Source organism: Rhizobium sp. T1470, from assembly GCF_042140505.1.
Lineage (GTDB): Bacteria > Pseudomonadota > Alphaproteobacteria > Rhizobiales > Rhizobiaceae > Rhizobium > Rhizobium favelukesii.
In genome coordinates, this window is sequence record NZ_CP148091.1 from 282,501 (window position 1) to 395,100 (window position 112,600).

Genomic DNA, 112,600 nt, shown 5'->3' on the forward strand with positions numbered 1-112,600 from the left:
TATGATCCAACGTTACGGCGAACGGTCGCCGACGGACTAACGTCCTGTATGGGAAGTTCCTGTACAGCGCGGTAGCGCGTCGCGGTTGTCCGGCGTTAGAACCCGAGTGGTTTCTAAGCATTGTGATAAGGTATCTGCACCTGAATAAAATAGGGTGTAAGAAGCGAACGCAGGGAACTGAAACATCTAAGTACCTGCAGGAAAGGACATCAACCGAGACTCCGCAAGTAGTGGCGAGCGAACGCGGACCAGGCCAGTGGCAATCAAAGTTAAAGCGGAATGATCTGGAAAGTTTGGCCGTAGCGGGTGACAGCCCCGTACGCGTAGATGCTTTGATTGTCCTAGAGTAGGGCGGGACACGAGAAATCCTGTCTGAACATGGGGAGACCACTCTCCAAGCCTAAGTACTCGTGCATGACCGATAGCGAACAAGTACCGTGAGGGAAAGGTGAAAAGCACCCCGACAAGGGGAGTGAAATAGAACCTGAAACCGGATGCCTACAAACAGTCGGAGCCCGCAAGGGTGACGGCGTACCTTTTGTATAATGGGTCAACGACTTAGTGTAACAAGCAAGCTTAAGCCGGTAGGTGTAGGCGAAGCGAAAGCGAGTCTGAATAGGGCGATTTAGTTTGTTGCATTAGACCCGAAACCGAGTGATCTAGCCATGAGCAGGTTGAAGGTTGGGTAACACCAACTGGAGGACCGAACCCGCATCTGTTGCAATAGATTGGGATGACTTGTGGCTAGGGGTGAAAGGCCAATCAAACTCGGAAATAGCTGGTTCTCCGCGAAATCTATTTAGGTAGAGCGTCGACCGAATACCCCCGGGGGTAGAGCACTGGATGGGCTATGGGGACTCACCGTCTTACTGATCCTAACCAAACTCCGAATACCGGGGAGTACTAGTCGGCAGACACACGGCGGGTGCTAACGTCCGTCGTGAAAAGGGCAACAACCCTAACCTCCAGCTAAGGTCCCCAAGTCATGGCTAAGTGGGAAAGGATGTGAGGATCCCAAAACAACCAGGATGTTGGCTTAGAAGCAGCCATCATTTAAAGAAAGCGTAACAGCTCACTGGTCTAAATAAGGGTCTTTGCGCCGAAAATGTAACGGGGCTGAAGCCATGCACCGAAGCTGAGGATGTGTAGCAATACACGTGGTAGCGGAGCGTTCCGTAAGCCTGTGAAGGGATACCTGTGAGGGGTCCTGGAGGTATCGGAAGTGCGAATGTTGACATGAGTAACGATAAAGAGGGTGAGAGACCCTCTCGCCGAAAGACCAAGGGTTCCTGCTTAAAGTTAAGCTGAGCAGGGTTAGCCGGCCCCTAAGGCGAGGCAGAAATGCGTAGTCGATGGGAACCACGTTAATATTCGTGGGCCTGGTGGTAGTGACGGATTGCTCAACTTGTTCAGACTTATTGGATTGTCTGGGCAGGGACGCGGTTCCAGGAAATAGCTCCACCGTATAGACCGTACCCGAAACCGACACAGGTGGTCAGGTAGAGTATACCAAGGCGCTTGAGAGAACTATGTTGAAGGAACTCGGCAAATTGCACGCGTAACTTCGGAAGAAGCGTGACCCCATGATACGCAAGTATGGTGGGGTGGCACAGACCAGGGGGTAGCGACTGTTTATCAAAAACACAGGGCTCTGCGAAGTCGCAAGACGACGTATAGGGTCTGACGCCTGCCCGGTGCTGGAAGGTTAAGAGGAGAGGTGCAAGCTTTGAATCGAAGCCCCAGTAAACGGCGGCCGTAACTATAACGGTCCTAAGGTAGCGAAATTCCTTGTCGGGTAAGTTCCGACCTGCACGAATGGCGTAACGACTTCCCCGCTGTCTCCAACATAGACTCAGTGAAATTGAATTCCCCGTGAAGATGCGGGGTTCCTGCGGTCAGACGGAAAGACCCCGTGCACCTTTACTATAGCTTTACACTGGCATTCGTGTCGGCATGTGTAGGATAGGTGGTAGGCTTTGAAGCGGGGACGCCAGTTTCCGTGGAGCCATCCTTGAAATACCACCCTTATCGTCATGGATGTCTAACCGCGGTCCGTTATCCGGATCCGGGACAGTGTATGGTGGGTAGTTTGACTGGGGCGGTCGCCTCCGAAAGAGTAACGGAGGCGCGCGATGGTGGGCTCAGACCGGTCGGAAATCGGTCGTCGAGTGCAATGGCATAAGCCCGCCTGACTGCGAGACTGACAAGTCGAGCAGAGACGAAAGTCGGTCATAGTGATCCGGTGGTCCCGCGTGGAAGGGCCATCGCTCAACGGATAAAAGGTACGCCGGGGATAACAGGCTGATGACCCCCAAGAGTCCATATCGACGGGGTTGTTTGGCACCTCGATGTCGGCTCATCGCATCCTGGGGCTGGAGCAGGTCCCAAGGGTTTGGCTGTTCGCCAATTAAAGCGGTACGTGAGCTGGGTTCAGAACGTCGTGAGACAGTTCGGTCCCTATCTGCCGTGGGTGTAGGAATATTGACAGGATCTGTCCCTAGTACGAGAGGACCGGGATGGACATATCTCTGGTGGACCTGTTGTCCTGCCAAGGGCATAGCAGGGTAGCTACATATGGAATGGATAACCGCTGAAGGCATCTAAGCGGGAAACCAACCTGAAAACGAGTATTCCCTATCAGAGCCGTGGAAGACGACCACGTTGATAGGCCGGGTGTGGAAGCGCAGCAATGTGTGAAGCTTACCGGTACTAATAGCTCGATTGGCTTGATCGTTCTCATTGACCATGCTCATCACAGGGCGAATGCAAAGCATTCGTCCCGACCCCGGCAAGCGCAAGGCGCTTGTCCGCTCAAGGTGATGTTAAGACGTGTTCACCCGGCGAACATCAAATGTTCGCCCGGAAAAAAGAGGTCGCAAGACCTCTGCCAGCTTCTCAATTGTTGCGCTTCGCTGACCTGGTGGTCATGGCGGGGCGGCTGCACCCGTTCCCATTCCGAACACGGCCGTGAAACGCCCCAGCGCCTATGGTACTTCGTCTTAAGACGCGGGAGAGTCGGTCGCTGCCAGGTCTGCTAAACGCAACATACAATCTTCTCATCACAACAAACGGCCCAAGCCGAAAACAAAGGGCCGCCCAAAGCGGTCCTTTCCGCTTTGAACACCATAACGCAGAGCGTATACTTCCGGGGACAACGTCCCCTTGGCGCGGGGTGGAGCAGCCCGGTAGCTCGTCAGGCTCATAACCTGAAGGCCGCAGGTTCAAATCCTGCCCCCGCAACCAAATCTTCCCAACCAACCAAAATAACCAGACCCAGATGCGCTGGCGATCCTGGCGCATCCGTCGTGCTCGATTCCGACTTCACGACTTCACGGCAGATGACCGTATCGAGGAATTTACGCGGCTGGGGATCAATGTTCCGGCAGACTTCGCCGTCCTCGGCTGCGGCAATGCAGAGGAAGGACTTTACTGCCAGCCACGCCTTTCGACCATCCGACCATCCGACCAGTGTGGCTCGCCTTGGAAGAGGTTGGGCGTTACTTGATCGAAGGGATTGCCTCTACGAAGCCACCCTTCCCAAGCGATTTTACGGAATTATGGATCGGACGGAGACATTTTCCGCTTGCGTCAAGAACGGACGTTCAGGTAATCAACGACCATAGCGGTTCGGTACGCTAGTAGCACTATCCAAATAGAGCATTTAACCCGAACGGGCAGGCAAACCACATAAGTCTGCCGTGTACGCAAAGCTATATTTTATCGGTAGCAAATGCGCCTTTCTCTGCTTTTATCCCTCTGCTTGATAGCTTGGCGATATGCACGATCAAAGGCTCCCCTTGGTTCCGACAAGCCAAATTATACTAGACGTAGCCATTAGAAGCAGAGCGCTGAGGCAAAGAAAAATAGAGAATTCTAGCCGCGGGCAAACGCCGCCAGCGTCTCTCCCGCCATCCGATAGCGGATCCATTCCTTCTGCGGCTCCGCGCCGATCGCCTCATAGACACGGATCGAAGATTCGTTCCAGTCGAGCACACTCCATTCAAAGCGGCCGCAGCTCTTCTCTAGCGCGATCTGTGCAAGACGCCGCAGCAGTGCCTTGCCGGCCCCCGAGCCGCGCGCGTCCGGTGTTACGTAGAGATCTTCCAGATAAAGGCCGTTCTTCGCCTGCCAAGTCGAATAGCTGAAGAAATAGACCGCCATGCCGATCGCTTGGCCTTCGCGTTCGCAGATCAGCGCATGCGTGACAGAACCGTCGCCGAAGATCGCCGCGCGTGTGCTCTCCTCGGTCGCCTCGACCTCGTGGATCGCCTTTTCATAGTCGGCCAATTCGCGGACGAATCGCAGGATCGTTGCCGCGTCTAAAGGCGTCGCGGGGCGTACGGTAACGGTCATGTGAGAAGGCTCCTGATCTGGCGCTCCAGATGAAAGAAACGTCCCGGCCTGTCAACTGCATGAAGTGCAGAGTGCATCTGTAGGCCTGCAGTTTTGTTCCCGCACTGCTCCACGGCAGCTCTGCGGTTCGATTCACGTCGAGGCGGTGTAGCATTCGATTGAAATGCCTTGGCTGGGTTCTCAAGCCACCGGCCAAAAATCGACGACTTCCTGTTCCGTCTTGCCCGCCTCAATGCCACGTACTCGTGCCCACTATCGAGGTTGCGATCAAGTCCCGAACGGCGTGAAGGTCCGTCAAAACGCAATCGCAGCGGCCAAGAACATCTGGAGTAGGCTAAACCAGATCAGGCACCATGATGATCATCGCTCCTGCGCTTGATGCCGAGAGAACCCCATTTCGGGAGTCCTCAAGGCAACGCATTCGGCAATGGGCAGATTGAGCCTGGGGGGCGGGATGATTTCGGAATGCGGGGGCGGATTGCCTCGGAACCTGCATGATGACCTCCCGTGCACTTGGGAGGGCGTGATAGATTGCGCGCTCAGGGTAGGAAATCACCTCTCAAGGAGACGCATAGATAAACCGATTTCTGGCATTTCTAGCGGCTGGAGCGCTGATCGGTCTTTCTACCATCATTTCGGCCTGCACAACGCCTGCAAACCGTGGTCATCAGGGTTTTACTGCAGCATATCAACAGAGATTATCCGCTAAACCCAGCCTGCGCGGATGGATTCAGACCCAGTAACGGCCGCTCCTGCAGCTATTAAGGGCGCTCACCGAGAATTCCGCACGTGAGCGTTCAAGCCGATTTTGGTAACCTCGGACTTTCTGAGAGAACTCGTGCTTGGGCTATGGAAACGCCATAAGATGCTATCAGCCACAGGCTGAGTGCGACCGCACGGGGCACCGGCTGTTCACCCGACGCCCACCGGCGGCTCGTGAGTTCATCGACGCCAAAAAGCTCTGCGGCGACGCTTGCTGTCAGCCCAGTGACAGCAAGCGCCGCCCTGTATTCGGACGGAGTCATTTGATGCGTTCCCGGCGCGATTTGCGCGCGTTTTATTTCGTTACGCCGCACCTTAACTTTCATTTAATTTCGTGATATCTAATAGACGACATTTATTTGTCTTTTTACGACGCGCCGCCTTTAGCTCTGGTTTCGCGCGTCGAGACCCGGAAGACGCAAGAGGAAACGAGCCCGGTCACTAGACATCGATTGCCGCGCGGTTTGAAGGAGACAACCTTCTGCTTCGACATTGATAGTAAGTCATCCACGGATGACCGAAGCGTAATCGACAGGCTACTTTACACAAGTTGGATCCGAAACGAATTTCAGGGGAGCGCGCCATGCGCGCCGGTCCCATAGGAGACCTTTATCACTGTCACCACCACGGCGTGCCCGTCAGCAGACGGCGATTTTCGTCATAAGGCGACCCTGCATTAGGATATTCTTAAATTTTGCCACGCAGGCTAATCGTGTCGCAGAAGTAATAGGTCGCGACAGGCAACATCGACTAGGCTGAAATTGGTCCGTCTCTTTGGAGGCGGACCTTTTGCTTTGACAAGAGATCAAAAAGCCACAAGAGCCATGCCTCCCTCTGCCCAACGTTTCAGACCTATTCCCGCAGGCATAAGTCCCGCTTCCTGGCGGTCTGGGCAAGTTTCCGCAGGAAGCCGGCGTTACCCGCTGCCCGCTGGATGACCGTCCGGCGCTGCGCATGGATGATGGCGAAGTTAACTCGATCTGGCAAAGGTGAGGGCCAGCGACATCATCCCCGATCGCGCTGCCGGGCTCCGCTCTCCAGCGGCGGAGTCCCCAAAGTCAACGATGCTTGCGACCAAATGCGTTTACGTTAGGGGGCGCAGTCCGGCCAAGTCCCATCCCGGAAGCGAGATCTTGCTGCAAGTATGATTTGAGCGAAACGCGGCAGTGAACGCAAGCTGTCCAAGTCGTTGTCGTTTTCCATCCACACTAGCAATTCAGGGCTCATCTTCGGCGCAATGCGCTCGAGTGCATCCAGCGCCGATGCGGCATCACCACTTATTGCCCATGCACAAGCAAGATTTGACTGGAGCTGAATGTTGTCGGGCTCAAGGAGGCTGGCGCGTGACGCCCATTCGCGGGCTCGCTCGCGATCGCCGAGGAGCGCAAGGATACCGGCCCCATGCCCGATTGCGCCGCTATGGTCGGGTTCAGCAGCGACGATGCGCTCGATGCGCACTAGCGCACGGCGACAGGCGTCAAGCGCCGCCTGCTCGTCGCCCTCGCCCTGGTAGCATTGGATGACCATCGCGGCGGCGTTGTAGTCTGCGGGCGCCAGCGCCGCAGCCCGCTCAAAATAGCGAATGGCGTCGTTGAACCGGCGCTGCATGACAAAGGTCCGCCCAGCGGCCAGATTGGCGGCGTAGTCGTCCGGCTCGAGTTGCAGGGCGATCGCACATTGGCGCTCCGCCTCCTCAAACTGTCCCCTGTATAGAAACAGCAGCGCCTTTCCGGCGTGGGCGCTGGCGAGGCCGGCATCGAGTTCGAGGGCGCGGTCGATTTCCGCTTCGCCCGTCTCGGTGCCACCGATGCTGCGCCTGAGGCGATTGAGCGTTTCGCCAAGAAGTGCCCAGGCACGCGCGTTGCCCGGTTCCAAGTCGGTCACGCGGCGGCAGAGCCGGATGATCAGCGGCAAGTGCCGCTCCGATCCCGTGATATTGTATTGCCGTGCCAGAAGAAACAGCTTGTACGCCTCGGGGTCGGTCGGGGCATAACGCTCGAGCGCCTGGCGTTCTGCGGGCAGCAGGCGAAGCCGGAGCGCCTCAACGACGGCCTTTGCGAGGTCTGACTGCAGCGCCAGGACGTCCTTGATATCCCGGTCGAAGCGCTCGGCCCAGACGGTCGCATCGTTTGTCCCGTCGACCAACTGCGCGGAAAGGCGGATTCGTTCACCTGCCTTGCGTACCTTGCCTTCGAGCACATAGGCTACATTCAGCTGCTGCGCGATCGCTCGCGCGCTCTGAGCCTTCATGCTGAAGGACGTCGCGCGGGAGATCACCGTGAGAGACGAGCTGTAACTGGCGACATCGATGCAGAGAACAGCAGCCAGTTTGCGCATGCAACCATTCCTGTGAAGGTGAACGCTTGCGACGAAAGCTCGGATTTGCGTCTGGCCAGACCATCACATTCTGACATCGGAAACAAGCGAGTGAACTTGATTGTCGGCCTGGCCTAGTGCGTGATGAATCCGGCGCTGATCGGTACCTATGATCAGCGAGATCGACCGCCTGCTGGTCAAGCCGATTGAGATCGGGCACGGAGATTTATAAACGGTCAAGTAGTAGATTCCGCTCATATACAGTGCTACGTTCCTGGTTGTATTCCAGGGGCCGCTGGTTCGGAGGACGCCATGTTCCGATTGGGCAAGGATGGGAAGCGCTGCCAATGCCGATGATGTGGGAGAATTGAAGCGACTGTTCTCTCCCGCGTTGACGCCCCGCCAGAACACCATTCTGACCCATCTGGCCAACTGGTACACCAATACCGAGGCATTGTGCATGGCGACGTCGGGCAATGCGGATCTTCTCGAGCTTTCAAGCCTGCGCACGCCGTATGCCGGAAAACTCGGCGTCATCGAAGAAGGCGCGTTCGCCGATATGCTAGTCTGGGACGGCAATCCGCTTGATTACCTTAGGACGATTGAAATCCGCAATGGAAGCTGAGTGTCGTCATCAAGGATGGACGGATCTTCAAGAATACACTCTAGGCGACGAGGAAACGATGCTGGCACGGAGAACGGTTCCTGCAACCCCGGTTCTGATTGCGGTGCTTCTCCTCGTTGCCATGCTCTCTATGGCAAAGACCGTTCTTGCTCCGTTGACATTTGCCCTCCTGGTGATTGCTCTTCTGTGGCCTATGCAGCGGCGCATGCAGAGGATTGTTCCGCGATATGTCGCGCTCCTCGTTAGCCTGTTCGTCGTCGTGATGGCCTTCGTGGTTTTCGCATGGATCGTGGCCTGGTCCTTCGGGCAGGTGGGGCGGTGGGTCATTGCCGACGCGTCGCGCTTCCAGCAGCATTACGAGGAAATCCGTCTATGGCTTGAGGACCACGGCATCGTCGTTGCGGTGCTTTCGGCCGACAGCTTCTCAACGGCTTCCATCCTGCGCGCCGTTCAGACCGTCAGCAGCCGCGTCAACAGCGCCTTCAGCTTCTGGCTGATCGCACTGACATACGTTCTGCTTGGAATAATGGAGGTCGAGGATTTCGAGCGCAGGATTGCCGGAATGCGAAGTCAGGTCGCGAGAAAACTCCTCCTGGACGGCCGCCGCCAAACGGCGCAGAAACTTCGACGCTATATGGCTATCAGGACGGTGATGAGCATCGCAACCGGGCTGCTTGTATGGCTTTTCGCACGCGCGGTCGGTCTGCCCCTCGCCGAGGAATGGGGTGCCATAGCATTCGCCCTGAACTATATCCCGTTTATTGGACCGCTGGTAGCAACGCTGTTCCCCACGATGTTTGCCCTCATTCAGTTCGACAGCTGGCAGTCGGTACTGGCGATCTTCCTGGGACTGAATCTCATACAATTTACGATCGGCAGCTACATCGAGCCACGTGTCTCGGGCAACGCGCTGTCCCTTTCGCCCGTCATCGTGCTGTTTTCCGTATTCGCCTGGGGTTACCTTTGGGGAATATTCGGTGCATTCATCGGCGTCCCGATCTCGATCGCCTTGCTGACGTTTTGCCGTCATCATCCATCCAGCCAATGGGTCGTTGAGCTGTTTGGAGCCGGTGGCGAGGGCGACGCGGCACCACCACCGCCCTAGATCTGCGGCGCGATTCGGGCAGCCTCGACTGCCTTCAGCCTTCCGGAGTTTCCCCCGGGGCTGATAGTTGGGAAGTCGACCGGCCGGCAGCATTGCCAAGAGACCTCGATTTCGTGTTGATACGTAGCGCCTCTGCCCTCCCCTCGGGGTGGCATTTGTGTTCCCGATTACCGTCGCAAGTCGATCATTGCTTCTGACAAAGGTGATGCTATCGAGATTCACCTCGGACTGGATCTCGATCGGCAATGTCGTTTTCTGGCAATTGGCGCACGACTGCCGAACTGAGGAGGCCCACCAGCAACGCCCTGCAACGGCAGTGCCGACATAGGAAATTTTGCAGTCACGAAAAGGGTCTGGAAGTTCCGTACACACTTCTCCCTTACAATCTCGGCAAGCCTGACAGCATTCAACGAATGTTTCTTGTCCTGGTTGTGGGACGATAGTCTCTTAGAGTAGAGTATCCTTTACAACAGGTAAGTGAAATGCCGGAAGGCGGTTCCTCGGTATGGGCAAGCAATCCTGTCTGGGAATGTCGGGATCGCCACATGTTGATCGGGAAAATTAAACCAGGTCGCTTCGCCGATAAGAGGCGGACGCACATTCCGACCCGGGACGAGTAGAGTGGTTCTGCCCCCAACGGAGCTCGACCGATGCCAAACCTGATTGATAATCACCTGTCCCTTTTGCCGACATCGCCCGGCAGGGTTAGTGCGACAAGGCGGCCGCGGCTTTTCCACTACACAACGCTTCAAGGGTTTCTGGGTATTGTCGGCTCGAAAGTGATATGGGCGACAAATATCCATTATCTGAATGATTCAGAGGAGTTCGCCTACGGCCTCGGCTATCTAAGGACAGAAGCGGAAGCCCGCGCAAAAAACGCATCCTCAGGACATCAGGCCATATTGCTTCGGGTTGCCTCTCTCGTTGATTACTTCAAGCAGGGATATGTCTACACAGCGTCGTTTGCGGAGGACGATGACCTCCTGAGCCAGTGGAGGGGCTATGGTGCCGGAGGGGGTGTATGCCTGGGGTTTGTTGTCGGTGACCTGCAAAGGATTGCGAATAGGTCGGGTTTCCGCCTGATTAAGTGCATCTATGAGCAAAGCCAAAAAGCAGCACTCGCTAAGGAATTCATAGTTCATTCTTTGACGACGATCGATGCCACCACCACGTTGGACGATGAGCGGGTCGAGGAGTTTGCAAACCAGATCGTCACCCGCTACCAGCAACTGGCATGTGCCTTTAAGGATCCGTCCTTTCGCGAGGAATGCGAATGGCGCATCATTTCGAAGTTTGTGCCGCTTGACCATCCGTCTGTAAAAGTCCGTGGGACGGTAACGATGCTGGTGCCGTACTTCGAGGTCGACCTCGATCTGGGTCAAGATAGCCAGGGACGGACGAACATTGGGATTGATACCCTGGTCATCGGCCCCAGCCTGCAGAAGGAGCGAATTCTCCAGGCAGCTTCGATCGCCACTAAGCACTTGACCATTGAAGCTTCAAGGCCATCCGAGATCCCATACCGATCGCTATAGCAGCGCCTTTCGGACGGGCGCGAAGCTTGGCGACGAACTGCCGACTTAATGTCCGCCGCGCTGCAGCGGATGGTTTCATTAGGAGACACTCGCGCTCCAAGCACCCGCTGAACGTCCCCTTTTTATGACGGCGGCGACAGGCTCGTTGAGGTTCGCGATGTGGGAGGGCGCGGTTTCGCGATGATTTCAGTAACGAGGAAATTGGTTACACCTGAAATCTGGCGCGCCGGGCAAGCAGTATCGCAGGCTGAGTCGGCCTCAAGGTCTTGCGCTCTGGCATCGGGCTTGCAGCAGCGGTGCCGCCTTCAGTGGAAGGCGGAGGTGTGTGCTTGCCGCAGCGGACGCCGTGAAGGCCTACCCGGCAAGGCGGTGATTGGGTGATCCGTCGGACCCGTCGACGAGAGTAATGTTTCTGCCCTCCGATTTCGCCCGAAGCAGGGCAGCGTCTGCTCTTTGCAGCAGAGTGGCGGCCGGCTTGCCATCTTCCGTCGAGGCAATCCCGATTGACACGGTCACAGTCCCCAGCGGCCGCCCCTGATAGGTGACGGGCGCGGCCTCGACTGCGCTACGAAGCTTCTCTGCAATATCGATGGCAGACCTCCCCGTTGCCTCGGGCAGAACAATCGTGAACTCCTCGCCGCCGAAGCGGTAGACCGAACCTGACTTGCCGGCCGTGTCGGCCATGAGTGTCGCGACCTGCCGCATCACATGATCGCCGGCATCGTGTCCGAACTCGTCATTGAAGCGCTTGAAGTGATCGATGTCGACCATCAAGCAGGCCGTCGGGCGATCCACGGTGTCTCGGCGTAGCCGGTTCATTTCGTCGTCCAGCGAGCGGCGGTTCAGAAGACTTGTGAGGGGATCTCTTATGGCAAGATGTGTCAGTCGGTCTCTAAGCTGCAGATTAGCGATCGCCAGTCCGATATTCTCCGCGATGATTTCGATGTAGAGCCTTGCAGTCACCATGGCCTTGCCGCCATCCGTTCCCTCGAAATAGAGGAGCCCGACCGTATCGCCGTGGGCGGACAGCGGTATGCAGATGCACGCATCGTCCCCCTCCTCCAGATGCTGGCAGGGTACATCGTCGCGAGAATGGTCGCTGACATGGGGTCTGCCGCGTCTCAATCCCCAGCATTCCGCCGGCGCCAACACGTCGTGCGACCGGCTGGGCTGAAGCCAACGGCTGGCGGAGGTCAGTGCCGACCGACCGCCGTTCATGAGGTACAAGTGTCCGGCGAGGTGCGGAAAGATCTGGGGCGCGAAAAGGGAAACGACCTCGGCAAGTTCTTCCTGCTGCTGGCAGGCCTGAAGCCGATGCATCAAGTGAAGGATGTGATCCTTCGTCTTCTGGTCACGCCGCCGCTCGGCATCCAGGCGCTCTCGTTCCAGGCCATTGTCTCGGAAGATCTGGATCGCCTCGTTCATCTCGCCGATTTCGTCGCGGCGACTGTCGGGAAGCACCTCGACGTCGTAATCCTGTTTCGCCAGTCGATTGACGATCCCGGTCATTCGGAGCAGTGGCGTTGCCACCCGACGCTTCAAGACAAAATACAGGACGCCGATGAAGACGGCGGCGGTCAGCCCTAACATGGACTTGGCTATGGTATCCCAGAGATCGGTTCGCGCTCTTGCGCCAGCGAACTCGCCGTCGGCGCGGGTCGCGACAAGATCGATAAAATGCTGAACACTGGCGAGGAGGTCGGTCTGCAAGCGTTCGTGCTCCGGTCCAAAAAGGGTTTGCCGCGCACCGTCGCGATTGCCGTTTGCGTAGTCGGCAATCGCTTTTTCCTCGATCTGGTCCAGTGCTTCCGCATCACTTTCCAGCCGGCGTAGCGCAACGAGCTCCTGTGGCGACAGGTCGGTCGACTTCAAGCCCTTGATTGCGTGTTCGCGAGCGCGTTCCTCTCCTTCAGCGCTGCGAAATGCCTGAAGATGGCGCTCCTCTCCTCGCATCACGAACAAACGAGCGTCTTCGGTGGTCTGTTCGGCTGCTACGGCCAGCTCATCAACAAGCTCGTCGAGCTGCCGGCGGGTCTCGACCGCGGTTCGTTCGCGAACGGCGCTATGGGCGGACAAAATGAACGCTCTGCCTGAGAGAATGGTGAGCATAACCGTGACGGCGTATGCCCAGTTGGTGATCGTACTGATCCGCATCCTGTCTCTACTCCGCGACACATGGTTCGCCTGAGTGGGCGTCCTGCGATGCTAAACTAGGGCGATAAATGAGCACTTAAATCAGACTATCCAGCCGAAACGCAAGGCTGGCACCAACGAAAGCGTCGCTGGCAGTCTATCACGTTGTCAATGGGTGCCGCGGCCCCTTTTGTCTATTTCCCGTGACGTCGTGCCCATTCACTCGCCGGGGTTGCCGGCGCTATTGATCCCGCGCGCGAGAAAAAGTATTCCTTTTGTCGACAAGAGGATTCTAGGATGACTGATACCGACACGAATTCCACTCCCGAACGCAAGCGCGGCTCCGGCGTCAAGATGGTCTACGACCTCTTGCGTGATGAGATCCTTGACTTGGTTTTGCCGCCCGGCAGCCCGATCGATGAGGTGCAACTGGCCGAGCGGTTCAAGATGTCGCGCACGCCGATCCGTGAGGCGCTGGTGCGACTGGCGGGCGAAGGGCTGATCGACACGCTGCCCAATCGTTCGACCATGGTCTCGAGCATTGATTTCCTCAACATGCACACCTTCTTCGATGCCTTGGTACTAATGTATCGCGTGACCACACGCCTGGCCGCCCAGTATCACCGCGCCGAGGATTTGCAGGTGATCCGCGCGCATCAGGCCGACTTCGCCGCCGCCGTGGCGGCGCAGGATGCTTTGGCGATGATTGCCACCAACGCCGCCTTCCATTCGGCCATCGCCGAGGCCGGACGCAACGCCTATTTCACCGGCCTCTTCAATCGCCTTCTCGATGAGGGGCGGCGCATCCTGCGGCTCTACTACCAATCCTATGAGGATCGCCTGCCACAGCGTTTTGTTGATGAGCATGAGGACATTATCGCCGTCATCGCCGCGCGCGACAGCGAAGCCGCCGATCGCTTGGCAACGATCCATGCCGAGCAGATCGTACAGCAAATACAGAAGCTTTTTGCCCGCGGCGGAAAGCTGGATATCACCCTTTGACAGGCTGCATAATTTTTGTCGACAAATAATATGCAAGTGCTATAACGGCTCTCGAAGACGCGGGGACCGGCGCCAGTGGCGCGTCGATCCCTGTCCGTCCGCCAGGCAACAGGAGTTTCGCAATGAAGGCCAAGATTTTCTCCGGTGTGATTCCGGCTCTGATGACCCCCTGCAAGGAGGATCGTACCCCCGACTTCGATGCCCTCGTCCGCAAGGGACAAGAGCTGATTGCGCAGGGTATGTCGGCCGTCGTTTACTGCGGCTCCATGGGTGACTGGCCGCTCCTGACCGACGCGCAGCGCATGGAAGGCGTCGAGCGCCTGGTAAAGGCCGGCATCCCGGTCATCGTTGGTACCGGCGCCGTCAACAGCGCCTCTGCTGTTGCGCACGCGGCCCATGCCCAGAAGGTTGGGGCGCAGGGCCTGATGGTCATCCCACGCGTCCTGTCGCGTGGCTCGGTGATTGCGGCCCAGAAGGCGCATTTCAAGGCGATCCTGTCGGCTGCGCCTGATCTTCCGGCGGTCATCTACAACAGCCCTTACTATGGCTTCGCCACGCGCGCGGATCTGTTTTTCGCGCTGCGTGCCGAGCATCCGAACCTCGTCGGCTTCAAGGAATTCGGCGGCGCCGCTGACATGCGTTATGCCGCAGAAAACATCACCAGCCGAGATGATGGCGTTTCGTTGATGATCGGCGTCGACACGGCCGTCTTCCACGGCTCCGTAAACTGCGGTGCGACGGGTGCCATCACTGGCATCGGCAACGTCCTGCCGAAGGAAGTGCTGCATCTCTGCAACCTCGCCAAAGCCGCCGCTGCCGGCAATGCCGATGCCCGCCAGCGGGCGCTGGAGCTCGAGCAAGCGCTTGCCGTTCTCTCCTCGTTTGACGAAGGTCCGGACCTCGTGCTGTTCTTCAAACACATGATGGTGCTGAAGGGAGACAAGGAATACACACTGCACTTCAACGAAACCGACGTCCTGACGGACAGCCAGCGTGGCTACGTCGAGGCGCAACTCAAGCTCTTCAACACCTGGTATGCTGAATGGAGCAAGCTTTCCGGTGCTGTTGAGAAATACAAGGCCTGATTTCAAAGGCTCTAAACTGAAAGGCCCCGCTTACGCAGTACTGCAGTTCACTTAGGTTTGCTTACGGCTCTTATCGGGTATCTGGCAGGCAGTTTTTTGACGACACGGGGCATGATCGCCCCCGTTTTTCTGTCAGCAGCAAGTCTGCCAATCTGTTTCTCAATCTGGTGAGGTGGGCGGGGATTTTGCCGGGTGCTTCGATCGCCATCCATCCCCATTCGTGACGCAGGTAATGCAGGGCTGTGATAAAGCTTAGTCGGGTTGGCTCGACTTGGGCTTCGGTCGCGACCTCTGCCATTTCGAGCCGCACCAGATTGTAGGCCAGCAACGCGCCCCAGACCTCCTGATAGACAGTCTCCGGCGTGCCGCTTCGCAGGGTCAGTTCGCTACCGAGAAGCTCCTGCTTGAGTTCGCGATAACTTGTCTCGATGCGCCATCGCTCTTCATACTGATGGACCGATTTCGCTTGCCGGATAAGTTTGTCTGTCCATCAGCGATGTCAACAATATGCGCTTTTTGCCATGGCTGGTGGTCGTCTCGATGGCCCTGACCTCCCAGAAGGCCGGCAAGTCCGGTTCTGCCTGCCGCGCCTGGGGCGAGACCTTCATGCGCACCCGATAATCGGTGGGGTGCGGATCCAGTCGTTCCCATGTGCTGTTGGCTTTGGCCGGAATCAGCCAGTGACGCTCATGTCCCTTCGTCTGCAATTGCAAGAGAAGGCTGGCACTGAAGAAGCCCTTGTCGAAGACCGTCAGCGAATGGTCCGGAACCCGGTCGAGCAGGCTTTTGGCATAGAGCATCTCGTTTGTGCCATAGGCTCCGAACACCGCATCACGCACCAGATGCGTCGCCAGCGCCGTCAGCGTCAGCAGCCGCAATTGCGGATAGCTTGCGACAACACCAGACGCGTAGGCCTGCGCTCCAAAATGCGCCCGGTTCTCCGGGCTGTCGGACGTCCGCAGCGTGCTGCCGTCCACGGCATAACGACAAAGACCCCGCCAGGCACGCCCGGATTGGTGGCGTTCATCCCAGCATGATGCACTCATTGCAAACAACTGCGCCAACGGTGCCTGACCCAAGCGCTGCCGTGCCTGTGTCAACGCGCTCTTGGCAATATCCGCGTTGACCTCATCGGGCAAAACCAGATCAAGATGGGCCACCACCTCCGGGATCGACTGATGACGATAAAGGGCCAACGCAATCACCAGCCAGACGACCTGCTCGGCTGGCAGCTTGCGCTTGCGGATGCTCGCCTTGCCTGTCGTGGCGAGAGCCTGAGCGATCCAGTCCGGGTCGATCGCCTGCGAAAGAGCCGATAATTCGGCCGAATGTCCAAGGGTGCGTGACATCACAAACAAAAACAGGATGGGAAAACGAATCCCCATCCTGAACCATCAAACTTGCCCGCAGCTCACTAAGTGAACTGCATTACTCCGTTTGGAGGGCCTTTTTGCATCGTCGGCAGTGTGAAGCCGTGGCTCAGGCCACCGCCTCCAAGCCGAGTGCGAACAACCGCTCGAGCTGCTTGATTTCGGCGTCGGTGAGCGTAATGCCATCGGCTTCGGATTTTGCGCGCGCCACATAGCGGCGCTGCGAGGGCAGGCGGGCGCCCTGGCCGACGATCGCCTCGAACAGTGTCTCTGCCCGCGCAAATGGATTGCCTGGCCGGCCGGCGGCGAAGGCTTCGGGGGAGAAGGCGATGATCAACTCGCCGTGGAAAGGGGCAAGCGTCGTCGTGCCGAGATAGTCGAGCACCTCGGGGCTTGTCAGGTCGCCGATCATGATGCCGGCCAGCAGCTCGATCATCGTGCCGATGGCTGACCCCTTGTGTCCGCCGAAGGGGAGCATGGCGCCGGCCAGTGCGGCTTCCGGATCGGTCGTCGGATTGCCGTCGGCATCGATCGCCCAGCCCTCAGGCAACGGCTTGCCGGCCCGCCGGTGCAGTTCGATCTCCCCGCGTGCGGCGACCGAGGTTGCAAAATCGAAGACATAGGGCGACTGGCCGACGCGCGGCCAGGCAAAGGCGAAGGGGTTGGTGCCAAGCAGCGGTTTGTTGCCGCCGGTCGGTGCAACGGTTGCATAGCTCGGGCACATGACCAGGCCGGCAAGTCCCTGTTCGGTCAGTCCTTCAGCTTCCGACCAGAGCGCGGAGAAATGCGTGCAGTCGTTGATGACGAGTGCTGCAAGTCCGCAGGAGCCGGCACGCTCCACGAGTGCCGGCAGGCCGAGTTCGAAGGCCGGATTGGCAAAGCCGCCCTTAGCATTGACCTTCACAATCGCCGAGCCTTCCTGCAGCAGCAGTTCCGGCACCGCATCCGGCTTCACCTTGCCCGCCTTCACGGTGCGCAGCGCACCCTCGATCCGGTAGATGCCATGCGATTTGCAGGCATCCCGTTCGCCGGCCACGATCACGCGAGCGAGTGCGCCGGCTTGGATCTCGTTGAGGCCGGCCTTGCGGAAGATCGCATCGACCCGCTCCTGCAGTGCCGCGACGGTCAGGGTGGTGTTATCGCTCATCTTGTGTCTCTCATGGATGGCCCGGCCGCCAAAGGCGATCGAGTGTTGATGTTATAAATACATAGAGTATACAAAGATCCGACGCGTGCAATTCGCCTGCGGATGGATTTTCGCGTAAAGCACCCCGGGCTCTCAAGAAAGGAATCGCAGATGGTCTTCACTCCCAATGGAAAACACCTCGTCGCTGGCGAATGGCTCGACGGAGTTGGTACTTTTGCATCCGCGCCGGCGCATGGTCCAGTGCATCGGTTCGCCGTCGGCACGGTAGACCTGGTGAATCGCGCATGTGAAGCTGCCGAAGATGCATTCTGGAGCTACGGCTACTCCACTCGTGCGGAGCGAGCGGCGTTCCTGCGTGCCATTGCTGACGAGATCGAGGCTCGCGCCGAGGCGATCACAGAGATCGGTAGCCAGGAAACCGGTCTGCCGGAAGCGCGCCTGCAGGGCGAACGGGGTCGCACAACCGGCCAGTTACGGCTTTTCGCCGATCATATTGAAAAGGGCGAATATCTCGATCGCCGTCTCGATGCCGCGCTGCCCGACCGACAACCCGCGCCGCGGCCGGAGATCCGGCTCATCCAGCGCCCGATCGGCCCGGTTGGCGTCTTCGGCGCCTCGAACTTCCCGCTCGCCTTTTCAACTGCTGGTGGCGATACCGCGGCCGCGCTGGCGGCAGGTTGCCCTGTCGTCGTCAAGGGCCATTCGGCGCATCCAGGGACCGGTGAGATTGTCGCGCAGGCCATCGAGGTGGCCATCCGCAAGACGGGTGTCCATCCGGGCGTATTCTCGCTGATCCAGGGCGGCAGCCGCGAAGTTGGCCATGCGCTGGTGCAGCACCCACGGATCAAGGCGGTCGGCTTCACCGGCTCACTCGCCGGCGGCCGCGCCCTCTTCAATCTCTGCGCCACGCGACCGGAACCGATCCCGTTCTTTGGCGAGCTCGGTTCTGTCAATCCAATGTTTCTGCTGCCCGAAGCGTTGAGGGCGCGTGCCGAGACGCTCGGCCAGGGCTGGGCGGCGTCGCTGACGATGGGCGCCGGTCAGTTCTGCACCAACCCTGGGATCGCTGTAGTGACCGAGAGTGCCGACGCCGATCGCTTCGTAGCCGCGACGGTCGAGGCACTCGGCAAGGTGGCGCCGCAGACGATGCTGACGGATGGGATCGCGAAGGCCTATCAGGATGGGAAGGCGCGCTTTGCAACCCGCAATACGGTCAAGCCGCTGTTCGTCGGCGAAACCTCCAACCGTTCTGCCGCCCCGAACCTATTCGAGACGACGGGCGCGCAGTTCCTCGCCGATCACGCTCTGGGCGAAGAGGTCTTCGGACCGCTCGGTCTCGTGGTGCGCGTGGAGACAATCGATGAGATGGAGCAGCTTGCGCGCGGCTTCGAAGGCCAGTTGACGGCCACGATCCATATGGATGCGGGCGATCTTGCTGACGCGCGCCGCCTGCGTCCCGTGCTGGAGCGCAAGGCCGGACGCGTGCTGGTTAACGGGTTCCCCACTGGGGTCGAGGTGGTCGATTCCATGGTCCATGGCGGGCCCTATCCGGCGTCGACCAACTTTGGGGCCACCAGCGTCGGCACGATGTCGATCCGGCGTTTCCTGCGACCGGTCTCGTACCAGAACATGTCCGAAGAGCTTCTGCCGGAAGATTTTCTCGGCTGATCCCTACTGCCGATAGAAATAGCAAGGGCGGCCACGATTTGGCCGCCCTTTTTTGTCGACATGAATATCGATAATCTTATACTTTTTGTATACTGCATGTATTTTGATATTGATTTGCGCGCGCTGACGGGGAATAGTGCGCCTCATCCGCCAATGGACAATCCAACTCTGGGAGAGAGAAAAAGATGAAATCCTCGGTCCTCGCCTTCGGCCTTCTGGCCGCCACCACCCTTCTGACCAGCCCGGCCAAGGCTGACAAGTTGGACGATATCATCGGTTCGGGCACGCTGCGTTGCGCTGTCGTGTTGGACTTCCCGCCGATGGGTTCGCGCGACGAGAACAACAATCCGATCGGCTTCGACGTGGACTACTGCAACGATCTGGCCAAGGCGCTGGGCGTAACTGCCGAAATCGTTGAGACCCCGTTCCCTGAACGTATTCCGGCGTTGATGTCCGGCCGCGTCGACGTGGGCGTTGCCTCCACGTCCGACACCCTCGAACGCGCCAAGACCGTCGGCATGACGGTTCCCTACTTTGCTTTCGAGATGGCTGTTACCGCCAATGAGAAGTCGGGCGTGAAGTCCTTCGAAGACATGAAGGGCAAGGTCGTCGGCGCCACGGCCGGCACCTATGAAGCGATCGCACTCGAGCAGCAGGTCAAGGCTTGGGGTACCGGCGAGTTCCGTCCTTACCAGACCCAGGCCGACGTATTCCTGGCGCTGAGCCAAGGTCAGCTCGATGCCACCGTTTCCACCTCGACCGTGGCGCAAGCGAACGTCAAGACCGGCAAGTTCGCGGGTATCTCAGTGGTCGGCAAGGCGCCCTTCGACATCGACTACGTCGCGCTCTTCACCAACCGTGAGGAATACGGCCTCATCAACTACCTGAACCTGTTCGTCAACCAGCAGGTTCGCACCGGCCGCTACGACGAACTCTACAAGAAGTGGGTCGGCGGCGAGGTACCGTCTCTCGCGGTCAATGGCGTATACCGCTGATCTGACCGTTTCTCCCGCGGCGCGAGGCGATCCCTCGCGCCGCAGCTTTACAAAAAGGTGAGACGGTCATGTTCAACTACACCTTCCACTGGAACCAAGCCCTCAAAGCATTGCCGCAGATGCTTGATGGTGCGCTGGTCACGCTGCAGATTGCGCTCTTGTCCATGGTCATCGGACTGGCTTGCGCGATCGCGCTGACCTTGTTCCGGCTATCCGGCAACCGCATCCTTGGCGGCTTCACCATGGCCTGGGTCGAGATCGCCCGAAATACGCCTGCGCTGTTCCAGATTTACATGGCCCATTTTGGCCTTGGCAATTTCGGCATTCACCTCACTCCATCGACCGCGCTCTTGGTGGGCATTGCCTTCAACAACGGCGGCTACCTGGCTGAAAATTTTCGCGGCGCACTGAAGGCGATCCCAGACACGCAGACCCGGGCCGGGCGCTCGCTTGGCATGACGTCGATGCAGACCTTTCGCCTGATCGTCTTGCCACAGATGCTGCGCGTGGCCTTTCTGCCGGCGACCAACCAAATGGTCTGGGCAGTTCTAATGACGTCGCTCGGCGTGACCGTCGGCATGAACACCGACCTTGCCGGCGTGACCCAGGAACTGAATGCGCGCTCCTTCCGCACCTTTGAATTCTTCGCCTTGGCTGCCGTGATCTATTACGTCATCGCCAAGGTTCTGACCCTTGCTACCCGGGCGCTCGCCTGGCGTATGTTTCGCTACTGAGAGAGGTGAGAGATGTTCAATACTGCCCTCACCTGGGGTGATCTGGCCTTCCTGGCGCAAGGCGCGGGGATGACGCTTGCGGTCACAGCCGTTTCGGTCGCTGCCGGCACCCTCCTCGGAATCCTTTTCGGAATGATCCGCGTCGAACTCGGGCCCTACTGGTCCGCACCGCTGACCTTCGCGCTCGACGTCTTCCGCTCGGTGCCTTTGTTGATCCAGCTTGTGCTTGGCAATGCACTCCAGTCGATCATGCGGCTTGGCTGGCCTCCGTTCACGACCTCCTGCGTGGTGCTGTCGCTCTATACCGCCGCCTATTGCACGGAGATCGTGCGCGGCGGCATTTCCTCGGTGCCACCAACCACGCGTCGTGCGGCTCGCTCGCTCGGCATGACCTGGTGGCAGGATATGCGCTATATCGTTACGCCTCTTGCCACCCGCGTTTCGCTGCCGTCCTGGATTGGTCTGACGCTCGGCGTCATGAAGGATTCCGCGCTGGTGCTCTGGCTTGGCCTTATCGAGTTGCTGCGCGCCTCGCAGATTCTCGTTACCCGGCTGCAGGAGCCGCTGTTCATCTTGATGATCTGCGGCGCCGTCTACTTCATCATCAGCTTCCCCATCGCCCGGATTGGCGGGTATCTCGAAAAACGGTGGTCCCCCAATGATTGAGATTGAAAACGTTCGCAAATCCTTTGGCCCGTTGGAGGTTCTGAAAGGCATCGACCTCATCGTCCAAAAAGGCGAAGTGGTCACCGTCATCGGCGGTTCCGGTTCGGGCAAGTCGACGCTGCTCACCTGCATCAACGGGCTGGAGCCTATCGATTCGGGGCGCGTCGTAATCGACGGCACCGAGGTTCATGCCAAGAGCACCGACCTCAACAAGCTTCGTCGCAAGGTCGGGATCGTCTTCCAGCAGTGGAACGCCTTCCCGCATCTGACCGTACTGGAAAACGTCATGCTGGCGCCCCGCAAGGTTCTCGGCCTGTCGAAGGACAAAGCCGAGGAGATTGCCGTCAAGCAGTTGACGCATGTTGGCCTCGGCGAGAAGCTGGAGGTCTATCCGAACCGCATGTCGGGCGGCCAGCAGCAGCGCATGGCGATTGCCCGTGCGCTTGCCATGTCGCCGGAATACATGTTGTTCGACGAGGTGACGTCAGCGCTGGATCCCATGTTCGTTGGCGAAGTGCTGGACACACTGAAGATGCTCGCCGAAGAGGGAATGACGATGATCTGCGTCACCCACGAGATGGCCTTTGCTCGGGACGTATCCAAGCGTGTTGCCTTCTTCCATCAGGGCATTATGACCGAGATCGGTACGCCCGATCAGATTTTCGGCGCGCCGCAGCATCCTGAAACGCAGAAGTTCCTGGCGAGCGTGCGCTGATGGCCGGACCTGATGTCATCGTGGTCGGCGCGGGGGTCGTTGGCCTATCGGCGGCGATCGCAGCACAGGCAAGAGGGCTTTCGGTGGTCGTACTCGACCGAGAGGGTCCCGCTGCTGGAGCATCGGCAGGCAATGCCGGCGCCTTCGCCTTCACCGACATCTTGCCGCTTGCCTCGCCTGGCATTCTGAAGAAAGCGCCGAAGTGGCTTCTCGATCCGCTCGGTCCACTGTCGGTCCCGCCTGCCTATGCCTTGCAGATCGCGCCCTGGATGTTCCGGTTCTGGCGTGCCTGTGCGCCGGGCCGTGTCGCACATTCCACAGCGGCGCAAACCGCGCTGATGGATCTTTCGAAGGCAGAGCTCGAGCCGTTTCTGCAGCAGACCGGCACCGCAGCCATGCTGCGCAAGGACGGCAATCTCCAGGTTTACGAGGGCGAAGCGGAGCTGAACGCATCGCTTCCCGGCTGGAAGGCGCGGGAAGCGCACGGCGTTGAGTTCCATCACCTCGATGCTGTCGGCATGGCTGAGATCCAGCCCGGCCTCGCGCCGCGCTTTACCCATGGCACCTTCACGCCGGGCTGGCACTCCATCGCAGATCCCAAGCTCTATACCCTTGCCTTGGCGGGCCACTTCCGCGCCATGGGCGGCACCATCAAGCGCGCGGAGGTAACGGCGTTGCGTCCCGTAGAGGGCGGCGTCGATGTTGTGAGCACCGGCGGCGGTTCGCGACGTGCCGCGCGCGTGGTCCTGTCGGCAGGCGCCTATTCCCATCAAGTAGCCCGCACCATCGGCGAGAACATTCCGCTGGAAACGGAGAGGGGCTACAACACCACCCTTCCTCCCGAGGCTTTCGACTTGCGCACCCAGGTTACCTTCGGCGGTCACGGCTTCGTCGTTACCCGGCTATCGACGGGTATCCGTATCGGCGGTGCCGTCGAGCTCGGGGGGCTCAAGCTCGCGCCGAACTTCCGTCGCTCGGAAGCGATGCTGGAGAAGGCCGGGAGTTTCCTGCCCGGCCTGAAGCCGCAAGGTGGCGTTCAGTGGATGGGCTTCCGCCCATCCTTGCCCGACAGCTTGCCCGCCATCGGCCATGCCCGCGACAGCCACCGGGTTGTCTATGCTTTCGGTCACGGCCATCTCGGCCTCACTCAGTCGGCAGGGACCGCGCGGATCGTCGCGGATCTGCTGACAGGCAAGAACCCCGCCATCGACATCGCGTTCTTCTCGCCGCAAAGATTCTGATGGAGGCCCACAGCGTGCCAACCGCGATGTTGGTTCGCAACGCCCCCGTTGGTGACCGTCATCTCTCCGCTCAAGGATTCGCGTGAAATGAAAAAATCAGCACTCGATCGCAGCATTCTCGGAGGCTCCGCCAAAGGTCCCGTCATCGCCACCAAGGAGGCCTTGAGCTTCTGGGGTGGGGTCGATCCGGCGACCGGCAGCGTGATCGACGTGCACCACCCGCTTCACGGGACCTGCCTGACGGACGGCATCCTGATGATGCCGTCGAGCCGCGGGTCCTGCACGGGTTCCGGCGTGCTCCTTGACCTCGTCCTGACAGGGCGTGCACCGGCAGCCTTGGTTTTTTCCGAGGCTGAGGATGTGCTGACGCTCGGCGCGCTAATCGCATCCGAAATGTTCGGCAAGCCGTTGCCTGTCCTGAGGCTCGGGCCGGAAGCCTTTGCGGCGCTCTCCCGCGCGAAGACGGCTGAGATCCGCGATACGGCGGTTGTGGCGGACGGGCTGGAGATTTCGATGGCTCCTCCGGCGACCGCTGCGCTCGACCTCACCGAAGCCGATCGCGCCATGCTTGACGGACGGCAAGGTATCGCCGTGCAGCAGGCCATGCGCATCATATGCGCCATGGCGGCGCAGCAAGGTGCGCATGGGCTCGTGGATGTCACGCAGGGCCATATTGACGGCTGTATCTACGCCAGCCCGGCAAATCTCACCTTTGCGGAGAGGATGGCGGATATGGGGGCGCTGGTTTGCGTGCCGACGACCATGAACGCCATTTCCGTGGATCGCGCCAATTGGCAAGCGCAGGGCGTACCGTCGACCTTCGGCGACCCGGCCGCGCGGCTTGCCGATGCCTATGTCCGCATGGGCTGTCGGCCGACGTTCACCTGCTCTCCCTACCTGCTCGACAGCGCGCCAAAGGCAGGCGAATCCATTGCATGGGCGGAATCTAACGCGGTGATCTTCGCCAACACGGTCCTCGGGGCGAGGACGGCAAAGCACCCCGACTTCCTCGATCTCTGCATAGCGCTGACGGCCCGCGCACCGCTATCTGGTGTCTATCTCGACGAGCACCGCAAGGCGCGGCGTATCGTCGATGTCGAACTGCCTGAGAACGTCGATGACGCCTTCTGGCCGCTGATCGGCTATCTCGCCGGTCGCGCAGCACCGGACCGCATTCCGCTTCTGCGCGGTCTCAGTCCCGCGCAGCCTTCGCAGGACGATCTCAAGGCCCTTTGCGCCGCTTTTGGCACCACGTCCGCAGCACCCATGCTGCATGTGGAGGGCGTCACTCCTGAGGCCACCGACGCGGCACCCGATAGCGCCGATCGCGCCTTCATCTCGCGCGCCGACATGGCCGCGGCCTGGACGGTTCTCAATGAAGGGCCGGAGGAAGTAGAACTCGTCGCCATCGGCAGCCCTCATGCCTCTCTGAGCGAATGTCGTGCCTTGGCAGATATGCTTGCTGACCGCATCCGGCACTCCGATGTCACGGTGATCGTCACCGCCGGTCGGCAAGTCATCAGCGCGGCGCGCAACGAAGGCTTACTAAGCAGATTGGAGGACGCAGGCGTACAGGTGTTGCCCGATCTCTGCTGGTGTTCGATTTCCGAGCCGGTGTTCCCGACGCGCACCCGCGCCCTGATGACGAATTCGGGCAAGTATGCCCACTACGGCCCCGGCCTTTCCGGTCGCGCCGTTCGCTTCGGCAGTCTTGCCGATTGCGTTACCGCGGCTCTGACTGGGCGTGTTCCGGCACAGTTGCCAGATTGGCTTTCCTGAGGAGGTATCATGCGCAGTACCAAGACCATCCATGTGATTTCCGCCCATGCCGAAGGTGAGGTGGGAGATGTCATCGTCGGCGGCGTGACGCCGCCGCCCGGCGAAACGATCTGGGAGCAAAGCCGCTGGATCGCCCGTGACCAGACGCTGCGCAATTTCGTGCTGAACGAACCGCGCGGCGGCGTCTTCCGTCACGTCAACCTGTTGGTGCCCCCGAAGCATCCCGATGCCGATGCCGCCTTCATCATCATGGAGCCGGAAGACACGCCACCCATGTCCGGCTCGAATTCGATCTGCGTGTCCACGGTGTTGCTGGACAGCGGAATCCTGCCAATGCGGGAGCCGGTCACTGAAATCACTCTGGAGGCTCCCGGTGGCCTGGTTCGTGTGCGCGCCGAGTGCCGCAACGGCAAGGCCGAGCGCATCTTCGTCCAGAACCTGCCGAGCTTCGCAGAACGGCTGGATGCAAAGCTGGAAGTCGAGGGACTGGGCACATTGACCGTCGATACGGCCTATGGCGGCGATAGTTTCGTTATCGTCGACGCCGCAGCCATGGGCTTCCGCCTGTCACCGGACGAGGCGCATGACATTGCGCGGCTCGGTGTACGGATCACCAACGCGGCCAATGCCGCACTCGGATTCCATCACCCCGAGAACCCGGATTGGAAGCACTTCTCCTTCTGCCTCTTCGCCGGCCCCGTGGAGTTCACAACGGAAGGCCTCCGTGCCGGCGCTGCTGTCGCGATTCAGCCCGGCAAGGTCGACCGCTCGCCCACCGGCACGGCGCTGTCGGCGCGCATGGCGGTGCTGCACGCCCGCGGGCAATTGGCCCTCGAGGACAGACTGACCGCCGTTTCGCTGATCGGCTCCACCTTCACTGGCCGCATTCTCGGCACCACCGAAGTCGGCGGTCATCCGGCGATCCTGCCGGAAATCTCCGGTCGCGCCTGGATCACCGGCACGCACCAGCACATGCTCGACCCCTCCGACCCCTGGCCGGAAGGCTACCGCCTCACCGACACCTGGGGCGCCCGCTGATTGCCCAATCAGCTTTGAGCGGTGCGGATAGGATCCGCTCAAGGCCCCTTCGAGCACCTTTGCTTGTGCGCTAGGAGTGATACGCTCGAAGCACACCCGCCAAGAACTAACAGGTGGCGGTTTTGGTGTGCCGGATAAATGCCGAACGGCCCGCTGGACAATCAGCGGGCCGTTCGGGATTTTCGTTGGTACCGGCTTAGCGGTCCATGTGGTAGCAAGCGGCGGACTGTCCTGGCCGAACCTGTTCGGTCGGCGGCATTTCCGTGCGGCAAACATCCGTGGCCTTCCAGCAGCGCGGAGAAAACACGCAGCCTGGCGGCGGATTGAGCGGCGAGGGTGGGTCGCCCTGCAGCCGGATGCGCTGCCGGTTGCGTGCGAGCTTCGGATCGGGTACCGGCGCGGCCGAAAAAAGGGCCTGCGTGTAGGGATGCGCCGGGCGGTCGAACACGGTGGCGCAATCCCCGGCCTCGACCACCTTGCCGAGATAGAGCACCAGAACGTCGTCAGAGATCAGCCGGACGACCGAAAGATCGTGGCTGATGAAGATCAGCGTCAGCCCGAATTCCTTCCGGAGCTTGCGCAAGAGCGTGATCACCTGCCCCTGGATCGACACGTCGAGCGCCGAGACGGGCTCGTCGCAGATGATCAGCTTCGGTCGCGTCACGACCGCGCGGGCGATGCCGATGCGCTGTGCCTGGCCGCCCGAGAATTCGTGCGGATAGCGGTTGATCATTTCGGGCACCAGGCCGACGGCCGCCATGATCTCCCGGACGCGTGTCAGTCGTTCCGCTTTCGTAAGCTTCGGCTCGAAGACGGTGAGGGGTTCGGCAATGATGTCGCCTACGGTCATGCGCGGATTAAGTGAGGCGATCGGATCCTGGAAGATGATCTGCATGTCGCGGCGGGCCGCACGCATTTCCTCGTCCGATAGGTCGAGCAGATTCCGCCCCTGCCACAGGATGCGGCCTTTCTGCGACTTGAGGAGACGTAAAATCGAACGGCCGAGCGTCGACTTGCCGCAACCCGACTCGCCGACGATGCCTAGCGTGCGGCCTTCTCTCAGGTCGAAGCTGACATTGCTGACGGCAGTCAACAGCATCGGCGGCTTGAAGAAGCCCTTCGACGGCAGCTCGAACTGGGTGGTGAGGTTCTCGACTCTCAAAAGGGATCGCTCAGCCATGGTTCAAAACCTCCTCACGGCGCGGGAAGGGATGGAAGCAGGCTGCGGAATGACGTTCTGCCAGAATCTCGAGCTTCGGTGACACGTCGATGCAATCGTTCTGGACCATGGGACAGCGCGGCGAGAAGCTACAGCCCTTTGGCAGGTGTTGCAGATTGGGTGGGCGACCGGGGATGACGGCGAGCTGATCGACGTCCTGGTCGGGCCGCGGGATGGAGGCGTGCAGCGCCGCTGTATAGGGATGCGCGGGCACTTCGAAGAGTTCGTCGACCGGTGCTTCCTCGACAATCCGCCCGGCATACATGACGGCGACGCGGTCCGCGAGGCCCGCAACGACACCCAAATCATGGGTGATCATGACAAGTGCCGTGTTCATTTCCGCCGTCAGGTCATTGAAGAGATCAAGGATTTGCGCCTGGATCGTCACGTCGAGCGCCGTCGTCGGCTCGTCGGCGATGAGAAGCTTCGGTTTGGTCAGTAGCGCCATGGCGATAACGATGCGCTGGCGCATGCCGCCCGAAAGCTCGTGCGGGTAGAGGTTGAAGCGTCGCGACGGGTCGGGGATGCCGACACGTTTGAGCATGTCCAGGGCCTCGGCAGAGGCTGCCCGCGCCGTGAAGCCTCGGTGGACTTCCAGCTGTTCCGTCAGTTGTCGGGAAATCCGCAGCGACGGATTGAGGGCCGTCATGGGGTCCTGGAACACCATAGCCATGTCCTTTCCGCGGACATGGTCGAGTTCGCGTGACTTCAGCGCCAGCACGTCCCTTCCCTCGAGTAGTGCCTGGCCGCTGGTGCGGCCGTTCTTGGCAAGCAGACCCATAACACCGAGGAAGGTCTGACTCTTGCCGGATCCGGATTCACCGACGATCGCGACGCGCTCGCCGCGCCGGACCGAAAGGCTCATGTTGGAGACGGCCTTCACCTCGCCATCCGGCGTCGCAAAGGTGATCGAATAGTCTCTCAGTTCGAGAAGCGCATCGTTTTTTGTTTCTGGGTGCATTCTATCGATCCTTCGGGTCGAACGCGTCGCGCAGGCCATCGCCGATGAACAGCAGGCTCATCAGCAGGGCAACGAGGAAGCAGGCCGGGAAGGTCAGCAGCCACGGCATGCTTTCCATGGCGTCGGTGCCCTCAGCAATCAGCGTGCCGAGCGAGGTGAGCGGTTCCTGAACGCCGAAGCCAAGGTAGGACAGAAAGCTCTCGGTCGCGATGATTTCCGGGACGGTCAGCGCAGCAAAGATCACCACCGGCCCGACGAGGTTCGGGATAATGTGCTTGAGGATGATCTTGAACGGCTTCTGGCCGGACGCGCGTGCCGCTTCGATGAATTCGCGTTGCTTGATCGAGAGCGTTTGTCCCCGCACGATGCGGGCCATCGTCAGCCATTCCAGCGCACCGATTGCTGCAAACAGCAGGTAGACATTGCGGCCGAACACCACCATCAGCAGGATCACGAAGAGAATGTAGGGCAGGGCATACATAATATCGACAAAGCGCATCATGATCGCATCGAGCCTGCCGCCAATGTAGCCGGAAATCGCGCCATATAGTACGCCGATTACCACGGACACGATGGTCGCCGTCGCGGCGACGGCGAGCGAGACGCGGGTGCCGTAAAGAACACGCGCAAGCAGGTCGCGGCCGTTCGGATCGGTTCCGAAATAGTGGCCGCTCTCCATATCAGGGGGCATCCGGAAAGCCGCCCAATCCGGTTCCTCATAGTCGAACGGAATGAGGTACGGGCCGAGGAATGCGGCCAGGATCAGGAGAAGGAGCACAACGATGGCAACGACGGCTGCCTTGTTGCGGGAAAGACGACGCAGAGCATCGCCGGTCAGCGAGCGGCTCTTGTGCGAAAGCCCTTCAGCCTCCAGAAGTTCAGCCGCGAGCAGCTCTCTCTTTGCGGGATTGAGGATCATCGGTTTCTCACTTTCGGATCGAGCCACGCATAGGCAATGTCGACGAGAAGGTTCAGAAAGACGATCAGGACCATGTAGAAGATGACCGTGCCGAGAACCATGCCGTAGTCGCGGTTCAGCGCCGCGTTGACAAAATAGCGGCCGATGCCGGGCAATCCGAAGATGCTCTCGACAACGAGCGAGCCGGTGAGAAGGTAGCTCGCCGCCGGGCCGAGATAGGAAACGACCGGCATCATGGCAGGCTTCAGCGCGTGGCGCATGACGGTCAGCCGCGGACCGATGCCCTTGGCCTTGGCGGTGCGGATGTAATTCTGGTTCATCACCTCGATCATCGAGCCGCGGGTCATGCGTGAGATGCGGCCCGCATGCGGCAATGCCAGCACGACGATCGGGATGACGAGATACCTGAACGAGCCGTCACCCCATCCCCCGACAGGCAGCCAGCCGAGATGGATGCCGAAAATCAGCTGTAGGATGGGCGCGATCAGAAAGTTCGGAAGAACCAGGCCGACGAGAATGACCAAGCCGAGGAGGTAGTCAGGCGCCTTATTCTGATAAAGCGCCCCAAGACAGCCGACTGTCACACCGATGAGGATGGCAAGGATGAAGGCGAGGCCACCAATCGTGAACGTGTAGGGCAGGCCGATCATGATCTGCTGGCCGACGGTAAAGTCTTCATTGGCGAAGGAAGGACCAAGGTCGCCCTTCAACACGTCGTAGATGTAGATCAGGTATTGGTCGATAAGCGGCTTGTCGAGATTGTAGTGAGCCGCGAGGTTCTTCAGGATCACCGGCGGCAATGGCCGCTCGCCATCGAATGGGCCGCCGGGAGCAAGGCGCAAGACAAAAAAGCTGAGTGTCACGGCGATCCACATGACGGGGATCGTCGACAGCAGGCGACGGAGTGCATATTTGATCATGGTCGTGGATCGGCCCTTCCTGCAGCGGGCGGGAAGGGCCGGTGTTCCTTATTCTTTGATCGAGAGCCAGCGCGTACGGTGGATGTCCTGAATATTGTCTTCGAAGCCCTGGACCTTCGGCGAGACGACGTTCTTCGAGACGTAATAGTACAGCGGAATGGCGGCACTGTCGTCGAGCGCGAGCTGTTCAGCCTTCTTGAAGATTTCCGCGCGCGTCTTCAGGTCGGTCTGGGCGTTCGCTTCCTTGACCAGCTTGTCGTAATCGGCGTTGCTCCAACGGCCGTAGTTCATCGAAACGCCGGAAACGAGCAGGCCGAGGAAGTTGTCCGGATCGTTGTAGTCGGCGATCCAGCCGGCGCGGCCGATTTCGACCTGACCATGCTGCATTTCGTCGTAATGCACCTTGGTTTCGGTGTTGTAGAGCTCGATCTGGACACCGAGCGGCTTCCACATCGAGGCGATGGCGACTGCCACGCGCTTGTGGTTGTCGTTGGTGTTGTAGCGAAGCTGTGCCTTCAGTGGGTGGTCGGGTCCGAAACCTGCTTCCTTGAGCAGCTTCTTCGCCTCTTCCACCTTCTCCTTGTAGGGCATGTCCTTCCAGCTGACATAGGCCGGATCGCCGTAGTTGGCAGTGCCCGGCGGAACCCACGAATAGGCTGGAAGTTCGCCGGTGCCGAGGATCTTCGGACCGATCACGTCGCGGTTGACGGCCATCGACAGCGCCTGGCGGACGCGCTTGTCGTTGAACGGCGGCTTCTGGGCGTTGAGGACGTAGTAGTAGCTGGCCAGGAACGGCGTCACGTGCGCCTGACCCGGCAGGTTCTTCTTCATCCACTCGTATTGATCGGTCGGGAAGTCGGTCATGATGTCGAACTCGCCGGCGCGATAACGCTTGAGAGCCGCTTCCTGGTCTTCGAGCGTGAAGAACTTGACGCCGTCGATCTTCAGGTCCTTCTCGCCGTAGTACTGGTCGTTCTTGACGGTTGTGACGGACGCACCTGGGATCCATTCGGTCGGCTTGTACGGACCGTTGGTGACGATGTTGCCGATCTTGACCCAGTCAGTGCCCTTCGCCTCAACCACATGCTTCGGCAGTGGGTAGGCGGTGTAATGCATCAGCGCGTTAATGAAGTAGGGGGTTGGGTTCTCCAGCGTGATCTCGAGCGTCTTGTCGTCGATCGCCTTGACGCCGAGCTGGCTGAAATCGGTGATCTCGCCCTTGTTGATCTTCTCCGCGTTCTTGATGGTGAACTGCAGATAGGCGTATTCGGCGGCATTCTTCGGATCGAGAAGGCGCTGGAAGGCGAAAACAAAATCCCCTGCGGTCACCGGCTGGCCGTCCGACCACTTGATGCCGTCGCGCAGCTTAAAGGTATAGACCTTGCCATCAGGCGAGACAGTCCAGCTTTCGGCCTGCCCCGGGATCGGATCGTCCTTCGGGTCTTCCGTTACGAGGCCCTCGAAGATGTCGCCTGCAATGCGGTTCTCATAGTCGCTCGATAGCTTCTGTGGGTCGAGCGACTGCGGGTCGCCGCCATTGTGGATGTTGAGCGTCGCTGCGTGCGCCGACACGGCCAGCAGCGAGCCAAACACTGCTGAAGCCAGGAATTTTTTCGTAAGAAAGCTCATATGGGGGCCACCTTTCTAGGCTTTGCGCCTTTTATTAGTCGTTTGTTCCCGTGACCAGTTACGTTCAGGTCAATGCGCAACCTATCGTAAAGGTCTGGCGTTGCAAGCCCCCAAATGAAACAGCGAGCGACGCTTCCTGAGGCCGTGATTTTTTGGCCTCCATTCTATCACCAGGCTACGGAATGGGCGATTTTTTGCGGCTGCGAGGGCGTTTCGATCAAATAGGCATGCCGCGCCACAGTCAATCACTGGTTGAATAAACTGACTCTAGCCGGCTCAAATTTCGACGCGTTTGCGGTGAATTGCGTTGATAAATCAATGGCTCCTGCGTCCGTTTGGTGTCTGTTTGCGACATGTGGTCGCCATCGATTTTTGAAATGTTGCGTTGTCTCCGGAGGTCCCGCGAAGACCGGGCCAGATCACGCAAAGGGACCCAGAGAAGCGCGAAAGGCAGATTGTGGGGGCACATCATGATCCGAACAAAGCACCGCTTGTCTGTGAAACAGGCGCCGCCCGAACGATATCCACACCTGAACTCCACGAGTCCACGACCTCCACGTCGTTGACCGCAGCTTTACCAAGCACCTCCGCAGGACAGGCGTGCGACCCCAGAAAACGGAGCGATGCCAACCAGCATCGCTCTACTTCATCAATCTCAAAGAATCCGTAGCGTCGGGATCGCCACGACGAAACGTCCGTCCCATGCCCGGATATACTGGTTCGACTTGACGATCTCGTCGGTCAGATTCCACGGCAGGATGACGAGATAGTCCGGCTTCGCGGCTTCGATATGGCTCGGCGCATAGACGGGAATATGGCTTCCCGGTAGCAACTTGCCTTGCTTGATGTCGCTGCGGTCGACGACGAAGACGATGTCGTCGGCGTTAACGCGGCAGACGTTCAGGAAGGTGTTGCCCTTGGCTGCGGCGCCATAGGCGGCGACCGTTTTGCCTGCGACCTTGGCTTGACGTAGGAAGGCCTTGAACGCTTCGCACACGCCTTCGATCCGCGTCCCGAACCGTTCGTAGGTCGCCATCTCCTTGAGGCCGAAGGCCTCTTCCTTTGCGCGGAGCGCAAGCAGCCTGTCTGTCACAGCGCGGGCGCCTTCCGCCTTCTGTGCGAAGACGCGCAACGATCCGCCATGCGTCGGAATCTCCTCGACATCGAAGACCTTCAGCCCGCAAGCGCCGAAAATGCGCTCGACCGCGAGCAGCGACATGTAAGAGTAGTGTTCGTGATAGATCGTGTCGAACTGGATGCCATCGATCATCGTCAGAAGATGTGGGAATTCGAATGTCGAAACGCCGTCCGGCTTTAATAGGATGGCAAAGCCACTGACGAAATCGGCGATATCTGGCACATGCGCAAGGACGTTGTTGGCGGCCGTCACGTCGGCGCGCACGCCGCTCTCGACCAGCGCCTGGGCGGTCTGCCTGCCGAAGAACGCCACCTTGGTCGCCACGCCGCGGCTTTGCGCGATCTTTGCTGCATTTGCGGCCGGTTCCACGCCGAGCACCTGGATGCCCTTGGCTGCGAAATATTGCAGGAGATAGCCGTCATTCGAGGCGACTTCGACCACTGTCGAAGCTGCCGAAAGTCCGAAGCCCTCGGTCATCATCTCGGCGTAGCGCTTGGCATGTTCGAGCCAGCTGGTCGAGAACGATGAGAGGTAGGCATAGTCGGCGTTGAAAATTGCGTCCGCCGGCACGTTCTCGGTCGTTTGAACCAGGATGTTGGTTTCCACGCGGAACTGAGCCGGTTTTTCCACCAAGAAGTGAGCCACCTCTAAGTATGGTTTTCTGATCAGGATTTGGTCAAGGGATTGGCTTTTTCTCCTTTCTTCTGTGCTGCGGCAGCCGAGCTGGCTTTGAAGCGGAAGCTGTCGTTACCGGTTTCCAGGATATGGCAACGGTGGGTCAAACGATCGAGCAGAGCGGTCGTCATCTTGGCGTCGCCGAAGACGGTTGCCCACTCGCTGAAGCTGAGGTTGGTGGTAATCACGACGCTGGTCCGCTCGTAGAGCTTGCTTAACAGGTGGAAGAGTAGTGCTCCGCCTGAGGCGCTGAACGGCAGGTATCCCAACTCGTCCAGGATGAGCAGATCGAGGCGGACCAAGGTCTCCGCGATCTGGCCCGCCTTGCCTTTAGCCTTCTCCTGCTCGAGAGCATTGACCAGTTCGATGGTCGAGAAGAAGCGGACCTTTCGGCGATGATGCTCGATGGCTTGGATTCCAAGAGCGGTCGCGACATGCGTTTTTCCAGTGCCAGGGCCACCGATAAGGACAACGTTCTGCGCCCCATCCATGAACTCGCATCGGTGCAGTTGGCGCACGGTGGCCTCGTTGATCTCGCTGGCGGCGAAGTCGTATCCGGAGATGTCTTTGTAGGCTGGGAAGCGAGCAGCCTTCATGTGATAGGCAATCGAGCGGACCTCACGCTCGGCCATCTCGGCTTTCAGCAACTGGGACAAGATTGGCACGGCCGCATCGAAGGCGGGAGCACCTTGCTCGATCAGGTCCGTGACGGCCTGGGCCATGCCATACATCTTCAGGCTACGCAGCATGATGACGACGGCAGCACTTGCGGGGTCATGACGCATGACGACCTCCTACGATCCGGACCCGCAAGCCATCGTAGCGTTCTACATTGGCCTTGGGTTCGCGCAGCAGGGTCAGTGCCTGTGGCGTATCGATGTCGGGACCGTCGGTCGTCTTGCCATCAATCAGCCGATGCAGCAGGTTCAACACATGCGTTTTGGTCGCCACGCCTTGATCCAGAGCCAGTTCCACGGCCCTGACGACGACCTGTTCGTCGTGATGAAGCACCAGAGCGAGGATGTCGGCCATCTCACGATCACCGCCGGGGCGGCGAAGCATCTGATCTTGCAACTGTCTGAAGGCCAGCGGCAATTCCAGGAAGGGCGCACCATTGCGCAAGGCACCGGGTTTGCGCTGGATGACGGCAAGGTAATGTCGCCAGTCGTAAATCGTTCGTGGCGGCTTATCGTGGCTCCGCTCAATGACCCGCTCATGCTCGCATAGGATATTGCCCTCGGCCGCAACGACCAGTCTCTCGGGATAAATGCGCAGGCTGACAGGCCGGTTCGCAAACGATGCTGGCACACTGTAACGATTGCGCTCGAAGGTGATCAGGCATGTCGGTGAGACGCGCTTGCTCTGCTCAACGAAGCCGTCAAATGCGGGTGGCAGTGCCATTAATGCTGCCCGCTCATCAGCCCAAACATCTGCGATTGTGCCGGGCAAGGTGCCATGCGCCGTCTCCCGCCACAGGTCCTGGCAATGCTGTTCCAGCCAAGCATTCAATACCGCCAAATCCGGGAAGTCAGGCATCTGTTGCCACAGTCGTGGGCGAGCATCCTGGACGTTCTTCTCGACCTGCCCCTTCTCCCAGCCGGCAGAGGGATTGCAGAACTCTGGCGCAAAGACGTAGTGGTTCGTCATCGCGAGGAAACGGATGTTGACCTGCCGCTCTTTGCCGCGACCGACACGATCGACCGCCGTCTTCATGTTATCGTAGATGCCGCGACCAGGTACGCCGCCGAACACACGGAAGCCGTGCCAGTGGGCGTCGAAGAGCATCTCGTGCGTTTGCAGCAGGTAGGCCCTGACCAGAAAGGCCCGACTGTGCGACAACTTGATATGTGCGACCTGAAGCTTCGTGCGCTCGCCGCCGATCACGGCATAGTCCTCACTCCAATCGAACTGGAATGCCTCGCCTGGGCGGAAAGACAGCGGAACGAATATGCCGCGGCCCGCTGTCAGCTGCTCAGCCCGCCAGTCGCGGGCGAACGCGGCGACCCGACCATAGGAGCCGGTAAAGCCGAGAACCACCAGATCCGCATGAAGCTGCTTCAGCGTTCGGCGCTGCTTGCGCGACCTCCCGGCCTCGGTCTTCAGCCAGCCAGCAAGTTTGTCGGCAAAAGGATCGAGCTTGCTCGGACGTTCCGGTACCGTGAACGTCGGCTCGATCGTACCAGCGCTCAAATACTTCGCGATCGTGTTGCGTGACAGCCCAGTGCGCCGGCTGATCTCGCGGATCGACTGCTTCTCGCGCAGCGCCATCCGACGGATGATGTTTAAAAGTCCCATGTGGATCACTCCGTGGCCCCCGTCGCTCACCGCGTTGGGGGGAAGGTTCACATGGCTCAATTCTCAATGGAAATTATGCGCCTAACCGGCTCAGTTCTGCGTGGAAACCAACACCAGGAAACACTCCGCGCAAACCATGACCTTCAACGGAAAGGAGCGCTCCTTGGCGATCGCGGCTGCATCTGGTAGAAAGGAGTTCGACCACGGTGTCGATCCAAGATCTGCGACAACGGTCGTCAGCGGCGCTGAGCAGAAACGGCATTGGTGAGACATGCGGTTAGGAGCCTTTCGTGAAAGCATCAATCTGGCCAGCGACGAGCGAGAGCGCATCTTCGCCCCGGCGCCATTGATCGTACCAGCGTGCAGCCCAGTCTATCGCTTCGGTCTGGCTCAGCTTTGCCCGCCAGGAGAGGCAACGATAGGCTTCGCCAGGATCGAGACCAAGCGCGTGCATCTCGCGCGGCTTGTCGACCGCCGACGTATCCTGCCAGGTTTGCCCGAGCCCCATGGCTGCTTGGACCGAGGAGGCAACAAAACCGACGGGAATTTGCGCTTCGTCAGGGGATGGCCCAAAGTTCAGCGCTTCCACCGACGCAGTCCCGTTGTACAGCGCCTCGCAGAACAGGAAATAGCCGTTCAGGCAGTCGAGCACATGCTGCCAGGGACGCGTCGCAAGCGGGTTGCGGATATCAAGAATCTGCCCGGCTATGGCAGCGCGGACGATGTCGGGAACCAGGCGGTCCTCCGAAAAGTCGCCGCCACCGAGCACGTTTCCGCCGCGCGCGGTGCCGACATGCACGCCCTTCGGACGGAAAAAGGAGTCCCTGTAGGTCGCCGTTGCGATCTCGGCTGCGGCCTTCGAGCCGGAGTAGGGGTCATGTCCGCCAAGCCGATCGGTTTCGACGAAATGCCGGCCGCTTTCGTCGTTGCTATAGACCTTATCTGTCGTCACGACGAGAATGGCTTTGAGCGCTTCCAGCGGCCGCGCCGCCTCCAGCAAACGGATCGTCCCCATGACGTTGACATCGAACGTGTCAACCGGTTCGAGATAGCTGCGGCGCACCAGCGACTGCGCCGCCATGTGCAGGATGATATCGGGATCGCACACGCGAAGCGCATCCGCAAGGGCGGACCCGCTGCGGATATCGGCGATCGTCTCGGCAGCCATCCCGGAGGTGCCCGCAAGGGCGTGCAGCGTTGGCGTCGTCGCTGGCGAGAGCGCGTAGCCGGTCACCTCAGCGCCGAGCCGCGAAAGCCATATTCGCGCCCACGTCCCCTTGAAGCCGGTATGGCCTGTCAGGAAGACGCGTTTGCCTGACCAGAAACGCTGATCCGGCAGCTGGCTCATGACCAGACTTTCCACGGTGCATGGCCGCTCTGCCAGAGTTCTTCGAGCTGGTTCTTGTCGCGCAGCGTATCCATCGGACGCCAGAAGCCGTCATGGGGGAAGGCCATCAGCTGGCCGTCGCTGGCAAGTCCTTCCAGTGGTGCTCCCTCGAATGGCGTGGAGTCCCCCTCGATACGATCCAGCACCGACCGGCTGAGCACGAAGAAGCCGCCATTGATGCGTCCGTTGTCGCCCGCCGGTTTCTCGGTAAAGCTCATGACCTGCTGATCTTCGGTCATCAATGCGCCATAGCGCCCGGGCGGTACCACGCTGGTCACCGTCGCCTCGCGTCCATGGCTTTGGTGAAATTCGGTCAACGCCTTGATGTCGACATCGGCAACGCCGTCGCCGTAGGTGAGGCAAAACGTGTCGTCGAGATAGTTCGCGACGCGTTTCAGGCGCCCGCCGGTCATCGAACCTTCGCCCGTTTCGACAAGCGTCACGCGCCACGGCTCCGCTTTCGTGGCATGGTACGTCGTCTCGCCGCGCTCCATGTCGAAGGTGACATCCGCGGAGTGCAGGATGTAGTTGGCGAAATATTCCTTGATCATGTAGCCGCGATAGCCGAGGCAGATCACGAAGTCGTTGAAGCCGAAATGGCTGTAGATCTTCATGATGTGCCAGAGAATCGGACGACCCCCGATCTCGATCATCGGCTTTGGCCGCAGGTGGCTCTCTTCGGAGATGCGGGTGCCGTATCCACCCGCGAGAATGACGATTTTCATATGGTATTTCCCGGGCTAAGAACTCTGATTCCAGAGAGTTCTATCTGTGTCGCTTCAGAAAGCCGTCTGGTGCCACGGTGATCATAAGCTTTTGGTCGATCGATCGGTCGATCTCGAATTCGGGATGCGTTTCGAGATACTTCCACACAGCCGTTTTGGGGTTGTCACCCGGTCCCCACGACCGGTCAGGATAAGCCTCCGCGGGCATGTCTTCGATCAGGGTGTCGAAAACGACGCAATAGCTGCCGACCGAAGTCAGGGGCGCGTAGGCTTCAAGCTCGGCCAGTACATGATCGTGCGTGTGGTTGCTATCCAGGCACACCAGAACGCGTTTGAACGGCTTGGCGATCTGATGGACTTGATCGATGACGCCCCGATCTATACTCGACCCTTGAATCATCTGAATGCGCGACGCCATCGGGTGCGCTTCGATGGCGGCCCTGTTATGCGCCCGGATATCGATATCGATGCCGAGAACACGCCGATTCGAGGTGCGGGGGTCCAAGGTAACGCCAGCTTCCATCGCGTCTGCCATATCAAGGAGAGCAAGCATGGACGCGCTCAGGATCAGTGAGCCGCCATGCGCGATCCCTGTCTCAATGATCAGGTCCGGACGCGTCTCCCAGATGATCTCCTGCATGGCGACCATGTCCTGGGGGTACTGGATAATCGGGCGACCCATCCAGAAGTAGTTGTAGGAGTACTTCGGTTCGACGGACTTGCGCAGGAAATCGGAAGCGCTTCTTTTGAAGTCTTCGTTGCCTTGGATCGCGACAATACGGTCGGCCACTTCGCTCTTGAAATCAACCACGGTCAACCTCGACATAGTTGTAGGCGTTGTTCGACATTTTCTTGATCTCTTCAGAATAATTGCGGTTCATCACGTAGATATCGGAGCCTGGCGGCAGTTCCGGCAGAACCTCGCTCGGGGATTGAACTTTCAATCCAGTCAAAGGCAGGAACTTGCCTTGCTTTGAAGGATTGATGTCAATCACAGCCGTGACGGGACGGCCCTTTCGCTGTCTCAGAAGCGAAAATATGACGCCCTTCGAGGCACCACCCCAGACCACTGCCGTTTGCGTTTCGCCAGGGCTGATGCTTTCCAGCTTCGCGACGAAATCGTCGGGGATATTTACGCGGTCGTTCTGGTCAATCGTCGGATCACGCAATGTCGCCAGATCGGCGACAACGTAGAGGTACTGACCGCCGAAGATCCGACCGCTCGCGACAACCGTCCCGAACATTCGGTGGAAATCCGAAAGTCTGAAATAGTTGACGTGTTCGTAGAAGACGTCAAACCATGCCCGCTGCTCGCAGATCCAATCAAAACAGGGAACTTCGATATAGATGTGTCCACGCCCGCCGTTGGCTTCCTTCAGTTGCCCAAGGAATGCGACTGGGTCCGGAATGTGTTCCAGAACATGCCGGAGGATCAGGCCATCGCTTTCAATCCCGCTGCCAGGTTGGAAATACTCTTGGCGAATTCGGCGGTTTGTTCCCTCATAGGCAGGGTCGAAGCCGGTGATTTCGACACCGCGCTCTTCCAGCATCTCCAGGAAAAGCCCCTTGCCACAGCCAACCTCGACAAGGTTCTTCCGGCCCATGTTCGTCGTGATGATCGCAGCGACCTCGTCCAGATGGCGACGAAACATCGGACTGAGGCCCTGCTCGTTCTGGTAGGAGGTATCATAGATCATCAAATCGGGCTGAAACGCAGCATTGCGAACGAGACCCGTGCGGAGATCTTCCACCAAACATATGTCGCCTCGCGGCGAGGCCAGCGCGTCCTCCAAGGTGTCATACATTCGATTCTGAAAGATCGGCAGGCCCCGCTGCTCGTAAAGCACGCGGACATCCGTTGGTGCTGTATCCAAGACTATGGCACTCCCAAGACGAAGGGCGGATCGACAAGATTATCGGGCCGCGCTCCAAAGTTTAAAAGATCTCGTCGACCATACTGATCGGCGATTCGCTCTGCGAGCTCCCGCACGGTCACAGGAACACCGGAGCAAACGTTGATAGCGCCCGTGGCTTTTCCGAAGGTGACCTCGCATATGCGAGCGGCTGCATCGCGGACGTCCATGAAGTCGCGAACCTGCCTTCCTTCGGTGAGATCGGCCCGTTGCCCCGCTTCCAGCGATTTCCGAAGATACGGCACGAAGCGACGCTCATCTTCGCCTTCGCCATAGAGATAGAAAAGTCGGCACCACGCAAACTCCACGCTTTGCGCCGGCAACCACTGCGACAGGGCGATGAAGGCCGCTGCTTTGGCCGCTGCGTAGGGGTAAGGGGCTTCAATGGGGTTTCTATTGAGAGCTTTCCGAAGCTGACGTCGTATTCGAAGCACGTGCCGACCCCGACAAAGCGGCGTACGCTTACCGTTGCTGCAGCCTTCGCCATCGTCAGCGTGCCGGTGAGGCAGTCCAGATTTTCCGGCGCCGTCAAATATTTTCCAGGTTCCGCGTACCACGCCAGGTGGACGATTGTATCGATCCCGCTAAGAGCATCAGCCCACCAGGTTTCGCTCTCGGAAAAAGGCGAAGGGCTCTCTACAACCTCAATCGCTGCGACGGTCTGCACCTTTTCGACTGCATTCGGCCGAAGGACTGCACGCACATCGGCTCCCTGTGCTACAAGTGCGCGCAGGAGGTGTCGGCCTACAAATCCGGAGGCTCCGGTGATAAGTACTTTGCCCAAATCAGTGCTCTCGAACAGTGGTTGCTAATGAGCCCTTTTTCAATGTCAGGTCAAGTTTGCGTCGACCGAAACAAGTCGATAAAGCGTTCCGCCGGGCTATCTTGAAAACATTCCGATCGAGTTCCATGTCCCGTTTCACCCGCATCCCCACTGCCCTCAGCAACCTCCTCGTCATCGAGCGTCAGCGGCTTGGCGATGAGCGCGGCTTCTTCTCACGCTTCTTCTGCACCGAGGAGCTTGCCGATTTCGGCATCGGCCGCATCGCGCAGATCAATCACACGATGACACAGGCAAAGGGGGCCATTCGCGGCATGCATTTCCAACGGCCCCCGGATGACGAAGCGAAGTTCGTTTCCTGTCTCGCCGGAGCCGTCTTCGACGTCGCCGTCGATCTCAGGCCGCAGTCGTCAACCTATCTCAGGTGGCATGGTGAGGTTCTTTCCGCCGAGAATGCGCGTTCGGTGATGATCCCGCCAGGCTTCGCCCATGGCTTCCAGACGCTGACGGAAAACTGCGAATTGATCTATCTGCACGACAAGCCTTACGCGCCCGGAGCCGAAGGCGGAGTCAACGCGCTCGATCCCAGGATCTCGATCGCCTGGCCGCTGCCCGTCGCGCAGATGTCAGAGCGAGATCGTAACTTCCCGATGCTCTAAGGCCACGCCGCCGCCGGCTTGTGTGCGGTCGGAAGCCGGCGGTTTGACGGCGCGCCGCCCTCCACTAGATTGAGCATGATGAAAGGGAGGCCGTGATGACCGAAGTAGATCTGCCTTGGGAGGGTGGCTGCCGATGCGGACGTGTGCGATTGAAGATCAACGCCAAGCCGCTGCTGACCATGGCCTGCCATTGCACGGGCTGCCAGAAGATGTCGTCGAGCGCCTATTCGCTGAGTGCCGCCATTCCAGCGGAAGGCTTCGAGATCACCGAGGGGGAGCCGGTGATCGGCGGTCTGCACGGTGCTGAGGCGCACCACTATTTTTGCGGCCACTGCATGACCTGGATGTTCACACGGTCCGAGGGGATGGACTGGTTCGTCAATTTGCGTCCGACGATGTTGGACGATCCGCGCTGGTTCCGGCCATTCATCGAGACCTGGACGCGCGAGAAGCTGCCCTTCGCAGAGACCGGCGCAGCCCGCAGCTATGAGGCGCTGCCGGAGATGGACGCCTATGAAGGGCTGGTGAAGGAATATATGGCCTGCAGCTGAAGCAGAGCGGTATCCAGATAGCAGCCCGGCCATGCGTCGCGTGCCGGCCGGGCCAAAATGATGCTTTACTCGTCGCCCATCTTGAGTGCGGCGATGAAGGCTTCCTGCGGAATCTCCACCTTGCCGAACTGGCGCATGCGTTTCTTGCCTTCCTTCTGCTTGTCCAGAAGTTTGCGCTTACGGGTGGCGTCGCCGCCGTAGCACTTCGCCGTTACGTCCTTGCGCAGTGCCGAGATGGTCTCGCGGGCAATGACGTTGCCGCCGATCGCGGCCTGGATCGGGATCTTGAACATGTGCTTCGGGATTAGTTCCTTCAACCGCTCGCACATGTCGCGGCCACGCTTCTCGGCGGCGGCGCGGTGTACCAGCATCGACAGCGCATCGACCGGCTCGCCATTGACGAGGATCGACATTTTCACAAGGTTGCCGGCGCGGTAGCCTTCGAGGTGATAGTCGAAGGAGGCGTAACCCTTCGAAATTGACTTCAGCCGGTCATAGAAATCGAAGACGACTTCGTTCAGTGGCAGTTCGTAGGTCACCATCGCGCGGGTACCGACATAGGTGAGTTCGGTCTGGATACCGCGGCGGTCCTGGCAGAGCTTGAGGATGCCGCCGAGATAGTCGTCCGGGGTCATGATCGTCGCCTTGATCCAGGGCTCGCGGATCTCGTCGATCTTGACGACATCGGGCATATCGGCCGGGTTGTGCAGTTCGCGCTCGCTACCGTCAGTCATCGTCAGCTGGTAGACGACCGAAGGCGCCGTCGCGATCAGATCGAGGTTGAATTCACGCTCCAGACGCTCCTGGATGATTTCGAGATGCAGCAGCCCGAGGAAGCCGCAGCGGAAGCCGAAGCCGAGGGCGGCTGACGATTCCATCTCGAAGGAGAAGGAGGCGTCATTTAGGCGGAGCTTGCCCATCGCAGCGCGCAGATCTTCAAAATCGGCCGCGTCGACCGGGAAGAGGCCGCAGAAAACCACCGGCTGCGCCGGCTTGAAGCCGGGAAGGGCCTGCGCCGTCGGGCGCTTGTCCTCGGTGATCGTATCGCCGACGCGGGTATCGGCGACTTCCTTGATCGAAGCGGTGATGAAGCCGATCTCGCCGGGGCCGAGGCTGTCGGCATTGACCATCTTCGGCGTCAGCACGCCAACGCGCTCCACCTGGTACTTGGCGTCCGTACCCATCATGCGGATCGTCTGACCCTTGGTCAGCACGCCGTCGATGACGCGCACAAGAACCATGACGCCAAGATAGGTGTCGTACCAGCTATCGACGAGCAATGCCTTCAGCGGTGCCTTTTCACCGCCCGGGCTCTTCGGCGCCGGCAGCCTCTGCACGATCGCTTCCAGAACATCGGGAATGCCGAGGCCGGTCTTCGCCGAAATCAGCACCGCTTCGGACGCATCGATGCCGATCACTTCCTCGATCTGTTCCTTGATGCGGTCGGGCTCGGCCGCCGGTAGGTCGATCTTGTTGAGAACGGTGACCAGCTCGTGGTTGTTGTCGATCGCCTGGTAGACATTGGCAAGCGTCTGAGCCTCGACGCCTTGGCTGGCGTCAACGACGAGCAGCGAACCTTCGCAGGCCGAGAGCGAGCGTGAGACTTCATAGGCGAAGTCGACGTGCCCGGGCGTGTCGATCAGGTTCAGGATATAGGTCTCGCCGTCCTTGGCCATGTAGTGCAGGCGCACCGTCTGGGCCTTGATGGTGATGCCCCGCTCGCGCTCGATATCCATGTTGTCAAGCACCTGCTCGGACATCTCGCGCTCGGCCAGCCCGCCGGTCGATTGGATCAGGCGGTCAGCAAGCGTCGATTTGCCGTGGTCGATGTGGGCCACGATCGAGAAGTTGCGGATATGGGAAAGCGGAGTCGTTGGATTGGTGCTCATGCGCGCCATATAGCAGCGCCGCCCCTTGCCGCAAAGCGGAAAAGCAGGGATTCGTTTACGATAAATCGCTGTTTCGTAGGCCTAAACATAGCGCTTGATTCCATCACCAGAGTGTGCATTTTCTATTATAGTGGAATTATTGGATCGGATGATGGAACAGGAACTGGAAACGGCGATTGGCCTTCGCATCCGCAAGCTCCGGATCGAGAAGAATTTGACGCTGGATGATCTTGCCAACGCCTCCGGCGTCAGCCGGGCTATGATTTCGCGGATCGAGCGTGGCGAAGCGAGCCCGACGGCGTCGCTGCTTGCCAGGGTTTGTGCAGCGCTCGGCCTGTCGCTCTCGGCCTTCTTTGCCGAGGAGGGCGAGGTCTCGCCGCTGTCGCGCCGGCACGATCAGCAGGTCTGGCGGGATCCGGAGACGGGTTACATGCGCCGCTCCGTCTCACCGCCCGGAACCGTCTCGGATGTCGATATCGTCGACGTCGAATTCCCGGCCGGTGCCCGCGTCAGTTTCCCTCCGCATGCGGCAAGCAACGGCATGACCCAGCATATCTGGCTTTTCGACGGCGAGATGGAAATGACGACGGGCGACACGGTCCACCGACTCCTGCCGGGTGACTGCTTGTTCATGCCCGTCAGCGAGGGTCACGTTTTTCACAACCCCGGCAACATACCCGCTCGCTACTGCGTCGTGCTCGACCGCCGCGGGCGCTAATTCACTTCAGGAGAGAATGATGATAGCCACGATCCGCCTTCTCGACGCGGCAGAAGCCCGCGCGGCAATTCCCGACCTTTGCGAGGTGCTGACCGATTGCGTGAATGGCGGCGCATCGGTCGGCTTCATGCAGCCCTATGGCAATGCCGATGCCGCGCCTTACTGGTACGTCGTCGCCGATGCCGTCGCATCTGGCGCAACGCTGCTTCTCGTGGCCGAGATTGACGGTCGGGCCGTCGGCACAGTGCAGGTCGGTGCGGCGCAGATGCCGAACCAGCCGCATCGCGGCGATCTGAAGAAGTTGCTGGTGCATCGCTCGGCTCGCGGCAAGGGGCTAGCGCGGTTGCTGATGGATGCCGCCGAGCGCGAAGCTGCCGCCCGCGGCAAGATGATCCTGGTGCTCGACACGGCAACCGGCAGCGACGCCGAGGCGATCTATCCACGGCTTGGCTGGGAGCGGGTCGGTGTGATCCCGGACTACGCGCTGTGGCCGGAAGGCGGCCTCTGCGACACCACGCTTTTCTACAAGCGGGTTGCTTGATGAAATAGCTTAGGCCGGCTTGCGCATCGGATCGTCGAGCGCCGGATTGTAGAAGAGCGACAGCGTCAGGCTCGTGGCAATGCGTTCGGCGGTCGCCATGAACCAAGCCTTGGCTTCCGGGTTCGGGGCGATGTCACTGAGCGTCTCCGAAAACAGCGCCAGCCATTGCGGGAAGAGATCGGGCGACATGTTCGCGACGCCTGTATGCGCCTGTACCGGCTTTCCGCCATAGGCGCCGCTGCGGAAGGCGACTGATGACCAGAAGCTCTTCATCTTCTGCATATGCTCGGGCCAGCGGCCGGAGAGCCGGGCGTCGAACACCGGTCCGAGCGCCGGATGCTGGAGCACGCGACCGTAGAACGTCTCGACCAGTCGATCGATGAACGCCTCGTCGATCCCCATCGCCTTCATTTCGGCTTCAGCGCGCTCGCGAATGGCGGCCACATGCACCGCGCGGCCCTGTATTTCCGTATCCATCGTCAACTCCGGCACGTCGCAATCCGCGACCGTTCTCATATAGGCCGTCAACGCCGCAAGATGAAGCCGCTGCGACGCAGGGCAGCATTGCGCCTCAATAATCGCTTCTGTTTTCGCTTCTGGCGTTATCGACCATCCTCTCGCGATAGATGTCACCCTGTCGGGCCTTCAGTCGCCACGGCCGGGCCTTCTGCAGCGGAATGTCATAGACTGGGTCGTCGCGATCTAGCACCGCGGTTGCCAGGCTTGGTTCGGGTACCGCCGGACATTGCGTCACCCAGTTTCCATCCGGGCCGATAATGCCGGCCGGCCCCTTTGTGGCCTTCTGCACCGGCGTTGCAGCGCCGATCCAGATGCAGTTCAATCCCGCATGCGGACGCCCGTCCGCACCGGCGCTCCTAGTTAGCCAAAAACGTACATGGTGGCGCTCGTCGGCGCTCTTGCCCACTGCCCTTTCAAACGCCAGATCCTGCTTGCGCCCCTCAAACAGCAGGGCGCTCACCGGAGCGTCGAGGTCGGGTCGATCGAGCACGACGCTCAAGCCGATTTCGGCCGACGTACGTAGCGTAATCTTGTCGGCTGGATCCCATCCGGCCGATGCGAATGCCCGGAGCACGTCCTCCTTCGAGCCCACAAGCCCAACATTGATCGGGTCGCCAGGAATGTCCTGTTCGGTGGTTGTGACCATTGGGCCAAATTCCCCAATGCGGCCGGCGTCGCGATGAATCCATATTTCCGGAATGAAGAAATAAGCGACGAGCAGATACGCAACCAACATGGCCGCCACACCGCCTATCGCCATCCGTGTTTTCGTCAAGCGTCGCACCCTACTCGCCCCCCGGTCTCGGCTGTATCATACGATCCTGCTGTGATCGGCGCCAGCTTCCGCCGTTTCTATCGCGTCGATGGCAAGTCGAGGTGTACGCCCATGTGCGTCCTCGGTGTCCGTATCGCGCCTCTCACCCTTGCCATCCGCCCTCGTTGCGCTTAGCTCTCGGGCACCACGAATCCGGATCTCGTATGCCGCACAAGGTCTCCCTGTCCCGTCTAAAGCTGACCGACTTTCGCAACTACGCGTCAGTCTCGCTGTCGCTCGACGGCCGGCATGTGGTGTTGACAGGAGACAATGGTGCCGGCAAGACCAATCTGATGGAAGCCGTTTCCCTGCTGTCGCCGGGCCGCGGTTTGCGCCGCGCCACATATGGCGATATCACTCGCGTCGGTGCGAGCGGCGGGTTTGCGATCTTCGCTGAACTCGACGGAATGGAGGGCGAGGTGGAGATCGGCACCGGCGTCGACACCACCGATGACAGTGCCTCTCGGCGTTTGCGCATCAATGCCACGCCGGCGAAATCGGCCGATGAACTGACCGATCATCTGCGCCTCCTGTGGCTGACGCCGTCGATGGATGGCCTCTTCACCGGTGGCTCGTCCGAGCGCCGTCGTTTTCTCGACCGGCTCGTGCTCTCGCTTGATCCGGCTCATGGTCGCCGCGCCAGCGATTTCGAGCGCGCCATGCGCGGTCGCAACAAGCTGCTCGACGAGCGCCGCTTCGATCCCGCTTGGCTTTCCGGCATCGAGCAGCAGATGGCGAGCCTTGGCATTGCCATGGCAATGGCGCGCCAGGAAATGCTCGGCCTCCTCGCCCGGCTCATCGAGGAAACGCACGATACCTCGCCATTTCCGGCTGCCGCGCTCGAACTCGCTGGCTTTATCGACGGCCAGTTCTCGCGCCCCGCTGTCGATCTCGAGGACGAGTACGCCGCCATGCTTGCCGAAAGCCGTTATCGCGATGCCGCGGCCGGCCGTACGCTCGTCGGTCCGCATCGCGCCGATCTCATCGTCCGCCACCGGCAAAAGCAGATGGAAGCAGCGCGCTGTTCGACGGGCGAGCAGAAGGCGTTGCTGGTCGGACTGATCCTTGCCCATGCCCGGCTGGTCGCCAATCTCACCGGCCACGCGCCGATCCTGCTGCTCGATGAGATTGCCGCGCATCTTGACGAAGGCAGGCGTGCCGCCCTTTTCGACCTCATCGACGCGCTGGGCGGTCAGGCCTTCATGACGGGTACGGACCGCGCCATGTTCTGCGCGCTCGGTGAGCGCGCGCAATTCTTCACCGTTGCCGACGGAAAGGTTTTCGAGTGAGCGATGCCGCTTCCCCCACAACCAAAGGCCGTGGTAGCATCGCGCCCATGGAACCACTGAGCCCGGAAGAAATCGCGCGATATCAGCGTCATATCCTGCTTCCCGAGATCGGCGGTGCAGGCCAGCAGAAGCTGAAGGCCGCGCATGTGCTGGTGATCGGGGCCGGCGGGCTGGGCGCGCCGGTCCTGCAATATCTCGCGGCCGCGGGCGTCGGCACGCTCGGCATTGCCGATGACGACCGCGTTTCGCTTTCCAACCTGCAGCGGCAGGTGATTCACGATTCCGGCACGATCGGCGAGCTGAAGACGGGAAGTGCAGCCTTTGCAATCGCCAGATTGAACCCGCACGTCAATGTGATTCGCTTCGAGGAACGCTTTTCGCCGGACTCGGCCCGCCGTCACCTCTCAGGCTTCGACCTCCTGATCGATGGCTCCGACAATTTCGATACCCGCTATACCGCAGCCGATGCCGCCGAGACGGCGCAAATCCCGTTGGTGACGGGCGCCGTCGGCCGCTTCGATGGCTCCGTCACAGTGCTGAAGCCCTACGAGACGGCGGAAGATGGCACACCGAACCCGACCTATCGCGATCTCTTTCCCGAGAAGCCGCCGGCTGGCCTGATCCCGGCCTGTGCGGAAACCGGCATCATTGGTGCGCTGACCGGCGTGATCGGCACGCTGATGGCGATGGAAGCGATCAAACTGATCACCGGCACCGGTGAACCGCTAATCGGCCGACTGCTGCTCTACGATGCGCTTGCCGCCCGCTTCGATACGATTCGCTACAAGCGACGGCGCCAAAGGCAAAGCCACGCGTCATGAAGATCGTTCGCATCGATGAAGGTTTTCAGCGGTGGGACGAGCTGCTGGCGCTGATCCTGTCGTCCTTCGCCTATATGAACGACCGCATCGATCCACCATCTTCGGCCCTGAAACTGACGCTGCCAAGCCTTGCCGACAAGGCGCGTTTAGAAATCGTTTATGCGGCTACGGAAGGCGAAGTCCTGCGCGGCTGCGTCTTCCTGCGGCCGGAGAATGACTGCCTTTATATCGGCAAGCTGGCGATTTCCCCGGATGCTCAGGGTCGGGGGATCGGCCGCCAGCTCCTGGCGGTTGCGGAAGAGGTGGCGCGGTCTCGCGCGCTAGCGTCGCTGAGGCTCGAGACGCGCGTCGAGCTCGTCGAAAACCATCGCGTCTTCGTGCGCTGGGGATTCGAGAAGACCGCCGAAAACACGCATCCGGGCTTCACACGCACGACGTCGATCGAGATGCGCAAGCCGGTCTCGGTTTAGCGGCCGGGCAGCACGCGGTTCGGCGGGCGATGTCCGTCGATGAATGTGCGGATGTTGATGATCACCTTGTCGCCCATGTCGATACGGCCTTCGATCGTCGCCGAACTCATGTGCGGCAGAAGTACGACCTTACCTTCGTTGGCGAGCTTGACGAGCTTCGGATTGACCGCCGGCTCATTCTCGAAGACGTCGAGACCAGCGCCCGCCAGCTTGCCCTCCCGCAGGCTCTTGATCAGCGCGGCCTCGTCGACCACGTCGCCGCGGGCGGTGTTGACGAGGTAGGCGGTCGGCTGCAGCAGCGCGAGACGGCGGGCCGAAAGCAGATGGAAGGTCGCCGGCGTCGACGGGCAGTTGACCGAAACGATGTCGACACGAGCGAGCATCTGGTCGAGGCTCTCCCAATAGGTCGCCTCCAGCTCGTCTTCGGTCGCCGGGTTCACCCGCTTGCGGTTGTGGTAGTGGATCGAGAGGCCAAAGGCCTTGGCGCGGCGGGCGACGGCGGTGCCGATCCGGCCCATGCCGACGATACCGATGCGTTTGCCGTGGATGCGCCGCCCGAGCATCCAGGTCGGTGACCATCCGGCCCACTCACCCGGTTGATCGGTCAGCACGCGCGCACCTTCCCCCAGCCGGCGCGGCACGGCGAGGATCAGCGCCATGGTCATGTCAGCAGTGTCCTCGGTCAGCACATTCGGCGTGTTCGTGACGGTGATGCCCTTGCGGGCCGCAGCCTCCACGTCGATGTGGTCGGTGCCGTTCGAGAAGCTGGCGATCAGCTTCAGCTGCGGCCCGGCCTCCTCGATCAGGGCTGCGTCGATCCGGTCGGTGACCGTCGGAACCAACACGTCGGCGCTTTTGACGGCGGCAATCAGCTCGGCTTTGGAGCGTGGCATATCGTCGATATTCAGTTCCGCATCGAAGAGTTCGCGCATGCGCGTCTCGACCGCGTCGGGCAGCTTCCGCGTGATGTAGACCTTCGGTTTTTTCTTCGTCGTCATGTGCGCCGGCGCTAACTTGTTCAGAGGTCCTTAACCAAGACGCGGGATAATTTTCCCGTTCCGGGCAATTTCTACCAGACCCGCACGCGAAGACAAACAAAACTCGTCCAGCGTGCGCAGGAATGTCAAATTCCCGGAATCAGGCAGCAGTCCTGCCCTCATCTGAGCAAACGGAAGTCCCATGCATAGCAAAGTCCTGAAATCTTGCCTCGCCCTTGCGATCGGTTTCGTGCTTTCGGCGGGAACGGCCGAAATGGCCTCCGCGCAGGCGGCAAAGGGACCGAGCGGCCTGCCGCTGCCGCGTTTCGTCACGCTGAAGTCCAAGCGCGTCAACCTGCGCATCGGCCCGGGCACGGACTATGCGGCCTCTTGGATGTATCTGAAGGCCGGCCTGCCCGTCGAGATCATCCAGGAATACGACAACTGGCGCCAGATTCGCGATGCCGACGGCACCGAGGGCTGGGTCAACCAATCGCTGCTGTCAGGCTCGCGTGCGGCGATCGCTGCCCCGTGGATGAAGGGCAAGGGCAAGTCCGTCTATGTCAACATGCGCCGTGATGCCCTGCCCTCGGCAAGCATTATTGCCAAGCTGGAGCCCGGCGTCATGATGAACATCGGTGAATGCAATGGCGATTGGTGCTTCGCCAAGAGCGACGGCGCCGAAGGTTGGGTGGCGCAGTCGGAAATCTGGGGCGCGTATCCAGGCGAGGCCTTTAAATAAGCCCAGCCTGCTTGCCGGCTTCAGCCAGCGACTTCATCGGCCGCGGGCCGATTTGCTGGATCACGATGCCGGCCGCGAGGCAGCCAAGCTTGCCGCAATCTTCCAATGTCCGGCCCTGCGTATAGCCGTAGAGGAAGCCGGATGCGAAGAGATCGCCGGCGCCCGTCGTATCGACCAGCTCCCTGATCTTGATGGCATCGACGTAGAAGCGTTCCGTGTCTTTCAGGATCACGGCGCCGTCCTCGCTCATCGTCACGGCTGCGATCTTGCAGTCCTTGGCAATGCTGTTGAGCGCCGCCTCGAAGTCGTCGGTTTCATAGAGCGCCAGCACTTCCTGGCGATTGGCGAAGACGATATCGACAGTGCCGGAGCGCATCAGATCGAGGAATTCGCCGCGGTAGCGGTCGACGCAGAAGCTGTCGGAGAGCGTCATCGACATCTCGCGGCCGTTCTCGTGGGCGATACGGGCGCATTCGCGGATCGCTTCCTTGGCGCGCGGCGGATCCCAGAGGTAGCCCTCGAAATAGGTGACCTTGGACTCGGCGACGACGTCGGCCTCGACGTCCTCGGGCCCGAGCTCGACGCAGGCGCCGAGATAAGTGTTCATCGAGCGTTCGCCGTCGTGGGTCACGAAGATCATTGAGCGCGCGGTTGGCGGGAACGTACCCTTCGGCTGCGTCTGATAGTGAACGCCCTGTGCGCGGATGTCATGGGCGAAGATCTCGCCGAGCTGATCTTCGGCGACCTTGCCGAAATAGGCGGCCTTGCCGCCGAAGCTCGCGACACCGGCTGCCGTATTACCGGCGCTGCCGCCGGAGGCTTCCACCGCCGGCCCCATGCGTGCATAGAGAAGTTCGGCGCGCTCAGCATCGATGAGGTTCATCGCCGCCTTGGTGATCTTATTGTCAATGAGGAACTGGTCGTCGCAACGCGCGATGATATCGACGATAGCGTTGCCGACAGTCAGAACATCGAATTTGGTCATGAAAGGGAAGGTCCCGGTTTTTGGTGATAGCCGGTGATCGGTCTTAGCGAATTTTCGCCGCATGGGAAGCGGAAATGCCGTTTGAGCCTATCTATGCCTTCGCAAAGTGCTCTGCTGCTGCGGATCAAATGCCACGAGGCGTTGGTCAAGACGGTGATGGTTCATCAAGCTGTGCTTCAAGCAACGGCCGCATAGATGAGGTCAGGTACGACAAGCCACTCGTTCTTGCGCAAAGGCGGACACATCGAGCCTGCCGCGTCGATCGCGGCGGGCAATGCCGACGAAACGATAGCGGCTGCCTCGAATGTCGACCACGCGAGCCGGGATCGGTCTGCCATCGATATGGCCGATAACCGGCCCGTCGCAACGGGAGCCGTTGAGGAAAAAATATTCGTGGGGGAGGTTCCTGCTCACCATCCTATTGCCTTTCGTCGTTTGGTCGTGCGCCCAGCGCAAGTTCATTGCGGACGCGCTTCCCATCGCGGTTGGCCTTCTCCAAAGGAACGTCGCTTTTTGATGGCAGCCTTGAAAAACACGGCGCGTTTTCTTGATCTCCGCGACAAATAGCTTCCTTTGAGAACGCATGTATGGGTTCTGGTGGTTGGCGAGACGGTCAGCTGAGTATGCAATCAACCTGACCGAGCGGTCCGAAATCGGCCGCCAAATGTTGACCAGGCAAGCCAAACGACGGCCCCCAGAGGATGTCCAAGAATTGCCGGCGAACACGGTGTCACCGAAAAGGAAGACGTTCACCTCGATATCTGCCAGGCGATCAAGATCAATCGCGTCTACGCAGGGTCCGCAGGGCGTGGCGACATGCGGCCCAAAGTCGACAATGGCCGCAATTGTTCCCGACAAAGCTCTGACCTGTGCGCCGGCCGAGGATGCCGATGGCGGGATGACAGCCCACTACGGCGCTCGCCACCGATGCCCGGTCAACCGCTTCGCCTGCCTCGGGGGAAAGGTCGCAAGTATGCTAAACACAAACTCGCATTGAGCACCGATGGCGCCCGGCGGCAGCCTGAATTGCTTTATTCCCATGATCAGGGCTGACGCCCGAATTTCGGAAACGACCGGCTTGGTCAAACCGAGGATGCGCCTGGATTCGCGACTGCCGACAAGTGCATAGCCTTTGCGCTCGAAGCCCCGAGCGAATCCTCGGCAATTGCCTGAATGCCGTATGCCTCGTCCTCCGAGGAGATTAGATCGAGCGGAAGATCGCACAGTTGCTCCCGTCTCCGGCACCGGGCGAGAACGTCAGCTGTCTTATCCTTGAGTTCGAAGTACATTGCTGTTCTCCGTGCCTTGGTTCCGCGGCGCTCGTGGCGCCTCGTCATAAGGATGGGGGAACGGTGATAGGCATTCCATATCGGACGCCGCGCTTCCGGCGTTAATATCTCATAGCGCCTAAAGGCGCGAGCCGACGGAGCGTCTCGTTTCGCGCCTAATGTTCGATCTGCTGCTCTGCCACGGCACTGGCGATAATCTGATCAGAACCCTTTGCGTAGAGCGGAAGCGTCAGGGTGATCGCTTCGCTGCGCCCGTTGATGCTGGCTGTATATCGCTTGTAGACGCGATCCTGCCCTTGCTCTTCACCTGCCGAGACTGCGTTCACCTTCTCGACCAATGCCTTTTCGAAGACGGCTGCGTCGACGTCGCCCAATGCCACCGTGCAGCCTTCGACGATCTTGCCTCCGACATTCGCCCGGGAGACCACCAGTGCTTGAAAGCTTTCGCTTTCGCCGCCACTGATAATCCACCCTTCCAGCGCTTCCGGGTTTTCCATCGGCGTGAAGGTCAGCGCCAGATCCTGTGCCATCGAAGGCCATTCGTCCGTTTTCGCACGCTCGGACGTGCGCTCGAAGTCTGGGCCGGAGGAAACGCAGCTATCGTAGAAGAACGCAAGCTTGGAGCTCGCGTCATCGGCGAACGACGGCCCGGCGGCCGCAAGCAGGAAGAGCCAGACAGCAAAGCTACGCTTCATATTGTCTCCGAGCGGCAAAGTCAGTGCGGCCTTTCGGCCGCACGGATCACTTCAAACCTGCCGCACATTGTCGGCAGAGGTTCTGCCGGTTCGTCGGTCCTGTGCGACTTCGAACGCTACATCCATGCCTTCCTTCACGGTGTCGATTCCGCCTCTTTGAGCGGCCGTGATGTGCAGAAAGATATCGGTACCTCCGTCATCCGGCGTGATGAACCCAAAGCCCTTGTCCTGGTTGAACCACTTGACTTTACCTGTTGGCAAAATTTACCCCCATGTTGGTCTCCCCAGCCGACATGGGACATCGCATGATTTTGGCGGCGGGCACAAGAGCCGTTGAAGGCAGGGGTGGGGCGGTGGCGCTGACAGCGCGAATCGCCAGTCCGCATTTTCACCGGCCCAAATGCCGGTGACGCTGGTACGATTCGAAACCACATGCGCCACAATCGGCCGCTTGCGGGTTGCCTCGGCTCTTCGCAAAAATGCCGTCCAGACGTCATCCCCGTGTCATTTTCCTGTCCTATAAACAACGTCAACGAGATTGGCATCAGCGGCTCGCGGGCCGCGCCCAATACAGAAGGGAATGATACCCTTCGACGATACCGGAGCGACGCTGACCACGGATGGACTGGCAGCATCGCAAGCCGGCTATCCGGCAAGACCGGATGCGGAAAAGCGGGCGAGGCCCGCTTTTTTTGTTTTTGTGTCGCGCATGTTTGTCATCCCGGCCGATTTGCTGCTACGCATGCATATTCCCTCGCAAGGCAGCCGCACTGAATGTCAGCCATCATCTTCGACGTCCTTCCCATCTTCATCATGATCCTTATCGGCTGGCTGACCGTGAAACTGCGGGTGATGAAGGCGGAGATCGGCGATGCGCTGAGCGAATTCGTCTTCAAGATCGCCGTGCCGCTCTTGTTGTTCCGTACGATCGCGGCGGCAGAGTTTCACGGGGCGTCGCCGTTCAGGCTCTGGATCGCCTACTTCTCCGGTGTTGCAGTGACCTGGATCGCCGCCCATATCGCCGCGACGCGCTTCTTCGGGCGCGATGATCGCATCGGCGTGCTCGCCGGCGTGTCGTCAGCCTTCGCCAACACCATCTTCATCGGCCTGCCGCTCGTGCAGCGAACGGTTGGCGACAAGGGGCTCGTGCCGCTCTCGATCCTGATTGCGGTCCATCTGCCTGTCATGATGATTATCGGTACCATCATGATGGAGCGCGCCGAACACAAGATCTCCGGCAAGCAGGAGCGGAGCATCGCCAAAGTGGCCCGCCAGATTGCCCAGAACCTCGTGCGAAACCCGCTGGTGATCGGCTTGGCCGGAGGCTCTGCCATGCATCTTCTCGGCCTCACGATGCCCGGGCCGGTGGAATCCATCGTCGATCAGATTGCCGGCGTCGCCGGACCGGTTGCGTTGATCTCGCTCGGCATGGCGCTCGAGAAATACGGGATATCCGGCAATGCTTGCATCGCAAGCGTCACCTCGGGCTTCAAGCTCCTGCTGTTGCCGGCCTGCGTCTGGACGGCCAGCCATCTGGTGGGGCTCGCCAGCGACTGGACGGCGGCCCTGGTGCTGATTTCGTCGGTTCCGACGGGCGTCAACGCCTGGCTGATCGCCAATCGTTTCGGCGTCGGCCACAGCCTGGCGGCATCGACGATCACGCTAACGACGGCACTCGGCGCCATCTCCGTGTCGTTCTGGGCCTTGCTGCTTGGCGTCTAGCGCAAAGAAAAAGCCCGGCGCAGGCCGGGCTTCTATTCTCTCAGCAAACGAGCACGCTTACTGCGTCGCGCTATCCGGTGCGTTCGGATCCGGAAGCGGAACCGGCGACTCGGCGAGGGTGTGAAGGTAGAGGATGACGTTGGCGCGGTCCGTGTCCTTCGGAAGACCTGCAAAGCCCATCGCCGTGCCCGCAACATATTTCTTCGGCGCTGCCAGGAAGTGGTTCAGATGATCGAAGGTCCACTTTTCGCTGCCGCCCTTGGAGAAGTCCTTCATGGCCGACGAATAGGCAAAGCCCTCGTGCGTGCCGATCGGACGATCGACGAGACCATAGAGGTTCGGGCCAACTTTGTTCGGCCCCCCCTTGGTCGCGTCATGACAGGCCTGACACTTCTTGAAGACAGCTTCGCCAGCCTTGGCGTCTGCCTTCGAAAGCAGCTGCGCGATCGGAACGGCTGCAGCCGGTGCGGCCTCGCCGCCACCAGAGGCGGGTGCCTCTTCGGCTACGATCGCGAAACCTTCCTTCTCCGGCTTCTCCGAATGAAAGATTCCCTCCGACGCGATGGAGACGGACATCAGAACGAAAACCGTCCCGAGCAGTGCCCCCACAGCCGTATTCACGTATGAATTCATCTGCAATGCTCCCCTTGCAGCCGGCAGACATAAAACCGGACCATCTTGAAATCGCGCGGAACCTATGTCTTTTGGCTATTCGTTGCAACAGTCTAAATGGGCTGCTGCGTGAGACTTTTTGACACCTTTCCGCCCGGATTAGAAGGCCCGAACAATGACCAGTCCAAATTTAGATCACGTGCTCGTGCTGATCCCGGCCCGCATGGCATCGACCCGTCTTCCGGGTAAGCCGCTTGCCGATATTTGCGGTCTGCCGATGATCGTGCAGGTGGCGTTGCGGGCGAAGGAAGCCGAGATTGGCCGCGTCGTCGTCGCCGTCGATGACCAGCGGGTCTTTGATGTCGTTGCCGAGGCGGGCTTCGAGGTCGTCATGACGAGCAAGGATCATCAGTCCGGTTCGGACCGCATTTACGAAGCGCTCAGGAAGGTGGATCCGGAAGGGCAGGCCAAGTTCATCGTCAACGTGCAGGGCGATCTGCCGACGATTGAACCGGAGACGGTTCGCGCCGCACTGCGCCCTCTGGAAGACCCGAGCGTCGATATCGCAACACTAACGATCGCAATCGATAACGAGGCGGACAAGACTGCACCGCATATCGTCAAGGTCGTCGGTTCACCGCTCTCCGAAAGCCGTCTGAAGGCTCTCTACTTCACGCGCGCGACGGCACCTTACGGCGATGGACCACTCTATCACCATATCGGCCTCTATGCTTATCGCCGGTCGGCCCTGGAGCGTTTCGTAACGCTTGGACCATCGGTCCTGGAAAAGCGCGAGTCGCTGGAGCAACTGCGTGCGCTGGAGGCCGGCATGCGCATCGATGTCGAGATCGTTGACACGGTTCCGCTCGGTGTCGATACTCCCGCCGACCTTGAGAAGGCGCGGCACATTCTCTCCGCTAGAACGAAGTGACGGATTTTCCATGAACATCAAGACCAACAGGATCGCCTTCCAGGGCGAGTTCGGCGCGAACTCCGACATGGCGTGCCGCGACATGTTTCCGACCATGGAACCGCTGCCATGCCAGACGTTCGAGGATGCCTTCGTGGCGGTCGAGAACGGCGATGCCGATATCGGGATGATCCCGATCGAGAACACGATCGCCGGTCGCGTCGCCGACATTCATCACCTGCTGCCGGAGTCCCGCCTTCACATCATCGGCGAATATTTCATGCCGATCCGCTTCCAGCTGATGGTGCTTCCTGGCGTGACAAAGGATGAGATCCGCACGGTTCACAGCCATATCCATGCACTTGGCCAGTGCCGCAAGATCGTGCGCTCGCACGGCTGGAAGCCGGTAATCGCCGGCGACACGGCAGGTGCTGCAAGGCTCGTCCAGGAGACCGGTGATCGCTCGATGGCCGCGCTGGCGCCGCGTCTTGCTGCGGATCTCTATGGTCTCGACATCGTGGCGGAGAACGTCGAGGACACCGAGGACAACGTCACCCGCTTCGTCGTCCTCTCGCGCGACGAGGAATGGGCGCATCGCAATTCCGATGAGGAGAAGCTCGTTACGACGTTTGTCTTCAACGTCCGAAACATTCCGGCCGCGCTCTACAAGGCGCTCGGCGGTTTTGCGACGAACACCATCAACATGACCAAACTGGAGAGCTATCAGCTCGGCGGCAAGTTTGTCGCAACGCAGTTCTATGCCGATATCGAGGGACATCCGAACGATCCGAACGTCCGGCGGGCACTGGAGGAACTTCGGTTTTTCTCCGAGAAGGTCCGTATTCTCGGCGTCTACAAGGGCCACCCGATGCGGGGGCAGTTGCAGAAATGAGAAGGGCGCCTCCGGGCGGGCGCTCTTTTCCGTTATAGCTTACTTATCCGGCTCACAGACACGCAAGCGATGGCCGTCCGGGTCGAGAACGACGAAGGTTGGACCGAAATCCATATCCGTCAGATCTTGCGCGATGGGTAGCTGGCGTTTGCGCCAGTCTTCGTAAAGCGTTGACACGCCGTTCTCGCCGGGAACCATGAAGGCGATCTCGGCGCGGCTACCGGTGGCAGAGGGCTGCGGCGCGACCTTGCTCAGCCGCCAGAGGCCGAGCGTGAAGCCGCCGTCGAGCGCGAAAGCGACGAAGTTCGGAGCTTCGGCCACCGGCTCGCGGCCAAGCAGCGATCGGTAGAAACCGGCGCTTTCGGCCGGGTCCTTGACGTAGAGAATGATGAGGTTCGGGCTGTTCATCGATGGTCCTCGTTGTGAGATGGTGGCAGGCGAAGAAACGCCGCTGCGCTCATCGGCAGCGGCGGCGGTCGTTTACGCGTCTTGGGAGTTGCGCTGTCGCGGTCTATCCTTCGTGGCAGGGGCGGCCCCAGTCCACGAAGCCGAGATCGCGTTTCATCGTCTCGGGCATGGTCTCTGGATCGAGGCGCGGATACTTGCTCCGTGCCATGTGGCGCGACGCGTTCAGCATCATCCGCAGGAGCGTGGATTGCGGGTATCCTGCATGAGCGGCGGTGTCCTCGACAGGATGATTGCCACGCGTCGATCGGGTGAGTCTCAGGCTCGTCATCATCGGTCCTCCTGTTGGATTGATACCGATAATAGCGCTAACCACTGTCAGTTTATGGCAGTAGCGTCGAAGTCAGGGTGCAATCTCTTGCTGGTCCCGCCATTCCTTGAGTAGCACTGCGCGCCGGCGCGGATAGCGCCCGTCCTGGGGGGTCATTTCGACGATCCGATCCGTGCGGAAGTGACGGTAATCCCGACGCAATTCGCACCAGGCAACAACAACGCGCACATGCTCGAAATAACTCAGTGCGAAAGGCCAGATATTGCGGACGGAGACGGTTCCACTTTCGTCCGAATAGGTGAGCTTGAGGATTCGTTCGCTGCGGATCGCCTTGCGAATGGCGCTGAGATCGGCCTTGTCGGCAACGGGCGGTCGCAGATGCACGAGCAGCGGCGATGTCTCGATTTCGTCGCGCATCTCTTGCGGCAGCACATCCGCGATCTTCGCCAGCGCGTCGGCGCCGGCGGCGGCAAGTCGCGGATCGGCGGCGCGCGCCACCCAGCGCGAACCGAGAACGAGCGCCTCGATTTCGTCTAGCGAGAACATCATCGGCGGCAGCATGAAGCCCGGCTTCAGTACATAGCCGAGGCCAGGCTCTCCTTCGATCAAAGCCCCTTGTGCCTGCAGGCTGGCGATATCGCGGTAAAGCGTGCGGATGCTGACGCCCGTCTCTGTTGCCAGCACCGCGCCGCTGACCGGCCGGCGATAGCGCCGCAGGGTTTGCAGCAGCGTCAAAAGGCGTTCGGAGCGTGCCATATCAGGGGCCTCGTTCTGTCAGGCCTTATTGCCTTTTCCACTCTACCCAATCGCGCATCAGTCGATGGGCGATCGCGCCCTTGGGTGGCGGGGCTTTGCCGGTCGCGCCGGGGCGTTCGAGCACCTCAAGCGTTTCTGCACGCGTGAACCAGCGGCAGTCCTCCAGCTCCTGGCTGTCGAACTTCACGTGCTCGGACCTGGCTTCGGCGTAGCAGCCGATCATCAGTGAATGCGGCATCGGCCAGGGTTGCGAGGCGTGGTAGCGGATCCTTCCCGTGTGGATTCCGGATTCCTCCAACGTCTCGCGCCGCACGGCGTTCTCGATCGTCTCACCCGGCTCGACGAAACCGGCGAGACAGGAATACATACCCGGCGCAAAATGCGGGCTGCGGCCGAGCAGGCAGAGATCGCGTTCCTCGTCGATCGTCAGCATGATGACGACGGGATCGGTGCGCGGGAAGATTTCGTGTCCGCAGGCCGAGCAGACGCGCTTGTACCCGCCGATATGGATTTCCATGGTCGAGCCGCAGCGGCCGCAGAACTTGTTGTCCCGGTTCCAACGGATGAGGCTTGCGCCCTGGGCGAACTCACCGAGAAGGACTTCATCAAGCAGCATCTCGCGAAATAGCGAGCGCCCGTCCGAGGGCTTGTATTGGCTAGCCAATTCCTCTTCCGCGACGCCGACGGGAACCGCAAGCCGGGGCTCGCCGGTCTTGCGATAGCCGAGCAGCACTGTTTCGTCCCAGTTCGGCTGCAGGTCTTTCAGTTCGTAACGGGCAAACAGCGGATCGAGCACCTGTCCGTCGTGCTTCAATACCAATTTGTCGCCCGCAAAAGCGAAGATATGCGTTCCTTCCTTCGCAAGTGCCTTGTCGACGGAAGTCTCGTCGCGATGTTCGGAATCGCGGATCAGGTCGTTGGCAGCGAAGGCAGTCAGGCTGCTGGGTTCCGGATGCGGAACATCCGAATCGAAAAGCGAACGGCTCATGATGAAAGGGCTTCCCGCAACTTCTCTATAAGGTCGTCTCTCTTATCCGCCGCATAGGGTTCAGCCTTGCCAAATCCCCAAACCGGATTTGGCCAATTGGCATCGCCTTCGAAGCGGGCAATGACATGAACATGCAGCTGACGGACGATGTTGCCAAGGGCCCCGATATTGATTTTTGCGGCGCCGGTGATCTTCTTCAGGGCGGAGGCGACCATCTCCGTCTCGAATGTCAGCAACACCTGATCGAGCGGGGTCAGTTCGAAGACTTCGGTGACATCCGTCCTGCGCGGTACGAGAATCAGCCACGGCCAACGGGCGTCCTTCGACAGCCTGAGATCGCAGAGCCCCGTCTGCATAACTCTGTCGCTATCGCTTTCCAACCGACGGTCGAGCTTGAAATCGTCCAACAGGCATTCGTCCATGTTTTCTTGAGGCTAGCAGTTTTTTTTAAGCTTGGCTTGCTTTTGATGGCGATATTGCCGATATGTGCATCCGGGAGGTTGGTGGTGGACGAGCCACTCGCCAACCGGGTCAGGTCCGGAAGGAAGCAGCCCTAACGAGCCCGGCACGGGTCATCGTGCCAGCCTCCCACCCTTCTCTCCATCCTTTGCCCGATGAGTCCGGGCGCTAAGCAGGGCGATGAGCGACACCGAGCGACAATCAAAAGATGCCGCCTCGACGGGCACCGGATACCGGGTACTGGCACGCAAATACCGCCCCAAGGATTTCACGGATCTGATGGTCGGCCAGGAGCCGATGGTCCAGACCCTGACCAACGCTTTCGAGACCGGCCGCATTGCGCAGGCCTACATGCTGACCGGTGTTCGCGGGGTCGGCAAGACGACGACGGCCCGCATCCTTGCCCGCGCCCTGAACTACAAGACCTCAGAGGTCGACAAGCCGACGATCGATCTGCGCATTCCCGGCGAGCACTGCCAGGCGATCATGGAAGGCCGGCATGTCGACGTCATCGAGATGGACGCCGCCTCTCATACCGGTATCGACGATATCCGCGAGATCATCGAGCAGGTGCGCTACCGTCCGGTTTCGGCGCGCTACAAGGTCTACATCATCGACGAAGTGCACATGCTTTCGACGCAGGCCTTCAACGGCCTGCTGAAGACGCTCGAAGAGCCGCCCGAGCATGTGAAATTCATCTTCGCCACCACCGAAATCCGTAAGGTGCCGATCACGGTCCTGTCGCGCTGCCAGCGCTTTGACCTGCGCCGCATCAGCGCCTCGGATCTCGTTGGCCTCTTCACCACGATCGCATCGAAGGAAGGCATCGAGGCAGAGCCCGATGCGCTGGCGATGATCGCCCGCGCCGCCGAAGGCTCGGCACGTGACGGTCTGTCGCTGCTTGATCAGGCAATCGCCCATGGCGGCGGCGCCGTTTTGACCGAAGCCGTACGCGGCATGCTCGGCCTTGCCGACCGCGCTCGCATCGTCGATCTCTTTCATTACATCGTCAAAGGTGATGTTGCTGCGGCGCTGGGCGAATTCGAAAGCCAGTACGAAGCTGGTGCCAATCCGGTTGCGGTGCTGACCGATCTTGCCGATTTCACGCATCTTGTGACGCGGCTGAAGTATGTGCCGGACGCGGCGAACGACCCTTCGCTCAGCGAGATCGAACGCACAAAGGCTGCGGAATTCGCCCAGGGCGTGGCGGTGACGGCGCTGTCGCGCATCTGGCAGATGCTGTTGAAGGGCATTCCGGAAGCCGAAGGCTCCTCGCGCCCGGCCGGCGCCGCCGAGATGGTGCTGATCCGACTGGCGCATGCCGCGCATCTACCGGCACCTGAGGATGCTGCCCGTCGCCTCGCGGAGTTTTCCGAGACGAACGGTGGAAGCCGTCCGTCTGCGCCGTCGGGCAACAGCGGTGGCGGCGCAACGGTGAACTATCAGGGCAATCTGGCGGCGCGATCGACGGACCCGATACCGCGTCCGCAGCCCGTGGGGCCGACCGCCATGCTGCGTGCGGTTCCCAATCCCGATCCGCATTACGTGCCGGTCGGGCGTGTCGAGACGAAGCCCACCGAGGCGCCGAAGCCATTGGTGCCGGTCAATTCCATCGCCGATCTCGCCAATCTAGCAGGTGACAAGCGCGATGCGAAGATCAAGGCGCTGGTGCGCAACTTCGTCCGTCCCGTTCGCATCGAACCCGGTCGCCTCGACGTCAATCTGACCGAAGGCGCCCCCGGCACGCTTCTCAACGAACTGGCGGTCAAGCTCAAGGACTGGACGGGCATCCATTGGATCGTCAGCCTCAGCCGCGAGCAGGGCCAGCCGACAATCGTCGAGGCCGAAGCCAGCGCCAAGGCGCAGCAGGTGAGCGACGCCCGGCAGGACCCGGATGTGGCGGCGATCCTCGCGCAGTTTCCGGGCGCCAAGATCATCGACGTGCGCGTGCGGGCACCGGAGCCGGACGAGGAAGAGGAGGTCAAGGCGCCCGCCGCTGCCGAATCCGATGAAGGCGACATCCTGCCCGGCGACGACATAATATTCTGAGATATCGAGAAGGAGCGAGACGATGCGCGACATCATGGGCATGATGGGCAAAGTCAAGGAAATGCAGGCCAAGATGGAGAAGATGCAGGCGGAAATCGCCGAACTCCATGCGGAAGGCAAGTCGGGTGGCGGCCTCGTTACCGTGGTCCTCAACGGCAAGGGCGAGATGCAGAGCCTGAAGATCGACCCGTCGCTATTCAAGGAAGACGATGTCGAGATTCTCGAAGACCTGATCGTTGCCGCTCACAAGGATGCCAAGGACAAGGCGGAAGCCGCCGCGGCTGAGAAGACCAAGGCGCTGACCGCTGGCCTGCCGATCCCGCCCGGCTTCAAGATGCCGTTCTGATCGGCCAGTAGACCGAAGGAGCGGTGCCGGCCGAACCTGGCACCGCTTCCGTCATGTGAGGGGGATTCGGATGACATTGACCAGCCTGTTCGTCTTTGCCTGCGCGCTGTTCGTGGCTGCCGGCTCTCCGGGGCCGAGTGTTGCTGCCCTCGTCGCCCGTGTGATCTCCAAGGGCGCGCGTGACGTTCTTCCCTTCCTGGCGGCTATGTGGCTCGGCGAGGCGATCTGGCTGACCTGCGCCGTTGCCGGTCTCGCCGCGATTGCCGAAACCTTCCATTACGCCTTCGTTGCCATGAGGTGGCTCGGCGTCTGCTATCTGCTCTATCTCGCCTGGAAGATGTGGTTTGCCTCGCCGGACCGTGAGGCTGAATCGCTACCCGACACGCAATCGCCGCTAAAGCTTTTCCTCGCTGGCATGACGGTGACGCTCGGCAACCCGAAGATCATGATGTTCTATATGGCGCTGCTGCCCTCGATCATCAACATCCGCGCCGTGACCATGGTCGGCTGGGCCGAACTCGTCGGGACGATGCTTCTGGTGCTGGTCGTCATCGATATCAGTTGGGCGCTGCTCGCGGCGAAGGCGAGAGGCTTCCTGAAAAGCCGCCGCGCTATTCGTGTGGCCAATAGGGCCAGCGCCGGAACGATGGCCGGCGCTGCGGTCGCGATCGCGATGCGCTAGGCTATCGCTGTGAGATATGCCGCTTGGGAGCCCGTGGCGGTGGTGCCGGCGGCACCCAGGTCAGAATCATGTTAGCAACGCCTGCCGCGATATTGAGACCGGACGTGCCCTCCGCCGAGACCGGCTGCAACGCAATCGAGCCTTCGAAACCGCCGATAAGGACATTAGCCCCGACACCGAGGCCGACAGTCGCATTGGCTGCGACGCCGGAGTAGCTTCCCTGCAGAGCGCCGTCCAGCCGGTTGGTCGGTGCATAGACGAGCCAAATCATTCCGCCGCCCGCCAGAGTGCCGATATCAATGCCAAGCTTGGTGATTGTACCGGTATAGCGTTCGCTCGGCCGTCCCGGCGAAGACGGGGTGAATATGCAGTTGAGCGTCCGTTTCGAACCGATGATCACGCCAAATCCGGGAGATATGTCACAGCCAAGCGAGCCGACCTTGACGCGGGCGGCCGCCGGCGTCGCTGATAGGAAGGTGGTGGCCGTTGCGGCGATGACTGCCGCCGCGATAAGTCTTGCGATGGACATGCGAGCCTCCTTCGATCTACACTCCGTGCGTGAAAAACTAGGAGCGTCGGCCTCGTCAGCAAGTGGCAGTGGTTGAAATCACGTCAGAGGTGGTGTCGCGCCAGTTTCACCAGTTCGCGGCCGATCGGCTTCATCGGTTCGCCGCGCAATACGAGGGAGGTCGTCACTGCGCCGTAGCGCGCGATGCTGTCGACGATGATTTCAAGCTCGGACGGCGAGGGGACCAGGACCTTCAACACGAAGCAATCCTCTCCCGTCAGCCTGAGAACCTCGACAATCTGTGGCATTTCCGAGAATTGCTTGAGACAGCTGCGGATATGTTCGTGGCTCGTACGCAGCCGAACGACGGCCATCATGCCCAGCCCGAGGGCCGCGGCATTGACGCGGGCGCCGTAACCCTCGATGATTCCCCGTTCTTCCAGGCGTTTCAGCCGCTCGGACGCAGCCGGTTGCGACAGACCGACCTTGCGCCCGAGTTCGGAAACAGAGATGCGCCCGTCCGCCTGCATGATCTCGACGATCAGCATGTCGGTCGGGTCGAGTTGTCGGCTCATGAAACCAGCCATCATTATTCGCCTTTAATTCATCGGTTGAACGATGATTTTTCCGATGATTTCCTATGTCGTTTGTAGACTATCTCACGCAGCTTATGCGTCGAGCAACAGGAAGGAAGCGATGCGAGATATCATCATGGTGCCGGGCATTGGCGGGTCTGGCGAAGCACACTGGCAGTCCCGATGGGAGGCGGCCGATCCCCGCATGCGGCGGTTTTCGCCCTCAAACTGGGATCAGCCCGACCTCGAGGATTGGATCGCCGCGCTGGACCGGGCTGCCGGACAATCGGAGAACGAACCATTTCTCGTCGCCCATAGCCTCTCCTGCCTTCTGGTTGCCCATTGGGCGCGGCGGGCCACGTATCGCGCCAGCGGCGCCTTGCTGGTCGCGCCACCGGACCCACGCTCGCCGGCTTTCCCCCCGGAGGCTGCCGGCTTTGCCGATCCACCTGTCACGGCCCTTCCGTTCCTGTCGCTTGTCATAGCCAGTAGCGACGACCCTTTCGGTTCGCTCGACTATGCGCGTACCAAGGCCGATGCTTGGGGTAGCGAATTCATGGGTATCGGTGCCCGCGGTCACATCAATGAGAAGAGCGGGCTCGGCGAGTGGCCGGAGGGAAGGGCGGCATTGGCGGCCTTTGAGGCGCGCCTGCGCTAGGCGCCTGAATGCACTGCCAAGATATCGCGCAGTTTATAGTGGATCGGTGCTGCGAGATAGCGGCTGCGATCCTGCGCCGCGAGTGTCTTGCCGAAGGTCGCGATCATCTCCGGCATCGTGACCTTCTCGCCGTCATAGGGCAGATAGTCGACCGTCATTCCGGTTGCGATTGCCCCACCGTGAAGAACGCGGCAATAGATGCCTGGCCGCGCTGCCTGCGTGTAGCGCTTGATGAACAGCGGGTCGCCCATCCGGGCGGCAAAAGTGGCGCAAGGAATGCGTGCGCTGGTGACCTCCAGAACAAGATCGCCGGCTATGAATTTATCGCCCACCGAGACAATGCCGTTATCGAGATCGTCGATCACTATGTTCTCTCCGAACGTGCCCGGCTCGATTGGCCGCCCAAGCTCCTTTGACCACCAGTCGAGCGTCAGCGAACCCTCGAGATAGACGGCCTGGTCGACGCCACCATGGTGTTTCCGGTTACAAATGGCGTCGCCGACAAGCCCCTCGGCATCGACGAGCACGTTGCCGCCGACGGGATGCTTGTAGATGCCGGTCTTGTAGCTCTTGCCGGGTAGCCGCTCGGCACTGCCAATGCAGATGGCGAGGATTTTCATCGAGCGGCGCTCCCAAGCTGTTTCCGTTTTTGCAACATATGGGCTAATAACCGCTCATGGCAAAGCGAGTCACCGGCCCCGAGATCGAAAAACTGATTCAGCTTCTGGCGAAGGTGCCCGGCCTCGGTCCGCGGTCCGCGCGCCGGGCTGCCCTGCACCTCATCAAGAAGAAAGACCAGCTGCTCGGCCCCCTGTCGAATGCGATGGGCGAGGCCTATGACAAGGTCAAGATCTGCTCCCATTGCGGCAATGTCGATACGGTTGATCCTTGCACGGTCTGCACGGACGACCGGCGCGACCAATCCGTCATCATCGTCGTCGAGGATGTCTCTGACCTCTGGGCGCTGGAGCGTGCCGGCGCCTTGAACGCGACCTATCATGTACTCGGCGGCACCCTCTCACCGCTGGATGGCGTCGGGCCTGATGACCTCAACATTCGCGGCCTGATCGAGCGCGCCAGCGCCGGCGGCATCCGCGAACTAATCATCGCGGTCAATGCGACCGTCGAGGGGCAGACGACAGCACACTATATAACCGACCAGCTGAGCGGGCTGGACGTGAAGATCACGCGCCTCGCCCACGGCGTCCCGGTCGGCGGCGAGCTCGACTATCTCGACGAAGGAACACTGCAAGCGGCGCTCCGAGCACGTACGGCAATCTAGGGGGAAGCATGAACAGGAGCATTTTCGGCCGCCTCGTGATCGCAACGGTGGCGCTGCTGACGCTGTCATGCTCGTCGGTTCTTTCCGCTTCGCAAGCAGATGTCGAAGCGCAATTCGAGAGATGGGTGCAGGCTGATCTCTGGCCGGAGGCGCAGAAGAACGGTATTTCGGAGCGGGCGTTTCGCGCGTCCTTCGCGGGCGTCGAACTCAACTGGAGCCTGACCGATCTTGCCCCTCCCGGCTTCCCGCCGCCGAAGCAACAGAAACAGACGCAGGCTGAATTCTCCTCCCCGGCGCCCTATTTCAACGAGGATCGGCTGAAGCGGCTGGGGGGCACCGGCCGCGGTTTTGCATCGCAATATGCCTCGACGCTGAAGAAGATCGAAAGAACCTACGGGGTCCCCGGTTCGATCGTGCTTGCCGTCTGGGGGCGCGAAACGGGTTTCGGGGCGGCCAAGATCCCCAACTCGGCGATCGAGGTGCTGGCAACGAAGGCTTTCATGTCGACACGCAAGGAGATGTTCCGCACTGAACTGCTCGCTGCCCTGCACATCATCGATCGCGGCGACGCGACACCAGCCGAATTCAAAGGCTCATCGGCCGGCGCGCTTGGCCAGCCGCAGTTCATGCCGACCAGTTATCTGAAATATGCCGTCGATTTCGACGGTGACGGCCACCCCAATATCTGGACATCGGTTCCCGACACGCTTGCCTCGATCGCCAATTTCCTCGTCCAGAAGGGCTGGCAGCGCGGTCGTGGCTGGGGATATGAAGTGACGATTCCCGATCAGGTTTCCTGCGCGCAAGAAGGGCCGGATCTCGCCAAGCCCATATCGCACTGGGCCTCGCTCGGCATCGCGCGCATATCCGGCAAGGCCTTCCCTTCCGACGAAGGCAAGGCATCCGGCATAATGCTTGTACCGGCCGGCCGTGACGGGCCGGAATTCGTCGTCACGCCGAACTTCTACGTGATCAAGGAATACAACAACTCCGACCTGTACGCGCTCTATATCGGCAACCTCGCCGATCGCATTGCGTACGGCTCCGGCGCCTTCCAAGGGGCATGGGGCGATGTCGGCAAGATGCTGCGATCCGACGTCGCGGCCATGCAGAAAGCATTGGAGAAGAAGGGATACGATGTCGGCGGCTCCGACGGGCTGCCGGGCTACAAGACGCGCCGGTCCATCGGCCAGTGGCAGGAAAAGAACGGCATGAAGCCGACCTGCTATCCCGAGGCAACGATGATCGGCAAGTTGAAGTAAGCCTAGAGGTTGCGCTTCAAGCCCTCGTGGCTCGCAACGAACCCCAGCTTCGCGTAGAAGCGGATTGAATCCCTCCGCGATTTGTCGCACGTCAATTGCACCAGACCACAGCCGCGTTCGGCGCAGCGCGCAACAGCCCATTCGATGAAATCGGAGCCAAGGCCCAGGCCACGCGCGTCTCTGGCAACACGCACGCTCTCGATCTGCCCGCGCCACATGCCCGTTCGGGACAAGCCGGGTATAAACGTCAGCTGCAGGCAGCCGATGACACGATCGTCCTCGTCCACCGCGACGGCCAGCAGTTGGTTTGCATCGGCTTCGATTGCCTCGAATGCGGTAACATACCTTGTCTCTGGCGGATCCGAGATGATCTCGCGGGTGGCGCCGAGATCGTCATCAGAGAGCAGGACGATGATTGCCGTCAGATCGGAAGGACGGGCGGGGCGAAAGGAATGCATGTCTTGCCTCAATGGTGCAGATCGATCGGTGTCTTGTAGAAGACGTCGCTGTCGGGCGGAATGGCCTGGCGCTCGATCAGCCGGTGGACCTGCGGCAGTTGTTCGCCGTGGTGAAGCGCCCGAAGCCGTTCGATGTTTTCCGCATCGGCCTGCGTTCGGCGCTGATTGTGTCTGATGTATTCGACCCAGGTCGGCGTGTGGTAGGTCTCCGTCCATCGCCCCGGCTTTTCGAGATCGCGCATCAGCGCCCAATTGCGGGCGCCATCGCGAATTCTGATACGCCGCCGCTCGCCCATCAGAGCCAGGAACTCGGGAACATCCGCATCGGCGATTTCGTAATCGATTTGGACGACGATCGGACCGCTGCGCGGCGCAATATCGAGGCCAAGCGCCGGCTCGATGAAGCGGTTGAGCGGGTCGAGATTGAGCGAGGCAAAGGCCGGCATGGCAAAGCGCAGCCCGACGACGATGCCAAAGAGCATGACGACGGCGGAGATCAACAAGGTGTCCGAGACGCCGTAGCGATCGGCCGCCACGCCCCATAGCCGCCGGCGATGCCGCCGAAGGTCACCGTCTGATAGAGCGACAAAGCGCGGCCGACGACCCAGCGCGGCGTCGACAACTGGACGATCGTGTTGAACAGCGAAAGTGCCAGCACCCAGCATGCCCCTGATATCACCAGCCCGGCACAGGTCAGTGCGGCAATCGGGCTGAAAGAGGCAATCGCGGCGCTCAGCGCAAAGCCGGCGAAGGAAATCCGCACGATCGTTTCACTGGAGAAGCGTTCGCGCAGCCGATCATTCAGCATCGCGCCGCCGATCGCACCGATGCCGAAGGAGCCGAGCATGAGACCGTAGGTCAGCGGGCCGCCGACGACGAGGTCGATCGCCACGATCGGCAGCAATGCGAGAATCGAGCTGGCGCTGATCCCGAAGATGAGCCCGCGCAGCAGCACCTTCTGCAGGTTGGGCGACATTGACACATAGCGAAGGCCCGCAAACACTGCGCTGCCAAGCGTTTCCCGTGGCAGGGTGGAGGCCGGGGGGCCCGGCTTCCAGCGAATTAGCGCATAGATCAGCGCGAAGTAGCTCAGCGTGTTGACGGCAAAGGCCGCTGCCGCGCCGGCGGCAGCGACGATAACGCCGCCGATCGCGGGGCCAACGCTGCGGGTGATGTTGAAGCCGACGCTGTTCAACGTGACCGCGCCCGGCAGGTCGCTGCGTGGCACCATGTCGCCGACCGAAGCCTGCCACGACGGATTGTTCAACGCAGTGCCGCAGCCGATCAGGAACGTGAAGAAGAGGAGCAGCCAGGGCGAAAGCCAGTCGAAGTAGGCCGATATGCTGAGCAGCGCCGAAACCGCAAGCATGAAATACTGCGCGGTCAGCATCACCCGGCGGCGGTCAAAGCTGTCGGCAAGGGCGCCCGATACGAGCGAGAAGAGCATGATCGGCAGCGCCGTCGATGTCTGCACCAGCGCGACCATATTTTCCGATGCCGTGATAGTTGTCATCATCCAGGCGGCGCCAACCGCCTGGATCAGCCCGCCGAAGTTCGAAGCGAGGCTTGCAAACCAGATCGTCCGGTAGGTTTCGTGCCGCAACGGCGCAAGTGTCGACGAAGTGTATGGCACGATCCCTCCCGATGCCGGTCCCTCTGAGCCAATATATGGCGAAAGATGCCGCTGGCTAGCGCGGGAGCTCATTGGAAGGTTAGCGACGGAGCTTGCAATTTCGTAAAAACGGGCCTATATGGCTCTCAAATCTTGATCGCATTGATGAAGAGTGGGCCGCAAGGACCCGCTCTTTTTTATTACCGCGATCACCCAAAATGCATGACATTGCTAGGAGCGCATCGCTTGTCGGATCCGACGAAAGCAGACAATGAACTTGAGCCGCGGCTCATCACGGAGACTGGTCTCGATCAGCGCCTTGCCGACATTATCGAGCCCGTGCTTGTTGACCTTGGTTACCGTCTGGTCCGTGTGCGCATGCTCAACCAGAACGGCGCCACCATGCAGATCATGGCCGAGCGCAACGATGGAACGATGGACGTCGAAGGCTGCGAAGAGGTCTCGATGGCCGTTTCTCCGGTTCTCGATGTGGAAGATCCTATCGATAGAGAGTATCATCTGGAAGTGTCTTCGCCGGGTATCGACCGCCCGATGGTGCGGAAGTCCGATTTCGTGCGCTGGCAGGGACATCTTCTGAAGTGCGAAACGTCGATCATGGTCGGCAACCGTAAGCGCTTCCGTGGTAAGATCGTTGCGACCGACGCCGACGGTTTCACGCTCGAGCGTGACCAGGTTTCCGAGGGCGAAGAACAGAATATCGTTATTCCGTTCACGGCCCTCGCTGATGCAAAGCTCATTCTGACCGACGATCTGATCCGTGATGCACTGCGCGCCGACAAGCTGGCGAAGGCAGAGGCCGCGAACCAGAACGAAGCGGAAGACGAAGAATAACCGATCAACTTGTGGCTCCAGGGACGGGAACCCCGGACGCCTAGACGGAGAGAAAAGACAATGGCAGTCAGTGCGAACCGGCTCGAACTTCTGCAGATCGCAGATGCAGTGGCGCGCGAAAAGGTCATCGACCGCGAGATCGTGCTTGCCGCAATGGCAGACGCGATCCAGAAGGCAGCGCGCTCTCGCTACGGCACTGAGTCCAACATTCGGGCCGACATCAACCCGAAGACCGGCGAAATCCGCCTTCAGCGCCTGCTCGAAGTTGTCGACAAGGCCGAAGACTATTCGACCCAGATCCCGCTCGAGCTGGCCCGCGACCGCAACCCGGATGCAGCCCTTGGCGATTTCATCGCCGATCCGCTGCCGCCGATGGATTTCGGCCGTATCGCGGCTCAGTCCGCAAAGCAGGTTATCGTTCAGAAGGTTCGCGAAGCCGAGCGTGATCGCCAGTTCGACGAGTTCAAGGATCGCGTCGGCGAGATCGTCAACGGCACCGTCAAGCGCGTCGAATACGGCAACGTCATCGTCGATCTCGGCCGTGGCGAAGGCATCATCCGTCGCGACGAAATGATCCCGCGCGAAAACGTCCGCTATGGCGATCGCGTCCGTGCCTACGTATATGATGTTCGCAGAGAGCAGCGCGGCCCGCAGATCTTCCTGTCGCGCACACATCCGCAGTTCATGGTGAAGCTGTTCACTATGGAAGTGCCTGAAATTTACGACGGCATTATCCAGGTGAAGTCGGTTGCCCGCGATCCGGGTTCGCGCGCCAAGATTGCCGTGATTTCGAACGACAGCTCGATCGATCCGGTCGGCGCCTGTGTCGGTATGCGCGGTTCGCGCGTTCAGGCCGTTGTCGGCGAGCTTCAGGGCGAAAAGATCGACATCATTCCGTGGTCGCAGGATCCGGCAACCTTCGTCGTCAACGCTCTGCAGCCGGCTGAAGTGGCCAAGGTCGTTCTCGACGAAGATGCAGAGCGCATCGAAGTCGTGGTCCCGGACGAGCAGCTGTCGCTGGCCATCGGCCGCCGCGGCCAGAACGTCCGTCTGGCGTCGCAGCTGACCGGCTGGGACATCGACATCATGACGGAGGCCGAAGAATCCGAGCGCCGCCAGAAGGAATTCAACGAGCGGACCAACCTGTTCATGGACTCGCTCGACGTTGACGAGATGGTCGGCCAGGTACTGGCCTCGGAAGGCTTCGCAGCGGTCGAAGAGCTGGCTTACGTCGATCTCGACGAAATCACCTCGATCGACGGTTTCGACGAAGACACGGCACAGGAAATCCAGACCCGTGCCCGCGAATACCTGGAGCGCCTGGAAGCCGAAATGGACGAAAAGCGCAAGGCGCTTGGCGTTTCCGACGAACTGCGCCAGATCGACGGCATAACCGCTCAGATGATGGTCGCGCTCGGCGAAGACGGCATTAAGACGATCGAGGACTTCGCCGGCTGCGCCGCTGACGATCTCGTCGGCTGGAGCGAACGCAAGAACGGCGAGACCAAGAAGTTCGAAGGTCTGTTCTCCAAGTTCGACGTTTCGCGCGTCGAAGCCGAGCAGATGGTCGTTCAGGCTCGCCTCGCGGCTGGCTGGATCACCGAAGAAGATCTCGCCAAGGACGCGGAAGCTGAAGAAGCTCCCGAGGCCGAGCAGGAAGTATAATGTCCGCGCGGGAGCCGACCGTTTCTCCTGAGGACGACGATCTTGCAGGATATGACGTGAATGGTCGCATGTGCATCGTGACGCGCGAAAGCGGATCGCCGGATGAGCTGATCCGCTTCGTCGCCGCTCCCGATGGGACTGTGGTCGCCGATCTGAAGCGCCAGCTTCCGGGACGCGGCTGTTGGGTCAAGATCGATCGCTCGCTGGTCGACAAGGCCGTGGCGAAGAGGCTCTTCGCCCGCGCTTTGAAAGCGGATGTGAAGGCGGCAGCCGATCTCGGCCAAACCGTTGAGACGCTGCTCGAACAGCAGTTGATGCAGATGATGAACATGGCCCGCAAGGCGGGGCAGTTCGTTACGGGCTCCGCGAAAGTGGACGCCGCAGTCAGGAGTGGAGCGGCGATTGCCGTGTTCCACGCGACGAATGCCGCCGAAGATGGCGTGAGAAAAATCGACCAGGCTCGCAAGGCCTGGCACCTCGGAATGGAGACCGAGGAGGAAATACCTTCCTACCGTCTCTTCTCGGAGAGCGAAATGGAAGGCCTGATGGGCCAGAACGCTTTTATCCATGCTGCAGTGCTTGCAGGGCAGGCGGGTGAGGGTGTAGTGAAGCGCGCAAAGATGCTCGAACAGTACCGCAATGGCGGTCAGTCCCGGGCAGCGGGCGGCGCTGGCCGGCAAAAACAATGATACGGTCACCGGCTTGTCCGGTCCCAACATCATTGATCGACATATTTGATTGACAGGGCCTGATGACGTCATCGCTCCCTGTCCGAAGGAACGGGAACGAATGACCGATAGCAATGACGACAAGACACTGAACGGACCGGGCAAGAAGACTCTGACCCTGAAGCCGTCGGGAATGAGCCAGGGCACCGTGCGCCAGGACATGGGCCGCGGTCGCACCAAGGCGGTCGTTGTCGAGACCCGAAAGCGGCGTCCGATGCGTCCGGAAGACGAACGCCCGATCACATCTGCGGCGCCGGTAGCGCCTCTTCGCGCCGCCGAACCCGCCCGTTCTCCGGCACCCGCGGCACCGGTGCAGGCGCGCGGTCCGCAGGTACCACAGCCGCGCGTCCATCAGCCGGGTGGACAGCAGCAGCGTCCGCAGCAGCCTTCATCGCAATCGTCGCGTCCTCAAGATCGTCCGCGGCCGGTGGTCCTGAACCACCTGTCCCCGGAAGAAATGGACGCCCGTCGTCGTGCGCTTGCCATGGCGCAGGTTCGTGATGCGGAAGATGCCGTTCGCCGCGCCGAGGAAGAAAAGCGCCGTACTGCAGAGGACGCCGCGCGTCAGGCTGCCGAAGCTGAAGAAGCCAAGCAGCGTGCAGAGGAGGAAGCGGTACGCGCGGCTGCAACCGCATCCGCCGCGGTAGAGGCAGAGGCACCAGCTGCGCCGGCAGACGCTCCCCGCGTCCAGCCGGCTACGCCGGCAGTACGTCGTCCAGACGCGGCTGCTTCGCCGACCCAGGCACGTCCGGCCCCGGGCGGCGTCGCTGCCCCGGCCGTTCGCGGCCGCCGTGAAAACGAGGAAGAAGATCGTGGGGCACCCCGTGGCGTTCCCGCTCGTGGTCGCGTCGTGCGCCCCGAGCCGGCAAAGCCGGTCACGACACGTCCGAAGACGGACGACGAACGTCGCCGTGGCAAGCTGACGATCGGCACTGCCGGCGTCGACGACGACGGCACGGCACGCGGTCGCTCTATGGCTGCCATGCGCCGACGCCAGGAAAAATTCCGCCGCAGCCAGATGCAGGAAACCCGCGAAAAGGTTGTTCGCGAAGTCATTCTACCTGAAACCATCACCATTCAGGAACTGTCGCAGCGTATGTCCGAACGTGCGGTCGACGTCATCAAGTACCTGATGAAGGAAGGCCAGATGATGAAGCCGGGCGACGTCATCGACGCCGACCTTGCGGAACTCATTGCCGGCGAATTCGGCCATACCGTCAAGCGTGTCTCCGAATCCGACGTTGAGCTTGGCATCTTCAATGTTGCCGACCAGGAAGGCGATCGCGTTTCGCGTCCGCCGGTTGTGACGATCATGGGTCACGTCGACCATGGCAAGACCTCATTGCTCGACGCAATCCGTCATGCCAACGTGGTTGCCGGCGAAGCCGGTGGTATCACGCAGCATATCGGCGCCTACCAGGTCGAACAGAACGGTCAGAAGATCACCTTCATCGACACCCCCGGCCACGCCGCCTTCACGGCAATGCGTGCCCGTGGTGCGCAGGCGACCGACATCGCGATCCTGGTCGTTGCAGCTGACGACAGTGTCATGCCGCAGACGATTGAATCGATCAACCATGCCAAGGCGGCCGGTGTTCCGATCATTGTGGCGATCAACAAGGTCGACAAGCCGAGCGCCGATCCGCAGAAGGTTCGTACGCAGCTCCTGCAGCACGAAGTCTTCGTAGAATCGATGGGTGGTGAAGTTCTCGACGTCGAAGTTTCGGCGAAGACGGGCTTGAACCTCGACAAGCTGCTGGAAGCCATCCTGCTGCAGTCCGAAATCCTCGACCTCAAGGCCAATCCGAACCGCACGGCGGAAGGTACGGTCATCGAAGCCCAGCTCGACCGCGGCCGCGGTTCGGTTGCCACGGTTCTCGTCCAGAACGGCACGCTGAAGCCCGGCCAGATCATCGTCGCTGGCGATGTCTGGGGTCGTGTTCGCGCGCTCGTCACCGACAAGGGCGAACACGTCAAGGAAGCCCCGCCGGCCATGCCGGTCGAGGTGCTCGGCCTCTCCGGCACGCCGCAGGCGGGTGACAAGTTCGCGGTCGTCGAAAACGAAGGCCGTGCTCGAGAGATCTCGGAATACCGCCAGCGTCTCGCCCGCGACAAGGCTGCCGCCCGCCATTCGGGCCAGCGCGGCTCGCTGGAACAGATGATGACGCAGCTGCAGTCCGCCGGTGTCAAGGAGTTCCCGCTGGTCATCAAGGGCGACGTGCAGGGTTCGATCGAAGCGATCGCCGGTGCTCTCGAAAAGCTCGGTACGGACGAAGTCCGCGCCCGCATCGTTCACTCGGCCGTCGGCGGTGTTACGGAATCGGATATCTCGCTTGCCGAGGCATCGGGCGCCGCGATCATCGGCTTCGACGTCCGTGCAAACGCGCAGGCTCGCACTCTGGCCGAACGTCAGGGCATCGAAATTCGCTACTACAACATTATCTACGACCTCGTGGATGACGTGAAGGCGGCGATGTCGGGTCTGCTCTCGCCGGAGCGCCGCGAAACCTTCCTCGGCAACGCCGAGATCCTCGAGGTGTTCAACATCACGAAGGTCGGCAAGGTCGCGGGCTGCCGCGTCACCGAAGGCAAGGTCGAGCGTGGCGTCGGCGTCCGCCTCATCCGCGACAACGTCGTCATCCACGAAGGCAAGCTCAAGACGCTCAAGCGCTTCAAGGACGAAGTCTCGGAAGTGCATTCCGGCCAGGAATGCGGTATGGCTTTCGAGAACTACGAAGACATCCGCGCCGGCGACACGATCGAGTGCTTCCGCGTCGAACACATCACCCGTACGCTCTGATCGTGTGATATTGGAAATTTGGACGGGCGCCGGATCATGTGAGGCCGGCGCCCGAACCTTTTGAGGCAAAGAAAAATGGCAACAAGACCAACAACCTCCGCACCTTCGCAGCGCATGCTGCGCGTCGGCGAGCAGGTTCGCGCCGCCATCACGCAGGTTCTGCAGCGCGGCGAAGTGCGCGATGACGTGATCGAGAAGACCGTGATTTCCATCTCCGAAGTCCGAATGTCGCCCGACCTGAAGATCGCGACGGCGTTTGTGACGCCGCTCGGCGTGACGGATCATGATGCGGTGATCGGCGCGCTGAACCGCAATGCGAAATACATTCGCGGTCGCCTCGGCCCGCAGCTTCGGCAGATGAAGTACATGCCGGAAGTCCGCTTCCGCGACGATACGAGCTTCGACAATTACAAGAAGATCGACGAGTTGCTGCGCTCGCCCGAGGTCCAGCGCGATCTCGACCAAGGCGATACTGAAGAAGAATAGTAGAAGAGACTGATGTCCAAACCACGTAAACCGAAGGGCCGCCCGATCTCCGGTTGGCTGATCCTTGATAAGCCGGTCGATTTCGGCTCCACCGAAGCCGTTTCCAAGATCAAGTGGCTGTTCAAGGCGCAGAAGTGCGGTCACGCCGGCACGCTTGACCCGCTGGCTTCGGGCATGCTGCCGATTGCGCTCGGTGATGCGACGAAGACCGTTCCCTACGTGATGGACGGCCGCAAGATCTACGAATTCACAGTGACCTGGGGCGAGGAACGCGCAACCGACGATCTCGAGGGCGATGTGACCCAGAGCTCCGATGCGCGCCCGAGCGAGCAACAGATCCGCGATCTCCTGCCGAAGTATACCGGCGTTATCAGTCAGGTTCCGCCGCAGTTCTCCGCGATCAAGATTGCCGGCGAGCGCGCCTATGATCTGGCCCGTGACGGCGAGGCCGTCGACATCCCCTCCCGTGAGGTTGAAATCTTCCGTCTCACGCTGCTTGCCTGCCCGGATGCCAATACAGCGCATTTCGAAGTCGAATGCGGCAAGGGCACCTATGTCCGGGCGCTGGCTCGCGACTTTGGCCGCGAACTCGGCAGCTATGGCCACATCTCCGGCCTGCGCCGCAGTTTTGTTGCGCCCTTTGCCGAAGAAACAATGGTGCCGCTCGCCGATCTCGTCGCGCTCGAGGCAATCGAGGACGCGGACGAGCGACTTGCTGCACTGGACGCCCTTCTGATCGACACGAGCGAAGCGCTTTCTTCGCTGCCGCATCTCGTCGTCAACGACGACCAGGCACACCGGCTGAAGATGGGCAATCCGATCCTCGTGCGTGGCCGGGATGCGCCGGTTGCCGAAAGCGAAGCCTACGCCACAGCCCGTGGCAAGCTGATCGCAATCGGCGAGATTGGCCAGGGCGAGTTCCGTCCGAAGCGCGTCTTCGGCTGAGTTTTCAGTAACCTCTGGTTTCTGCCGGATAAGGGCGGACCTAACTATAGGTCGCAATTGTCAACCTTTGCCATTGGGATATGCTTCCCTGATCTGGGCCGTGGGGCCGTTCAGGTCAGGGAGAAAGTCATGTGCAGAGTTGCAGCCGGCATCCTGATGTTCTTCTCGGCGGTCTTGATGGCCGCCAATGTCCACTCCGCGGAACGCTGGGCGAAGTTGCCAGCCTTTCCGCCGATGCCTCCGGCAAAGACGAGCGGCATGGCTCCCGTCAACGACATCAAAATGTACTATGCAGAGTACGGCGAAGGTGAGCCGATCCTGTTCATCCACGGTGGGCTCGGCAGCGCCGATGTCTGGGGCTATCAGGTCGCCGATTTCGCGAAGGATCACCGGGTGATCGTTGCTGACAGCCGAGGACACGGTCGTTCGACGCGCAGCGAGCAGCCTTTCGGTTATGACCTGATGACCTCAGATTATGTCGCGTTGCTCGATTATCTGAAGCTCGACAAGGTGACACTGGTCGGCTGGTCGGATGGCGGCATCATCGGCATCGATATGGCGATGAAGAACCCGGAAAAGCTGACATACGTCGTTGCGCAGGCCGCGAACGTGACGACCGACGGCGTCAAGTCTGACGCCACGGACAACAAGACGTTCAAGGAGTACATAAAAGCCGCAGGCGAGGCCTACAGGAAGCTGTCGCCGACGCCAAACGGCTATAGCGCCTTCTTCAAGCAGATGATGGCGATGTGGGGGAGCCAACCTGCCTGGACAGCCGACGACCTCGACAAGATCAAGGTGCCCGTCACCCTGGCGATCGGCGATCACGACGAGGCTGTCAAGCGCGACCATACCGAGATGATGGCCAAACAGATTCCAGGGTCGAAGCTGGTGATCCTCAAGGACGCGAGCCACTTCGCCATGTTGCAGGACCCTGAGGGTTATAATGCGATGATCCGGGATGCAATGACCGGAAAGTGACGAATCAGCCGTCTGCGGCCATGCCTCTTTCCATCGCGACACATTTGGTTTATACGCAGCGCCAGCATCAGGCAGGGCTTGAATGCATTCGCGGCCAAAGCTGGACGACATCCCGGCTTTTGGCGACCTTATCTCCTCTCATCGAAAGGATTATCCGATGTCGATTACTGCTGAGCGCAAGACGGCTCTGATCAAGGAATACGCAACGTTCGAAGGCGACACCGGTTCACCGGAAGTACAGGTTGCCATCCTGACCGAGCGTATCAACAACCTGACCGGCCACTTCAAGGACCACAAGAAGGATAACCATTCCCGCCGTGGTCTGCTGACGATGGTTTCCAGCCGCCGCTCGCTTCTTGATTACCTCAAGAAGAAGGACGAAGGCCGCTACACCAAGCTGATCGGCAGCCTGGGTATCCGCCGCTAATGATTTTTTCGGCGGGCGCTCCCATTGGGACGCCCGCCGGATTTTTTCGGGAAGCCTTTTCCCGATTCCGCCACACGTGGCGGATTGCCCGGCAGACCCGGATGGGCCGGTTCTGCCAAACCAACCGTTGACCTGTCATGGGGCAGGATTGCCGGATGCTTTCGGCCAGAGCTTCAGGAGCTTTGGCCCGGTCTCTTCCGGGGCCGTCGATGCAAAGCCTCCCGTTGTCTTGCCCATGATGCGTCACACTGATTGCGGTTGACCGTGCGCGGTGCCTTGGAAGGCGAGGCGCATGTTCCCGCATTGAAGGACAAGACATATGTTCGATACTCACAGTGTTGAAATCGAGTGGGCAGGCCGCCCGCTAAAGCTCGAAACCGGCAAGATCGCCCGCCAGGCTGATGGCGCTGTTCTCGCAACCTACGGCGAGACCGTGGTCCTCGCTACCGTCGTTTCCGCCAAGGCGCCGAAGCCGGGGCAGGACTTCTTCCCGCTCACCGTCAACTACCAGGAAAAGACCTACGCAGCCGGCAAGATCCCCGGCGGCTATTTCAAGCGCGAAGGTCGCCCGTCCGAAAACGAAACCCTCGTTTCCCGCCTGATCGACCGCCCGATCCGCCCGCTCTTCCCGGAGGGCTACAAGAACGACACGCAGGTCGTTGTCACCGTCATCCAGCATGACCTTGAAAACAACCCCGACATCCTGTCGATGGTTGCGACCTCGGCAGCCCTGACGCTCTCCGGCGTTCCCTTCATGGGCCCGGTCGGCGGCGCGCGCGTCGGCTATATCAACGGCGAATACGTCCTCAACCCGCATCTCGACGAGATGGACGAGTCGGTGCTCGACCTCGTCGTTGCCGGTACGCACGACGCCGTTCTGATGGTTGAATCCGAAGCCAAGGAACTCAACGAGGAAGTCATGCTCGGCGCCGTCATGTTCGGCCACCGCGGCTTCCAGCCGGTTCTCGACGCGATCATCAAGCTCGCTGAAGTGGCTGCCAAAGAACCGCGCGACTTCCAGCCGGAAGACTATTCCGAACTCGAAGGCGAAATGCTGAAGCATTTCGAAGCCGAGCTTCGCACCGCCTACAAGAACACGCAGAAGGCTGAGCGCTACGCTGCCGTCGACGCTGTCAAGGCGAAGGTCAAGGCGCACTTCCTGCCTGAGGAAGGCGAAGCCAAGTACACTGCCGAAGAAGTCGGCGCGATCTTTAAGCACCTTCAGGCGAAGATCGTTCGTTGGAACATCCTCGACACCAAGAGCCGCATCGACGGCCGCGACCTCGAAACCGTTCGTCCGATTGTTTCGGAAGTCGGTCTCCTGCCGCGCACGCATGGTTCGGCGCTCTTCACCCGCGGTGAAACGCAGGCGATCGTCGTTGCCACCCTCGGCACCGGCGAAGACGAGCAGTATGTCGACTCGCTCACCGGCATGTACAAGGAGCGCTTCCTGCTCCACTACAACTTCCCTCCTTACTCCGTTGGCGAAACCGGCCGCATGGGCTCCCCGGGCCGCCGCGAAATCGGCCACGGCAAGCTCGCATGGCGCGCTATCCGCCCGATGCTGCCGACTGCCGAGCAATTCCCCTACACGCTGCGCGTCGTCTCCGAGATCACCGAGTCGAACGGCTCCTCCTCGATGGCCACCGTCTGCGGCACGTCGCTTGCTCTGATGGACGCTGGCGTTCCGCTCGCAAAGCCGGTTGCCGGTATTGCCATGGGCCTGATCCTCGAAGGCGATCGCTTCGCGGTCCTCTCCGATATTCTCGGTGACGAAGACCACCTCGGCGACATGGACTTCAAGGTCGCTGGTACGGCCGACGGCATCACCTCGCTGCAGATGGACATCAAGATCGCCGGCATCACCGAAGAGATCATGAAGGTCGCTCTCGGCCAGGCACAGGGCGGCCGCAAGCACATCCTCGGCGAGATGGCAAAGGCCATCACCGAGAGCCGCGGCCAGCTCGGCGAATTCGCACCGCGCATCGAAGTCATGAACATTCCGGTCGACAAGATCCGTGAAGTCATCGGCTCCGGCGGCAAGGTCATCCGCGAAATCGTCGAAAAGACCGGCGCGAAGATCAACATCGAAGACGACGGCACCGTTAAGATCGCCTCTTCCTCGGCCAAGGAAATCGAAGCTGCCCGCAAGTGGATCCACTCGATCGTTGCAGAACCGGAGGTTGGCCAGATCTACGAAGGCACGGTCGTCAAGACCGCCGACTTCGGCGCGTTCGTCAACTTCTTCGGCGCCCGTGATGGTCTCGTCCACATCTCGCAGCTCGCTTCCGAGCGCGTTGCCAAGACGCAGGACGTCGTCAAGGAAGGCCAGAAGGTCTGGGTCAAGCTCCTCGGCTTCGACGAGCGTGGCAAGGTCCGCCTGTCGATGAAGGTTGTCGACCAGGCAACCGGCCAAGAAATCCCTGCTGACAAGAAGAAGGAAGAGGCAGCAGCCGAGTAAGCTGCGCCTTCCCAAGTCTTCATGGGCGCGGGATCTTTTCCGCGCCCTTTTTTGTATCCGAGAATGAGACGAGACCATGAGCCGCGAAACCTTGAAGACCCTGTTCCATCCCTTTGCAAGCGGCACCGTCGAAGCGCCCGGCGAGGGCGAGCGCGTGCTCTTCCTTGGCGCCGAGGCAGGCTTTGCCGTGCCGGAGGGCTTTGCCGCCTCGCTAAGCGCCGTACAGGGCTTCCGGCCGCTGTACCGGCAGCTTCTCTCCCAGCGCATCGAAACCAACCCTGAGATCGAAGGCGTGGACTACGATGCCGCGCTGGTCCTCTGCAACAAGCACAAGGGCGAGAACGAGGCCAACATCGCTGCGGCACTTGAGCGCGTGAAGGCAGGCGGCTTGATCGTAAGCGCTCATTTCCATGCGCCTTTTCGCGTTGAGTTCTCTGCCGCATGAAGTGTCCACTTGAAATAGGTGGACACCAAATATGAATGACGAAGAGCAGAAGCTGCGTGTGCGGTTGGTGGGGCGTGATGGTCGGCGGCGCTATGATCCAGGATCAAAGGCGCGGCTTGTTACGGCTTGCCTCCAGCCTGGTGTTTCTATATCAGGCCTTGCGCTTGGCCATGGGGTCAATGCCAACCTTCTACGCAAGTGGGTCAAGGAGGCCAGGGAGGCTGGCTTGTCGGCGGTATCTGCAAGCTCGCCGTTTATCCCGGTCGTCGCAGCAGACGGCAGCCTGCCTGTCGGGATGCGCTCGCTGGATATACCGGTCGCGTATGGTGAAGAACAACCGGCATCACTGGAGAAGACGGCCCATCTGTCAGGTTTTTCCAAAATCAGCGCGTTGCTGCCGAACGGCGTGAAGCTTTCGCTGGAATGCGGTGATGTGGATGCGTTGACGGCGATCATCGGAGCTCTGGGTCATGTTCAGACTGGGCGCTGATATCAAGGTTTACCTGCACCGCGAGCCGATCGACTTCCGGGCCGGTATCAACAGCCTTGCGGTCCTGGTGCAGGAGGTGATGGAGCTCGATCCGTTTGCGCCTGCGGTCTTTGCCTTTTGCAATCGCCGCCGTGACCGGATGAAGCTCCTGTTCTTCGATCGGTCCGGTTTTGTGATGGTGCTGAAGCGATTGTCGGAAGACCGGTTCCGATGGCCACGTCGGGAGATGATGGTGGTAACGCTGACGACCGAGCAATTACACTGGATTCTCGACGGCATTGATATCGACGCGATGGTCCGCCATCCGGTTCGGCAATACCAGATCGCCGGCTGACAGTTCTCGACGTCTGCGGTTGACGGGGCGAAACGGTTCAGATTCAAGAATCTGATGATCCGACCCGGCGAACCCACTGTTGAGGAGTTGATGGCGCGCATTGCGGCGCTGCAGGCGGAGAACCGTCAGCTCACGGAACGCGTGGTCAAGCTCGAGGAAGAACTGGTGTTGGCGCGGCTTCATCGTTTTGCGCCGAAAAGCGAAAAGCACGTGGACCGCCTCTTCGATGAAGCCGAGCAGGTTGCCGATGAAGACGACGCCGGCGGAGACAATGGGGAGGTCGTCGACCTGCCGGACACGGGCTTTGCGGCGATCGAGAAGCCAGAGGGCAAGAAACGTGGCCGCAAGCCCCTGCCGGAACATCTGCCGCGCGAGCGCGTCGAATATGACCTTGCCGACGACCAGAAGGCCTGTCCTTGCTGCCGTCACCAGATGCATCGCATGGGCGAGGCCGTCACCGAGCAGCTCCACATCGAGGTGAAGGCCAAGGTCCTGCAGAATGTGCGGCTCAAGTATGCCTGCCGCCATTGCGATCGCACCGGGATCAACACGCCTGTTGTCCTTGCGCCAATGCCCGCGCAGCCCTTGCCGGGCAGCATCGCCACGGCCTCGACGCTGGCATTTGCTCTTGTTCACAAATATGTCGATGGCACGCCGCTCTACCGCCTGGCCCAGGCCTTCGAGCGCGCCGGCGTTCCCGTCAGCCGCGGTGCTCTGGGCCATTGGGTGATCGGTTCGAGCGAGAGGCATCTCTCCCGCATCTATGACGCGCTGAAATCGCGGCTCAGGTCTCAAGCCATCATCCATGGCGACGAGACGACGGTCCAGGTGCTGAAGGAAAAGGACAGGGAGGCCACCAGCACATCATTCATGTGGGCGTATCGGAGTGGAGAGGACAGCGACGAGCCGATCGTGCTGCTCGATTATCAACCCGGCCGCGGCCAGATTTATCCGCAGGCCTTCCTCGGCGATTACCACGGCATCCTGATGAGCGATGGCTATTCCGCCTGGCGCACGCTGGCAGGGGCCACCCATCTGGGATGCATGGCGCATTCCAGGCGTCGCTTCGTCGATGCCCTCAAGGCAAGAAAGAAAGGCGGCGGTCCGCCGGAGCAGGCGCTGAAATTCTTCGAGCAGATCTACCGGATTGAAAGCCAGGCGCGCAACGCAAAGCCTGACAAGGGCGAAACGCAAGCCGATTGCATTCGCCGTTTCCGCCAGCAACACAGTGTCCCCATCCTGAATGCTCTCAAGGTATGGCTCAACGACATCGCCCCGAAGGTCTTGCCCGACAGCAAGATCGGCGATGCCGTGTCCTATACCCTAAATCAGTGGGACTACCTGACGCGCTACACAGAAGACGCCAGGATGCCGATCGACAACAACCTACTCGAGCGCGATATCAGAATTTTTGCCACTGGCAGAAAATCCTGGCTGTTCAGCGACACCGTGGACGGAGCGAGGGCCAGTGCCGTCGTCTACAGCCTAATGCTGACCTGCCGAGCTTGCGGCATCGAACCCTTGGCCTACTTGCGCCACGTGCTTACCGAACTGCCGCAGCGCGCAACAGATTCCGACATCACTGATTTGCTGCCCTTCAACTTCGCCAAAACTACCGCTGCCTGATCCGATAGGGCCGTCACAAAGCGACCCACGTCAAATGGGCCACGTCAACGCGCATGGAAATGAGCGCTTACGCTTGATCGTCATCGCCGGCGGCAAGGAGGATGGCATCCAGTCGCTCCGCAAGCGCATGGAGGGCTTCGGCCTCGAGATCGAGCATATGCCGAAGTATCACGGCGTTGCGCTGTGGTTCGCACGGCCGGCCGATGTCAGCGAGATCGTTGCCAAGTTCGCCAAGCCATCCGTGCGCGTCGATGGCCGCTTCTTGGCCGCCGCCGGCATGTTCTCGCATGACCGCATCGATGACGGCTCGGAACTGCTCGCCTCGCGGCTGCCTGCGGATTTCACCGGCGATGTTGCCGATTTCGGCGCTGGCTGGGGCTATCTCTCCGTCGAACTGGCAGAGCGCTCGCCCGGTGTCGGCCGCCTCGACCTTTACGAGGCCAACCACGCGGCCCTGGAGGCAGCCAAGGCAAATCTGGCGGAGAACTGCCCTGATGTGCCTGCGCGCTTCTTCTGGGCCGATCTGGCGGGCGAGCCGGTCAAGGACAAGTACGACCTCGTCATCATGAATCCGCCCTTCCACGAAGGCCATGCGGCGGAACCGTCGCTCGGCCAGGCGATGATCAAGACTGCCGCCTCGGCGCTGCGCGGCGGCGGACGCCTGCTTCTCGTTGCCAATCGCGGATTGCCCTACGAGCCGGTGCTGGCTGCGAACTTCAAGGAAAGCGGCGAAACCTGCCGCAATGCCCGCTTCAAGGTGCTGTGGGCGAAGAAATAGAAAAGGCGGCCATCGGCCTAATGCAGTTCACTTAGGTTTGCTTACGGCTCTTATCGGGTATCTGGCAGGCAGTTTTTTGACGACACGGGGCATGATCGCCCCCGTTTTTCTGTCAGCAGCAAGTCTGCCAATCTGTTTCTCAATCTGGTGAGGTGGGCGGGGATTTTGCCGGGTGCTTCGATCGCCATCCATCCCCATTCGTGACGCAGGTAATGCAGGGCTGTGATAAAGCTTAGTCGGGTTGGCTCGACTTGGGCTTCGGTCGCGACCTCTGCCATTTCGAGCCGCACCAGATTGTAGGCCAGCAACGCGCCCCAGACCTCCTGATAGACAGTCTCCGGCGTGCCGCTTCGCAGGGTCAGTTCGCTACCGAGAAGCTCCTGCTTGAGTTCGCGATAACTTGTCTCGATGCGCCATCGCTCTTCATACTGATGGACGATTTCGCTTGCCGGATAAGTTTGTCTGTCCATCAGCGATGTCAACAATATGCGCTTTTTGCCATGGCTGGTGGTCGTCTCGATGGCCCTGACCTCCCAGAAGGCCGGCAAGTCCGGTTCTGCCTGCCGCGCCTGGGGCGAGACCTTCATGCGCACCCGATAATCGGTGGGGTGCGGATCCAGTCGTTCCCATGTGCTGTTGGCTTTGGCCGGAATCAGCCAGTGACGCTCATGTCCCTTCGTCTGCAATTGCAAGAGAAGGCTGGCACTGAAGAAGCCCTTGTCGAAGACCGTCAGCGAATGGTCCGGAACCCGGTCGAGCAGGCTTTTGGCATAGAGCATCTCGTTTGTGCCATAGGCTCCGAACACCGCATCACGCACCAGATGCGTCGCCAGCGCCGTCAGCGTCAGCAGCCGCAATTGCGGATAGCTTGCGACAACGCCAGACGCGTAGGCCTGCGCTCCAAAATGCGCCCGGTTCTCCGGGCTGTCGGACGTCCGCAGCGTGCTGCCGTCCACGGCATAACGACAAAGACCCCGCCAGGCACGCCCGGATTGGTGGCGTTCATCCCAGCATGATGCACTCATTGCAAACAACTGCGCCAACGGTGCCTGACCCAAGCGCTGCCGTGCCTGTGTCAACGCGCTCTTGGCAATATCCGCGTTGACCTCATCGGGCAAAACCAGATCAAGATGGGCCACCACCTCCGGGATCGACTGATGACGATAAAGGGCCAACGCAATCACCAGCCAGACGACCTGCTCGGCTGGCAGCTTGCGCTTGCGGATGCTCGCCTTGCCTGTCGTGGCGAGAGCCTGAGCGATCCAGTCCGGGTCGATCGCCTGCGAAAGAGCCGATAATTCGGCCGAATGTCCAAGGGTGCGTGACATCACAAACAAAAACAGGATGGGAAAACGAATCCCCATCCTGAACCATCAAACTTGCCCGCAGCTCACTAAGTGAACTGCATTAGGCCATCGGCCGCCTTTTTTGTCGCTTCAGTTGATGCTCACTCGACGTCTGCCCTGCGCAGCGCTTCGAGCGTCGGCATCGACGTGATGTTGAAACCGGCATCGACGAAATGGATTTCGCCGGTAACACCAGCGGCAAGGTCCGACAGGAGGTAAAGGGCGGAATTGCCCACCTGATCGATCGTCACCGTTTTGCGCAGCGGCGAGTTGCGCTGGTTCCAGGAGAGGATCGCGCGCGCATCGGAAATACCGGCACCGGCGAGGGTGCGGATCGGGCCTGCGGAGATCGCGTTGACGCGAACACCCTTGGGACCGTAATCCGCAGCCAGATACCGCACAGACGCCTCGAGAGCCGCCTTGGCGACGCCCATGACGTTGTAGTTCGGGATGACGCGCGTCGAACCGTTATAGGTCAGAGTCAGCATCGAGCCGCCTTCGTTCATCAGCGGCGCACAGCGCTTGGCGATCTCGGTGAAGGAGAAACAGGAGATAACCATCGTGCGGCTGAAGTTTTCGCGCGTGGTGTCGGCGTAGAGGCCCTTCAGCTCGTTCTTGTCCGAGAAGCCGATGGCGTGGACGACGAAGTCGAGCGCGCCCCAGCGCTCCTTGATGGCATCGACGGTGGTGTCGACAGATGCGATATCCTCGACATCGCACGGCAGGACGAAGTCGGAACCGACTTCTGCCGCCAGCGGCTTGACGCGCTTGCCGAGCGCGTCGCCCTGATAGGTGAAGGCGAGCTCAGCTCCCTGCGCTGCCAGTGCTTTCGAAATTCCCCAGGCGATGGAATGGTTGTTCGCGACGCCCATGATGAGGCCGCGCTTACCCTGCATGATTCCCGTCATATTATTGTCCGTTGTAGCGCTGGAAGACGAGCGTGGCGTTGGTGCCGCCGAAGCCGAAGGAGTTGGAAAGCGCGATATCGATCTTGGCGTCGTCGATGCGCTTACGAACGATCGGAACGCCGTCGAATTCGGGATCAAGCTCGGTGATATGTGCGCTTTCACCGATGAAGCCGGCTTGCATCATCAACAGGGAGTAGATCGATTCCTGCACGCCGGCGGCACCCAGCGAGTGGCCCGTCAGCGACTTGGTCGACTGGATGTGCGGGATCTTGTCGCCAAAGACTTCGCGGATCGCGCCGATTTCCTTGCTGTCGCCAACCGGGGTCGAGGTTCCGTGCGTGTTGACGTAGTCGACGTCGCCCTTGACGGTGGCAAGCGCCTGACGCATGCAGCGGATCGCGCCTTCGCCCGATGGTGCAACCATGTCGTAGCCGTCGGACGTCGCGCCGTAGCCGACGATTTCGGCATAGATCTTCGCGCCACGTGCCTTTGCGCGCTCAAGCTCTTCGAGAACGAGGACACCGGCGCCACCGGCGATCACGAAACCGTCGCGGCTGACGTCATAGGCACGCGAGGCCGTTGCCGGCGTGTCGTTGTATTTGGAAGACATGGCGCCCATGGCATCGAAGAGGTTCGACATCGTCCAGTCGAGGTCCTCGTGGCCGCCGGCGAACATGATGTCCTGCTTGCCCCACTGGATCATTTCCGCAGCATTGCCGATGCAGTGCGCCGAGGTTGAGCAGGCCGACGAGATTGAGTAGTTGACGCCGTGGATCTTGAACCAGGTGGCAAGCGTCGCCGATGCGGTCGAGGACATCGCCTTCGGCACGGCAAACGGGCCGATGCGCTTCGGGCTGTTGTTCTTGATGGTGATGTCGGCCGCTTCGATCAGCGTGCGCGTCGACGGGCCGCCGGAGCCCATGATGATGCCGGTGCGCTCGTTACTGCTGATGTCACTCTCTTCCAGACCGGAATCGGCAATCGCCTGCTTCATGGCGACATGGTTCCAGGCGCCGCCCTGCGACAGGAACCGCATGGCGCGACGATCGACCAGGTCGGTCGGATCCAGTGTCGGGCGCCCCCAGACTTGGCACTTGAAGCCGTGTTCTGCGAAATCGTTGGAAAAGGAAATGCCGGACTTGGCATCGCGCAGCGAGGCAGTGACCTCGGCGGCATCATTGCCGATCGAGGAAACAACGCCCAGACCCGTGACAACTACCCGTCTCATGTGTTTCGACCTTTTCGTTTTTTCTAACTTGGAAAGCCGGGCAAGCGTGCCCGGCGCAATCAGGCGGCCTTGTCCTTAGACAGTCCCACGCGCAGGTCGCTTGCCTGATAGATGACCTCGCCGTCGGCCTTGAGCCAGCCGTCGGCGGTGCCGAGTACGAGGCGGCCACGCATGACGCGCTTGAAATCGATGCCGTACTCAAGGAGCTTCGTCGTCGGACGAATCATGCCCTTGAACTTCACCTCGCCGGTCGAAAGGGCCATGCCGCGCCCCTGTTCACCCAGCCAACCCAGAAAGAAGCCAGTCAACTGCCACATGCCGTCGAGGCCAAGGCAGCCTGGCATGATTGGGTTGCCGGCGAAGTGGCAGGGAAAATACCAGTCGTCAGGCTTCACGTCATATTCCGCGCGAATGTAGCCCTTGTCGAAGCTGCCACCCGTTTCGGAAATGTCTGTAATGCGATGAACCATCAACATCGGCGGGAGGGGGAGCTGCGCATTGCCCTGGCCGAACAGTTCGCCGCGGCCGCAGGCCAGAATTTCCTCGTAGTTGAAGCTGGATTGTTTCGTCGCCATGAAAACTCTAATTCCCCCCGCAACTCTGCCGATGGATGTGAACGTTTAGTCCAAGTTCAGCGGAAAATGAAGCATAAGCATGACTGAGCTTCACCCACCTTCGGAGGACCGGCTGCGCGCCTTATTTGGTGGTCGCATACAGGAAGGCCAAGCCCCCGGCCAGCACTAATTGCGCCAAAAGCCCGATTTTGCGGCGCTTTCGCACTCTTTGTCCCCATTGAAACTATTGAAACGCTTTTGCGCAAAAGTTATATGGCTACTGAAACCTGATTACTTGACGCTAGATTAACCGGAGTTTGACGGATGGTGGCAGAGGCCCCGCTTACCATTGAGGTACGGCTGAGAAGCGCCGGCCTGCGTCCGACGCGCCAGCGTGTCGCGCTCGGCGACCTGCTCTTTGCCAAGGGCGATCGGCATCTGACCGTCGAGGAGCTCCACGAGGAGGCGGTGCAGGCGGGCGTGCCGGTGTCGCTGGCAACTGTCTACAACACGCTGCACCAGTTCACCGAAGCGGGCATGATCCGGGTTCTCGCGGTGGAAAGCGCCAAAACCTATTTCGACACCAACGTCTCCGACCACCACCACTTCTTCGTCGAAGGCGAAAATGACGTGCTGGATATTCCGGTCAGCAATCTGACCATCGGCAATCTGCCGGAGCCACCGGAAGGCCTGGAAATCGCGCATGTCGACGTGGTGATCCGCCTGCGCCCGAAGCGGCGCTGATTTCACATCACATCATCAGGGTGCCGGCCGGGCTTGGCTTTGTAAGTTGGAAAGGTCCAGCCAAAATACAGCGCGCCGCCGCGCACTGAGAATGCCGCGGTCACGCCGACCGCAGAGGCCGCATAAAGTGGCAGGTCGAGTGCGTGTGCAGCCGTAAATATGCCGCTGCCGACGAGTGCTGCCGTGATGTAGATTTCAGGCCGCAACAGCACAGACGGTTCATTTGCCAGGAGATCGCGCAGGATGCCGCCGAAGGTCGCCGTCAGTGTCCCGGTGACGATGCCGATCGTTGGCGATCCCGTGGCGGCGAGGCCCTTCGCCGCACCCATCACGCAATAGGCGGAGAGCCCGACGGCGTCCAGCCAGATCAGCAGGCGATAACGCGACTCGACAAGGTGGGCGGTAAAGAACACCAGGATGCCGACGGCGCAGCAGACGATGACGTAGGTGGGATTCAGAACCCAGAATACCGGCACGCGACCAAGGACAATGTCACGCACCGTGCCACCGCCGGTGCCGGTAACGATCGCAAAGAAGAGAAAGCCGATCAGGTCGAGCTGCTTGCGTGAGGCCGCGAGCGCTCCCGTTGCCGCAAAGAGCGCAACGCCGGCATAATCCACGTAGACGAACAGCGGCATGCAGTCCTCCAGAGCCGACACGTATCTTTGCGAAATATGAATCACGGCGGCAAGGGCGGCGCAAGGCGGATCACGCAAACTGTTCGGCCAACAGCGTCCTTATCCGACCAAAAGAGAAGCCCCTCGTGAAAACGCTCCTGATCGCTTTGAACATTGCCGCGCTGCTCGCCGCTCCCGTTGCGGCTTTTGCCCAGCAATCCCTTATCTCGGACCCGGAGATCTATGAGAAGAAGCACTTCCAGGAGCAGTGCACCAAGGCCGAATTCTCGGATGGCTTCGTCATCCGCCAGGATATCAACAATGACGGCCTGATCGATGCCGTCGTGAACGAGGGCGAGCTGACCTGCGACGGCGAGAAGGGCCCACAGTGCAATGACGACGGCTGCACCTACAATTTCTATCTGCAGGTCGCCGAAGGTGGCTACTTCATGATCGCGACCGCCCAGGTCTATGGCTACGACTTCGTGAAGCGCTTCGGCAACATGGTGCTGGCAATGAAAATGCATCCGCGCTTCTGTGATCGGCCGGATGCCGACAAGGGGAAGGAGCCCTGCATCGTCACAGCCCGTGTGCGCGGCACCAAGTTCGTGACGATCTCCAAGAAATAGCTCGTTCAGCCGGGATAGAGCTCTGAGGTACGGCCGGCAAGGTAGTAGCCGACAAGCCCGAACCATTCGCGGATTGCCGTCGCCAGGTTCTGCGAATTCCGGCTCGGTTGCGTGAAGTCGAGGCCAAGCCTCTCCCGCCCGTCGGTGCGGTAGTCTGTCGGCCATGGCATCACGTCGATACCAAGCTTGCGGAAGATGCCGACCGAGCGCGGCATATGATAGCCGGAGGTGATCAGCAGGCAGTTCGAAAGGCCTTGGCTCGCCAGAAGATCCTTGGTGTTCATGGCGTTTTCGAAGGTCGTCCGTGACGTCGTTTCTTCAACCAGGCGTTCCCTAGTGATGCCGAACATCGGGAAGAAACGCGCCGATATCACCGCGTCGCCTTCATAGATGCCGGAGATCGATCCATCGCCGCCTGAAATCAGGATTCGCGCCTGCGGATATTTCTGTGCCAGGCGCTGCGCCTCGACGAAGCGATCGGCGCCGGCATTGAGCTCTATACCATGGCGCGCGGTATTCACTTCATTCTCGAAAGCGCCGCCCAGCACGATCATGCACTGCAGGCTGGCCGGATCCTGCGGTTTTACAAACCGACCCTCCAGACCCTGCAGAAGGTAGTTGCCGACGGTCGTGTAGAGCGTGACGAACAGGATGAAGCCCGCAATCGCGGAGGAAGCGAGGCTTGTCGAGCGCCAGCGGACAAGGCCCGCCACCAAGGCAAGCACGACGAAAAGAAAAGCGAGCGACAAAGGTTGCCCGAACACCCAGACGAACTTTGAAAAGAGAAACAAGGATGCCTTCCTCCAGCGGTTTCCACGCGCCTCTATCTGAACCGGTGGGGCTTTATTGCGACCGTCACTTCATGCGCGTTGCCGAACGTGGCGCGGCGTTGAACCGGCGTTGCGTACGTTTCGGAATCAAGAGGGTAGCGAGCGCAACCAACATCGCAAAAACAGCAATCAGCCACAGCGCCGCTGCCCCCGCGATCTGTGTCAGCAGCGCCCCAACGATAGCTCCAGCCAGCATGCCGACCCAAGGCACGATCTGGATGGTCCAGTCCACTCGCCTGTCGCCGACGATCCAGCGTCCGAGACCGCGTCCGAAACGCGAGAGAGCTCCTGTCACATAAGTCAGTCCGATCGGTAACCCTTCGATCTGCTCTACCGCCGCGTTCACCATCCCCATCGAGGCAACGACGAGATAGAAACGCGGAATCGCCAGGCTCTCGCCCGCCATGAGGGAGGCCGTTGCGAGCACGATGCTGACGCATGAAAGCACAACAAACGTACGACGGTCGGCAAAATAACCGAGCACGATGCCGGCGGCATTTCCAAGCACGAAGACTACGATCGCCAAAAGAAGAATGGTTGCATGTCGCAGGTTGCCATCACCGAGTGACAAGGCAGCGCGCGTCGTGTTGCCCGTCATGAACGACACGAAGTCTCCTGTCAGTGCGAGGCCCGTCGCATCCGTCATACCAGCCAGAAAGGAGATCGCGCCGGCAAGGGTCAGGCCCGTTGCCGTTCTGCGCGTATGAATGATCCGCCGCCGTTTTTCTCGTGTCATTGAACCAAGGCTCCGCTCCGCCGGACAAGGCGGCATCGAAACCATAGCGGGTGTTGCTAAAGAATTGGCAAAGCAATGGGGCGCGAAGCGCTACGGAACCTGTTGTTCAGTTGACGGTGGCTGGCGATCTCGCGACATCCGGCGTGCTCAGCACATAGGTCTGCTCCATCAGGTCGCGATGGCGCTTCGGCCAAGCGAAGCCGGTGGGGGCCGGGAGGTAGGTCTTGGGAAGAAAAATGTCTTCGCTGTCTTTGCGATTCAGCATACCCACCAATTCATCGCCTTCCTCGGCGGTAACCATATCCATGACAAACCCGTCGAGCACGGCTTTTTGGCCGGTGACGTCGTCAAACACTGTCCAATAGATGTTGAGGTTCTTGTGCAGGCTATATCTCTGGGCTTCCATGGGAGAATCCTCCAGCTTACCGAAATCGCCAGGCTTCTGCGCAGAATTGGATGGTGGCGCAGTACCTTTGAACACCCTGATAGAAGACCATGATCGCTCCGCGAAATGAATCGCACAGACATATAGACAGCCTATCCATTCGGATAGGATCTGGTGGACCTTTGCCAGACGCGCATTCCGACACAGGCGTTTCAATGGAATATGACGAGGCGGTACTCGATGTTCGGAAGATTCTGCTGGCTTCTGGGAGATAGCCCACGAGATTGAGGCACTAAAGGAGCCCAGCCTAAGAGGCTTCGCCTTCGAGGCGAGGAAACGCGCCAGCGAGGATCTGGAACATCGGCACCTTTATACTGCTCTCGCTGACTCTGCCGTGGACCGTTTGGAGCTGCTGAAGAGGCAGAAGACAGGGAAGGGCATCTGGTATGCTGTCTTGGAGGTCATCATGACGCGCCCGGAGGGATTTTCGGAAACCATACAAGTCTTGCATGAGCGATGTGATGGACGAGACGCCGCGGTTGTAGTCACTCGAAAACTGCTGGTTCGCCACGCCGAGATATTCAACGACTACACTGATCTGGAAGTCAGCGTGATGACCGACTTAGAGTGGGAAGTGCGCGCCTTTCCGGAGTAAGGCCGCCGTTAGCTCGCCGATTGCTTGGGCTCCGATAATGTAGGTTTTCGGAAGTCAGAAACGTGCCCAGATCACCAACTAGGGATAGAAGGGGTGCGCCTTCTGCGTGGTGTTAGCCTGTGGCCTCGTACAAGGAAGCTGCAATGTCCTTAGTCGGCAGAATGAGACGCCGCTCCATGTTCTTCGTCTCCTGGAAGCCGAATTTTTTATAGAAAGTGACGGCATCATCATCGAGAGCGTGGATTATCACGGCGCGAAAAGCGGCTACTTGCGCGGCGGATACCACACTCATGAGCGCGTTTTTGAGGAGTGCTTTGCCAAGGCCCTTACCGTGATGATCGGCATCAACCGCAAGTCGGGCTAGAACGGCAATCGGAATCTCGGTGGGAGATTTAGACCCTTTCACCGATCGGGAAACATCGTTTCGGTGTATCATGCCTGCACAAACCGAATGGTAACCTACGACTTTGAAGTTTTCGTCCGCAATTACAAATGTACGGGTGTATCCCTGCTCCTGATTATGTAAGGCCATTTCCTTTAGCCACGAATCCAAGGAGGGCTTCCCCGACGAGAAGCCCTCAATGATGTGCTGATTTGTAATAGGGCAAGGCTTCCGATACGGCAAACGTCAGTCCATCCAATCTACTTTGGTCTGAAAAAGCTTGACCAAGTTGTCTCTGGCTACGCCTGGAGCGGCAAGCTGCTCACTTACAGCTTCAAACACGTCAGCGGAAACGCCTATGAATCGTTGATCTAGCAACTCTTCTTGCGCGGTATATACAGAGGCTTCGGTCATGAACGCAGTTATGCTCTTTCCACAAACCTCAGCAGCACGTGCAATTAGATCATGCGTTTCCGGTTCAATCCGAAGATTGACGGTTTTGGTTTTCCTAGGAGCGGACATCATACTTCTCCATCAATCGCACAGTTGATTTTGGTTTGTGCGACGTACTCGATGAATGTTCGAATACGACCGTGTGTAGTCAATGTAAATACGCTTCTATAATTTTCAATTACTGAAAAGGTTGCATTTCCGCTATTGCGCTGAATCCATTTCCGGATTTTTGTCGTTGCGTAGGTTGGTGCGCCGACCCTATGAGCGCAGAGGAGGATACTGATTTCAGAAATCAGCGCTCGTACTTCCCTGGTGCTTCCCCGGAACGAAGTCAATTTCGTCACGACCGAAGCCAATCAATATGAAATTGATTTTGCAGGGAAAATTTGGTGGAGCTAAGCGGGATCGAACCGCTGACCTCTTGCATGCCATGCAAGCGCTCTCCCAGCTGAGCTATAGCCCCATCAAGGCGGTCCGGCGTGGCCGGTCCTGGGATGCTTCGCGAAGGCTTGCCTCGCGGAGTGGCGGCTTATTACTTCCGGTTTTTGGAGATAGCAAGCCAAAAAGATCGGCCCGGCGAAATTTTCTCGTCCGGGCCGAGACTTATCGGATCAGACTTCGTCTTCGTCGCCGGTGACGCCGATGATATCGCTCATGTCGTCATCGTCGTCGTCTTCGTCGGCTTCGAGGAAGGTGTCGTCGTCATCATCGCCTTCGATTTCGACGTCGTCATCGCCCATATCTGGAATGTCGTCGCCAGATGCGCCCTCATCAGCGTCCTCGAGCGAAACCAGTTCGACTTCCGTGGTTTCGGTATCGACTTCCGCCACTTCCTCTTCATCCTGGACTTCAGCCGCTGCGGCAGCAGAGGTTTCCTCGAAGAAGGAGAGGGGATAGGACTTGCCGGTGTAAGGAGAAACAATCGGATCCCGGTTCAGGTCGTAGAACTTCTTGCCGGTTTCCGGGTCGGTACGCTTCGTTCCAAGTTCAGCTTTCGCCACTGTAAGCCTCGTGAGAATGGCCGAATCACGATTCGGCAAATGCCGTGAAAACCGGCGTGCTATTCGGAATTTATAAGCCGGTCCCCATAATCGTTGCAGCACTGCATGTCAAAGCCAAACTTCATGAATCGCTCATGCGCGCCGGATGACCGGCGCCGCCATTTGTGGTAGTGAGCCGGCGATTGTTCATTTGCAGGGCAGATCGGCGTGCGGCCGGCTGCCGGAATGGGTGTCAGACAATGTACCAGCCGCCGCATTTTCGTGAGGAAGACTTAGGTGTTCAGCACGCCTTGATCCGGGCGCATCCGCTCGGCTTGCTGATCACGGCGGGCGCAACGGGCCTGATGGCCAATTCGGTTCCCTTCCATCTGGATGCCGCTACATCCGAGAAGGGGATCTTGCGTCTTCACCTCGCCAAGGCCAATCCGCAGTGGCGCGATATCGAGGCGGGCGCCGATGTGCTTGCCGTCTTCCAGGGCGCCGATGCCTATATTACGCCGTCCTGGTACCAGACGAAGCAGGAGACCGGCAAAGTCGTGCCGACCTGGAATTACGCCATCGTGCAGGTGAGGGGCAAGGCGCGCGTCATCGACGATGCCGCCTGGCTGCTAGCGCAGATCAACGCAATCACCACGCAACAGGAAGGACCGCGTGACAGGCCCTGGGCGGTCGGCGACGCGCCGGATGATTTCATTCGCGCGCAGCTGAAAGGCATCATCGGCGTGGAAATCGAGATTGCCGCGATCGAAGGCAAGTGGAAGGTAAGCCAGAACCGACCGGTTGCCGATCGCGAGGGGGTTGCTGCCGGTCTCGGCGAAGGGGCCGGTCAGGCCGATATGGTCGATCTCGTTCGTCGCTACGGCGGGCTGACGGAGAAATGAACGGACAGATGACCTCTAGACACTTTACGATCGCCATCGATGGGCCGGCCGCTGCAGGCAAGGGTACACTCTCGCGCCGCATAGCGGAGACCTACGATTTCCATCATCTCGATACGGGCCTTACCTACCGCGCCACGGCAAAGGCATTGCTTGACGCCGGCCTGACGCTCGACGACGAGGCGGTGGCGGAAAAGATGGCTCGCGAGGTTGAACTGGCCGGTCTCGATCGCGATATACTCTCGAAGCACGAGATCGGCGAGGCGGCCTCGAAGATCGCGGTGATGCCTGCGGTGCGGCGTGCACTGGTGGAGGCACAGCGGCGATTCTCGAAAAAGGCGCCCGGAACGGTGCTGGACGGCCGTGATATCGGTACCGTCGTGTGCCCGGCGGCACCGGTGAAGCTCTATGTGACGGCAAGTCCCGAGGTTCGGGCGAAGCGCCGCTACGACGAGATAAGAGGCAAGGGAGGCATTGCCGATTTCGATGCCATTTTCGAAGACGTCAAGCGTCGCGACGAACGCGACATGGGGCGGGCCGACAGCCCTTTGAAACCAGCGGAAGACGCGCACTTGCTTGATACGTCGGAAATGAGTATAGAGGCGGCGTTTCAAGCTGCGAAATCGATCATCGATGCAGCTTTGAGCCGAAATACCTGAATTCGAGCGGCTTGCCCAAGCTCTGCCTGGGTCGCCTATGAAGACTAAGCCTGAAATTCCGTCCAAGCGCCGGATTGCCTCCAGACAGGAGGCGGACTGGGTTCAGGCCCGTTCAACACGAACCAACCGGCGCACACGTATCCGGATTCGGATATGCAGGAGATTACATGTCAGTAGCTACTCCCTCTCGCGAAGATTTCGCGGCTCTTCTCGAAGAGTCCTTTGCCAAGCACGACCTGGCTGAAGGCTATGTCACCAAGGGCATCGTAACGGCAATCGAGAAGGATTCTGCCGTTGTCGACGTCGGCCTCAAGGTCGAAGGTCGCATCCTACTCAAGGAATTCGGCGCCAAGGCCAAGGACGGCTCGCTCAAGGTCGGCGACGAAGTCGAAGTTTACGTTGAGCGCATCGAAAACGCTCTCGGCGAAGCTGTTCTGTCGCGCGAGAAGGCTCGCCGCGAAGAAAGCTGGATCAAGCTCGAAGCCAAGTTCGAAGCTGGTGAGCGCGTTGAAGGCGTCATCTTCAACCAGGTCAAGGGCGGCTTCACGGTCGACCTCGACGGCGCGATCGCCTTCCTGCCGCGTTCGCAGGTCGACATCCGTCCGATCCGCGACGTTACCCCGTTGATGCACAACCCGCAGCCCTTCGAAATCCTCAAGATGGACAAGCGCCGCGGCAACATCGTCGTATCGCGTCGTACGGTCCTGGAAGAATCCCGTGCCGAGCAGCGTTCTGAAATCGTTCAGAACCTCGAAGAAGGCCAGGTTGTTGACGGCGTCGTCAAGAACATCACCGATTACGGTGCGTTCGTTGACCTCGGCGGCATCGACGGCCTGCTGCACGTCACCGACATGGCATGGCGCCGTGTGAACCATCCGTCGGAAATCCTGTCCATTGGCCAGCAGGTCAAGGTTCAGATCATCCGCATCAACCAGGAAACCCACCGCATCTCGCTCGGCATGAAGCAGCTCGAGTCGGATCCGTGGGATGGCATCCAGGCCAAGTATCCGGAAGGCAAGAAGATTTCCGGTACCGTCACGAACATCACCGACTACGGTGCGTTCGTCGAGCTGGAGCCGGGTATCGAAGGCCTGATCCACATCTCGGAAATGTCCTGGACCAAGAAGAACGTTCACCCCGGCAAGATCCTGTCCACGAGCCAGGAAGTCGAAGTCGTCGTTCTCGAAGTCGATCCGTCCAAGCGTCGTATTTCGCTCGGCCTCAAGCAGACGCTGGAAAATCCGTGGGCAGCCTTCGCTCGCAATCATCCGGCTGGCACTGAAGTCGAAGGCGAAGTCAAGAACAAGACCGAATTCGGCCTGTTCATCGGCCTTGACGGCGACGTTGACGGCATGGTGCACCTCTCCGACCTCGACTGGAACCGTCCAGGCGAACAGGTCATCGAAGAGTTCAACAAGGGCGACGTCGTCAAGGCTGTCGTTCTCGATGTTGATGTCGAAAAGGAGCGCATCTCGCTCGGCATCAAGCAGCTCGGCAAGGATGCTGTCGGCGAAGCAGCAGCTTCCGGTGACCTGCGCAAGAATGCAGTCGTTTCCTGCGAAGTCATCGCAGTCAACGACGGCGGCATCGAAGTGAAGCTCGTCGACCACGAAGACATCACTTCGTTCATCCGCCGCGCAGACCTGTCGCGCGATCGCGACGAACAGCGTCCGGAACGCTTCTCGGTTGGCCAGGTTGTCGACGCTCGCGTCACCAACTTCTCCAAGAAGGACCGCAAGATCATGCTGTCCATCAAGGCTCTGGAAATCGCGGAAGAGAAGGAAGCTGTCGCTCAGTTCGGTTCGTCCGATTCCGGCGCTTCGCTCGGCGACATCCTCGGCGCGGCTCTGAAGAACCGCGGCGGCGAATAATCACTAGCCTCAGGCTTGAAGACGAAAAGAACCCGCCGGAGCGATCCGGCGGGTTCTTTGCTTTTGTGCTGGTGTTGTCGCGGTCTCTGGTTATTCCCAGTCGACCTTGCGCCGGTAGAGCGTATAGGCTTCGTCCATGCTCGCAGCCATTGGTAGGGCCGGTGCCGGACGGTGAGGCGGTGTCCCAGCCTTGATCTGGCTTTCCCGGGCGGCCATCGCGGCGGCTTCATCATCCGTGACGATATCGGCCTCGCTATCATTCGGGGGATCGCCTTGCTCGGCATCCTCCTCCGACGGCTCGCCGCCGTTGTGGTCTTCGCGATACATCTCACGGGCGCCGCTGTCGTCGGCCTCGTCCCTCGAGAATTCGTAGGGCTGCATCGCGTAAGGCACGCCCTCGACGATCTTCATGAGCACCGGTACATAGGTTTCATCGATCGCCTGCTGCACCATCAATGGCACCGGCACTGCCGGTGCAGAGTGTTTCTTCGCGGCGGTGGCGGCTGTTTCGGTCGCCGGTTGTTCTGCGACAAGTGGCGATTGATGCGCCACGCCATCCAGCGGCGCGTGCCGATCGGGGAGGGTGGCCAATTCCTCCGGGAGATCAGCAGGGACCGTCTCGCCGAGGATGATGTCGATTTCGACTGCGGGATCTGGATCGGCAGCCTCCAGCAACGCTTCCGTTTCCTGGTCCTGAATGATTGCAACGATCAGCCTTGTCGTGTCGTCCGAGAGTGAGGCTGGTATCGCCGGCCAGCTCTTCGGAATGATGGGATCGCCCTTGGACGCTGCCCGCGGTGTGTCCGCTTGTGCGGTTGCGTGCGCAAAATCCGCGGCTTCCTCGGGCGGTATGGCCTCTTGCAAATCCTGGCCGAACTCGGTGCGCGCCTCTTCAGGGGGCACCTCGACAGTCAAGTTCGCGATCGGCTCGTCAACGACTGCAGATTCTTTGATGAGTTGGACCTGCTCGCCGTCGGCATCGATATAGGCAGCTGCAACAAGTGATGCCGGCGGCCGTGGAGCTTCCGGTTCCTGCTTCGTCGTCAGAGGGCGTGCCGCTCCGGCGAGACTGTCGCGCTGGATGCTGATTTCAGTCCGCTGCTCCTGGCGTAGCGGAGAGGCGTCGTTCTGGCCGTAGGAGCGAACAACGGCGCGGGCTGCGAGATCGTGATCCTTGTAGCGGATGGTTTCGAGATAGGTGGCGATGCGGGCGGCTTCCGGTCCGTCCGGATTCCGAAGCGCGGCTGCGAGCAGGCGCACAGGAACCGCTTGGCCTTGCATCGCAAGCCGACGCTCGACTTGCTCTATCTTCGCCGGCGGCAACTTCTGAATTGCAGCGGCCAGCCGGGAGGCAAACGCAAGGGCAGTTTCGTCGTCCTCACGCCGGATTGAAAGCGCCTCGCCCGTGGCATTGAGTACATCGAGAAGGGCGTCGACCATGCGCGCCCGCACAGCCAGCAGGAGAATGTTGAGCTTGCCGGCAACGGCAGAATTGAGATCCGCGCCCTGAATCTGATGCACGGGAGCGACTGCACTGGCAGCACCCACGAGGCCGTCGGCGCTGACCGCCGCAGTCTGGCCCTGGGAGGAAAAGCTCGCATTTGACGCTGAACGAACCGGAGTCAACATGTCATGCTCCTTCTTTCGTAAAGTGTGGTGAAAGCAGGTTACAGGAGGGCCGCGCTCATCCGGCCTTTCGCATTCCCCAGCAGTTCCTCCTGCCTGACTCGGTGCTCCATCGCACCGTCGAATGCATAAAAATTAATGAGTATCCTAGCGAAACGGCGTTAAAGAATCGCTAATGGCCGGCGCGCGGCACGCCGCGCCCGGTCCAAATCGGGCAAGATCCGGGAACGTTTCAGCTGTGCGCGAAGATGTCGGCTTCTTCCCAGCCGAGCAGGTCGAGCTTGGCGCGTGTCGGTAGGAACTCGAAGCAGGCGATGGCGTGGTCGATGCGACCGTCGCGCACCAGCCGCTCGGTCAACTTGTCGCGCAGTGCGTGCAGGTAGAGCACGTCGGAGGCGGCGTATTCCAGCTGCGCCGGCGACAGCGTCGCGGCTGCCCAGTCGGAAGACTGCTGCGCCTTGGAAATATCGACGTCCAACATTTCCTTGAGATTATCCTTTAGGCCGTGCCGATCGGTATATGTGCGGCAAAGGCGCGAGGCGATCTTGGTGCAGAAGACCGGCTGCGTGGTGACGCCGAAGGCGTGGAACAGAACGGCGATATCGAAGCGGCCGTAGTGGAAAATCTTCTGGCGGGAGGTATCGGCGAGCATGGAGACGAGGTTCGGCGCTTCCTTTTGGCCGGCAGCGATGCGGATCACGTCGGCCGAGCCGTCGCCTGCGGAAAGCTGCACGACGCAGAGTCGGTCGCGGCGCGGCACAAGGCCCAGCGTCTCGGTGTCGATGGCAATCGCTCCGGTGTAGCGGGCGGCATCTGCCGCGGAAATATCGCCTTCATGGTAACGTATGGTGGCTGCCATCTGCCTCGTCTCTCATCCGAAGTGTCTGTCAGGGCGCTATAGCGCAAAGACATGGCCGGCGATACCGTTAAGGATCAGAATGTCGGCGGTGTATTGATCCAGATCAGGATCGTCTCGCCATCGTGGCGATTGCGCCAGGAGTGATAGCGGCGGCTTTCGAAATAAAGCGAATCGCCAGGCCCGAGGTCGAAGAACTGGTCGGAATCGAGAATCAGTTCCAGCCGCCCCGAGAGCACATGCATGAACTCCTCGCCATCGTGCCGGTAAGCGCCTTCGCTCGCCGCACCGGGTGCCAGCACGAAACGGTGGCAGTCCATCATCGTACGACCCTCGGCCAAAAGTTGTACGGTGACACCCGGCGTCGTTTCCGGCCAAGTGCGCCAAGCCCCGGCGCGGACGACCTCGGGCACGGCATCGCGTTCCTCGCCGGAAAGCCGGGAAACCGTCGTGCTATAATATTCCGCAAGATCGTGCAGCGTCTTGAAGCTCACACCCTGGGATGTGCGCTCGAGCGTCGACAGCGTCGATGCGGCAATGCCGACATCGCCTGCGACCTGGTCCAGTGTCTTGCCGGCGGCATGGCGCAGACTGCGCAGCCGCCGTCCGAGATCGGAGGCATCCGCTGCATCGGAACTGTCCGAGGGCTCTTCGCTTTCCAACGCCTCGCGAATGGCCGCCGGATTGAGCCCGCGCGCAGTTCGATACCAGGCTATCTTCTTTATCCGTGCCACGTCTTCGGCGCTGTATTGTCGGTGTCCGGTCGCCGACCGATCCGGAACGACGAGGCCCTGGCTTTCCCAAAGGCGCAAGGTCGATGCGGAAACACCTGCCGATTTTGCCGCCTCGGCTACCTTGTAGCGCACGGGCGTCCCATTGCTCATAAGCCAAATATTCCCGGTTCGTTTGAGGCCGTATCGGCCCTCGTTTTCTTGAGCGACCATCGCCGAAAATGGCGACGGTTTGAAGCAGAAAATGGCGCTTGCATTCTTGCAGGAAAAATGTAGGTATTTTCTATACACCTTGCAGAATTTATGCAAGATCGCTTCGATTCATTCCAGAGCGCAGGAGCGCACCGATGACCGCGACCACCCTTACAGACCGGAAGAATGCTGCAATTTCCCGCGGCGTCGGAATGACCACGCAGATCTATGCCGATCGCGCCGAAAACGCCGAGATCTGGGATAAGGAAGGTCGCCGCTATATCGACTTCGCGGCCGGCATCGCCGTCCTCAATACCGGCCATCGCCATCCGCGAGTGATCGCTGCCGTGAAGGATCAGCTCGATCACTTCACCCACACCTGCCATCAGGTCGTTCCCTATGAGAGCTACGTGCATCTGGCGGAGCGGCTGAACGCGCTGACGCCCGGCGATTTCGCCAAGAAGACGATCTTCGTCACAACAGGTGCCGAAGCCGTCGAGAATGCCGTGAAGGTCGCGCGGGCGGCGACCGGCCGTTCTGCCGTCATCGCCTTCGGGGGCGGCTTTCATGGCCGCACCTTCATGGGCATGGCTCTCACCGGCAAGGTCGTGCCTTACAAGGTCGGTTTCGGCGCGATGCCGGGCGATGTCTTCCATGTGCCGTTCCCGGTGGAGCTCCATGGCGTAACGCCTGAGCAATCGCTTGCAGCCTTGAAGAAGCTGTTTGCCGCCGATGTCGATCCGCAACGCGTTGCCGCAATCATCATCGAGCCGGTGCAGGGCGAGGGTGGCTTCTATGCGGCGCCGGTTTCGTTCATGAAGGCACTGCGCGAACTCTGCGACCAGCACGGCATCCTCCTGATCGCCGATGAGGTCCAGACCGGCTTTGCGCGCACCGGCAAGATGTTCGCGATGGATCATCATGAGGTCGCACCCGACCTGATGACCATGGCCAAGAGCCTCGCCGGCGGCTTCCCGCTGGCAGCCGTCACCGGCCGCGCCGACATCATGGATGCGCCGGGACCGGGCGGCCTTGGCGGCACCTATGGCGGTAATCCGCTTGGTATCGCCGCTGCTCACGCGGTTCTCGATGTCATCAAGGACGAAGATCTCTGCAACCGCGCCAATCAGCTTGGTAGCCGCTTGAAGCAGCGTCTGGAATCGTTGCGCGAGAGGGCGCCTGAGATCGTTGATATCCGTGGCCCGGGCTTCATGAATGCCGTCGAATTCAACGACAGAACGACGAAGCTGCCGAGCCCCGAATTCGCCAACAAGGTCCGCCTGACCGCGCTTGAGAAGGGCCTGATCCTGCTGACCTGTGGTGTCCATGGCAACGTCGTCCGCTTCCTTGCCCCGATTACCATCCAGGACAGTGTCTTTGGTGAAGCGCTGGACATTCTGGAAGCCTCGATCCTAGAAGCAAGTGGCAAGTAGGCGCGCCGACCCTCTCTGCCCTGGAGTTACATGACATGGCATTCACGACTGCACTGACAAAGCACGTACCCTTCTCCTCGCCCTTCCTGCGCGATGCCGGTTACATCAACGGCACCTGGACAGCCGGTGGCGCCACCAAGACCTTCGATGTCCTCAATCCTGCGACCGGTGAGGTTCTGGCCTCGCTGCCCGACATGGGTGCCGCCGAAACGCGGGAAGCGATCGATGCCGCCTATGCCGCGCAGCCGGCCTGGGCCGCGCGCCCTGCCAAGGAACGCGCCGGGATCCTGCGCAAATGGTTCGATCTGATGGTCGCCCATGCCGATGAGCTGGCTGCCATCCTCACCGCTGAAATGGGCAAGCCTTTCGCGGAGGCCCGTGGCGAGATTCTTTACGCCGCCGCCTATGTCGAATGGTACGCGGAGGAAGCCAAGCGCATCTATGGCGAAACGATCCCGGCGCCGTCGAACGACAAGCGCATGATCGTCATCAAGCAGCCCGTCGGCGTCGTCGGCACGATCACGCCCTGGAATTTTCCGGCAGCGATGATCACCCGCAAGATCGCACCGGCGCTAGCCGTCGGCTGCGCGGTTGTCTCCAAGCCGGCCGAGCAGACGCCGCTGTCGGCACTGGCACTTGCAGTTCTTGCCGAGCAGGCCGGCATTCCGGCCGGCGTCTTCAACGTCATCGTCGGCGAGGACGGCCCGGCGATCGGCAAGGAACTCTGCGGCAACGAGAAGGTGCGCAAGATCAGCTTCACCGGATCGACCGAGGTTGGCCGCATTCTGATGCGCCAGTGCGCCGATCAGATCAAGAAGATCAGCCTCGAGCTCGGCGGCAACGCGCCGTTCATCGTCTTTGACGATGCCGATCTTGATGCGGCGGTCGAGGGTGCGTTGGCGTCGAAGTATCGCAATGCGGGCCAGACCTGCGTCTGCGCCAACCGCCTCTATGTCCAGTCCGGCGTCTACGACGCCTTTGCCGCCAAGCTTTCGGCGAAGGTCGAGACGATGGCGGTCGGTGACGGCTTCAAGGCAGGCGTGACGATCGGCCCGCTGATTGATGAGCAGGGGCTGGCGAAGGTCGAAAGCCATGTGGCGGATGCCGTCTCGAAGGGGGCCAGTATCCTGACGGGCGGCAAGCGCGTCGAAGGTGCCGGCACCTTCTTCACGCCGACCGTGCTCACCGGCGTTACCCGCGAGATGAAGGTCGCGCGTGAGGAGACGTTCGGTCCCGTCGCGCCGCTCTTCCGCTTCGATACGGTCGAGGATGTCATCGCCCAGGCCAACGACACCGAGTTCGGTCTCGCCGCCTATTTCTTCGCCGGTGACCTCAAGAAAGTCTGGCGCGTCGCCGAGGCGCTCGAATACGGGATGGTGGGCATCAACACTGGTCTGATGTCGACGGAAACGGCGCCTTTCGGTGGCATCAAGCAATCCGGACTTGGCCGCGAGGGCTCGCGTCACGGTGCCGAGGACTATCTCGAGATGAAATATCTCTGCATGGGCAATGTCTGAGCGACATCTGGCTCAGATGCTTTGAGACAATACTCAAGGGATCGCCGGCAGCGGCGGTCCCCTTTTCTTCGGTTGCGTGATGCCTAGCTTTGCGATGCTTGCGCTGCGGGCTGCCAATCCGGCAGCGGGAAGACACGGTCATAGGCCCAGTTGAAGACGAAGGCGTAGACCATGTAGAAAAGCGCGAACGACACGTCCATCATCAGGGCCTGAATGACACTGACACCGAGGTACCAGGCGATCATCGGCAGCAGCGCCAGCAGCAACCCCACCTCGAACATGACCGCGTGCGCCACGCGGATGCCGACGCTCTTGCGCGTACTGCCGGTCAGACGCTGCATCAAATGATCGAAGCCGAGATTGTAAATATAGTTCCACATCGTCGCCAGCGTCGCGCCGGCAACGCCGACCACGCCGATATCGGCAATCGGCATGCCGAAGGCGAACGCGCCGAGCGGCGTGACGAGCGCGAGTCCGATGAGTTCGAAGCTGATGGCGTGACGGATACGATCTGCGGCTTTACGCATATTTACCCCCGGCGGGAATGTTCGGGTCGTCCCGAGGTGATGCCCGTCGAGGGGAGGTCGTCCTCACCGCCCTTTAATAGGTATTCCGGCCGCCGAAAACAAGGGCGGAGCTTGCTCAGTAGTGCGGCGGCTGCGTAATTGCTGGGGCTTCCAACGATTGCTCCTCGAGCGACAGGAAGCGTTCCGTCAACCGGTCAAGCTTGGCGCGCGTCTGTTCCATGACCTTCCATTGCTCGGCCAGCTGCTCGGACAATTCCTCGATCGTCTTTGCCTGATGGGCGACGATTTCCTCGAGTTTCGTCATGCGGCTCGTCTCTTCGGACATGGAACCTCCTTGCCGCAACCGGCCAATGTCATCTGCACCTGAAAAGCGGAAATAGTCCGTGCGGTCAATCATTTCGAGAGGGAAGTGCGATTTTCAAAAGTGAACCGTTTAGTTACTAAAAGCCCTTGCCGCGTTCCAAGTTGTGGGGTAGGCCGGTAACCCTTCAGGGAGGAATTCTCATGGATGTTGGAAACGGCTTTCTTCATCCGGACCGGCTCTTTCCGGCCGATCCGACAACACGCACGATCGCGCGGGACCTTTACGAGACCGTCCGGACGCTGCCGATCGTAAGCCCGCACGGCCATACAGAACCCTCGTGGTTTGCCGACGACAAGCCTTTCGACGATGCATCCTCGCTCCTCGTCATTCCGGATCACTATCTCTTCCGCATGCTGCATAGTGTTGGCGTCAAGCTCGACGATCTCGGCGTACCGCGCCTCGACGGTAAGCCGGTCGCCAAGGGCCGTGACATCTGGCGCGCTTTCGCTGCGCAGTACCATCTCTTCCGCTGCACGCCCTCCAGCCTGTGGGTCGATCACGCGATGTCGGCCGTGCTTGGTTGCGAGGAACCGCTGACGCCTGACAATGCCGATGCGCTCTACGACCACATCAACGCGCAGCTGGCGCTTCCGGAGTTCCGTCCGCGCGCCCTGCATAAACGTTTCGGCATCGAGACGATCGCCACGACCGAAGGCGCACTTGACCCACTGGTTCACCACCAGAAAATGGCGGAAGACGGCTGGATCGGCCGCGTCCGCACCACGTACCGCCCGGATGGCGTCACCGACCCGGATGCCGTCGGCTTCCGCGAAAACCTGGTGCGGCTTGGCGAACTGACCGATTGCGACGTGACGAAGTGGGACGGGCTGATCGAGGCTCACCGCAAACGCCGTGCCTATTTCCGCCAGTACGGCGCAACCGCCACAGACCACGGCGTTCCGGCGGCGTTTACCGCCGACCTGCCACTGGCCGATAAGCAGCGGCTGCTCGACAAGGCGCACAAGGGCACGCTGAGCACTGAGGATGCGGAGCTCTTCCGTGGCCAGATGCTGACCGAAATGGCCGGGCTTTCGGCCGAAGACGGCATGACGATGCAGATCCATGCCGGCTCGCGTCGTAATACCGACCGCGAGCTGTTCCAGACCCGCGGCCCGAACATGGGCGCCGATATCCCGATGCCGACGGATTGGGTCGGCGGGCTCGCTGCGATGCTTGCAAAGTATGGTCACGCCCCTAGCCTGCGCGTGCTCCTGTTCACGCTCGACGAGACGACCTATGCCCGCGAGCTGGCGCCGATGGCGGGCCATTGGCCGTGCCTGATGATCGGTCCGCCCTGGTGGTTCCACGACAGCCCGAACGGCATCCGCCGCTATCTCGACCAGGTGGTCGAGACGGCCGGTTTTGCCAATCTGGCCGGCTTCAACGACGACACACGCGCGCTTCTGTCGATCCCGGCACGCCACGATGTCTGGCGCCGCGAGGTCTGCCGCTTCCTGGCCCAGTTCGTGACGGAACACCGGATGTCCCGAAAGGAAGCAGAAATCGTCGCCGGCGAACTCTCCTATGGAAACGCGAAGAAGGCATACAAGCTGTGACCGAACGACTGACGAGCCTTTCCGGCCTCGCGCCGACAGCCAAGCTTCCCCACTATGATCGCGATGCGTTGAAGCCGGGCATCCTGCATCTCGGTCCCGGCGCATTCTTTCGCGCGCACTTCGCCCCCTTCACCGATGGCGCGATTGCGGCGGCCGGCGGCGACTGGGGCATTGAGGTGGCGAGCCTGCGCACAGCCGACGTTGCCGATCACCTGAACGAGCAGAGCGGGCTCTACACCATGCTCGTGCGAGATACCGCGGGCACGACGGCGCACGTCATCGCCCCGATCCTGCGCGCCCATGTCGCGACCCGCAATCCTGGCGATCTGCTCGCCAAGCTTGAGGATCCCGCCATCCGCATCGTCAGCTTGACGGTCACCGAGAAAGCCTACGGCTTCGATTCCGCCACCGGTGGGTTGGACCTGAAGCATCCCGACATTGCCGCCGACCTCGCCGACCGCCATGCGCCGCGCGGAGTCGTCGGCTATCTGGTCGAAGGTCTTTCTCGCCGCCGCGCCAAGGGCATCCCACCCTTCACGCCGCTTAGCTGCGATAACCTACCAAGCAATGGCGCCGTTTTGAAGCGGCTGGTGCTCGACTTCGCCGAACGAGTCGATCCGGACCTTCGGCAGTGGATCGAGGACAACGTTCCCTTCCCGTCGACTATGGTCGATCGCATCACGCCGGCAAGCACGGATGCCACCTATCGCGATGCCGAAAGGCTGACGGGCAGGCGGGATATGGCAGCGATCGAGACCGAACCTTTCACCCAATGGGTGATCGAGGACCACTTTGCCAATGGCCGCCCGGATTGGGAGCAGGCCGGCGCTCTGATGGTCGAAGACGTCTCCGCTTATGAAAAGATGAAGCTGCGCATGTTGAACGGCGCGCATTCGCTGCTCGCTTATCTCGGCTATATCGGCGGCTATGAATTTATCCGCGACGTCATGGATGATGTCGGCCTGGCAGCCCTTGCGCGCCGTCACATGAACGCCGCTGCCGCAACCTTGGATCCGGTGCCTGGCATCGCTCTTGAGGCCTATGCTGACGAGCTGATTGCACGCTTTGCAAACAAGGCGATCGCCCACCGCACCTACCAGATTGCCATGGACGGCACACAAAAGTTGCCCCAGCGCCTTCTCGAACCCGCCTCCGAAGCTGTGGCTGACGGCGGCAAGGCAGAGACCTATGCGATCGCGGTGGCCGCCTGGATGCGCTACGCACTTGGCGCTGACCGGAACGGTGAAAGCTACGAACTGCGCGACCCGCGCGCCGCCGAGATAGCAGCGCTGCTGGCCGACGTGCCGCGCAATGGGGGCGCTGTATCGAAAGCTCTGTTCGGGCTGCCGGGCCTTTTCCCGGCTGCGCTGACCGACAACCTCGGCTGGACGGAGGATGTGGCGAACAAGCTGGAGATCTTGATCCAGGACAACAGGTTGCCGTTGTTTTGATGGCGCACGTCATCCCTTCGCAGCAGAAGACTCCCCACCGCACAAAAAGAGTCTTTTCGCCTCGCAGACGTGCGTCGGCTGGATTCTTGTGACAAGCACAGCAATTCGAGTCTTAGGCCGTCCTTCTATTGCCTTGTCACGCCTTTGCGCGGGCCATCTCAGGATCGTAGAGGGGCTCGAGCGATGCCCGGCAGGGCACGCGCTCGCGCGCCACGTCAAGTTCGTAGCGGCCGGACAGCACGAAGTCTTCGGTCACGCCTTCCGGATTGCGGACATAGCCGTAGCCGATCGGCTTGCCGATCGTGTAACCGAAGCCGCCGCTGGATAGCCAGCCGACACGCTTGCCGTCGCGATAGATGGTCTCGCGGCCGAGCAGAACGACATCTGTGTCCTCTGGTACGAAGCATGCAAACATCTTCTTGACGCCCGAAGCCAACTGCCGCTCGATCGCCTCGCGGCCGCGAAACGGTGTGGTCTTTCTGGTCTTCACCGCCCAGCCAAGCCCGGCCTCGATGGGCGTATGATCCGGCCCGATATCGGAGCCCCAGGCGCGATAGCCCTTCTCTAGGCGGCAGCTTTCGATGGCGCGGTAGCCGGCATTCATGAGCTGCAACGGACCGCCCGCCGCCATCAGCGCGTCATAGACGGTTGTTGCGTATTCGACCGGCACATGCAGTTCGTAGCCGAGCTCGCCGACATAGGTGATGCGCAGCGCCCGTACCGGGCAGCCGGCGATGCCGATGGTCTTGACGCGGCCGAAGGGGAAGGCAGTGTTGGAAACGTCGTTGCTTGTGACCGTCTCCAGCACTGCGCGAGCGTTTGGTCCCATCAGCGACAACACCGAATAGGCGGAGGTGACGTCAACGAGTTCGGCATGCATTCCATCTGGAATATTGCGTGCGATCCAATCGAAGTCATGCGTCGCGAAACCGGTGCCGGTGACGATGTAGTATTCGTCGTCGGCCATGCGGGCGCAGGTGAGGTCGCACTCAATGCCGCCCTTGTCGTTCAGCATCTGCGTATAGATCAGCGAGCCGACCGGTTTTGTCACATCGTTGGAGGCGATCCACGACAGAGCCGCCTCGGCATCGCGTCCCTTCAGCACGAATTTGGCAAACGATGTCTGGTCGAAGATGACGGCCGCCTCGCGCACTGCCTTGTGCTCGCGGCCAACGGCATCGAACCAGTTCTGGCGGCTATAGGTGTAGATATCCTTCGGCTCCTCGTTGGCGAAGAGATCGGCAAACCAGTTGGGCCGCTCCCATCCAAGCTTTTCACCGAAGCAAGCACCTTGCGCCTTCAGCCGGTCGTAGAGCGGCGATTTACGGCAGGGCCGGCCACTTGAATACTCTTCGAGGGGGAAAGCCAATGTGTAGTGCTTGCCGTAAGCTTCCAGCGTGCGGGTGCGCACCCAATCGGTATCGAAATGCGGGCGGCCGAAGCGGCGAATATCGACCGGCCAGAGATCGTAGGGCGGTTCGCCGTTAGCGACCCATTCGGCGAGGGCCATGCCGGCGCCACCGCCGGACGCGATGCCGAAGGCATTGAAGCCGGCGCCGACGAAGAAGTTCTTCAACTCCGGTGCTTCGCCGAGAATGAAGTTGCCGTCAGGCGTGAAGCTTTCCGGGCCGTTCAGCAGCTGTTTCACGCCGACGTTTTCGAGCGCCGGGACACGTCCGAGAGCCTGTTCCATGATCTGCTCGAAATGCTCGAAATTGCTATCGAGCAGTGTGTAGTGGAAGCCCTCGGGAATCCCGGCTTTCGCCCACGGTATCGGGTTGGGTTCGTAACCTCCCATGACGATGCCGCCGACCTCCTCCTTGTAATAGGTCAGGCGGTCGGGGTCGCGCAGCGTCGGCAGGTTCGACGGCACGCCGAAGGACTCGGTGATGATGTACTGGTGCTCGACAGAGACGAGCGGGACGTTGACGCCGAAGCGGGCGGCGAAAGCGCGCGTCCACTGCCCAGCGCAGACGACGACACGCTCGCATTCGATGCGGCCTTGCGCGGTGATGACGGCGCGGATCTTGCCTTTGTCGATCTCAAGATCGATCACCTCGGTATCCTCGAAAATCGAGACGCCCGCCATGCGCGCACCCTTGGCAAGTGCCTGGGTGATATCAGATGGGCTCGCCTGGCCGTCGGTCGGCAAGAACGCCGCGCCGACGAGATCGTCGATGGTCATCAGCGGCCAGAGATCGAAAGCCTCAAGCGGCGTCAGCAGTTGCATCTCGAGCCCGAAGGATTGAGCCGTGGTCGCCTGTCGCTTGACCTCGGTCCAGCGTTCCTCGTTGCAGGCAAGTCGCAGGCCGCCATTCATTTTCCAGCCGGTGCCAAGTTCCGTCTCGACCTCCAGTCTCTTATAGAGATCGACGGAATAGCCGAGCAGCTGGGTGATGTTGGCACTGGTGCGGAGTTGGCCGACGAGCCCGGCCGCATGGAAAGTGGTGCCGGAGGTGAGCTTCTTGCGCTCCAGGAGCACGGTATCCGTCCAGCCGAGCTTGCCGAGATGATAGGCCGTCGAGCAGCCGATGATCCCGCCACCGATAACGACCGCCTTGGCGGTCTTTGGCAATTCCTTCGTCATATTATCGATCCTGTTCAAAAGCGTCGTAGGCGCGCTCGAAGCGCGCAAGGTTCTCGGCCGTGTAGGCGGCGTAATCGAAGTCGATCGTGGAGTGGCTTTCCGAAACCATGCTCCAAAGTGTCTCGCGCAACAGCGAAGCGCATTTCATCGCTTGGTAGCGCCGCCAGAGATCTCCAGTCAGCGGCATCTGATAATAGGTCTCGAGCATCAACCGCTCAGTCGCCATGGAGAACTCGCTGTTGGAGGCGAGGCCACCCAGATCGAAGAGTGGCGTGTTGAAGCCCGCATAGTCCCAGTCGATCAGCCACAGGCGCTTGCCGTCATCGAGAAAGTTGGCGGCCAGCATGTCGTTATGACCGAAGGCGATCTCGAACGGACCGCCAGCCGCTTCCAGCCGTTCGGCCTTTGCCAGCAGGTCCGGGAAAAGTTGACGATAGGGGCTGTTGGCTGCTTCCAGATTGGCGATGTAATCGCGAATGACATGAAAGACCCAGAAGATCGCCGCCGCGCCGCGAAATTCACGGGCGATATCGTGGTGGCAGGCGCGCACCAGCGGTATGACACGCTCC

Annotated in this window: 107 protein-coding genes, 2 tRNA genes, 2 rRNA genes, 1 other RNA gene and 7 pseudogenes (2 of these 119 only partly in view); 60 read left to right on the plus strand and 59 right to left on the minus strand. The window is 60.4% G+C overall.

Features of this window, described 5'->3' with window-relative positions; translation table 11 throughout:
• From WGT02_RS01335 to WGT02_RS01350, 4 genes are all read left to right on the plus strand, one after another.
• A 23S ribosomal RNA gene (locus tag WGT02_RS01335) occupies nt 1–2,734 on the plus strand (it extends 168 nt beyond the left edge of the window).
• 182 nt (nt 2,735–2,916) lie between these two features.
• Nucleotides 2,917–3,031 (plus strand): 5S ribosomal RNA (gene rrf / locus WGT02_RS01340).
• Nucleotides 3,032–3,166: 135 nt separating this feature from the next.
• Nucleotides 3,167–3,243, plus strand: a tRNA-Met gene (locus WGT02_RS01345).
• Nucleotides 3,244–3,277: 34 nt separating this feature from the next.
• Nucleotides 3,278–3,505, plus strand: a complete 228-nt coding sequence (locus WGT02_RS01350) for a substrate-binding domain-containing protein (RefSeq protein ID WP_225039765.1) — start codon at nt 3,278–3,280, stop codon at nt 3,503–3,505.
• Between the two features lie 368 nt (nt 3,506–3,873).
• Here the strand turns inward: WGT02_RS01350 and WGT02_RS01355 are convergent, their stop codons facing one another.
• Nucleotides 3,874–4,353, minus strand: coding sequence for a GNAT family N-acetyltransferase (locus WGT02_RS01355; protein WP_024316213.1), 480 nt, complete (start codon nt 4,351–4,353; stop codon nt 3,874–3,876).
• A gap of 575 nt (nt 4,354–4,928) precedes the next feature.
• Here WGT02_RS01355 and WGT02_RS01360 point away from each other — a divergent pair.
• Nucleotides 4,929–5,118: pseudogene (locus WGT02_RS01360) on the plus strand (hypothetical protein).
• A gap of 1,086 nt (nt 5,119–6,204) precedes the next feature.
• Here WGT02_RS01360 and WGT02_RS01365 read toward each other — a convergent pair.
• On the minus strand, nt 6,205–7,452 hold the full coding sequence (locus WGT02_RS01365; RefSeq protein WP_208249371.1) for a TPR end-of-group domain-containing protein: 1,248 nt from the start codon (nt 7,450–7,452) through the stop codon (nt 6,205–6,207).
• A 310-nt stretch (nt 7,453–7,762) separates the two neighbouring features.
• Here WGT02_RS01365 and WGT02_RS01370 point away from each other — a divergent pair, with 310 nt between their 5' ends.
• The 3 genes from WGT02_RS01370 to WGT02_RS01380 all read left to right on the plus strand — a co-directional run bounded on the left by WGT02_RS01370 (nt 7,763) and on the right by WGT02_RS01380 (nt 10,696).
• On the plus strand, nt 7,763–8,056 hold the full coding sequence (locus tag WGT02_RS01370) for a hypothetical protein (protein ID WP_024316215.1): 294 nt from the start codon (nt 7,763–7,765) through the stop codon (nt 8,054–8,056).
• Nucleotides 8,057–8,114: 58 nt separating this feature from the next.
• Nucleotides 8,115–9,161 carry an AI-2E family transporter gene (locus tag WGT02_RS01375; protein ID WP_208249370.1) on the plus strand — a complete coding sequence of 349 codons (1,047 nt, stop codon included), beginning with the start codon at nt 8,115–8,117 and terminating at the stop codon, nt 9,159–9,161.
• A 650-nt stretch (nt 9,162–9,811) separates the two neighbouring features.
• On the plus strand, nt 9,812–10,696 hold the full coding sequence (locus WGT02_RS01380; protein WP_024316217.1) for a DUF2971 domain-containing protein: 885 nt from the start codon (nt 9,812–9,814) through the stop codon (nt 10,694–10,696).
• Between the two features lie 354 nt (nt 10,697–11,050).
• Here WGT02_RS01380 and WGT02_RS01385 read toward each other — a convergent pair whose 3' ends face one another.
• Nucleotides 11,051–12,850 carry a diguanylate cyclase gene (locus WGT02_RS01385; RefSeq protein WP_208249369.1) on the minus strand — a complete coding sequence of 600 codons (1,800 nt, stop codon included), beginning with the start codon at nt 12,848–12,850 and terminating at the stop codon, nt 11,051–11,053.
• A gap of 276 nt (nt 12,851–13,126) precedes the next feature.
• Here WGT02_RS01385 and WGT02_RS01390 point away from each other — a divergent pair, with 276 nt between their 5' ends.
• A complete protein-coding gene (locus tag WGT02_RS01390) occupies nt 13,127–13,831 on the plus strand; it encodes a GntR family transcriptional regulator (protein WP_024316219.1) in 705 nt (234 codons plus the stop codon).
• Nucleotides 13,832–13,953: 122 nt separating this feature from the next.
• Nucleotides 13,954–14,916: a dihydrodipicolinate synthase family protein gene (locus WGT02_RS01395; protein WP_208249362.1), complete on the plus strand. Its 963-nt coding sequence runs from the start codon at nt 13,954–13,956 to the stop codon at nt 14,914–14,916.
• Nucleotides 14,917–14,986: 70 nt separating this feature from the next.
• On the opposite strand, the gene WGT02_RS01400 is transcribed toward WGT02_RS01395, so the two are convergent.
• The 4 genes and pseudogenes from WGT02_RS01400 to WGT02_RS01415 form a co-directional block, all read right to left on the minus strand.
• Entirely contained in the window at nt 14,987–15,244 is a 258-nt protein-coding gene (locus tag WGT02_RS01400) for a hypothetical protein (RefSeq protein ID WP_263622909.1), read from the minus strand.
• Between the two features lie 42 nt (nt 15,245–15,286).
• Nucleotides 15,287–15,391 (minus strand): annotated as a pseudogene (locus tag WGT02_RS01405) (hypothetical protein); the annotation flags it as partial.
• Nucleotides 15,360–16,301: an IS4 family transposase gene (locus WGT02_RS01410; protein ID WP_208249360.1), complete on the minus strand. Its 942-nt coding sequence runs from the start codon at nt 16,299–16,301 to the stop codon at nt 15,360–15,362. The pseudogene WGT02_RS01405 and the gene WGT02_RS01410, both read right to left, overlap by 32 nt.
• Nucleotides 16,302–16,395: 94 nt before the next feature.
• Nucleotides 16,396–17,433: an Ldh family oxidoreductase gene (locus WGT02_RS01415; RefSeq protein ID WP_024316221.1), complete on the minus strand. Its 1,038-nt coding sequence runs from the start codon at nt 17,431–17,433 to the stop codon at nt 16,396–16,398.
• 150 nt (nt 17,434–17,583) lie between these two features.
• Here WGT02_RS01415 and WGT02_RS01420 point away from each other — a divergent pair, with 150 nt between their 5' ends.
• The 8 genes from WGT02_RS01420 (at nt 17,584) to WGT02_RS01455 (ending at nt 26,269) form a co-directional block, all read left to right on the plus strand.
• Nucleotides 17,584–19,101, plus strand: a complete 1,518-nt coding sequence (locus WGT02_RS01420) for an aldehyde dehydrogenase (NADP(+)) (protein ID WP_024316222.1) — start codon at nt 17,584–17,586, stop codon at nt 19,099–19,101.
• Between the two features lie 185 nt (nt 19,102–19,286).
• A complete protein-coding gene (locus WGT02_RS01425) occupies nt 19,287–20,096 on the plus strand; it encodes a transporter substrate-binding domain-containing protein (RefSeq protein WP_024316223.1) in 810 nt (269 codons plus the stop codon).
• A gap of 68 nt (nt 20,097–20,164) precedes the next feature.
• On the plus strand, nt 20,165–20,830 hold the full coding sequence (locus tag WGT02_RS01430) for an amino acid ABC transporter permease (RefSeq protein ID WP_024316224.1): 666 nt from the start codon (nt 20,165–20,167) through the stop codon (nt 20,828–20,830).
• Between the two features lie 12 nt (nt 20,831–20,842).
• A complete protein-coding gene (locus tag WGT02_RS01435; RefSeq protein WP_024316225.1) occupies nt 20,843–21,496 on the plus strand; it encodes an amino acid ABC transporter permease in 654 nt (217 codons plus the stop codon).
• Complete coding sequence (locus WGT02_RS01440; RefSeq protein WP_208249358.1) at nt 21,489–22,211, plus strand: amino acid ABC transporter ATP-binding protein; 723 nt, start codon at nt 21,489–21,491, stop codon at nt 22,209–22,211. The genes WGT02_RS01435 and WGT02_RS01440 overlap by 8 nt, the downstream gene beginning before the upstream one ends.
• Complete coding sequence (locus WGT02_RS01445; RefSeq protein ID WP_024316227.1) at nt 22,211–23,452, plus strand: FAD-binding oxidoreductase; 1,242 nt, start codon at nt 22,211–22,213, stop codon at nt 23,450–23,452. The genes WGT02_RS01440 and WGT02_RS01445 overlap by 1 nt, the downstream gene beginning before the upstream one ends.
• Nucleotides 23,453–23,539: 87 nt before the next feature.
• Nucleotides 23,540–25,231 (plus strand): aconitase X, encoded by a 1,692-nt coding sequence (locus WGT02_RS01450; protein WP_024316228.1) that lies wholly within the window; start codon nt 23,540–23,542, stop codon nt 25,229–25,231.
• 9 nt (nt 25,232–25,240) lie between these two features.
• On the plus strand, nt 25,241–26,269 hold the full coding sequence (locus WGT02_RS01455; protein ID WP_024316229.1) for a trans-3-hydroxy-L-proline dehydratase: 1,029 nt from the start codon (nt 25,241–25,243) through the stop codon (nt 26,267–26,269).
• Between the two features lie 196 nt (nt 26,270–26,465).
• Here the strand turns inward: WGT02_RS01455 and WGT02_RS01460 are convergent, their stop codons facing one another.
• The 14 genes and pseudogenes from WGT02_RS01460 to WGT02_RS01525 all read right to left on the minus strand — a co-directional run bounded on the left by WGT02_RS01460 (nt 26,466) and on the right by WGT02_RS01525 (nt 40,834).
• A complete protein-coding gene (locus WGT02_RS01460) occupies nt 26,466–27,449 on the minus strand; it encodes an ABC transporter ATP-binding protein (RefSeq protein WP_024316230.1) in 984 nt (327 codons plus the stop codon).
• Nucleotides 27,442–28,449, minus strand: a complete 1,008-nt coding sequence (locus WGT02_RS01465; RefSeq protein ID WP_208249357.1) for an ABC transporter ATP-binding protein — start codon at nt 28,447–28,449, stop codon at nt 27,442–27,444. Before WGT02_RS01465 ends, WGT02_RS01460 begins: the two co-directional genes overlap by 8 nt.
• A 1-nt stretch (nt 28,450) precedes the next feature.
• Nucleotides 28,451–29,368: an ABC transporter permease gene (locus WGT02_RS01470; protein ID WP_024316232.1), complete on the minus strand. Its 918-nt coding sequence runs from the start codon at nt 29,366–29,368 to the stop codon at nt 28,451–28,453.
• Nucleotides 29,365–30,288 (minus strand): ABC transporter permease subunit, encoded by a 924-nt coding sequence (locus WGT02_RS01475; RefSeq protein ID WP_024316233.1) that lies wholly within the window; start codon nt 30,286–30,288, stop codon nt 29,365–29,367. The genes WGT02_RS01470 and WGT02_RS01475 overlap by 4 nt, the downstream gene beginning before the upstream one ends.
• 48 nt (nt 30,289–30,336) lie before the next feature.
• Complete coding sequence (locus WGT02_RS01480; protein WP_024316234.1) at nt 30,337–31,917, minus strand: peptide ABC transporter substrate-binding protein; 1,581 nt, start codon at nt 31,915–31,917, stop codon at nt 30,337–30,339.
• Between the two features lie 655 nt (nt 31,918–32,572).
• Nucleotides 32,573–33,688, minus strand: coding sequence for a class I SAM-dependent methyltransferase (locus WGT02_RS01485; protein WP_263622910.1), 1,116 nt, complete (start codon nt 33,686–33,688; stop codon nt 32,573–32,575).
• A 32-nt stretch (nt 33,689–33,720) separates the two neighbouring features.
• On the minus strand, nt 33,721–34,515 hold the full coding sequence (gene istB, locus WGT02_RS01490) for an IS21-like element helper ATPase IstB (protein WP_208245060.1): 795 nt from the start codon (nt 34,513–34,515) through the stop codon (nt 33,721–33,723).
• Nucleotides 34,505–36,025, minus strand: coding sequence for an IS21 family transposase (gene istA, locus WGT02_RS01495; protein WP_208180357.1), 1,521 nt, complete (start codon nt 36,023–36,025; stop codon nt 34,505–34,507). Before istA ends, istB begins: the two co-directional genes overlap by 11 nt.
• A 111-nt stretch (nt 36,026–36,136) precedes the next feature.
• Nucleotides 36,137–36,298, minus strand: a pseudogene (locus WGT02_RS01500) (SAM-dependent methyltransferase); the annotation flags it as partial.
• Nucleotides 36,299–36,302: 4 nt separating this feature from the next.
• On the minus strand, nt 36,303–37,373 hold the full coding sequence (gene rfbG / locus WGT02_RS01505) for a CDP-glucose 4,6-dehydratase (RefSeq protein ID WP_024316236.1): 1,071 nt from the start codon (nt 37,371–37,373) through the stop codon (nt 36,303–36,305).
• Nucleotides 37,370–38,137 (minus strand): glucose-1-phosphate cytidylyltransferase, encoded by a 768-nt coding sequence (rfbF, locus tag WGT02_RS01510; protein ID WP_024316237.1) that lies wholly within the window; start codon nt 38,135–38,137, stop codon nt 37,370–37,372. The genes rfbG and rfbF overlap by 4 nt, the downstream gene beginning before the upstream one ends.
• Before the next feature lie 40 nt (nt 38,138–38,177).
• Nucleotides 38,178–38,963, minus strand: coding sequence for a cephalosporin hydroxylase family protein (locus tag WGT02_RS01515; protein WP_082321159.1), 786 nt, complete (start codon nt 38,961–38,963; stop codon nt 38,178–38,180).
• Complete coding sequence (locus tag WGT02_RS01520; protein WP_225039769.1) at nt 38,941–40,011, minus strand: class I SAM-dependent methyltransferase; 1,071 nt, start codon at nt 40,009–40,011, stop codon at nt 38,941–38,943. Before WGT02_RS01520 ends, WGT02_RS01515 begins: the two co-directional genes overlap by 23 nt.
• Nucleotides 40,012–40,013: 2 nt before the next feature.
• Nucleotides 40,014–40,834 (minus strand): annotated as a pseudogene (locus WGT02_RS01525) (NAD-dependent epimerase/dehydratase family protein).
• A gap of 125 nt (nt 40,835–40,959) precedes the next feature.
• On the opposite strand from WGT02_RS01525, the gene WGT02_RS01530 reads away from it, so the two are divergent.
• On the plus strand, nt 40,960–41,490 hold the full coding sequence (locus WGT02_RS01530; RefSeq protein ID WP_208249356.1) for a dTDP-4-dehydrorhamnose 3,5-epimerase family protein: 531 nt from the start codon (nt 40,960–40,962) through the stop codon (nt 41,488–41,490).
• A 95-nt stretch (nt 41,491–41,585) separates the two neighbouring features.
• Entirely contained in the window at nt 41,586–42,041 is a 456-nt protein-coding gene (locus WGT02_RS01535) for a GFA family protein (protein WP_024316242.1), read from the plus strand.
• Nucleotides 42,042–42,106: 65 nt separating this feature from the next.
• On the opposite strand, the gene lepA is transcribed toward WGT02_RS01535, so the two are convergent.
• A complete protein-coding gene (gene lepA / locus WGT02_RS01540) occupies nt 42,107–43,939 on the minus strand; it encodes a translation elongation factor 4 (RefSeq protein ID WP_024316243.1) in 1,833 nt (610 codons plus the stop codon).
• 142 nt (nt 43,940–44,081) lie between these two features.
• Here lepA and WGT02_RS01545 point away from each other — a divergent pair, with 142 nt between their 5' ends.
• Together WGT02_RS01545 and WGT02_RS01550 are read left to right on the plus strand one after the other, a co-directional pair.
• On the plus strand, nt 44,082–44,648 hold the full coding sequence (locus tag WGT02_RS01545) for an XRE family transcriptional regulator (protein ID WP_208249355.1): 567 nt from the start codon (nt 44,082–44,084) through the stop codon (nt 44,646–44,648).
• Nucleotides 44,649–44,670: 22 nt separating this feature from the next.
• Nucleotides 44,671–45,189, plus strand: coding sequence for a GNAT family N-acetyltransferase (locus WGT02_RS01550; RefSeq protein WP_024316245.1), 519 nt, complete (start codon nt 44,671–44,673; stop codon nt 45,187–45,189).
• A gap of 9 nt (nt 45,190–45,198) precedes the next feature.
• Here the strand turns inward: WGT02_RS01550 and WGT02_RS01555 are convergent, their stop codons facing one another.
• Both WGT02_RS01555 and WGT02_RS01560 read right to left on the minus strand, forming a co-directional pair.
• Nucleotides 45,199–45,666: a group III truncated hemoglobin gene (locus WGT02_RS01555; RefSeq protein ID WP_024316246.1), complete on the minus strand. Its 468-nt coding sequence runs from the start codon at nt 45,664–45,666 to the stop codon at nt 45,199–45,201.
• Between the two features lie 94 nt (nt 45,667–45,760).
• A complete protein-coding gene (locus WGT02_RS01560; protein WP_225039772.1) occupies nt 45,761–46,468 on the minus strand; it encodes an LssY C-terminal domain-containing protein in 708 nt (235 codons plus the stop codon).
• 218 nt (nt 46,469–46,686) lie between these two features.
• Between WGT02_RS01560 and recF the strand changes: the two genes are divergently transcribed.
• The 3 genes from recF to WGT02_RS01575 are packed head-to-tail and all read left to right on the plus strand — an operon-like array spanning nt 46,687 to nt 49,102.
• Nucleotides 46,687–47,811 carry a DNA replication/repair protein RecF gene (gene recF, locus WGT02_RS01565; protein ID WP_208249354.1) on the plus strand — a complete coding sequence of 375 codons (1,125 nt, stop codon included), beginning with the start codon at nt 46,687–46,689 and terminating at the stop codon, nt 47,809–47,811.
• Between the two features lie 47 nt (nt 47,812–47,858).
• A complete protein-coding gene (locus WGT02_RS01570) occupies nt 47,859–48,632 on the plus strand; it encodes a molybdopterin-synthase adenylyltransferase MoeB (RefSeq protein ID WP_051166695.1) in 774 nt (257 codons plus the stop codon).
• Nucleotides 48,629–49,102 (plus strand): GNAT family N-acetyltransferase, encoded by a 474-nt coding sequence (locus WGT02_RS01575; protein WP_024316249.1) that lies wholly within the window; start codon nt 48,629–48,631, stop codon nt 49,100–49,102. Before WGT02_RS01570 ends, WGT02_RS01575 begins: the two co-directional genes overlap by 4 nt.
• On the opposite strand, the gene WGT02_RS01580 is transcribed toward WGT02_RS01575, so the two are convergent.
• A complete protein-coding gene (locus tag WGT02_RS01580) occupies nt 49,099–50,100 on the minus strand; it encodes a D-glycerate dehydrogenase (RefSeq protein ID WP_024316250.1) in 1,002 nt (333 codons plus the stop codon). The two genes, WGT02_RS01575 and WGT02_RS01580, sit on opposite strands and share 4 nt — an antisense overlap.
• Before the next feature lie 181 nt (nt 50,101–50,281).
• Here WGT02_RS01580 and WGT02_RS01585 point away from each other — a divergent pair, with 181 nt between their 5' ends.
• Nucleotides 50,282–50,821: an SH3 domain-containing protein gene (locus tag WGT02_RS01585; protein ID WP_208249353.1), complete on the plus strand. Its 540-nt coding sequence runs from the start codon at nt 50,282–50,284 to the stop codon at nt 50,819–50,821.
• Here WGT02_RS01585 and WGT02_RS01590 read toward each other — a convergent pair.
• The 4 genes from WGT02_RS01590 to WGT02_RS01605 form a co-directional block, all read right to left on the minus strand.
• Nucleotides 50,814–51,806, minus strand: a complete 993-nt coding sequence (locus tag WGT02_RS01590; protein ID WP_024316252.1) for an adenosine kinase — start codon at nt 51,804–51,806, stop codon at nt 50,814–50,816. The two genes, WGT02_RS01585 and WGT02_RS01590, sit on opposite strands and share 8 nt — an antisense overlap.
• Before the next feature lie 201 nt (nt 51,807–52,007).
• A complete protein-coding gene (locus tag WGT02_RS01595) occupies nt 52,008–52,559 on the minus strand; it encodes a hypothetical protein (protein WP_225039775.1) in 552 nt (183 codons plus the stop codon).
• 691 nt (nt 52,560–53,250) lie between these two features.
• A complete protein-coding gene (locus WGT02_RS01600) occupies nt 53,251–53,790 on the minus strand; it encodes a hypothetical protein (RefSeq protein WP_024316254.1) in 540 nt (179 codons plus the stop codon).
• Nucleotides 53,791–53,841: 51 nt separating this feature from the next.
• Nucleotides 53,842–54,051: a cold-shock protein gene (locus WGT02_RS01605; protein WP_024316255.1), complete on the minus strand. Its 210-nt coding sequence runs from the start codon at nt 54,049–54,051 to the stop codon at nt 53,842–53,844.
• Between the two features lie 513 nt (nt 54,052–54,564).
• Here WGT02_RS01605 and WGT02_RS01610 point away from each other — a divergent pair.
• Entirely contained in the window at nt 54,565–55,512 is a 948-nt protein-coding gene (locus WGT02_RS01610; RefSeq protein ID WP_208249352.1) for an AEC family transporter, read from the plus strand.
• A 57-nt stretch (nt 55,513–55,569) separates the two neighbouring features.
• On the opposite strand, the gene WGT02_RS01615 is transcribed toward WGT02_RS01610, so the two are convergent.
• The gene (locus tag WGT02_RS01615; RefSeq protein ID WP_024316257.1) at nt 55,570–56,145 is read right to left on the minus strand and encodes a cytochrome c family protein; all 576 of its coding nucleotides are present in this window, start codon (nt 56,143–56,145) and stop codon (nt 55,570–55,572) included.
• A gap of 154 nt (nt 56,146–56,299) precedes the next feature.
• Here WGT02_RS01615 and WGT02_RS01620 point away from each other — a divergent pair, with 154 nt between their 5' ends.
• Entirely contained in the window at nt 56,300–57,055 is a 756-nt protein-coding gene (locus tag WGT02_RS01620; RefSeq protein WP_024316258.1) for a 3-deoxy-manno-octulosonate cytidylyltransferase, read from the plus strand.
• A gap of 10 nt (nt 57,056–57,065) precedes the next feature.
• Nucleotides 57,066–57,926, plus strand: a complete 861-nt coding sequence (locus WGT02_RS01625; RefSeq protein WP_208249351.1) for a prephenate dehydratase — start codon at nt 57,066–57,068, stop codon at nt 57,924–57,926.
• Between the two features lie 39 nt (nt 57,927–57,965).
• Here WGT02_RS01625 and WGT02_RS01630 read toward each other — a convergent pair whose 3' ends face one another.
• The 5 genes from WGT02_RS01630 to WGT02_RS01650 all read right to left on the minus strand — a co-directional run bounded on the left by WGT02_RS01630 (nt 57,966) and on the right by WGT02_RS01650 (nt 60,813).
• Complete coding sequence (locus WGT02_RS01630; RefSeq protein WP_024316260.1) at nt 57,966–58,334, minus strand: VOC family protein; 369 nt, start codon at nt 58,332–58,334, stop codon at nt 57,966–57,968.
• Between the two features lie 103 nt (nt 58,335–58,437).
• Nucleotides 58,438–58,665 (minus strand): hypothetical protein, encoded by a 228-nt coding sequence (locus WGT02_RS01635; RefSeq protein WP_208249349.1) that lies wholly within the window; start codon nt 58,663–58,665, stop codon nt 58,438–58,440.
• Between the two features lie 69 nt (nt 58,666–58,734).
• Nucleotides 58,735–59,418 carry a YafY family protein gene (locus tag WGT02_RS01640; RefSeq protein WP_024316262.1) on the minus strand — a complete coding sequence of 228 codons (684 nt, stop codon included), beginning with the start codon at nt 59,416–59,418 and terminating at the stop codon, nt 58,735–58,737.
• 25 nt (nt 59,419–59,443) lie between these two features.
• On the minus strand, nt 59,444–60,406 hold the full coding sequence (gene nudC, locus WGT02_RS01645) for an NAD(+) diphosphatase (RefSeq protein WP_208249347.1): 963 nt from the start codon (nt 60,404–60,406) through the stop codon (nt 59,444–59,446).
• A complete protein-coding gene (locus WGT02_RS01650; RefSeq protein WP_024316264.1) occupies nt 60,403–60,813 on the minus strand; it encodes an HIT domain-containing protein in 411 nt (136 codons plus the stop codon). Before WGT02_RS01650 ends, nudC begins: the two co-directional genes overlap by 4 nt.
• Nucleotides 60,814–60,901: 88 nt before the next feature.
• Here WGT02_RS01650 and ffs point away from each other — a divergent pair.
• From ffs to WGT02_RS01670, 4 genes are all read left to right on the plus strand, one after another.
• An RNA gene (gene ffs, locus WGT02_RS01655) (signal recognition particle sRNA small type) lies at nt 60,902–60,998 on the plus strand.
• 47 nt (nt 60,999–61,045) lie between these two features.
• Nucleotides 61,046–62,914, plus strand: coding sequence for a DNA polymerase III subunit gamma/tau (locus WGT02_RS01660; protein ID WP_208249346.1), 1,869 nt, complete (start codon nt 61,046–61,048; stop codon nt 62,912–62,914).
• A 22-nt stretch (nt 62,915–62,936) separates the two neighbouring features.
• Nucleotides 62,937–63,260 (plus strand): YbaB/EbfC family nucleoid-associated protein, encoded by a 324-nt coding sequence (locus WGT02_RS01665; RefSeq protein ID WP_024316266.1) that lies wholly within the window; start codon nt 62,937–62,939, stop codon nt 63,258–63,260.
• A 70-nt stretch (nt 63,261–63,330) separates the two neighbouring features.
• The gene (locus WGT02_RS01670) at nt 63,331–63,942 is read left to right on the plus strand and encodes a LysE family translocator (protein WP_024316267.1); all 612 of its coding nucleotides are present in this window, start codon (nt 63,331–63,333) and stop codon (nt 63,940–63,942) included.
• Nucleotide 63,943: 1 nt separating this feature from the next.
• On the opposite strand, the gene WGT02_RS01675 is transcribed toward WGT02_RS01670, so the two are convergent.
• Together WGT02_RS01675 and WGT02_RS01680 are read right to left on the minus strand one after the other, a co-directional pair.
• A complete protein-coding gene (locus WGT02_RS01675; protein ID WP_024316268.1) occupies nt 63,944–64,471 on the minus strand; it encodes a DUF992 domain-containing protein in 528 nt (175 codons plus the stop codon).
• An 83-nt stretch (nt 64,472–64,554) separates the two neighbouring features.
• Nucleotides 64,555–65,037: an Lrp/AsnC family transcriptional regulator gene (locus WGT02_RS01680; RefSeq protein WP_024316269.1), complete on the minus strand. Its 483-nt coding sequence runs from the start codon at nt 65,035–65,037 to the stop codon at nt 64,555–64,557.
• A 109-nt stretch (nt 65,038–65,146) separates the two neighbouring features.
• On the opposite strand from WGT02_RS01680, the gene WGT02_RS01685 reads away from it, so the two are divergent.
• Nucleotides 65,147–65,683, plus strand: coding sequence for an alpha/beta hydrolase (locus tag WGT02_RS01685; protein ID WP_024316270.1), 537 nt, complete (start codon nt 65,147–65,149; stop codon nt 65,681–65,683).
• Here WGT02_RS01685 and WGT02_RS01690 read toward each other — a convergent pair.
• Nucleotides 65,680–66,303, minus strand: coding sequence for an MOSC domain-containing protein (locus tag WGT02_RS01690; protein ID WP_208249345.1), 624 nt, complete (start codon nt 66,301–66,303; stop codon nt 65,680–65,682). The genes WGT02_RS01685 and WGT02_RS01690 overlap by 4 nt on opposite strands.
• Nucleotides 66,304–66,359: 56 nt before the next feature.
• On the opposite strand from WGT02_RS01690, the gene recR reads away from it, so the two are divergent.
• Nucleotides 66,360–66,965, plus strand: a complete 606-nt coding sequence (gene recR, locus WGT02_RS01695) for a recombination mediator RecR (protein WP_024316272.1) — start codon at nt 66,360–66,362, stop codon at nt 66,963–66,965.
• 8 nt (nt 66,966–66,973) lie between these two features.
• The gene (locus WGT02_RS01700; protein ID WP_024316273.1) at nt 66,974–68,227 is read left to right on the plus strand and encodes a lytic murein transglycosylase; all 1,254 of its coding nucleotides are present in this window, start codon (nt 66,974–66,976) and stop codon (nt 68,225–68,227) included.
• 2 nt (nt 68,228–68,229) lie between these two features.
• On the opposite strand, the gene WGT02_RS01705 is transcribed toward WGT02_RS01700, so the two are convergent.
• Together WGT02_RS01705 and WGT02_RS01710 are read right to left on the minus strand one after the other, a co-directional pair.
• Complete coding sequence (locus WGT02_RS01705; RefSeq protein WP_024316274.1) at nt 68,230–68,685, minus strand: GNAT family N-acetyltransferase; 456 nt, start codon at nt 68,683–68,685, stop codon at nt 68,230–68,232.
• 128 nt (nt 68,686–68,813) lie between these two features.
• Nucleotides 68,814–70,390 (minus strand): annotated as a pseudogene (locus WGT02_RS01710) (MFS transporter); the annotation flags it as partial.
• Between the two features lie 153 nt (nt 70,391–70,543).
• Between WGT02_RS01710 and rimP the strand changes: the two are divergent.
• The 14 genes and pseudogenes from rimP to WGT02_RS01780 all read left to right on the plus strand — a co-directional run.
• Nucleotides 70,544–71,149, plus strand: coding sequence for a ribosome maturation factor RimP (gene rimP / locus WGT02_RS01715; RefSeq protein ID WP_024316276.1), 606 nt, complete (start codon nt 70,544–70,546; stop codon nt 71,147–71,149).
• 60 nt (nt 71,150–71,209) lie between these two features.
• Nucleotides 71,210–72,814, plus strand: a complete 1,605-nt coding sequence (nusA, locus tag WGT02_RS01720) for a transcription termination factor NusA (protein ID WP_024316277.1) — start codon at nt 71,210–71,212, stop codon at nt 72,812–72,814.
• On the plus strand, nt 72,814–73,503 hold the full coding sequence (locus tag WGT02_RS01725; RefSeq protein ID WP_029710177.1) for an RNA-binding protein: 690 nt from the start codon (nt 72,814–72,816) through the stop codon (nt 73,501–73,503). The genes nusA and WGT02_RS01725 overlap by 1 nt, the downstream gene beginning before the upstream one ends.
• A gap of 100 nt (nt 73,504–73,603) precedes the next feature.
• Nucleotides 73,604–76,342: a translation initiation factor IF-2 gene (gene infB / locus WGT02_RS01730; protein WP_208249344.1), complete on the plus strand. Its 2,739-nt coding sequence runs from the start codon at nt 73,604–73,606 to the stop codon at nt 76,340–76,342.
• 75 nt (nt 76,343–76,417) lie between these two features.
• A complete protein-coding gene (gene rbfA / locus WGT02_RS01735; RefSeq protein ID WP_024316280.1) occupies nt 76,418–76,828 on the plus strand; it encodes a 30S ribosome-binding factor RbfA in 411 nt (136 codons plus the stop codon).
• A 12-nt stretch (nt 76,829–76,840) separates the two neighbouring features.
• A complete protein-coding gene (gene truB, locus WGT02_RS01740) occupies nt 76,841–77,773 on the plus strand; it encodes a tRNA pseudouridine(55) synthase TruB (protein ID WP_208249343.1) in 933 nt (310 codons plus the stop codon).
• A 129-nt stretch (nt 77,774–77,902) separates the two neighbouring features.
• Nucleotides 77,903–78,754 carry an alpha/beta fold hydrolase gene (locus WGT02_RS01745; protein ID WP_024316282.1) on the plus strand — a complete coding sequence of 284 codons (852 nt, stop codon included), beginning with the start codon at nt 77,903–77,905 and terminating at the stop codon, nt 78,752–78,754.
• 157 nt (nt 78,755–78,911) lie between these two features.
• Nucleotides 78,912–79,181: a 30S ribosomal protein S15 gene (gene rpsO, locus WGT02_RS01750; protein ID WP_016552226.1), complete on the plus strand. Its 270-nt coding sequence runs from the start codon at nt 78,912–78,914 to the stop codon at nt 79,179–79,181.
• 319 nt (nt 79,182–79,500) lie between these two features.
• Complete coding sequence (gene pnp / locus WGT02_RS01755) at nt 79,501–81,642, plus strand: polyribonucleotide nucleotidyltransferase (RefSeq protein ID WP_024316283.1); 2,142 nt, start codon at nt 79,501–79,503, stop codon at nt 81,640–81,642.
• Nucleotides 81,643–81,718: 76 nt separating this feature from the next.
• A pseudogene (locus tag WGT02_RS01760) lies at nt 81,719–82,045 on the plus strand (methyltransferase); the annotation flags it as partial.
• 73 nt (nt 82,046–82,118) lie between these two features.
• Nucleotides 82,119–82,577, plus strand: a complete 459-nt coding sequence (locus tag WGT02_RS01765; RefSeq protein WP_208245161.1) for a transposase — start codon at nt 82,119–82,121, stop codon at nt 82,575–82,577.
• Nucleotides 82,558–82,911, plus strand: coding sequence for an IS66 family insertion sequence element accessory protein TnpB (gene tnpB, locus WGT02_RS01770; protein ID WP_208245162.1), 354 nt, complete (start codon nt 82,558–82,560; stop codon nt 82,909–82,911). The genes WGT02_RS01765 and tnpB overlap by 20 nt, the downstream gene beginning before the upstream one ends.
• Before the next feature lie 54 nt (nt 82,912–82,965).
• Nucleotides 82,966–84,537 (plus strand): IS66 family transposase, encoded by a 1,572-nt coding sequence (locus tag WGT02_RS01775; protein ID WP_208245164.1) that lies wholly within the window; start codon nt 82,966–82,968, stop codon nt 84,535–84,537.
• Nucleotides 84,538–84,610: 73 nt separating this feature from the next.
• Nucleotides 84,611–85,315 (plus strand): annotated as a pseudogene (locus WGT02_RS01780) (class I SAM-dependent methyltransferase); the annotation flags it as partial.
• A 50-nt stretch (nt 85,316–85,365) separates the two neighbouring features.
• Here WGT02_RS01780 and WGT02_RS01785 read toward each other — a convergent pair.
• The 4 genes from WGT02_RS01785 to fabA form a co-directional block, all read right to left on the minus strand.
• Complete coding sequence (locus tag WGT02_RS01785) at nt 85,366–86,679, minus strand: IS4 family transposase (RefSeq protein WP_197901944.1); 1,314 nt, start codon at nt 86,677–86,679, stop codon at nt 85,366–85,368.
• Between the two features lie 83 nt (nt 86,680–86,762).
• Nucleotides 86,763–87,569, minus strand: coding sequence for an enoyl-ACP reductase FabI (gene fabI, locus WGT02_RS01790; protein ID WP_024313346.1), 807 nt, complete (start codon nt 87,567–87,569; stop codon nt 86,763–86,765).
• Nucleotide 87,570: 1 nt separating this feature from the next.
• Nucleotides 87,571–88,797, minus strand: a complete 1,227-nt coding sequence (gene fabB, locus WGT02_RS01795; RefSeq protein ID WP_024313347.1) for a beta-ketoacyl-ACP synthase I — start codon at nt 88,795–88,797, stop codon at nt 87,571–87,573.
• 59 nt (nt 88,798–88,856) lie between these two features.
• Nucleotides 88,857–89,372, minus strand: coding sequence for a 3-hydroxyacyl-[acyl-carrier-protein] dehydratase FabA (gene fabA / locus WGT02_RS01800; RefSeq protein ID WP_024313348.1), 516 nt, complete (start codon nt 89,370–89,372; stop codon nt 88,857–88,859).
• A gap of 303 nt (nt 89,373–89,675) precedes the next feature.
• Between fabA and irrA the strand changes: the two genes are divergently transcribed.
• Nucleotides 89,676–90,095, plus strand: a complete 420-nt coding sequence (gene irrA, locus WGT02_RS01805) for an iron response transcriptional regulator IrrA (protein WP_024313349.1) — start codon at nt 89,676–89,678, stop codon at nt 90,093–90,095.
• A gap of 2 nt (nt 90,096–90,097) precedes the next feature.
• Here the strand turns inward: irrA and WGT02_RS01810 are convergent, their stop codons facing one another.
• The gene (locus tag WGT02_RS01810; RefSeq protein ID WP_208249342.1) at nt 90,098–90,733 is read right to left on the minus strand and encodes a trimeric intracellular cation channel family protein; all 636 of its coding nucleotides are present in this window, start codon (nt 90,731–90,733) and stop codon (nt 90,098–90,100) included.
• A 125-nt stretch (nt 90,734–90,858) separates the two neighbouring features.
• Here WGT02_RS01810 and WGT02_RS01815 point away from each other — a divergent pair, with 125 nt between their 5' ends.
• Nucleotides 90,859–91,341 (plus strand): hypothetical protein, encoded by a 483-nt coding sequence (locus WGT02_RS01815; protein ID WP_024313351.1) that lies wholly within the window; start codon nt 90,859–90,861, stop codon nt 91,339–91,341.
• 5 nt (nt 91,342–91,346) lie between these two features.
• Here the strand turns inward: WGT02_RS01815 and WGT02_RS01820 are convergent, their stop codons facing one another.
• The 3 genes from WGT02_RS01820 to WGT02_RS01830 all read right to left on the minus strand — a co-directional run bounded on the left by WGT02_RS01820 (nt 91,347) and on the right by WGT02_RS01830 (nt 93,313).
• On the minus strand, nt 91,347–92,132 hold the full coding sequence (locus tag WGT02_RS01820) for a YdcF family protein (protein WP_208249340.1): 786 nt from the start codon (nt 92,130–92,132) through the stop codon (nt 91,347–91,349).
• Between the two features lie 64 nt (nt 92,133–92,196).
• Nucleotides 92,197–92,907 carry a YoaK family protein gene (locus tag WGT02_RS01825; protein ID WP_024313353.1) on the minus strand — a complete coding sequence of 237 codons (711 nt, stop codon included), beginning with the start codon at nt 92,905–92,907 and terminating at the stop codon, nt 92,197–92,199.
• Nucleotides 92,908–93,013: 106 nt separating this feature from the next.
• On the minus strand, nt 93,014–93,313 hold the full coding sequence (locus tag WGT02_RS01830; RefSeq protein ID WP_024313354.1) for a hypothetical protein: 300 nt from the start codon (nt 93,311–93,313) through the stop codon (nt 93,014–93,016).
• Nucleotides 93,314–93,758: 445 nt separating this feature from the next.
• Between WGT02_RS01830 and WGT02_RS01835 the strand changes: the two genes are divergently transcribed.
• Nucleotides 93,759–93,947, plus strand: coding sequence for a hypothetical protein (locus tag WGT02_RS01835; protein WP_141652536.1), 189 nt, complete (start codon nt 93,759–93,761; stop codon nt 93,945–93,947).
• A 112-nt stretch (nt 93,948–94,059) separates the two neighbouring features.
• On the opposite strand, the gene WGT02_RS01840 is transcribed toward WGT02_RS01835, so the two are convergent.
• The 4 genes from WGT02_RS01840 to WGT02_RS01855 all read right to left on the minus strand — a co-directional run bounded on the left by WGT02_RS01840 (nt 94,060) and on the right by WGT02_RS01855 (nt 95,783).
• On the minus strand, nt 94,060–94,500 hold the full coding sequence (locus WGT02_RS01840) for a GNAT family N-acetyltransferase (RefSeq protein WP_225039781.1): 441 nt from the start codon (nt 94,498–94,500) through the stop codon (nt 94,060–94,062).
• A gap of 75 nt (nt 94,501–94,575) precedes the next feature.
• Nucleotides 94,576–94,854, minus strand: coding sequence for a DUF1778 domain-containing protein (locus WGT02_RS01845; protein ID WP_063828720.1), 279 nt, complete (start codon nt 94,852–94,854; stop codon nt 94,576–94,578).
• 315 nt (nt 94,855–95,169) lie between these two features.
• Nucleotides 95,170–95,245 (minus strand) — tRNA-Ala (locus WGT02_RS01850).
• A 148-nt stretch (nt 95,246–95,393) separates the two neighbouring features.
• Nucleotides 95,394–95,783, minus strand: a complete 390-nt coding sequence (locus WGT02_RS01855) for a TIGR02300 family protein (protein WP_024313358.1) — start codon at nt 95,781–95,783, stop codon at nt 95,394–95,396.
• 239 nt (nt 95,784–96,022) lie between these two features.
• Between WGT02_RS01855 and WGT02_RS01860 the strand changes: the two genes are divergently transcribed.
• The 3 genes from WGT02_RS01860 to rpsA all read left to right on the plus strand — a co-directional run bounded on the left by WGT02_RS01860 (nt 96,023) and on the right by rpsA (nt 99,191).
• A complete protein-coding gene (locus WGT02_RS01860; RefSeq protein ID WP_208249338.1) occupies nt 96,023–96,664 on the plus strand; it encodes an FMN-binding negative transcriptional regulator in 642 nt (213 codons plus the stop codon).
• A gap of 8 nt (nt 96,665–96,672) precedes the next feature.
• Nucleotides 96,673–97,320, plus strand: a complete 648-nt coding sequence (gene cmk, locus WGT02_RS01865; RefSeq protein WP_024313360.1) for a (d)CMP kinase — start codon at nt 96,673–96,675, stop codon at nt 97,318–97,320.
• A 167-nt stretch (nt 97,321–97,487) separates the two neighbouring features.
• Nucleotides 97,488–99,191 (plus strand): 30S ribosomal protein S1, encoded by a 1,704-nt coding sequence (rpsA, locus tag WGT02_RS01870; protein WP_007798943.1) that lies wholly within the window; start codon nt 97,488–97,490, stop codon nt 99,189–99,191.
• Between the two features lie 90 nt (nt 99,192–99,281).
• On the opposite strand, the gene WGT02_RS01875 is transcribed toward rpsA, so the two are convergent.
• From WGT02_RS01875 to WGT02_RS01885, 3 genes are all read right to left on the minus strand, one after another.
• Nucleotides 99,282–100,820 carry a hypothetical protein gene (locus tag WGT02_RS01875; protein WP_208249337.1) on the minus strand — a complete coding sequence of 513 codons (1,539 nt, stop codon included), beginning with the start codon at nt 100,818–100,820 and terminating at the stop codon, nt 99,282–99,284.
• A 229-nt stretch (nt 100,821–101,049) separates the two neighbouring features.
• Nucleotides 101,050–101,676: a ribonuclease D gene (locus WGT02_RS01880; protein WP_024313362.1), complete on the minus strand. Its 627-nt coding sequence runs from the start codon at nt 101,674–101,676 to the stop codon at nt 101,050–101,052.
• Nucleotides 101,677–101,750: 74 nt separating this feature from the next.
• The gene (locus tag WGT02_RS01885) at nt 101,751–102,557 is read right to left on the minus strand and encodes a MerR family transcriptional regulator (protein ID WP_024313363.1); all 807 of its coding nucleotides are present in this window, start codon (nt 102,555–102,557) and stop codon (nt 101,751–101,753) included.
• Nucleotides 102,558–102,751: 194 nt separating this feature from the next.
• Here WGT02_RS01885 and WGT02_RS01890 point away from each other — a divergent pair, with 194 nt between their 5' ends.
• Both WGT02_RS01890 and WGT02_RS01895 read left to right on the plus strand, forming a co-directional pair.
• On the plus strand, nt 102,752–104,029 hold the full coding sequence (locus WGT02_RS01890; RefSeq protein WP_208249335.1) for a 4-aminobutyrate--2-oxoglutarate transaminase: 1,278 nt from the start codon (nt 102,752–102,754) through the stop codon (nt 104,027–104,029).
• A 35-nt stretch (nt 104,030–104,064) separates the two neighbouring features.
• Nucleotides 104,065–105,546, plus strand: a complete 1,482-nt coding sequence (locus WGT02_RS01895) for an NAD-dependent succinate-semialdehyde dehydrogenase (protein ID WP_208249333.1) — start codon at nt 104,065–104,067, stop codon at nt 105,544–105,546.
• A gap of 83 nt (nt 105,547–105,629) precedes the next feature.
• On the opposite strand, the gene WGT02_RS01900 is transcribed toward WGT02_RS01895, so the two are convergent.
• Both WGT02_RS01900 and WGT02_RS01905 read right to left on the minus strand, forming a co-directional pair.
• Nucleotides 105,630–106,073: a PACE efflux transporter gene (locus WGT02_RS01900; RefSeq protein ID WP_208249331.1), complete on the minus strand. Its 444-nt coding sequence runs from the start codon at nt 106,071–106,073 to the stop codon at nt 105,630–105,632.
• A 115-nt stretch (nt 106,074–106,188) separates the two neighbouring features.
• A complete protein-coding gene (locus WGT02_RS01905) occupies nt 106,189–106,398 on the minus strand; it encodes a SlyX family protein (RefSeq protein WP_024313367.1) in 210 nt (69 codons plus the stop codon).
• A gap of 179 nt (nt 106,399–106,577) precedes the next feature.
• On the opposite strand from WGT02_RS01905, the gene uxaC reads away from it, so the two are divergent.
• On the plus strand, nt 106,578–107,993 hold the full coding sequence (uxaC, locus tag WGT02_RS01910) for a glucuronate isomerase (protein ID WP_024313368.1): 1,416 nt from the start codon (nt 106,578–106,580) through the stop codon (nt 107,991–107,993).
• Nucleotides 107,990–109,444 carry a mannitol dehydrogenase family protein gene (locus WGT02_RS01915; RefSeq protein WP_024313369.1) on the plus strand — a complete coding sequence of 485 codons (1,455 nt, stop codon included), beginning with the start codon at nt 107,990–107,992 and terminating at the stop codon, nt 109,442–109,444. Before uxaC ends, WGT02_RS01915 begins: the two co-directional genes overlap by 4 nt.
• A gap of 136 nt (nt 109,445–109,580) precedes the next feature.
• On the opposite strand, the gene WGT02_RS01920 is transcribed toward WGT02_RS01915, so the two are convergent.
• On the minus strand, nt 109,581–112,031 hold the full coding sequence (locus tag WGT02_RS01920; RefSeq protein WP_208249329.1) for an FAD-dependent oxidoreductase: 2,451 nt from the start codon (nt 112,029–112,031) through the stop codon (nt 109,581–109,583).
• A gap of 1 nt (nt 112,032) precedes the next feature.
• Nucleotides 112,033–112,600, minus strand: partial view of a phosphotransferase gene (locus tag WGT02_RS01925; protein ID WP_208249327.1) — the 3' portion only. Its footprint extends 308 nt past the window's final position; 568 of the gene's 876 nt are visible here — the last part of the coding sequence; its start codon lies beyond the right edge, outside the window; it ends in the stop codon at nt 112,033–112,035.

Bases quoted from the DNA above. Each gene is read 5' to 3' on its own strand.
- WGT02_RS01350 (WP_225039765.1), top strand. From the start codon at position 3,278: ATGCGCTGGCGATCCTGGCGCATCCGTCGTGCTCGATTCCGACTTCAC.
- WGT02_RS01355 (WP_024316213.1), bottom strand. From the start codon at position 4,353: ATGACCGTTACCGTACGCCCCGCGACGCCTTTAGACGCGGCAACGATC.
- WGT02_RS01365 (WP_208249371.1), bottom strand. From the start codon at position 7,452: ATGCGCAAACTGGCTGCTGTTCTCTGCATCGATGTCGCCAGTTACAGC.
- WGT02_RS01370 (WP_024316215.1), top strand. From the start codon at position 7,763: ATGGGAAGCGCTGCCAATGCCGATGATGTGGGAGAATTGAAGCGACTG.
- WGT02_RS01375 (WP_208249370.1), top strand. From the start codon at position 8,115: ATGCTGGCACGGAGAACGGTTCCTGCAACCCCGGTTCTGATTGCGGTG.
- WGT02_RS01380 (WP_024316217.1), top strand. From the start codon at position 9,812: ATGCCAAACCTGATTGATAATCACCTGTCCCTTTTGCCGACATCGCCC.
- WGT02_RS01385 (WP_208249369.1), bottom strand. From the start codon at position 12,850: ATGCGGATCAGTACGATCACCAACTGGGCATACGCCGTCACGGTTATG.
- WGT02_RS01390 (WP_024316219.1), top strand. From the start codon at position 13,127: ATGACTGATACCGACACGAATTCCACTCCCGAACGCAAGCGCGGCTCC.
- WGT02_RS01395 (WP_208249362.1), top strand. From the start codon at position 13,954: ATGAAGGCCAAGATTTTCTCCGGTGTGATTCCGGCTCTGATGACCCCC.
- WGT02_RS01410 (WP_208249360.1), bottom strand. From the start codon at position 16,301: ATGGGGATTCGTTTTCCCATCCTGTTTTTGTTTGTGATGTCACGCACC.
- WGT02_RS01415 (WP_024316221.1), bottom strand. From the start codon at position 17,433: ATGAGCGATAACACCACCCTGACCGTCGCGGCACTGCAGGAGCGGGTC.
- WGT02_RS01420 (WP_024316222.1), top strand. From the start codon at position 17,584: ATGGTCTTCACTCCCAATGGAAAACACCTCGTCGCTGGCGAATGGCTC.
- WGT02_RS01425 (WP_024316223.1), top strand. From the start codon at position 19,287: ATGAAATCCTCGGTCCTCGCCTTCGGCCTTCTGGCCGCCACCACCCTT.
- WGT02_RS01430 (WP_024316224.1), top strand. From the start codon at position 20,165: ATGTTCAACTACACCTTCCACTGGAACCAAGCCCTCAAAGCATTGCCG.
- WGT02_RS01435 (WP_024316225.1), top strand. From the start codon at position 20,843: ATGTTCAATACTGCCCTCACCTGGGGTGATCTGGCCTTCCTGGCGCAA.
- WGT02_RS01440 (WP_208249358.1), top strand. From the start codon at position 21,489: ATGATTGAGATTGAAAACGTTCGCAAATCCTTTGGCCCGTTGGAGGTT.
- WGT02_RS01445 (WP_024316227.1), top strand. From the start codon at position 22,211: ATGGCCGGACCTGATGTCATCGTGGTCGGCGCGGGGGTCGTTGGCCTA.
- WGT02_RS01450 (WP_024316228.1), top strand. From the start codon at position 23,540: ATGAAAAAATCAGCACTCGATCGCAGCATTCTCGGAGGCTCCGCCAAA.
- WGT02_RS01455 (WP_024316229.1), top strand. From the start codon at position 25,241: ATGCGCAGTACCAAGACCATCCATGTGATTTCCGCCCATGCCGAAGGT.
- WGT02_RS01460 (WP_024316230.1), bottom strand. From the start codon at position 27,449: ATGGCTGAGCGATCCCTTTTGAGAGTCGAGAACCTCACCACCCAGTTC.
- WGT02_RS01465 (WP_208249357.1), bottom strand. From the start codon at position 28,449: ATGCACCCAGAAACAAAAAACGATGCGCTTCTCGAACTGAGAGACTAT.
- WGT02_RS01470 (WP_024316232.1), bottom strand. From the start codon at position 29,368: ATGATCCTCAATCCCGCAAAGAGAGAGCTGCTCGCGGCTGAACTTCTG.
- WGT02_RS01475 (WP_024316233.1), bottom strand. From the start codon at position 30,288: ATGATCAAATATGCACTCCGTCGCCTGCTGTCGACGATCCCCGTCATG.
- WGT02_RS01480 (WP_024316234.1), bottom strand. From the start codon at position 31,917: ATGAGCTTTCTTACGAAAAAATTCCTGGCTTCAGCAGTGTTTGGCTCG.
- istB (WP_208245060.1), bottom strand. From the start codon at position 34,515: ATGCGTCATGACCCCGCAAGTGCTGCCGTCGTCATCATGCTGCGTAGC.
- istA (WP_208180357.1), bottom strand. From the start codon at position 36,025: ATGGGACTTTTAAACATCATCCGTCGGATGGCGCTGCGCGAGAAGCAG.
- rfbG (WP_024316236.1), bottom strand. From the start codon at position 37,373: ATGAGCCAGCTGCCGGATCAGCGTTTCTGGTCAGGCAAACGCGTCTTC.
- rfbF (WP_024316237.1), bottom strand. From the start codon at position 38,137: ATGAAAATCGTCATTCTCGCGGGTGGATACGGCACCCGCATCTCCGAA.
- WGT02_RS01515 (WP_082321159.1), bottom strand. From the start codon at position 38,963: ATGTCGAGGTTGACCGTGGTTGATTTCAAGAGCGAAGTGGCCGACCGT.
- WGT02_RS01530 (WP_208249356.1), top strand. From the start codon at position 40,960: ATGTCCCGTTTCACCCGCATCCCCACTGCCCTCAGCAACCTCCTCGTC.
- WGT02_RS01535 (WP_024316242.1), top strand. From the start codon at position 41,586: ATGACCGAAGTAGATCTGCCTTGGGAGGGTGGCTGCCGATGCGGACGT.
- lepA (WP_024316243.1), bottom strand. From the start codon at position 43,939: ATGGCGCGCATGAGCACCAATCCAACGACTCCGCTTTCCCATATCCGC.
- WGT02_RS01545 (WP_208249355.1), top strand. From the start codon at position 44,082: ATGGAACAGGAACTGGAAACGGCGATTGGCCTTCGCATCCGCAAGCTC.
- WGT02_RS01555 (WP_024316246.1), bottom strand. From the start codon at position 45,666: ATGGATACGGAAATACAGGGCCGCGCGGTGCATGTGGCCGCCATTCGC.
- WGT02_RS01560 (WP_225039772.1), bottom strand. From the start codon at position 46,468: ATGGCGATAGGCGGTGTGGCGGCCATGTTGGTTGCGTATCTGCTCGTC.
- recF (WP_208249354.1), top strand. From the start codon at position 46,687: ATGCCGCACAAGGTCTCCCTGTCCCGTCTAAAGCTGACCGACTTTCGC.
- WGT02_RS01570 (WP_051166695.1), top strand. From the start codon at position 47,859: ATGGAACCACTGAGCCCGGAAGAAATCGCGCGATATCAGCGTCATATC.
- WGT02_RS01575 (WP_024316249.1), top strand. From the start codon at position 48,629: ATGAAGATCGTTCGCATCGATGAAGGTTTTCAGCGGTGGGACGAGCTG.
- WGT02_RS01580 (WP_024316250.1), bottom strand. From the start codon at position 50,100: ATGACGACGAAGAAAAAACCGAAGGTCTACATCACGCGGAAGCTGCCC.
- WGT02_RS01585 (WP_208249353.1), top strand. From the start codon at position 50,282: ATGCATAGCAAAGTCCTGAAATCTTGCCTCGCCCTTGCGATCGGTTTC.
- WGT02_RS01590 (WP_024316252.1), bottom strand. From the start codon at position 51,806: ATGACCAAATTCGATGTTCTGACTGTCGGCAACGCTATCGTCGATATC.
- WGT02_RS01600 (WP_024316254.1), bottom strand. From the start codon at position 53,790: ATGAAGCGTAGCTTTGCTGTCTGGCTCTTCCTGCTTGCGGCCGCCGGG.
- WGT02_RS01610 (WP_208249352.1), top strand. From the start codon at position 54,565: ATGTCAGCCATCATCTTCGACGTCCTTCCCATCTTCATCATGATCCTT.
- WGT02_RS01615 (WP_024316257.1), bottom strand. From the start codon at position 56,145: ATGAATTCATACGTGAATACGGCTGTGGGGGCACTGCTCGGGACGGTT.
- WGT02_RS01620 (WP_024316258.1), top strand. From the start codon at position 56,300: ATGACCAGTCCAAATTTAGATCACGTGCTCGTGCTGATCCCGGCCCGC.
- WGT02_RS01625 (WP_208249351.1), top strand. From the start codon at position 57,066: ATGAACATCAAGACCAACAGGATCGCCTTCCAGGGCGAGTTCGGCGCG.
- WGT02_RS01630 (WP_024316260.1), bottom strand. From the start codon at position 58,334: ATGAACAGCCCGAACCTCATCATTCTCTACGTCAAGGACCCGGCCGAA.
- WGT02_RS01635 (WP_208249349.1), bottom strand. From the start codon at position 58,665: ATGATGACGAGCCTGAGACTCACCCGATCGACGCGTGGCAATCATCCT.
- WGT02_RS01640 (WP_024316262.1), bottom strand. From the start codon at position 59,418: ATGGCACGCTCCGAACGCCTTTTGACGCTGCTGCAAACCCTGCGGCGC.
- nudC (WP_208249347.1), bottom strand. From the start codon at position 60,406: ATGAGCCGTTCGCTTTTCGATTCGGATGTTCCGCATCCGGAACCCAGC.
- WGT02_RS01660 (WP_208249346.1), top strand. From the start codon at position 61,046: ATGAGCGACACCGAGCGACAATCAAAAGATGCCGCCTCGACGGGCACC.
- WGT02_RS01665 (WP_024316266.1), top strand. From the start codon at position 62,937: ATGCGCGACATCATGGGCATGATGGGCAAAGTCAAGGAAATGCAGGCC.
- WGT02_RS01670 (WP_024316267.1), top strand. From the start codon at position 63,331: ATGACATTGACCAGCCTGTTCGTCTTTGCCTGCGCGCTGTTCGTGGCT.
- WGT02_RS01675 (WP_024316268.1), bottom strand. From the start codon at position 64,471: ATGTCCATCGCAAGACTTATCGCGGCGGCAGTCATCGCCGCAACGGCC.
- WGT02_RS01680 (WP_024316269.1), bottom strand. From the start codon at position 65,037: ATGGCTGGTTTCATGAGCCGACAACTCGACCCGACCGACATGCTGATC.
- WGT02_RS01685 (WP_024316270.1), top strand. From the start codon at position 65,147: ATGCGAGATATCATCATGGTGCCGGGCATTGGCGGGTCTGGCGAAGCA.
- WGT02_RS01690 (WP_208249345.1), bottom strand. From the start codon at position 66,303: ATGAAAATCCTCGCCATCTGCATTGGCAGTGCCGAGCGGCTACCCGGC.
- recR (WP_024316272.1), top strand. From the start codon at position 66,360: ATGGCAAAGCGAGTCACCGGCCCCGAGATCGAAAAACTGATTCAGCTT.
- WGT02_RS01700 (WP_024316273.1), top strand. From the start codon at position 66,974: ATGAACAGGAGCATTTTCGGCCGCCTCGTGATCGCAACGGTGGCGCTG.
- WGT02_RS01705 (WP_024316274.1), bottom strand. From the start codon at position 68,685: ATGCATTCCTTTCGCCCCGCCCGTCCTTCCGATCTGACGGCAATCATC.
- nusA (WP_024316277.1), top strand. From the start codon at position 71,210: ATGGCAGTCAGTGCGAACCGGCTCGAACTTCTGCAGATCGCAGATGCA.
- WGT02_RS01725 (WP_029710177.1), top strand. From the start codon at position 72,814: ATGTCCGCGCGGGAGCCGACCGTTTCTCCTGAGGACGACGATCTTGCA.
- infB (WP_208249344.1), top strand. From the start codon at position 73,604: ATGACCGATAGCAATGACGACAAGACACTGAACGGACCGGGCAAGAAG.
- rbfA (WP_024316280.1), top strand. From the start codon at position 76,418: ATGGCAACAAGACCAACAACCTCCGCACCTTCGCAGCGCATGCTGCGC.
- truB (WP_208249343.1), top strand. From the start codon at position 76,841: ATGTCCAAACCACGTAAACCGAAGGGCCGCCCGATCTCCGGTTGGCTG.
- WGT02_RS01745 (WP_024316282.1), top strand. From the start codon at position 77,903: ATGTGCAGAGTTGCAGCCGGCATCCTGATGTTCTTCTCGGCGGTCTTG.
- rpsO (WP_016552226.1), top strand. From the start codon at position 78,912: ATGTCGATTACTGCTGAGCGCAAGACGGCTCTGATCAAGGAATACGCA.
- pnp (WP_024316283.1), top strand. From the start codon at position 79,501: ATGTTCGATACTCACAGTGTTGAAATCGAGTGGGCAGGCCGCCCGCTA.
- WGT02_RS01765 (WP_208245161.1), top strand. From the start codon at position 82,119: ATGAATGACGAAGAGCAGAAGCTGCGTGTGCGGTTGGTGGGGCGTGAT.
- tnpB (WP_208245162.1), top strand. From the start codon at position 82,558: ATGTTCAGACTGGGCGCTGATATCAAGGTTTACCTGCACCGCGAGCCG.
- WGT02_RS01775 (WP_208245164.1), top strand. From the start codon at position 82,966: ATGATCCGACCCGGCGAACCCACTGTTGAGGAGTTGATGGCGCGCATT.
- WGT02_RS01785 (WP_197901944.1), bottom strand. From the start codon at position 86,679: ATGGGGATTCGTTTTCCCATCCTGTTTTTGTTTGTGATGTCACGCACC.
- fabI (WP_024313346.1), bottom strand. From the start codon at position 87,569: ATGACGGGAATCATGCAGGGTAAGCGCGGCCTCATCATGGGCGTCGCG.
- fabB (WP_024313347.1), bottom strand. From the start codon at position 88,797: ATGAGACGGGTAGTTGTCACGGGTCTGGGCGTTGTTTCCTCGATCGGC.
- fabA (WP_024313348.1), bottom strand. From the start codon at position 89,372: ATGGCGACGAAACAATCCAGCTTCAACTACGAGGAAATTCTGGCCTGC.
- irrA (WP_024313349.1), top strand. From the start codon at position 89,676: ATGGTGGCAGAGGCCCCGCTTACCATTGAGGTACGGCTGAGAAGCGCC.
- WGT02_RS01810 (WP_208249342.1), bottom strand. From the start codon at position 90,733: ATGCCGCTGTTCGTCTACGTGGATTATGCCGGCGTTGCGCTCTTTGCG.
- WGT02_RS01825 (WP_024313353.1), bottom strand. From the start codon at position 92,907: ATGACACGAGAAAAACGGCGGCGGATCATTCATACGCGCAGAACGGCA.
- WGT02_RS01830 (WP_024313354.1), bottom strand. From the start codon at position 93,313: ATGGAAGCCCAGAGATATAGCCTGCACAAGAACCTCAACATCTATTGG.
- WGT02_RS01835 (WP_141652536.1), top strand. From the start codon at position 93,759: ATGACGCGCCCGGAGGGATTTTCGGAAACCATACAAGTCTTGCATGAG.
- WGT02_RS01845 (WP_063828720.1), bottom strand. From the start codon at position 94,854: ATGATGTCCGCTCCTAGGAAAACCAAAACCGTCAATCTTCGGATTGAA.
- WGT02_RS01860 (WP_208249338.1), top strand. From the start codon at position 96,023: ATGTACCAGCCGCCGCATTTTCGTGAGGAAGACTTAGGTGTTCAGCAC.
- cmk (WP_024313360.1), top strand. From the start codon at position 96,673: ATGACCTCTAGACACTTTACGATCGCCATCGATGGGCCGGCCGCTGCA.
- rpsA (WP_007798943.1), top strand. From the start codon at position 97,488: ATGTCAGTAGCTACTCCCTCTCGCGAAGATTTCGCGGCTCTTCTCGAA.
- WGT02_RS01875 (WP_208249337.1), bottom strand. From the start codon at position 100,820: ATGTTGACTCCGGTTCGTTCAGCGTCAAATGCGAGCTTTTCCTCCCAG.
- WGT02_RS01880 (WP_024313362.1), bottom strand. From the start codon at position 101,676: ATGGCAGCCACCATACGTTACCATGAAGGCGATATTTCCGCGGCAGAT.
- WGT02_RS01885 (WP_024313363.1), bottom strand. From the start codon at position 102,557: ATGAGCAATGGGACGCCCGTGCGCTACAAGGTAGCCGAGGCGGCAAAA.
- WGT02_RS01890 (WP_208249335.1), top strand. From the start codon at position 102,752: ATGACCGCGACCACCCTTACAGACCGGAAGAATGCTGCAATTTCCCGC.
- WGT02_RS01895 (WP_208249333.1), top strand. From the start codon at position 104,065: ATGGCATTCACGACTGCACTGACAAAGCACGTACCCTTCTCCTCGCCC.
- WGT02_RS01900 (WP_208249331.1), bottom strand. From the start codon at position 106,073: ATGCGTAAAGCCGCAGATCGTATCCGTCACGCCATCAGCTTCGAACTC.
- WGT02_RS01905 (WP_024313367.1), bottom strand. From the start codon at position 106,398: ATGTCCGAAGAGACGAGCCGCATGACGAAACTCGAGGAAATCGTCGCC.
- uxaC (WP_024313368.1), top strand. From the start codon at position 106,578: ATGGATGTTGGAAACGGCTTTCTTCATCCGGACCGGCTCTTTCCGGCC.
- WGT02_RS01920 (WP_208249329.1), bottom strand. From the start codon at position 112,031: ATGACGAAGGAATTGCCAAAGACCGCCAAGGCGGTCGTTATCGGTGGC.